Source organism: Polaromonas sp. P1_E11 (genome assembly GCF_056405995.1).
This window is the reverse complement of the sequence record NZ_JBFUBA010000004.1, coordinates 109,735-223,321: the sequence shown is the minus strand read 5'-3', so window position 1 is coordinate 223,321 and position 113,587 is coordinate 109,735. Positions and strand designations below refer to the sequence as shown.

Below are 113,587 nucleotides of genomic sequence, written 5' to 3'. Positions count from 1 at the left end.
GGGTGCCGGGGCTGTTGCCACCGGCATGCAGGTCACGTTCGCGGTTGCAACGGTGCTGGTTGCCATCGCAATCACCATTGCTGTTGGGGGCCGCGTGCGCGGAAAACCCAGGCTCAACCGGTAACTTTCTCTTCTTTCGTCACCAGCCAGATCCCATAACAAACCAGCAACAAGGCCAGGCCGTTTTTCCACTCCAGGAAGCGCTCATCCAGAAACACCGCCGACAGCAGTGTCCCAAAAATCGGTATCATGAAATTGAACACCGTGATCATGCTGACCCGGTTGTACTTCAGCAAAATCGTCCACAGCGAAAATGCGGCCGACGACAGCACCACCAGATACACCATCAGCAAAGTGGACTTGAGCGTGAAGCCCGACAGCGTTCCGCCGGTGGCAACACCGATCAGCAGCAGGGCCAGGCCGCCTATGGCCAGTTGCCAGCCCGTCAGCACCACCGAATCCACGCGCTGCGACACCTTCTTGCCGTAAATGCTGGCGGCCGACAGCACAAAGGCGGCGATCACCACAAAACCTTCCCCGAGCAGCGTGAAGTCGAAAGCCAGCAGGCCGTCGCTGAAGTTCACCACCATGACGCCGGCGAAGCCCACCACACAACCCAGCACCTTGTTGAAGCTGAGACGGTCATTTTTGTAGATGTAATGCGCCAGCAGCACACTGAAGAAGGTGCCCGTCGCATTCATGATCGAGCTCTTCACGCCGGTGGCGTACGCCAGGCCGATGTAGAAGAAGACGTACTGCAAGCTCGTTTGCGTGAGTCCCACCAGCGCCACCTGGCCGAAGGTGCGGCGGCCCAGCTGGAACACCGGCTTCTTGCTGATGGCCGCGAACACCAGCAGCACCAGGCCGGCAAAAATAAAGCGCCAACCCGCAAACACCAGCTTGGAGGGAATGTCGTTGGCGGCAATATGAAACAGCGCATAGCCGTTCTTGATGGCCGGGTAGGCGCTGCCCCAGAGCAGGCAGCACAAGGAGGCCAGCAGAAAAACGACCTTGCGCTGGGTGAAGAAGGTGGAGCTGTTCAAACCGGGATTCCGTGAAAAGAAGGCCGCGTCCGGGCGCGGCAGGCACCTGGACGTGGCAGGGAAACTCAGAGCAGGCGCGCCAGGTACCGCCCGGTATGACTGGCCGCATTGGCAGCGATGTCTTCCGGTGTGCCGACACCCACCACCGTGCCGCCGCCGGCACCACCCTCGGGCCCCATGTCTATCAGCCAGTCGGCCGTCTTGATGACGTCTAGGTTGTGCTCGATCACCACAATCGTGTTGCCCGCGTCGCGCAGCTGGTGCAGCACCTTGAGCAGCAGGTCGATGTCGGCAAAGTGCAGGCCGGTCGTCGGTTCATCGAGGATGTACAGCGTGCGGCCGGTGTCGCGTTTGCTCAATTCCAGCGCAAGCTTCACGCGCTGCGCCTCGCCGCCCGAGAGCGTGGTCGCGGCCTGGCCCAGCTTGATGTAGGAAAGGCCCACGTCGAGCAGGGTGTGCAGTTTGCGCGCAATGGTGGGCACGGCCTTGAAGAACTCGGCGGCCACCTCGACGGTCAGGTCGAGGATCTGCGCGATGTTCTTGCCCTTGTACTGTACTTCCAGTGTTTCGCGGTTGTAGCGCATGCCCTTGCAGACATCGCAGGGTACATACACGTCGGGCAGGAAGTGCATTTCGACCTTGACCACGCCGTCGCCCTGGCAGGCTTCGCAGCGGCCGCCGGCCACGTTGAAGCTGAATCTTCCGGCGCCATAGCCGCGTTCGCGCGCCGTGTTCATCTCGGCCATCAGTTCGCGGATCGGCGTGAAGAGGCCGGTGTAGGTGGCCGGGTTGCTGCGCGGCGTGCGGCCAATGGGCGACTGGTCAACGTTGATGACCTTGTCGAAATGCTCGATGCCTTCAATGGCTTCGTGCGGCGCGGGCTCTTCATGGGCTCGGTACAGCGTGCGCGCCACAGCGGCATACAGCGTGTCGTTGACCAGCGTCGATTTGCCCGACCCCGATACGCCGGTCACGCAGGTGAGCAGGCCCACCGGGAATTCGACGCTCACGCCCTTCAAATTGTGGCCGGTGGCGTTGATGACGCGCAGCGCCTGCATGTCGCCCAGCGTGGCCTGGTGCACGGCTTCGCGCGCGGCGCGGCGTTCAGCGGCCGGGCTTTGCGGAAAGCGCGAGGTTTTCTTTTTCTCTGCAGCTTCTACAGCTTTGACCGTCGGCAGCCAGGGGGTGCGGTGTTTGGGTACGGCGATCTTCAGCGTTTGCGCCAGGTACTGGCCTGTGAGCGAGTCGGGGTTGTTCTTGACTTCGTCAAATGTGCCTTGCGCCATCACGCGCCCGCCGTGGATACCGGCACCCGGTCCCATGTCAATCACGTGGTCGGCCGCGCGGATCATGTCTTCGTCGTGCTCGACCACCAGCACGCTGTTGCCGATGTCGCGCAAATGCTTGAGCGTGCCGATCAGGCGGTCGTTGTCGCGCTGATGCAGGCCGATGCTGGGTTCGTCGAGCACGTACATCACGCCGGTCAGGCCAGAACCAATCTGCGAGGCCAGGCGAATGCGCTGGGACTCGCCACCCGACAGTGTCTCGGCGCTGCGATCCAGGCTCAGGTAATTGAGGCCCACGTCGTTGAGGAATTTCAGGCGCAGGCCGATCTCGCGCACTACCTTGGCAGCAATTTCGGCCTTGGCGCCCTGCATCTTCAGCGCGTTGAAATACTCGAAGCTCTCGCGCAACGTTGAGTGGCTGATTTCATAGATCGCCTTGCGCCCAGGCTTGGTGCCATCGGGCGCCGATGCGTCAACGCCGTCTTCAGGCGCACTCACCAGGTACACATGGCGCGCCTCGGTGCGCAGACGCGTGCCTTCGCAGTCAGGGCAGGGCTGCACGCTGCGATAGCGGGACAGTTCTTCGCGCACGGCAGCAGAATCGGTTTCGCGGTAACGCCGCTCGAAGTTGGTGATGACGCCTTCGAAGGGATGCTTTTTCGCGATCTTCTTGCCGGCAAAGTTGCCCGAATCCATCACGTAGCTGAACTTGATTTCTTCCTCGCCCGAGCCGTACAGGACAACCTGCCGCACGTTGTCGGGCAGGTTTTCAAAGGCGGTGTCGATGTCGAATTTGTAGTGCTTTGCCAGGCTTTCCAGCATCGAGAAGTAGTAGCCGTTGCGGCGATCCCAGCCCTTGACAGCGCCGCTGGCCAGGCTCAGCGACGGAAAGGCCACCACGCGCGCCGGGTCGAAAAATTCCATATGGCCGAGACCGTCGCAGGTGGGGCAGGCGCCGACGGGCGAGTTGAACGAGAAGAGCCGCGGCTCCATTTCGCTCAGCGAGTAGTCGCAGACAGGGCAGGAAAACTTCGCGCTGAAGAGATGCTCTTTGGCGGTGTCCATTTCCATGGCAATCGCTTTGCCGTCGGCCAGGCGCAGCGCGGCCTCAAAGCTTTCGGCCAGGCGTTGCTGCAGGTCTGCGCGCACCTTGATGCGGTCAATCACCACATCGATGTTGTGCTTCTCGGTTTTCTTGAGCTTGGGCAGGTCGTCGTACTCATAGGCCGTGCCGTCGACGCGAAAGCGAACATAGCCTTGCGACTGCATCTCGGCAAACACGTCCACGAATTCGCCCTTGCGGTCGCGCGCCACCGGCGCCAGGATCATCAGCTTGGTGTCTTCGGGCAGCGCCAGCACCGTGTCGACCATTTCGCTGACGCTTTGGGCCTGCAGCGGCAGGTCGTGGTTTGGGCAATAGGGCGTGCCGGCCCGCGCAAACAGCAGGCGCAGGTAATCGTGGATTTCTGTGACCGTACCCACGGTGGAGCGCGGGTTGTGCGAGGTAGCTTTCTGCTCGATGGAGATCGCGGGCGACAGGCCCTCAATCATGTCTACGTCGGGCTTGTCCATGAGCTGGAGGAACTGCCGCGCATAGGTGGAGAGGCTCTCAACGTAGCGGCGCTGGCCTTCGGCGTACAGCGTGTCAAAGGCGAGAGACGACTTGCCCGACCCGCTCAAGCCGGTAATCACCACCAGCTGGTTGCGCGGAATATCGAGATCGATATTTTTGAGATTGTGCGTGCGCGCGCCGCGGATGCTGATCCGCTGGGCCGCGAGCACTTTGGCAAGGTATTTGCTGTCGTCAGGAGAGTTCAAGATGTGCCAGCCGCAAAACTCTCCATCATAGACCGAAGCACCGTTTCAAGCACAATAGCCGGTTGGGCAAGCCACGGGCTGCCGGGGCTTGCCGCTCCCAGTCGGTCAATCCCGGGTTTTGCCCCGTTTTGGATCTTTTTTAGCTATTTTTTGGCCGCTTTTGCCCTTTTATTCCACTTGACTGCGCCTACAGCCCCCACGTCGTTTCCCATGACCGCTACCGAGCGGCGCGCCAGCGTTTCGCTGGCTTCGATCTTTGCGCTTCGCATGCTCGGCCTCTTTTTGGTGCTGCCGGTGTTTGCGCTGGAGGCGGCCAAATACCCGGGGGGCGATGACCCGGCCCGGATTGGCCTGGCCATGGGTATTTACGGCCTGACGCAGGGCATCCTGCAAATTCCTTTTGGGATCGCTTCGGATTGGTGGGGGCGCAAGCGTGTCATTGTTTGCGGCCTGGTCATTTTTGCGCTGGGCAGCCTGATCGCCGCCTGGGCGCCCGACCTGAACTGGCTGATCGCCGGCCGGTCGTTGCAGGGGGCGGGGGCCATTTCGGCTGCCGTTACGGCCCTGCTGGCCGACTCCACCCGCGACGAAGTGCGTACCAAGGCCATGGCGCTGGTGGGCGGCAGCATTGCCCTGATGTTTGCGCTTTCGCTGCTGGCCGCGCCCCTGCTCGCCGGCGCTATCGGCCTGCACGGGCTGTTTGCCCTGACTGGCGCGCTGGCACTGGGCGGCATTGCCGTGGTCGTCTGGTGGGTGCCACCCGAACCGGTGGAGCACGTCAACCGGCCGCGCGGCAGCGTGGCGGAGGTGCTGAAGGACACCGCGCTGCTGCGGCTGAATTTCGGCGTGTTCGTGCTGCATGCCGTGCAGCTGGCCATGTGGGTGGCGATCCCGGCTTTGCTGGTGAATGCCGGACTCGACAAGGCCGCGCATTGGCAGGTCTACCTGCCGGCGGTGCTGGCCTCTTTTGGGGTGATGGGGGCCACGCTGTTTCCGCTGGAAAAAAGGGGCTACCTGCGCGCCGTGTTCCTGGGAGCTGTCGGCCTGGTCCTGCTGGTTCAGCTGGGCTTGCTCTGGGTGGCATCGTCTACCTCGGCGCCGGCCAGTCTGGGCATTCTGGCCGTGCTGCTGTTCCTGTTTTTTTGCGGCTTCAACATCCTCGAGGCCACCCAGCCCAGCCTGGCCTCCCGGGTGGCGCCAGCCCATGCCCGCGGCGCGGCGCTGGGGGTTTACAACACCTTGCAGTCGCTGGGGTTTTTTGCCGGCGGGGCCGTCGGCGGCTGGATCACCAAAACGCAGGGGGCCGAGGGGCTTTTTGCGGTGTGCGGCGGCCTGATGCTGCTGTGGCTGTTGGTCGCCTGGCCCATGACAGCGCCTGGCCGGCACGGGGCCGCCGCTGTTACAGGCAGCCATGGCGCCGCACCGGGCCAGCCAGTTAAACTCTAAGTTAGCTCTAAGTTAGATCAGGAGAACACCTCATGGCATCCGTCAATAAAGTCATCGTCGTCGGCAATCTCGGCCGGGACCCCGAAATGCGCAGCTTCCCCAGCGGTGACCAGGTCGCCAACGTCACCATTGCCACCACTGACAAGTGGAAGGACAAGCAGACGGGTGAAATGAAGGAAGCCACCGAATGGCACCGCGTGGTGTTCAACGGCCGTCTGGCTGAAATCGTCGGCCAGTACCTGCGCAAAGGCTCGCAGGTCTATGTCGAAGGCAGCCTGCGCACGCGCAAGTGGACCGACAAGGACGGCCAGGAAAAGTACACCACCGAAATCCGTGCCGACCAGATGCAGATGCTCGGCAGCCGTCAGGGCATGGGCGGCCCCGGCGGTGATGACGGCGGCGGTTATGAAGCGCCGCGCCAGTCCGCACCTGCTGCACGTCCACCGGCCGCCGCGCCGCGGCCCGCCCCGGCAGCGAAGGCCGCCAGCGGCTTTGACGACATGGACGACGATATCCCGTTCTAAATACGAACAGTCTTTGTCGATGGAGGCCCACTCTTCGAAAGGAGAGTGGGCTTTTCGTTTGCAGGCGACCGGATGATCAGCTCATCGCCTGACGGACAAGCAGCGTGTCCGTGAACTGCTCAAAGGCCACGACCTTCCCGTCCTGCAGGTGCCAGACATGGGCCACACGGGCCTGCATGTCCTTTCCCGTGGCGCGGTAAGTGCCGTGGTAGGTCCCCACCCCGAGGATGTGGTCACCACCGTCGATGAGGCTTTGCAGTTCGAAGCGATAACCGATCCAGTCCCTGCCCAGCACGGCAAAGACGTTGTCGACAACCGCTTGAGGCCCGATCCAGGTACCCGCGCAGGGAAAGCCCGCCATCTCGGTCCAGCGCACCTGCGGCGAGACATGGGCCATCATCTCGTTGACGTTTCCCTGGGCCGACGCCGCGTAATGGGCACGGACGATGTCGATATTCGACATCATGGCCTCAACCCCATTTCATCTCGCCCTTGGCGACTTTGGCGCCGATCTGCAGGGCCACGCCCATGCCGGCGTTCGGATAACGCTTGGTCATCGCCGCGATGAGGGCGGCGCTGTCCGCGGCCTTGGCCAGTTCTTCTTCGAAAGCTACAAGATAGTCGCGCGTGTATTTGATCGCGCTTGCGTCCACCGCCGCCGTGACCGCCATGTGGCCGGGGACCACCACCGCGGGTTTGCGCGCAGCCATGGCGTCAAGCGCCTTCACCCATGCGGCACGGCCCTCGGCGCCTTGTGTGTCGGCGGTCCACACGTGAACGCCAGAGAAAAGCAACACGCCGCCAAAGATGGCGTTCAGCGAAGGCACCCAGATGTAGCGGCGGTTGGCCAAGCCATCGGCGTCGGTGATCTCGATGGCCTGACCTTCCAGGGTGAGGCTGCGGCCGTCGAAGGCTTCGGGCATCACGATGTCCGCCAGCGCCTGTGGGCCGTTTTCCTTGAGCTGAGGGCCCCAGGTTGCCAGTTTCTTTTCCACGTTGCCCTTGATGGCCGCGATCGTGGCCGGTGCGGCGATCACCTTGGCCAAGGGAAACGCTGCCTTGATGGGCGCAAGGCTGAAGTAGTAGTCGGGATCGCTCTGGCTGATGTAGATGGTCGTCAACTTTTTGCCGGTGGCCTTGATGGCCTCGGCCAGCGCCTTGCCGTCGGGAAGCGTGAAGCCCCCGTCGATGAGGACGGCTTCACGCTCGCCGGAGATCAGTACCGGGGCACGGAAGAATCCGTGTTCGCCGGCGGGGAAATGTTTCCAGGTCAGTTGGGTATTGGCAGCCATAGCGCTTTTCACTCCTAAGATGGCCGTCGCGACAGCCGCGCCGGCTACAGTTTTGATTGCTTCTCTTCGTGTTGTCATGGTTTTTCCTTCTTCTTGGCAGTTAACTGAAATGGGTTGCGGGGGTGGAGGCGGTGTGGGCTCAGGCTGCCTCGAGCTCGCCTGCCAGCGCGCTCGGGTTGGCATAAAAATCGGCGTTATTCAAGACCCAGCGCTGCGCGCCGGATTCGGCCACCAAGGTAGGCACGCCGTGTGCGCCGAACTCCCGCATCAAGGCCTGGGCGCGATCCATGCGGGCTCGATTGGCCGAGAGAAGATCTTCATCAGGCTTGTCCACCATTGCGGCGGCCTGCTCAAGCCCCAGCCCTTGCAGAATGCCGGCCAGGGTTGCCAACGAGGTGGTGTCCTTGCCGTCCACGTAGCGCGCATTCTGGATCGCCTTGAGGGCTTCCAGTTCCCGATCTGGCGCCGTCAATGACACGGCCGTCAGCGCCAGCGTGGCGGGGCCGCTGTCAAACAGCCGCTGGTGCTCACCGAGAACCCGCTCGCGATACTGCTCGCTGAAGCCTTGCCCCGTCAGGCGCTCGATGCGCTGGTCGTTGGACCAGGCATAGGCGGCGAACTCACTGTTCATGGGCCTTGCGCCCTCGCCGGCAAACAGCCCGGTGGGCAGCAATTCAATCTTGACAGAGGGGACGTCGCCCAATGCCGAGAGCGCCGGCATGGCGCCGTAGCACCAGCCACATAGCGGGTCGAACAAGTAATAAAGGGTTTTGGTCATGGTTTCTTTTGCGTTCTTTGCTCACTGACTGTGATCGTAGGCACTAAGCATTGACTGTTAAAGACATCTCTGATAAACATAATGTATGTTTAAAGCAAACAATCAAGACGAAGGTGGCCTCGGCGGACTGGGAAACCTGAGGCGCCTGGCCTACTTCGCGGCTGTGGTGGAAACCGGCTCCTTCACCGCGGCTGCGGATCGCCTGGGGATCACCAAGGCGGTGGTCAGCCAGCAGGTTGCGCGGCTGGAGCGCGAGTTCCGGACATCGCTGCTCGTTCGCACCACACGCAAGGTGCAGCCCACCGAACTGGGCCAGGCCTTCTACCTGCGCTGCGCACTGATCCTGCGCGAGGCCGGGGACGCCTTCGACGACTTGGCCGAAACCTCAGCGGAGCCGTCCGGCATGCTGCGGCTCACCGCGCCTTTCGACTATGGTGTCGGCGTGGTGGTGCCAGCCATCGCCGCCTTTACCCAGCGCTACCCCGCGTGCAAGGTCGATGCCGTCCTCACCGACCAGACGCTGGACCTCATGTCGGGCAACATCGAACTGGCGATACGTGTCGGCTGGCTCGCTGAAACCAGCCTGCAGGCGCGAAAAATCGGGTCTTTCCGGCAACTGCTCGTGGCGTCGCCGGCCATGAAGCCGCAATTGGCGCGGCTGACCGGCCCGCAAGACATCGCCGGCTTGCCCTTCATCGCCAACACCGCGCTTCGCGACCACCTGACATGGAATTTCTCGCTCAACGAGCGTGAGCGCCAGGCCGTTAGCGTGCAGGCCTCGATTTTTCTCGACGCCACGCTTGCCGTGCGTGAAGCCGTGTTCCAGGGCGCGGGGCTTTCGGTGCTGCCGGACTACGCGGTAGCGGGTGATCTGTCGGCCGGCCGTCTCATCCATGTCCTGCCGCAGTGGCATCTGCCTTCGGGCGGTATCCATGCGGTGTTTCCGGCCGCGCGCTTTCGTCCCGCGAAAGTCCGTGCCTTTGTCGACTTGCTGGCAGACAGAGAACAGCAGCGGCAGGCCGTCAGCGCGTCAAATGAAAGCTGACGCCCAGCCTGGCGCGTGGTCGACATGGCGACGATATTCCGCTCCGAGAATTTGCTATTATTTTGATAGCTGCTCGCGCACGTTTGTCATGCCCTGCAGCTATTTTTCGTTCAAGCCTGCGCCGAAGGTGCATCGCGGACAACCAGGACAGGCACCGGCGCCAGCCTCAGAATCTGTTCGGCGCCACTGCCCAGCAGCACCCGCCCCAGGCCGCGCCGGCCGTGGGAGCCGACCACAATGAGATCGGCATTCCAGAGCCTGGCCGCCTCGGCCACCGACTCCCCCAGGCGTTTGCCCGGCTCATCGCAAAGTACCTGGCTTGCCGTGACTCCGGCCGACCCGGCGATGGCCGTAGCATCCGTCAGGACCTTGGCGCCGCTCTCACGCATCATGCCGACCAGATCGGCCGACCAGGTGCCATAGGGGTCGATTCCACCGAGGTAAGCCGCCTCATTGAATGCGTGCAGCAGCCGTACGCTGGCGCTGGTCTCGCGCGCCATCGCCAGACCGGCGACAAGGGCCTTGTTGGAGGTGTCGCTGCCATCCACAGGAATCAGGATTCGCTTGAACATGGTGAATGCCTCATGTGAGTTGAAACGTCATCCATGGTGGCGATTTTTGGGAGCCGCATGTTGATGCGGGTCAAATGTGGACAGATTCGTGGCGGACGGCAGGGCTTCCAGGCGCAGGTCAATCGATTGCTGCGCTTCATGCATTGGCCGCAATAACCGGGTCTTGGCCCGCAGTGTCTCCGTGGGGGCTGACCTCGGTACCGGCGCGGCCTGCCAGCATCTCCTCGATCTGGGCCAGTGAGCCTATGAGCGCCTTCTTGCCGGTCTTGGACACAAAGCCGGCAGCGGCCTGCACTTTGGGGCCCATGGAGCCTGCAGGGAAGCTATGGCCCAGCAGTTCCTGCGGCCTGACCTTGCCGATGGCGCGCTGTGCGGGCGTTCCCCAGTCAAGGTAGACGGCGTCCACGTCGGTGGCAATCACCAGGCAGTCGGCTCCCAGTTCCTGCGCGAGCAGGGCACCCGTCAGGTCCTTGTCGATCACGGCGTCGATGCCTTGAAGAGAACGCCCGTCGGCAGCGCGCACCACCGGGATGCCACCGCCACCCGCGGCGATCACCACCGCCTCATGCTGCAGCATCCATCGGATCGGGTCCATGCCCAGCACACATGTTGGGAGAGGCGAAGCCACCACGCGCCTGAAGCCTGCCCCGTCCGGCGCAACATGCCAGTGCATGGCTTGCTCAAGCCGTTCGGCTTCCTCCCTGGCATAGACGGGCCCGATAGGTTTGGTGGGCTTCCCGAAAGCCGGATCGGCAGGGTCGACTTCCACACGCGTAAGCAGGGTGACCACAGGGCGGCCGGGTGGAAGGTGATTGGCAAGTTCCTGCTCCAGCAGGTAGCCGATCATGCCTTCGGTTTGCGCGCCCAGGATATCGAGTGGATAGGGCGCCACTGCCGCGTAGGCTGAGTTCTGCAGCGCCAGCAGGCCTATCTGGGGCCCGTTGCCGTGCGTTACCACCAACTCATGACGAAGCGCGACGCGGGCCAGTTGTGTCGCCACGCTCCGGATGTTTTCCAGCAGGTTCTGCGCGCTGAGCGACTGGCCCCGGCGCAGCAAGGCATTGCCACCCAGCGCCACGACCAGCTTCATGCGAGGGTGGCCACGAGCACGGCCTTGATGGTGTGCATACGGTTTTCCGCCTGCGTAAACACAATGGACGCATCGGACTCGAAGACCTCATCGGTCACTTCGATTTCGCGGAGCCCATAGCGCTCGTGGATCTGACGTCCCACCTCGGTATCCAGGTTGTGAAAGGCCGGCAGGCAATGCATGAAACGGGTCCTCGGCTTGCCGGTGGCCTTCATCAGGGCGCTGTTGACCTGGAAGGGCAGCAGTTGCTCGATGCGCAGTTTCCAGGTGTCGTCGGGCTCACCCATGGACACCCAGACGTCGGTGTAGAGAAAGTCCGCGCCCTTGACCGCTTCGGTTGGATCGTTGCTGAGGGTGATGCGCGCGCCTGTTGTCCTTCCCAGTTCGCGCATTTCGCTCACCAGCGCAGGCGGTGGCATCAGCGCGGAGGGTGCGGCGATACGAACGTCCATGCCCATCTGCGTGCCGCCCACCAGCAGCGAGCAACCCATGTTGAAGCGGGCGTCGCCCAGGTAGCAAAAGGACAGTTCGTGCAACGGTTTTTCGCCGAACTCCTGCATCGTCAGCAGGTCTGCCAGTACCTGGGTCGGGTGCGACTCGTCCGTGAGCCCGTTCCAGACGGGGACGTGCGAGAAGCGTGCGATTTCTTCCACCACCGTCTGGTGAAAGCCGCGGTACTCGATGCCGTCATATAGCCGGCCCAACACCCGGGCCGTGTCCTTGAGAGACTCCTTGTGCCCCAGCTGCGAACTGACCGGGTCGATGTAGGTCACATGGCCACCCTGGTCGTGCACGGCGACTTCGAAGGCGCAGCGCGTGCGGGTGGAGGCTTTCTCGAAAATCAGCGCAATGTTTTTGCCCTTGAGGCGGGCGAGCTCGTTGCCCGCATATTTCGAGCGCTTGAGCTCCGCGGCCAGGTCCAGCAGGAAACGGATGTCCCGCGGGGAAAAATCCTTGAGGTCCAGAAGGCTGCGGTTGTGAAGGTTGAAGCTCATGGGTAGCCGTCTTTCGTGGATGCCTCAATGGCGGGTCAGGTAGCGTCACGTTCAATCGGGCAGGACATGCAGTGGCTGCCGCCGCGGCCGCGGCCCAGCTCTCCGCTGGGGATGGTGATGACCTCTACACCGGCCTTTCGCAACAGGGTGTTGGTATGGGTGTTGCGGTTGTAGGCCATGACAACGCCGGGCGACAGCGCCAGCACGTTGTTGCCGTCGTCCCACTGTTCGCGCTCGGCTTCATAGGCATTGCCGCCGGTGGCGACAACGCGCAGCTTCGCAATACCCAGCGCCTGGGCGAGCACGTCAAGAAGGGGTCCGGTTTCTGCCCTGACATCCAGCGCGCCGGCTTCATCACCGGGCCTGAGGCTGAACACGCGTATGGCCTGTACGATCTCGGGAAACACCGTCACCAGGTCGCGGTCGCAAAAAGTCAGCACCGTGTCCAGGTGCATGGCCCCGCGCGACTTGGGCAGCTGGGCGGCCAGCACCCGGGTCGCGGCGCCGCGGGCAAACAGGCTGCGCGCCAGCTGGCTCACGGCCTGTGGCGAGGTCCGCTCCCCCATGCCGACCAGCACCAGCCCATTGCCCAGGGGCATCACATCGCCGCCTTCGAGCGAGGCCTGCGCGTGCGGCTGGCCGGGGTCGCCCCACCACTCGGCGACCTTGCCGGCGAACGCTGGGTGAAAACGGTAGACGGCCGCCATGAGCAGGGTTTCCTGCCGGCGTGCGGGCCAGTACATGGCGCCCAGCACCACGCCGTCGCCTATCCAGCAACTGCTGTCGCGCGTGAAGAGGGTATTGGGAAGGGCGGGCAACAACAGGTCGGAGGCGCTCGCGCACGCGGCCGTAAGACCCGGTAGCTTGAAGGGCAGATCCGCCGGCGTCAACCCGCCAATCAGGAACTCGGCCAGGCGAGCGGGCGGCAATTCCTGCAGCCAGGGCCGCAGTACGGCAGCGGCCTCCAGGTCGGTGCCGGTCAGCTTGCGATCCAGCAGCCAGTCGCGCACCGCCGGGTCGCTGACTGTGACCGCGAGAAGGTCGTGCAGTTCCAGCACTTCCACGCCTTGCTCCGTCATGGCGCTGGTGAACGCATAGTGGTCGTTTTTGGCCTGCGCGACCCACATCACATCGTCAAACAGCATGTCCTGGCAGTTCGCGGGTGTCAGGCGCATATGCGCCAGGCCCGGCCTGCAGACCAGCACCTTGCGCAGCCGGCCCGTCTCTGAATGAACGCCGGCCATCACAGACTCAACTGACCGGTGGCGAGCATCCAGCCGGCCACCACTGCGAGCGCGAGCACGGCTGCGAGCATGGCTTTCTCGCCAGCGGTAAAGGGCTGTTTGTTGCTCTGCCGTTTGGCGATGAAGTACAGGGCCGCGCCGGGGGCATAGAGCAGGGCGCTCAGTAACAGGTATTTGGCGCCGGCGGCGTACAGCAGCCACAGGCAGTACACCGAAGCGAGCGCGGCCACCGGCAGGTCCAGGGACCCGCCGGCGGTGGCTTCCCTCGTTGGGCCCTCACCGCGAAGCAGCACCTTCAGGCCGTAAAGCGCGCTGAAGAGGTAGGGCAGCAAAATCATCGCGGTCGACAGCGAGATCAGGGCCAGGTAGGAAGCCTTGGAAACCAGCGTGACAATAAGGAAGATCTGAACCATGGCGCTGCTCAGCCACAAGGCATTGGCCGGAACGCCCTTGCCGCTTTGGCGGCCCAGCCATTCGGGCATCACGCCGCTGTTGGCCGGTGTGAAGAGCGACTCCGCGGCGAGCAATGTCCAGGCCAGGAAGCCACCGCCGACGGAAACGATGAGGCCGATGTAAATCAGCACGGCGCCCCAGGTGCCCACGGCTTTCTCAAGCACGCTGGCCATGGAGGGATTCTTCAATCCGGCAAGTTCGGGCTGCGTGAAGATGCCCAGGGACAGCAACGAGACGGCCATCAACAGTGCCAGGCAGATCAGAAAACCAATCACCGTGGCCTTGCCGACATCCTTGCGCTGCCGCGCGCGCGCCGAATAGACGCTGGCGCCTTCAATCCCGATGAACACCCACACCGTCACCAGCATGGTGCTCTTGACCTGGTCGAGCACCGAGCCGAGTTTGGCGCCGCCCCAGAAGTCCAGACTGAAGGTGGGCGCCTGAAAAGCGGCGGCGGCCAGCACAATGAACAGCAGCAAGGGAATGATCTTGGCGACTGTGACGATTGCATTGATCCATGCGGCGGTGTTGATGCCGCGCAGCACCAGCGCATGCACGACCCACAGGACTATCGATGCTCCGGCCACGGCTGCGGGCGTGTTGCCCTCGCCAAAAGCCGGAAAGAAATATCCGAGCGCACCGAAGGCGGCCACCAGGTAACCGACGTTGCCGATCCAGGCGCTGATCCAATAACCCCAGGCGGAGTTAAAGCCGACGTACTCGCCCGAGAGTGCGCGGGCATAGGCATAGACGCCGTTGTCCAGCTCGGGCTTGCGCAGGGCCAGCATCTGGTAGACACGCGCCAGCACCAGCATGCCCACGCCCGTGACCAGCCAGCCGATCAGGATGGCGCCCGCGCCCGCGCCCGCCGCCATGTTTTGCGGCAGGCCGAAAATGCCGCTGCCGATGATGGAGCCCGTCACCAGCGCGACCAGCAGCCCCAGGCCCAGGCCGCCCTGCGCCTGGCGTGTGGTGGGAATGGCCCGCGGCGGCGACGCGGGGGAGCGGGTATTTGACACTGTGTTCATGGCAGGCCTTCCGTAAAAGATGAGCGGCTACTTGACCAGCAGCACCGGCACGTCGACGTCCGCCACCACGCGCTGGGCGACGCTGCCGAGCAGGGCGCGGCCCAGCAAACCATGGCCGTGGGTGCCCATGACCAGCATGTGAACCTTTTCACGCTTCACCGCCTGTGCGATTTGTGTGGCCGGTGTGCCGGCGACCCAGGAGGCCCGGAACGCGATGTTGTGGCGTTTGAGAAAGCGTTCGATGGGCTCCAGCACCTTTTGGGCTTCATCGCGGTGGTAGGCATGTACCGTGGCGGCGCCCACCATGGACTTGACGCGAGGAGGAACAGCGATCTGTACATTGAGCACGATCAACTCCGCCTCGGGCCCCATCAGGGTTTCGTGAGTGACCAGAAAGGCGAGGGCTTTTTTTGTGAACTTGCTGCCGTCAACGGCCAGAAGGACTTTCATGGGGTTCTCCGGAAAATAGGCAAATGAAACGGCGCACGCTCAACGCAGGACAAGGACGGGGATGCTGCTGTGCGTGAGCACCTGCTGGGTTTCGCTTCCGAGCAGGATGCGAGAGAGGCCCTTGCGACCGTGTGATGCCATGACGATGAGGTCGCACTTGTTCTTTTTGGCCGCGGCCAGGATGGCGGTGGCGACGAGGTCGGATTTGGCGATCACAGCCTTGGCCTTGACACCTGCGGCCTCCGCAGACTTCTGCACCGCGTCGGCGACGGCCTGGCCCTTGTCGGCCCATTCCTTTTCGATGCGGCCGACTTCCTGCGGCGAGATGGAGGCGCCACCTTCGAAGTAGCTCATGGGATAACGCGGGACGACGTTGAGCGCCACAAGGCCGGCGCCCAGGGACACGGCAAGTTCGATGGCGTCCCTGACCGCTTTTCTGGAAAGCGTCGAACCGTCGGTGGCAACAAGAATGCGCTTGTACATGGTGGGTTCTCCTGTGTTGATGTGCCGCAGTCTAGGAGTGCGGTACCCGCTGGGGCTTGATCCATATCAAGGGCGCGGCACCTGATTCCGATCCTCTGCTCCGGCTTTTTTTGATGAGGTCTTTTCGATGCCTGCAGAACCGCATCGGCCGGAAGATGCCCGATGCCATAAGGTGACTGTGCGCGCTGCATCGGGAGGTGTCTGTTCGCCAGCAGACTTAAGCCACAGCGCCAAACGGCCAGTCAACACCCGCGAGAGTGCCTGTGGCTCTTGCCGTGCCAAGCCGGACTTGATCCATGTCAAGGGCCCGGCACTCGGTGCTGGCTAAGCTCTCGCCATGCAAGCCGTCCCTTCGCTGCCGCTGTTTCCCGCCGGCCCCGTGCAGTCCGCTCCCGCCAGCGCTCCGGAATGGGCCGCGCTGGACGAGCCGGCCGAATGGGAGGGCTTCAGCCGGCCGGTCGCGGGGCGCGAGGGCTGGTGGGAGTCATACCTGGCGATTGAGGGCATGCACTGCGCGGCCTGCTCGCTCACGGTCGAGGAGGTTTTGCGCAAGCTGCCCGGCGTGGATGCGGTCCAGGTCAACGGCGTGACTGCCACGGCGCGGCTTCAATGGCATCCGCAGACCACGCAGCCTTCTCTCTGGATTGAGGCATTGCGTCAGGCCGGTTACGGCGTCTTGCCGGCGGGCGACCTGCTGCTGGCCGGCCGCAGGGTGCAGGCCCAGCGCGTGATGCTGTGGCGCTGGCTGGTTGCGGGTTTTTGCATGATGCAGGTCATGATGTATGCGGCGCCGGCCTATCTGGCGCCGGCGGGCGAGATCACGCCCGACATTCAGGCGCTGCTGGGCTGGGCCTCCTGGGTGCTAACGCTGCCGGTGCTGCTGTTTTCCTGCTGGCCGTTTTTCGCGGCGGGGCTGCGCGACCTGCGCCGCTTGCGCATCGGCATGGACGTGCCGGTAGCACTGGGCGTGCTGATCGCCTTCGGGGCCAGCACGGCCGCGACCTTTGACCCGGCGGGTCCCTGGGGCGAACATGCCTCCTACGACTCGGTGCCGATGTTCGTGTTTTTTCTGCTGTCTGGCCGCCTGCTGGAGCAACGCCTGCGCGACCGCACCGCCGGGGCGCTGGAGGCGCTGATGCGGCGCCTTCCGGACAGCGTGGAGCGGCGGGAAGCTGACGGCAGTTTCCATGCGGTGGCCGTGCGTCGCCTTGTCGCCGGCGACGTGATTCGGGTGCTGCCTGGTCAGGCTTTTCCAGCTGATGGGGCCGTTGAGGGCGGTGAAAGCCGGGTCGACCAGTCGCTGCTCACCGGCGAATCCAAACCCCTGCTGCGGCGGACGGGCGACGGTGTCATTGCAGGAAGCCACAACCTCACGGGTGTGCTGCAGGTGCGCGTGCTGCGCGTCGGGCCGGAAACCCGGTACGCCGAAATCGTGGCCCTGATGGAGCAGGCCTCAGTCGAAAAGCCAGGCCTGGTGCAACTGGTGGACCGCATCGCCAGTCCCTTCCTGGTAACCGTGCTGCTGGCGAGCGCCGCCGCAGCCGTGTGGTGGTGGCCTTTTGGTCAGGCGCATGCGATGGCGGTCGCGGTCGCGGTGCTCATCGTGACCTGCCCTTGCGCCCTGTCACTGGCCACGCCGGCAGCCATGCTGGCCAGCGCGGGTGCACTGGCCCGGCGCGGCGTGCTGGTGCGCAAACTGCAGGCGCTGGAAAGCTGCGCCGCCATCGACACCGTGATCTTCGACAAGACCGGCACGCTGACGGAAGACCGCATGCAAGTCGTGATGGCCCATACGCCTGCCGGTGTGAAGCGCGACGAGGCGTGTGACCGGGCGGGTGCGCTGGCCAGGCACTCGCTGCATCCGGTCGCGCGCGCCATCGCCGCCCGCTTTCCCGCGGCGGACTGGGTGGCCAGCGAAGTAGAGGAGGTTACCGGACGGGGCCTGCGCGGCAAGGTCGCCCGGTTGGATGGCAGTGAGCCGCACTATCTCTACCTGGGGTCGGCCTTTTTTTGCGGCGTGCCTGTGCCGGGCCGGGATTTGCCGGTGTTGCAGGCCCATCTGTCCGATGGCGAGCACTACCTCGCGGGGTTCGAACTTGACGAGGCGATGCGGCCCGACGCGGCGCAGGCCGTGGACGACTTGCTCAAACTCGGTGTCCGCGTGCAGCTGCTTTCGGGCGATACGGGCCAGGCGGTCGCCCACCTTGCGCGCCGGGCCGGCATCGAGTGGTGCTTTGGCGAATGCACGCCGGAGGTCAAACTGGAACACGTGCGCCGCCTTCAGCGCGAAGGCCATCGCGTCATGATGGTGGGTGACGGCATGAACGACGGGCCGGTGCTGGCCATGGCTGATGTGTCAATGGCCATGGGCCAGGCCGTGCCGGTGGCTCAGGCCAGGGCGGATTTCATCATGACCGGCAACCGGCTGCTCACGGTGCCAGCCCTTGTCGCGCAGGCGAGGCGCACCCGGGCGGTCGTGCGCCAGAACCTGTTGTGGGCAGCGGTTTACAACGCGACCAGCGTACCGCTGGCAGTTTTTGGCTATATGCCCACATGGCTGGCCGGCTTCGGCATGGCGGCCAGCTCGCTGCTGGTGGTGGCCAACTCGGCCAGGCTGGCGCGCACCCCGCCGGAGAACTAGATGGATATCCTGTTCCTGTTGATACCGCTCTCAGTCGTGCTGGCCTTGCTCATCATCGGCGCGCTGGGCTGGGCGGTATGGCGCGGTCAGTTCGAGGCGCTTGAGCAGGAAGCCGAGCGCATTCTGCACACTGATTGACCTGCATCAAATGGCGCGACCCACGCGGCATCGACACTTTGAAGCATCAAGACAAAAGGTGCTTCATGAACGAAGAAACGACACGAGGGATCGCCTATCACGACAAGGTGGTTCGCCAGTTTTCACTGGCAGCCGTGCTCTGGGGCGTGGTCGGCATGGCAGTGGGCCTTTTCATCGCCGCTCAGCTGGCATGGCCTGAACTGAATTTCGGCATCCCCTGGCTCAGCTACGGCCGGCTCAGGCCGCTGCACACCAATGCCGTCATCTTCGCCTTCGGCGGCTGCGCATTGATCGGCAGCAGCTACTACGTGGTCCAGCGCACCAGCAGCGTGCCGCTGTTTGCACCGCGGTTGGCAGCCTTTACCTTCTGGGGCTGGCAGCTGGTCATCCTGGGCGCCGCGATCAGCCTGCCGCTGGGTTACACCACCGGCAAGGAATACGCCGAGCTGGAATGGCCCATCGACATCCTGATCACCCTGGTCTGGGTGTCCTATGCCATCGTCTTTTTCGGCACGCTGGGAATCCGCAAGGTCCGGCACATCTACGTGGCCAACTGGTTTTACGGCGCCTTCATCCTGGCGGTGGCGGTGCTGCATGTGGTCAATAGCGCGGAGGTTCCGGCCGGCTGGATGAAATCCTATTCCGCCTATGCGGGTGTGCAGGACGCGATGGTGCAGTGGTGGTACGGCCACAACGCAGTGGGTTTCTTCCTCACCGCGGGCTTCCTGGGCATGATGTATTACTTCATCCCCAAGCAGGCGGAGCGGCCGGTCTACAGCTACCGCCTGTCCATCGTTCACTTCTGGGCGCTGATCTTCACCTATATGTGGGCGGGTCCGCACCACCTGCACTACACGGCCTTGCCCGACTGGACGCAATCGGTGGGCATGGTGTTCTCGCTGATCCTGCTGGCGCCCAGCTGGGGCGGGATGATCAACGGCGTGATGACCCTGTCGGGCGCCTGGCACAAGCTGCGCGACGACCCCATCCTGCGCTTTTTGATCGTGTCGCTGTCCTTCTATGGCATGAGCACCTTTGAAGGCCCGCTGATGTCCATCAAGACCGTCAATGCGCTCTCGCACTACACAGACTGGACCGTGGGCCACGTGCATTCAGGCGCGCTGGGCTGGGTGGGCCTGATTTCCATGGGCACGCTGTACTACATGATTCCCCGCCTGTTCGGGCAAAAGCAGATGTATTCGGTGCGCGCCATCGAGGTGCACTTCTGGACGGCCACCGTGGGCATCGTGCTCTACATCGCCGCCATGTGGATCGCCGGCGTGATGCAGGGCCTGATGTGGCGCGCCATCAACGCCGACGGAACCCTGACCTACACCTTCGTCGAGTCGGTGAAGGCCACCTATCCCTTCTACGTGGTGCGCTTCTTTGGCGGGCTGTTGTACCTGGGCGGCATGGTGCTGATGGCCTGGAACGTCTGCATGACGGTGGCCAGTGGCCGCCCCGTCCGGGTGCCGGTGCCGGCACTGGCTCACGCATAACAAGAGAAGAAAGCACATCCCATGAAAGACGAAACCTCTTCTGCGGCCGGCTTCTCGCACGAGAAGATCGAAACCAACAACTTCCTGATGATCATCCTGATCCTGCTGGTGATCGCCGTCGGCGGCCTGGTGGAAATCGTGCCGCTGTTCTTCCAGAAGTCGACCACCGCGCCGCTCGAAGGCGTGAAGCCTTATGGCGCGTTGCAGCTGGCCGGCCGCGACATCTACCTGCGCGAGGGTTGCTACAACTGTCACTCGCAGATGATCCGCCCGTTTCGCGCGGAGACGCTGCGCTACGGGCACTACTCGGTGGCCGGCGAATTTGTCTACGACCATCCCTTCCAGTGGGGCAGCAAACGAACGGGCCCCGACCTGCACCGTGTGGGCGGCAAGTACACCGACGAATGGCACCGTATCCACCTGAACAATCCGCGCGACCTTGTCCCTGAGTCCAACATGCCGGCCTATAGCTGGCTGGAGAAGAAGCCTGTCGACCCCGCCGACATGGCGCCCCGCATGACAGCACTGCGCAGGGTGGGGGTGCCATACACCGATGCCGAAATCGCCGAGGCCGCTGGTGTGGTGAAGGGCAAGACGGAAATGGATGCCCTGGTGGCCTATCTGCAAGTTATGGGCAAGGCCCTGAAGTAAAGGAGAGCGCCATGGACGTCAACACGCTGCGCATCATCGCAACCCTGCTGTGTTTTGCCACCTTCGTCGGCCTGCTGGTGTGGGCTTATTCCAGCCGTAACCGCACGCGGTTTGAAGAGGACGCAAAGATCCCCTTCCTGCAGGACTAGGGGGCAGCGCCATGCAAGACCTTTTCACCGGTTTCTTATTCACTGCACAACACATCGGGTGTGAGCCATGAGCGATTTCACAGACAACTTCTGGTCCTGGTATGTGGCCGCGCTGACGCTGATGGGCATCCTCGGTGCCCTCGTGCTGCTGTGGGCGACGGCCCGCAAAAAAATACCCCAGAGCAGCGACAACACGACGGGCCACGTCTGGGATGAAGACCTTCGCGAGTCCAACAACCCGATGCCGCGCTGGTGGATGTGGCTGTTCGTGATCAGCGTGATCTATTCCCTGCTCTACCTGGTCGCCTACCCGGGCCTTGGTGCTTACCCGGGCGAAATGGGCTGGAGCACGCGTGGTGAATACACCGCTGCGATGGACAACGCAGACAAGGAGCTTGCACCACTGTACGCCGCCTTCACCGCCAAAAGTGCGGACGAACTCGCCGGTGATGCCAATGCCATGGCGGTGGGCGAGCGCCTCTTCATGAACAATTGCGCCCAATGCCACGGTTCGGACGCACGCGGCAGCAAGGGCTTTCCCAACCTCGCCGACAACGACTGGCTGCACGGCGGTTCAACCGAAAAAATCAGGGAGACCCTGACCGCGGGCCGCAAGGGCCAGATGCCACCCATGGCAGCAGCTGTAGGCTCAGCTGATGATGTCAAGAACGTGGCGAATTATGTGCTGAGCCTTTCCGGTGGTCCCCACGATTCACTGCGCGCGCAGCTCGGTAAATCCAAATTCACCGCCTGCGCGGCCTGCCACGGCATGGACGGCAAGGGCAATACCGCGATAGGCGCGCCCAACCTCGCAGACGACATCTGGCTGCACGGCTGGGGAGAGCAGGCCATCGTTGACATTGTCAACAAAGGCAAAACCAACGAGATGCCTGCGCAGGCCGGCAAGCTCACGGAAGCGCAGATCCATGTGTTGACGGCTTACATCTGGGGGCTCTCCAACAAAGCCGCTGCGGCGAAACTTTGAGGCGACAGTGACCCAGCTGCCCTTGCGAAAAATCATTCCCATCGTGCCGGCGGCGGAGCCGGCAGGGGAGTCGCTGTACGAGGCGCAAAAGAAAATCTACCCGCGTTCCGTGAGCGGGCTTTTCGCGCGCTGGCGCTGGACCTTTGTGATTCTGACTCAGCTGTTTTTCTACGGCTTGCCGTGGCTGCAGTGGGGGCAGCGCCAAGCGGTGCTGTTCGACCTGGAGGCGCGGCGCTTTTATCTCTTCGGTTATGTGCTGTACCCGCAGGACTTCATCTACCTGACCGGCCTGCTGGTCGCCAGCGCCTTGTCGCTGTTCCTGTTCACGGCGGTGGCGGGCCGCCTGTGGTGCGGCTTTGCCTGCCCGCAGACGGTCTATACCGAAATCTTCCTCTGGATAGAGCGCAAGGTGGAGGGCGACCGCACGGCCAGGTTGCGGCTGGACGGCGCCCCTTTCTCGCTGGAAAAACTGGTCAAGAAGTGGTTCAAGCACATCCTCTGGATAGGTGTGGCGATGTGGACCGGCTTTACCTTTGTCGCTTATTTCGTGCCGGCCCGCGAGCTGATCCTTCAGTTCCTGCAGACCAAAATGGGCGGCTGGGAAATCTTCTGGGTCTTGTTCTACGGTTTCGCCACATACGGCAATGCCGGTTTCCTGCGCGAGCAGGTGTGCAAATACATGTGTCCCTATGCGCGCTTCCAGAGCGCGATGTTCGACAAGGACACGCTAATCGTGAGTTACGACCCCGCGCGGGGTGAGCCGCGCGGCGCCAGGTCGCGCCACGCCGACGCCTCGGCGTTGTCCCTGGGCGCCTGTGTCGATTGCACCCTGTGCGTGCAGGTTTGCCCGACGGGCATAGACATCCGCGAGGGCCTGCAGTACGAGTGCATAGGCTGCGCCGCCTGTGTGGACGTGTGCGACGGCGTGATGGACAAAATGGGTTATGCGCGGGGTTTGATCCGCTTCACTACCCAGAACGCGCTCGCCGGAAAATGGGGTGCTTCACGCATGCTGCGGCAAGTGCTGCGCCCGCGTGTACTGATCTATACCGTGCTGCTCGGCGTGCTGTGCCTGACACTTCTCTGGAGCCTGGTGGCGCGCATGCCATTGAAGGTCGACGTCGTGCGGGACCGCGCCGCGCTTTCGCGCATCGTGGCTGGCGGGCGGCTGGAAAATGTTTACCGGCTGCAGATCATGAACGCCACCGAGCAGCCTCAGCTCTACACGATTGCGGCCGCCGGACTGGAGGGCCTGACGGTCGCCTCTGAGGCTGAAGTCAGCGTGGGACCCACCGAATCCCGCTGGGTCGCGGTGCGGCTGCAGATTCCCTACGGCTCGGCGCCGGCCGGCTCACACGCCATCGTGTTCCGTGTCGGCGATGAAAGCGGGCGCGCCCACGTCGAAGAAAAATCCGTGTTCCTTGTTCCGCGATGAATCGCGATGAAAGGCCCCTCATGAATTCCATTCCCACCCAAGCCGCTCCATGGTGGAAGCACGGTCATGTCTGGCTGGTGATTTCCGGGCCCGCCGCCGTGGTCGTGGCAGGCGTGGTGACAGCCTTCCTGGCCGTCAAGTATCCGGATGCCGTGATAGGCGGACAGGAGCCGGCGCGGGCCTCGCGCATCAATGCGCTGCATCAACCCAGGGCGCTGGCGCCGGCCCTGGAAGGGCGCAACCACGCGGCCACACCCGAAAAAACACCTCATCCCTGATCGCCTGCAACACAAAGAGGAGACGCCATGATTTCAGCCAACAAGATACTGGGCATTGCCTGGCCGGCCTTTCTGTCGGCCTGCCTGCTGGAACTGCTGCTCTTCGGACTGTTCGACCCTGAGGAAATGCTGCGTTACGGGCAACCCGCGGGGCTGTCCCGGCTGGCGCTGCAGACCGCCGCCTTTTTTGTATTCTGGCTTGCCTGCGCGGCCTCCAGCGCCTTGACGGTGCTGCTGATGGGGCCTGTGCCGGCTTCCGCAGAAAGGGCCGGGCGGTAAGATCGGGTTCCACTCCCGAAGCTGCCCCATGTCCCTGTTCCCCCATGTCGGTGACGCGGTGCCCAAGCGCCGGCGCTCCATGGCCATCGCACTGGCCGTGACGGCAACCCTGACGCTGCTGGCCACCGTCCATCTGGCGTCCAGCCCACAATCGCTGCCGGGCCTGCCGCTGGTTGCAGCGCTGGCCGCCGCCACTTGCGGCATCGCCTGGCTGCTTGCCGGGCGTGACGCGGCGCGAGACCGTATCGGCAAGCAAGCGCTGGAGGGGGCGGACGCGAGGCTGGCCGGCCTGCTGGATTCGGCCATGGACGCCATCATCACCGTGGACAGCGAACAACATGTGATCCTCTACAACAAGGCCGCCGAGAAAATCTTCGGTTGGTCCACGCGCGAAATGCTGGGCCAGCCGCTCACCCGTTTGATTCCGCAGCGGCACCAGGGTGCGCATGGCGAGCAGGTCCGGCGTTTCGGCCAGACCGGCACGACCTCGCGGCGTATGGGGGACGGCACGGTGCTGTATGGGCGAAGATCCAGCGGCGAGGAGTTTCCCCTGGAAGCCTCGATTTCGCAGCTCGATACCGCGCACGGCAAGCTTTACACCGTGATCCTGCGCGACGTGACCGAGCGCGTGCGCGCCGGCGAGGAGCTGAGCGCCTTCGCCTCGGCGGCCCACGCCATCCGGGAAAGCGAAAAAACGCGTATCGCGCGCGAGCTGCACGACGAACTCGCGCAGTCGCTGACCGCGATCAAAATGGACGCCACCTGGATTCGGGAAGCCTTGTCCCCGGATGCGGGTGCCGTGCGGGCCAAACTCGACGACATGCTCGGCTTGCTGGACACCACGGTCGCCGCCACGCGCCGTATCGCGTCGGATTTGCGGCCGCTGCTGCTGGACGACCTGGGCCTGGTGCCGGCCATCCAGTGGCTCACCCATAATTTCACCCAGCGTCACGGCGTGGCGTGCAAGCTGTCGCTGGACGAGGAAGTTGAGCTGGCCGAACCGTATGCCACGGCGGTGTTTCGCATTGTGCAGGAGTCGCTCGTCAATGTGGCCAAGCACGCGGGTGCGTCGCACGTCGAGGTGCGCATAGCGAGAACCGACGCGGCCGTGGTCCTCGAAGTGAGCGATGACGGTGCCGGGTTCGTGCTGGACGCCCCGCGCAAGCCCAGCTCGCTGGGCCTGATGGGCCTGCGCGAACGGGCCCGCCTGCTGCAGGGGACGGTGGACATAGACACCGCGCCGGACCAGGGAACCCGCATACGGGTCAGCATACCGGTGCCCGAAACAGGAGACATCACGTGATCAGGATTGTGATTGCCGACGACCATTCCATCGTGCGGGAAGGGCTCAAGCGCATCGTGTCCTCCATCGAGGACATGGAGGTCGCCGGCGAGGCCGGCAACGGAACGGAAGTCATGCAGCGCGTGCGCGAGCTGGCCTTCGACGTGCTGGTGCTGGACCTCTCCATGCCGGGGCGCAGCGGCATGGAACTCATCAAGCTGATCCGAGGCGAAAAGCCGCAGCTGCGCATCCTGGTCCTGAGCATGCACCAGGAGCTGCAGTACGCCGTGCGCGCCATCAAGAACGGCGCCAGCGGCTATCTGACCAAAGAGAGCGCACCGGACCAGCTGGAGCATGCCATACGCAAGGTCGCTTCGGGCGGCGCCTTCATCAGCGCCGAGGTGGCGGAACAGCTTGCGCTGGGCGCGATGCCCGGCAGCCAGGCGGTTCCGCACGAAAGCCTTTCCAACCGTGAGTTTGAAGTGCTGCAATTGCTGGTGGCCGGCATTTCCCTGACGGACATCGGGACGAAGCTGAACCTGTCGGTCAAGACTGTCAGCACCCACAAGACCAACCTCATGCAGAAAATGGGCTTGCAAAACCAGAGCGAGCTGATCCGCTATGCGCTCAAGCACGGACTGACTGAGCCGCTGGACCCCTAAGAATCTGTTCACGGTCTAAACGGGGCCGCCGCGGAAAGCGCCTTGTGTTGACGAGGGTCAACACGGCTGCGGGCGCATCTTCCTACAGTCAGGGTATCCAAACTCTGCACCGGAGATGTTCCATGAGCAATGAACTCAAACAACTGCTGGTCCACGCCGACGCTTCGCCGCAATTCGCGCAACGCCTTGAATTTTCCTGCCGGCTTGCCGCGCAGCATGACGCCGGCATCACGGCGCTGTATGCATCGCCTTCGGCCTCGGAGGCGCTTCCCGTCGCCTCCGGCATCGGTGCTGGCCTGGCCGTGAGGCGGGAGAACGTGCAGGACACCGAACTGGCGCGGGCACGTTCGGTGTTCGAGCAGTTCAGACCTGCCGGGTTGTCGGCCGCCTGGGCTGAAGTCCATGAATTCCCGCTGGTGTCGGCCTTTGCCGAACAGGCGCTTTATGCCGACCTGCTGGTGCTGGGCCAGCACGGCCCGGGCGAGGGCTGGTCCACACTGATGCCGGCGGATTTTCCGGAGGCCGTGATTGCCCTGAGCGGGCGGCCGGCACTGGTGCTGCCCTACACGTCGGCAAAACCGGGTTTGCCGGGCAATGTGGTGATCGCCTGGAAGCCCACCCGCGGAGCCGCACGCGCGGTGACCGCGGCCCTGCCCATCCTGCGCAACGCAAACTCGGTGCATATCCTGAGCTGGGGCGTTGATGCCGTGGCGGCGACTGGCGCAGGTCCGAATATCGTCTCTTACCTGAAGACCCACGGTGTCCAGGCCAGCTGGCACCGGGAAAATGTGGAAGGCGCGGAACCCGGGAACCTGGGCGACCTGCTGCTGTCGCGCGCGTTCGATCTGCAGGCGGACTTGCTGGTGATGGGCTGCTATGGCCGCGCCCGGGCCTATGAATGGGTATTGGGCGGCGCATCCCGGACCGTCCTCAAAAGCATGACGCTGCCGGTGTTGATGGCACACTAGCGGTGCATCAGCGGCGCGCCAGCGGCGAAAACTCGGAAATTTCCGAGCCTGTCTCGGAGCGCCTGCGCTGGTGAACCAGCTTTATCCGAGCCGGCCTTTCAGTAAAAGACGATGTCCCTGCCGCGCCGCCTGCGCGACAGTAAGGGCATGCAACACACCGCTTCACCCACCCGGGTCTTTCTGGCCGACGACTCCGCGCTGAGCCGCCGCAGCGTTGCCGAAATGCTTACCGCCCGCGGCGTGGTGGTCGCGGGCCAGGCCGATACGCCGGAGTCTGCGGTCTCGGGCATCCTGGCGACGCAGCCCGATGTGGTGGTGCTTGACGTGCAATTCGAGAAGGGCACGGGCATGCAGGTGCTGCAGACCATCCTCAAAACCACGCAAGACATTCCTTTCATCATCCTCAGCAACCATGCCGAGACCGCCTACCGTGCGCGCTACCTGGCTGCGGGTGCTGCCTGCTTCCTCGATAAACACGCCGAGTTTTACCAGCTCGGGGACACCGTGGCAATGCTTGCGCAGCCGCGGCGTGTGGATCAGTCCGTTTCTTCCTCTCAACTCAAGGAACCGTCATGCCCTTAGCCTGTTCATCCGCCAGCGGTACTTCATCCGTCAGCGGCATTTCCTCCGCCGCCATCCTGCCACTCAAGACCCACTGCTCGAACTGCAACCTGCGCGACCTCTGCCTGCCCTGCGGCATGAAGCCCGCCGATGTGGATGGACTGGACGATCTCCACTTCAGCCGGACCAAGGTCAAGGCGGGGGAGACGCTCTACCATGAGGGCCAGTCTTTTCGCAACATATATGCGGTGCGCATTGGCACCTTCAAATCCAGCCTGACGCTGGCAGATGGCCGTGAGCAGGTCAGCGGTTTCCAGATGGCCGGTGAGCTGATGGGCCTGGACGGTATCGCCAACGGCGCGTATGCCAGCAACTCCACCGCGCTCGAAGACACTGAAGTCTGCACCATTCCCTACGACCAGATCAGCGGCCTGGCCGCGACCAGTGCCGACATGCAGCAGGCCGTCAGCCGGCTGATGAGCCGGGAGATCGTCAAGGAGCACAGCCTGATGATGCTGCTGGGCAGCATGAATGCCGAAGAGCGGCTGGCCGCCTTCCTGCTCAACCTGTCGCAGCGGCTCAAGTTGCGCGGCTACTCGGCCAGCGAGTTTCACCTGCGCATGTCGCGTGCCGAAATCGGCAGCTACCTGGGCATGAAACTGGAGACCGTGAGCCGCACCTTTTCCGCCTTCCAGCAGCAGGGCATCCTTGAAGTCGACAAGCGCCACATCCGCATCCTCGACCACGCGGCTCTCAAACACGTTTTCGACACGCGCGTTCACTGACAAGCTGTTTACGGCTTAACGGGTTCGGCCATTCCTTGCGAGGTCGGGCGACCGGAAAAATCCGTCCACTGCCGCCGCTCGAAGTCATAGAGCTTGCAGCGCTGCGCGGTGTCGAAGTACCAGTGCCAGGAAAAAGGCTGTACGACGATGTGCCCGGGCAGCCTGGCCTCCAGGACGGCCTGGGCCTGCTTGAGGCGGTAAAGCGGCACGCCCATGTCGACGTGGTGGGCGGTGTGCTCCATGATGTGGTGAAGCGCCGCGCCGAAAAACGAGTTGAACGTCAGGTGCACGGTGGTGGAGACAAAGGGGTTGGCGTCCGACCAGCTTTTTTTGTTGTCGTACCAGGCGATCTGGGTGTGCGTGTGGTGCACGTAGACCACGAAGCCTATCAGGCCATTCCACACCAGCAGCGGCAGGAAAAAGCCAACGGCCAAAAGCCAGAAAGCCGACTGACCGGTAGACCCTGCCGCGATCACAAGGCCCGCGACCCAGGCCGCGGCCGCGGCAGTGACCAGCAAGCTGTCCGCGACAAAAATGCCGCGCCGTGTAGGCATCACGGCTTTGGACGGGAAATAAAGCCGCCTCCACCAGATTTCCACGAGGTAGTAGAGCCATGGCGCCCAGCCGCTGCGGTAGGCGCGCTCCAGCCATTGCTTCCAGGCGGGCAGGCGCTCATAGGTTTCAAGCGTCGACGGCTGCCAGACGAAATCAAAGCCGCTGAGGTTGGTGTAGCCGTGGTGCACGATGTTGTGCCCGACATCCCACAGGCTGTAGGGCGTGAGCGAGGGCAAAAAAAGCAGGCGGCCCAGCCAGCGGTTGAGTTTGCGGTGCGGGGTGAAGCTCTGGTGGCACGCGTCGTGGCCGAGGATAAACAGCCTGGCGATCATGAAGCCGGCCATGAGGGCCATGAGCACCTGGAGGGCAGGGTGGCCCGCGAGCACCGCCCCGGCCACGCATGCAGCGAACAGGGCAAAGTCCATCAGGGCCAGTGCCAATGCGAGGCCGGTGTTTTTGGTCGAGATGGGAAGAAGCCAGGAGCGCAGGACTTTTCGGTGCGGAAGGACGGTGGCTTGGTTTTCTTGGATTGCTTGTGAGAGGGACATGAGATGAAGGGTTGGCAGCCGGGGCCGTTGACCCAGGGCAATGGGGAAGCCGCCAGCTTACGGCGCGCCCTGCGCGGCGATTTGACACAGGTCAAGGACAGGGCAAACCGCGCTGCCGGCCGCAACTTGCGCTGCGTTGATCCACATCAACGCAGCCAGAGCGGCAGGGCGGCACAGTGGAGGCCTCACTCTCTCAACCACGCCATGCCCGCAGTATTACCCCAGGCCCTCAAGCGCTTCGACATCTCCGGGCCGCGCTACACCTCCTTTCCCACGGCGGACCGTTTTGTCGAGGCCTTTACCGCCGTCGATCACGGCCGCGCGCTGGACGACAGGCGCGCGCGGGCCGAGACATCGGCGGCGCCGCTGTCGCTGTACGTGCACATCCCGTTTTGCGAATCGCTGTGCTACTACTGCGCCTGCAACAAAATCATCACCAAACAGCACAGCCGCGCCACCGCCTACCTGGGCTATCTTGAGCGCGAAGTGGCCCTGTACACGGCGCGCCTGGGGCAGGGACAGCCTGTCAGCCAGTTGCACCTGGGTGGGGGCACGCCGACTTTTTTGTCCGACGCGGAACTCGCACAGCTCATGGACATGCTCAGACGCAACTTCGACATCGCGGCCGGCGCGGAAATGGCCATCGAGGTAGACCCACGCACCGTGGACAACACGCGCCTGGCCGCACTGGCGGCCCTGGGCTTTAACCGCCTGAGTTTCGGGGTGCAGGATTTCGATGCCGACGTGCAAAAAGCCGTGCACCGCGTCCAGCCCGCCGAACAGGTGTTCGCGCTGGTCGCGCAGGCGCGCGTGCTCGGGTTTGAATCCATCAATGTGGACCTGATCTACGGCCTGCCGCGGCAGACACAGACGTCTTTCGCGCGAACCATACGCCAGGTCGAGGAACTCAGGCCGGACCGCATTGCCCTCTACGCCTACGCCCATTTGCCGGAACGTTTCAAGCCGCAGCGGCACATCCCGCCGGCGCTGCTGCCCGCGGCTGAGGACAAGGCCGCCATGCTGGCCGAAGCGATGCAGCGTTTGCAGGGAGCGGGCTACCGCTATATCGGCATGGACCACTTCGCGCTGGAGAACGACGCGCTGGCCGTGGCCAGCCGCGAGGGCCGGCTGCACCGCAACTTCCAGGGCTACAGCACCCAGCCCGACCGCGACCTGGTGGGCCTGGGCGTGTCGGCCATAGGCGCGGTCGGCGCCACTTACAGCCAGAATGCCAAGACCCTGGAGGAATACTGCGACCTGCTTGACCAGGGACGCTTCCCGGTCACGCGCGGCCTGGCGCTGAGCCGGGACGACCTGGCGCGCCGCGCGGTGATCATGGCCATCATGTGCCAGGGCCAGGTCTGGTTCGAGTCAATAGAGCTCGCCTGGATGCTGGACTTCAAGACCTATTTTTCAGCGGAGCTGGAGCGCTTGCGTGAACTGGAGGATGCCGGGCTGGTGCTGCTTTCCAGCAGCGGCATCGAGGTGACACCCGAAGGCCGGTTCGTGCTGCGTGCGGTGGCCATGGTGTTTGACCGATACCTGCAGTCCGACCTCAACCGCAGCCGGTTCTCACGCATTATTTGATTGCCGGGCCGCCCATGTCATCCGCACTCATCACGACGGCTCTGCTAATGGGACTTGCCGGTGGGCCGCATTGCGCCGTGATGTGCGGCGCGGCCTGTGGCGGCTTGCGGCGCGTGGGCACGCAGCGGCAGGCGCATTCGCCGCTGGTCTTTCAGGCCGGGCGGCTTGTTGGCTATTCAAGTGCGGGCGCGGCGGCAGCGGCGGCAGTGCAAACTTTTGCCTGGATCACGGAACAGGCCACGGTGGTCAAGCCGCTATGGGTGCTGTTTCACCTGGCCGTGCTGGGCTGGGGAATGATGCTGGTGGTGAAGGCCAGCCAGCCGGCCTGGGCCGACCGCGCGGGCCGCTCCGCGTGGTCCAGGGTGGGGGCGGTGGCCGCATCACGGGGCGGGATGTTCTCGGTGGGCGCGTTATGGGCCTTTATGCCCTGCAGCCTGCTTTATTCGGCGCTGCTGGTGGCGTCCCTGAGCGGCGGGCCGTTGCAAGGCGCGCTGGCCATGGCGGCTTTTGCCGTGGGCAGCGGCGTCTCCCTGTGGCTGGCGCCGCGGCTCATGGCGGGATTGCAAAAAGCCGGCAACCGGGTGGGCCCCCAGCTTGGCGTGCGTGTGGCGGGGTTTGTGCTGGTCCTGTCGGCGGTGTTCGGCTTGTGGATGGACATGGCACAGCGCATTGCCCAGTGGTGTGGCCTCGGTTGAGGTCCGCATCACGCAGCCAATTGCTATTAATTTAATAGCTGCTTGCGCTCATCGAGTAAGGCTTTAAGGCTGTTATCTTCAAAGATGGTGGCCTGACTGCCGCGCGCACGCCTTGCGCCTGCTGCGGCGCTGAGCGCCAGCGCCGCGAATCCGCGGGCCACCGCAAAGGCCAGGAAGGCCGTGCCGCCAAGAGTCCGGGCGAGCAGGGCGCTGACGAAACTCTGGCGGCGGCAAGGCTCCCAGTGCAGACTCACGCCTTGCGCGGCTCCCGCGGGCTCAATCACCGCGTTCTCGTTGGCGTCAAGGCGCAAGCGCTGCCCAGCTTCGATGAAATGATCACCGGTATCGTTGTGGCGCGTCAGCCAGAGCCGGCCGCTCAGCACCGTCAGTTCGCCGCCGCGCCGCGGCAAACGCAGCGCCTGGCCGGGCACCAGGCGCCGGATGCCGCTGAGCGATACGGCGCCGTTTGATTTCGCATTCATCATCAGCCTCTTTGGAAGTGGCAACCGCAGTCATAGCCCGGCAAGGGCGTGCAGCGCGGGGTTGTCGATCTGGCCGGCAAGCAGCTTCGCCGCCGCCGCGCTCGCGCCGTCGCCGAGCGCCGCGCGGTGCAGGCAGGCGCGCACCGTCAGTTCGCGCATGCCGCTACGCGCAGCGAGGTCCTGCATTTCGTTGATCCAGGCCGAGGCCTGGGGCATGGCTTGTGCCACAGCGACATCACACAGCGCGTCGAGGGCATATGCCTTGGCCCACAGGTAGGCGTCAGGAAGGCGTACGCAGCGCGTCAGTGCGTCAGCAAGTATTTCAACGGCGCGCTGCGGTTCCCCGTGCGCCATCGCCACACGCCCCAGGCCCCGGCCGGCAATGCCTTCCCAGCACGGGTCACCGAGCTGGCAACCGAGGGCGAAGGCATGCTCGAATCGGCTCGCGGCGGCATCCACGTCGCCGCGCAGCAGGTCGATTTCGGCCCGCAGCGATTGCGGCCACGGCACAAAGGCGGTCCAGCCTTGCCGGGCCAGTGCCACCGAGCGGTCCAGGGCGTCGGCGGCCGCCTCGGGGTCGCCGTGCAACAGCAGCGCGCGGCCCAGCATGGACAGCGCGTAGGCAAGTTGCCGGCTGTCGCCGACGGCTGCAGCCAGCGCCTCAGCTTCGCGCAGCTGGCTGATGGCGGCCGTGTAATGCGCAGTGTCGCTGAGCGCAGCGCCGTACACGGTGGCGATGCGCGCCTGCTCCGCGTGGTCGCCCGCTGCCATCGGCGTCGCGCGTTGCAGCCAGGCCAGCGTGCGTTCATAGCGGCCGCGCAGGAATTCGACATAGCCGAGTTCGCGGCACGCGGCGGCGGCGAGTGCCGGCGAAGCCTCGCGGCCGACCTCCAGTGCTTCGTGAAGCGCCGTGGCGCCTTCTTCGTCGCGTCCGCGGGCGGCATGCACCAGCGCACCGCCCAGGGCCACACGGGCGCGCGCACGCAGTGCCGCGTCGCCGGTGGCATCGGCTTCCACGATCGCGCGGCGCAGGCATTGCAGGCCCGCATCAAGCGCGCCAGCGCTGATGGCGGCTTCACCGGCTTCGAGTTGCGCCAGCGCCGCCGCGCGCCCGGTGGCGGGCCGCGCGATGGGCGCGGCGGTGAGCGTGCGCAGGGCGGCGTCCAGCGTGGCACCTGGCTGCAGCCCGAGTTCGCGCTGGAACAATTCACGGCAGGCCGCGGCCTGGCGCGCCGCGCCCACGCCGTCGCCAGCGGCCGCGAGGCTGCGCACCAGCAAGGCCTGGTAGTTCTCGTCGAGCGGGTTGTGCCGCACCAGCCGGCCGGCCAGTGCGGCTGCTTCTGCCATGGCGCCCGCGGCCATGCGAGCCAGGGCGGCTTCGCGCAGCACGGCCTCGGCGGCGGCCTGAAGGTGGCGGCGCTCCGTGGCAAGCCAGACTTCGAATGCCGGGCTGCCTGAAAAATTCATGCCTTCCAGCAACTCGTGATCCAGGCCGGGCACGCACAGGGCTTGCGCCCAGCTGCCCGACAGCACGGCGCTGAGGTCGACGTAGGTGGCGGGCTCCAGTGAAAGCGCCAGCAGATCACCGCGCAGCTCTGCGGTGCCGAGCAGGCGCCGCAACTCACTGAGGTTCCAGCGCAGGGCGGCCAGCGGGTCTTCGGCATCCTCGAACAGCAGCTGCGCCAGGTGCTTGCGGCTGACCGGCGCATCGCTGCGGACCAGGTAGGCGAGCAGGCCCCAGACCTTGTGCCCGCGCGGCGCCGGCACCGGGCTGCCGCCGCGCTCTACGCGCGGCGGGCCCAGCAGGTGAATGGCAAGTCCCGGCAATGGCAGGTCGTTGGGTGCTTGCGGATTCACCGGCGTGCCTCAGGCTTCAGCGGTGGTGGGGTCGATGACCGTGGTGATCTGCGCGATGGAGTTCGCCGGGAAACCGCCGCGGCGCGCATGTTCCCTCACGAGCTCTTCATTGGCGGCACGGTAGATGCAGTACATCTTGCCGCCTGTCACATAGCTTTGCACCCACTGCACATCGGGCCCCAGTTCCTGCAGCACGCCGCAAGACTTTTGGGAGATGGACTGCAGCTCGGCGGGCTTCAGGGCCCCGAGTCCGGGGATGGCACGTTCGATCACGAATTTGGGCATAACAGGCTCCGTTAAGTTGGTGGAGACCCGAAGATAGGCAGTGTACGTGTGAGCCGGCGTGTGAGGAAATTGCCCGGAAAGGGTATTGGCCTAGTTCATATGTGCCTGTTTGCTTACAAGTCGGGCGGCTCAAGCGGTGCCATTCGTGGATAGCATCGGAGTGTCCGCCGATACCCTTGTTCTGTCCGGCTGCGGCGGCCCATTCCAGTAGCTTCACACAAAAAAACCAATGATGAACCACTCATCTTCGCCACGCAGCCTTTTACTGGCGTCTACCCTGTTTTTCGGCGGCCTGTGCGTCATGTCGCCAGCCCTGGCGGGCGGCAACACCGAGCCGCTTACCGACATCCTTTCTTCGCCGGGCAGTGCCGGGCTGGGTTTCGTCACCCGGATCGAACGTTCGCCCTACAAGGATGCCGGTACGCGCTACGACCTGCTGCCGCTGTACCTGTATGAAGGCGAGCGGCTTTTCCTGCATGCCAACCGGGGCGGCATAAAACTGCTCAACGGCACCGAGCGGCGGCTGGACCTTTTTGTGGAGCAGCGCCTGGAGGGCTTCCCGACCGAGCGCCTGCCCGCCAGCCTGGCCGGCATGTCGCCGCGCGACTCGGGCCTGGACCTGGGCCTGGCCTACCGCTGGCGCCAACCCTGGGGGACGCTGCAGGCCGAGCTGGTACACGACATCAGCAACACCTACAAGGGCAACGAGTTCCGCCTGGGCTACACCTACGACTGGCGCTCGGGCCCCTGGATGTTGCGCCCCAGCGTGACCGTGGGAGTGCGCGACGCCAGGCTTAACAACTATTACTACGGCGTGCAGGCCAGTGAGGCAACGGCCGGGCGGCCTGCTTATGCGCCGGGCTCGGGTGTGCAGACCTCGATTGGCCTGTACGGCTCCTATGACCTCACCGAGCGCTGGCGCCTGCTGGCCGGTGTGTCGGCCACCTTGCTGGACAACAAGACCAAGAACAGCCCCATCGTGCAAAAGAGCGTGCTGCCCGCCGTGTATGTCGGTGCGGCCTATGACTTTGGCGGCCACAAGCGCGAGTGGGCAGAAGACGGCTCGCCCACCTACTTCAAGCTGCTGTACGGCAAGTCAACCGAAGACGGCTGTCACCTGGCCAAGATCATCACGGCGCAGTGCATGTCGACGGCGAAGGTCAATTCGACCCGCATTACCGGCATTCAGGTGGGCAAGCCCTTCCTGAACAATGTGAACGGCTGGCCGCTCGACTTCATCGGCTACGTAGGCCTCACACACCACGATGAGCGGGGCCTGCAGGCCAATGGCGCGCAGCTGGACCTGTTCATGAAAGCCGTTTACTCGGGCTTCCCGTGGAGCGACCGGGTCAAGACGCGGCTGGGCTTGGGCGTAGGCGTGTCCATGGCACAGCGGGCTCCGTACATTGAGGCTTCCAGCCTGGCAGCCAACGGCAAGTCGGCTTCCCGCATGCTCAATTACCTGGATCCGACCATTGACGTGAGCCTGGGCGACCTGATCGGCTACCGGCCGCTCAAGGACACTTACATAGGCTTTGGCGTGTCGCACCGCTCCGGCATTTTTGGCTCGTCGCGCCTGCTGGGCAATGTCAACGGCGGCTCCAACTACATCTATACCTACGTCGAGACTGCGCTTTAAGTTAACTTTGCTATTGATTTAATAGCTACTCGCGCACGATTCTAAATGGCTGCGGCCTGATTTTACTGAAAAAATCAGGCGTACGCGGCCCTGGCCGGCACGGCCGGCTGGTTTTGCACATTGCTGGCGGCAATCACGCCGCCGCCCAGGCAGACATCGCCCTGGTAGAGCACAGCCGACTGGCCCGGCGTCACCGCCCACTGGGCATCGGCAAACACCAGTTCGCAGGCCGCGCCGGTGGCGCTTCGCAGTTCGCAGGGTGCGTCGGCCTGCCGGTAACGGGTCTTGGCGGCCATGGCGCCGGGCGCCGGCGCATGGCCCGCGACCCAGCTGCAGTCCTGCGCCTGGAGCACCGTGGATTGCAGCCAGGGGTGATCATGGCCCTGAACGACCCACAGCGTGTTCGTTTCAAGGTCCTTGCGTGCCACAAACCAAGGTTCGTGTTCTCCCACGCCGCGCAACCCGCGTGCCTGCACGGCCTTGAGCTCGGCTCCCTTGGCCTTCACGCCGCCTATGCCCAGGCCCTGGCGCTGTCCCAAGGTATAGAAGGACAGGCCCACATGCTCACCGAGCACGCGGCCCTTGTCGTTCTTGATCGGGCCGGGCTCTTTGGCGATGTAGCGATTCAAAAATTCGCGGAAAGGCCTCTCGCCGATAAAGCAGATGCCTGTGGAGTCTTTTTTCTTCGCGTTGGGCAGGCCGATCTCGTCGGCAATGCGCCGGACTTCGGTCTTGCGCAACTCACCCACAGGGAACAGCGTTTTGGAGAGCTGTGCCTGGTTCAGCCGGTGCAAAAAATAGCTTTGGTCTTTGGCTGGATCAAGGCCCTTGAGCAGTTCGTGCAGGCCGGTGGCTTCGTTGTGGCGAACCCTGGCGTAATGCCCGGTCGCGATTTTTTCGGCGCCCAGGCGCATGGCATGGTCCAGAAACGCCTTGAACTTGATTTCAGCGTTGCACAGGATGTCGGGGTTGGGCGTACGGCCAGCCTGGTATTCGCGCAGGAACTCGGCGAAAACGCGGTCCTTGTAGTCGGCCGCGAAGTTGACGTGCTCGATCTCGATGCCGATCACGTCGGCCACGGCGGCGGCGTCGACAAAATCAATGTTGGACGAGCAGAACTCGCTGTCGTCGTCATCTTCCCAGTTCTTCATGAAGATGCCGATAACCTCGTGGCCCTGCTGTTTGAGCAGGTGCGCCGTCACCGCGGAGTCCACGCCTCCGCTCAGGCCGACGACGATCCGTTTGCGCTTGCCGTCGTGGCTGTGTGTGTTGATTTGCGGGTTGCCCATGGCTCTATTGTAAAAAGATGAAAGCGTTTGCGCCTGTCCGGGCTTTTCGGCCCTGCTGGCCGTGCGGCCGGCGGCACAATGGAATGCCCCTTTCCTGCAGGAGCTGCCACTTTGCAACGACGTCAATTTCTTTCTCGCACCGGCCAGGCCGTCACGGCGGCCGGCATCGCCACAGGGCTGCCATGGCTTTCGTCACTGGCTCAGGCCGCGGGCCTCAAACCCGTGGGCAAGGCCCAAGCCTTCGACTACGCGATGCTCAAGGGCCAGGCGCGCGACCTGGCCGCCAAACCTTACCGGCCCCGGCCTGCAACCTTGCCGGCCGGTATTTCGGATTTGACCTGGGACCAGCACCAGGCCATCCGCTTTCGCGACGACCATGCCTTGTGGGGCGATGACAAGCTGCGCTTCGTGGCCAAATTTTTCCATCTTGGCCTGTACTTCAAGACGCCGGTGCGAATGCACGAAGTGAGCAACGGCCAGGCGCAGGAACTGGCCTATGACCCGGCCATGTTTGATTACGGAAAAAGCGGCGTGCGGGGTGACAAGCTTCCCGCCGATCTCGGTTTTGCCGGCTTCCGGCTGAATTTCCACACAGATTCGGTGCGTGACGTGGCGGCCTTCCTTGGCGCAAGCTACTTTCGCGCGGTGGGCGGCGAATGGCAGTACGGCCAGTCGGCGCGGGGCCTGGCCATCGACACGGCGCAAACTTTCCCGGAAGAGTTCCCGGATTTCATCGGCTACTGGCTCGAAAAGCCGGACCCGAAAGCGGCTTCACTGACCGTCTACGCCCTGCTGGACTCGCCGAGCGTCAGCGGCGCCTACCGCTTTGTGATCACGCCGGGCGACACGCAGGTCATGGACCTGGATGTGGCGCTATACCCCCGCAAAACCATTGACCGCATGGGCATCGCGCCATGCACCAGCATGTTCCAGACCGGCGAGAACGACAAACGCATGGGCTGGGACTGGCGCGGCGAAATCCACGACACCGATGGCCTGGCCATGCACAGCGGCACGGGCGAATGGCTGTGGCGCCCCTTGACCAACCCGGCGCAATTGCAGTTCAACGCCTTCCAGGACGAGAATCCGCGCGGCTTTGGCCTGATGCAGCGCGACCGCAACTTTGACCACTACCAGGACGACGGCGTGTTCTATGAAAAACGCCCGAGCCTGTGGGTTGAGCCCAAGGCGGGCTGGGGTGCGGGCGCGATACAGCTGGTGGAAATTCCGACCGCGGACGAAACTTTTGACAACATCGTGGCCTTCTGGAACCCCAGGGACAAGCCGCAGGCCGGGCAGGAGTTGCTGTTTTCCTACCGGCTGCACTGGGGTGGCGAGCCGCCCGCCGCACAAGGGCCGCTCGCGCGCTGTGTGGCCACGCGCACCGGCCTGGGCGGCGTGGTTGGGCAAAAGCGCACGGCCTACACGCGGCGTTTTGCCGTTGATTTTGCCGGCGGCGACTTTGCATTGCTGAACCGGGGGGCCCAGGTCAAAGCCGTGATCACCGCCTCGCGTGGCACGATTGAGTTGACGTCGGCCCGGCCGCTGGACGCCATCAAGGGGTGGCGTGCCATGTTCGACCTGCGCCCCGATGGTGACAGCACGGCGCCCATCAACCTGCGCATGCATTTGCAGGTCGACGGCCAGTCATTGACGGAGACCTGGTTGTACCAGTGGACGCCACCGCCCGTGGCGCAACGAATTCTTTATTGAGGCCTGCGCTGGCCGTCAGCGGGAAAGCGGGTTCCGGTTGGCGCCGTCAAATCATGCATGGCTGCGGTGCTTCCTACTTCTGGCTCAGCGGTGCATGCACGCTGGCATCCGTGGTCACCAGATCAAGCGGGAAGCGCCTGCCTGCCAGGTAATCCTCCATGCAGGTCAACAAGAGGGGGCTTCGGTGCATGTGAGCGCTCGCTCTTATTTCCTCGGCCGTCAGCCATACCGTGCGCACAATGCCTTCATCCAGCGCCTGGCCCGCCACGTGCTCGCCCAGTTCGCCGCAGAACGCAAAGCGCAGGTAGGTGATGTCTTCGGATTCTTCCTGCCCAATAAGGGCCCGCTCAAAGCGGGAGAGATAGACACCCACAATGGCGGTGGGCGTGAAATGGAAGGCGGTTTCTTCCAGCGTCTCGCGCACGCAACCCTCAAAGGGGCTTTCACCGGGATCCAGGTGGCCGGCGGGGTTGTTGAGCTTCAGGCCGTCCCGCGTTTCCTCTTCGACCAGCAGGAACCTGGAGACACCGTCGATCTTTTTTTCAATCACCGCAGCGACCGTGACGCTGGGCTTCCATCGTTTAATCATGCGCCGGATTATCCGTGGCCTTGATGACCGGGGTCCTGACGAGCCGGCCAGGCGTGTTGGCCGGCCGAAAATCCGGCAGCGAAACTCTCGCGCAAATGTGCCACCAGGCATTGCACCGCCTTGGGCACTTGCTGCGACCAGGGCCTGAGGGCGTAAATGCGCTCGCCGAAAAATCCCTGCACCTGCCACTCAGGCAGCACCTGCACGAGCGGCGATGGCGAAGGCGCCGCGCTGCCACCTGCGGGTGCGCTGAAATCCGGCAGCAGGCCGATGCCGAGGCCCGCCACCAGCGCTTCGCGCAGCACTTCACTGTTGTTGGCCTTCAGGGTGCCCGTGATGTTCACGCCAACCTGCTCGCGGGATTTGCGCTTGCCGCTGCGCACGAAGGTCCAGCTTGCGGTGTTGTGGTTGCCCAGGTAGAGCAGGCAGTCGTGTGCAGCCAGGTCTGACGGCTGCGCAGGCACGCCGCGCCGCGCCAGGTAGCCGGGGCTGGCCAGCAGGATGGAGCGCGTTTCGCAGAGCACCCAGGCCACATGGGTGTCGGGCGGCGCATTCGTGTGACGTATCGCCAGGTCGAAGCCTTCATTGGCAAGGTTGACAAAGCGGTCGGTGAGTTCCAGTTCGATATGGATTTCGGGATAGCGCTTGAGGAAAGCCGCAACGCAGGGCGCCAGGTGCTGGCGCCCGAGCGCGACAGGTGCTGTCACGCGGATCAGCCCGCGCGGGGTTTCCACCAGGTCCTTCACGGCGGAATAGCTTTCGCTGATGCGGTTAAACGCGGGCTGCATGTCGTTCACCAATTGCTGGCCGGCCTCCGTCAGCCCGACGGATCGCGTGGTACGCCGCACCAGCGTCACGCCGGCGGCGCGTTCCAGCTCACTGATGCGCATGCTGGCCGAGGCCTTGGACATCCCGAGGCGGCGCGCCGCTTCGGTAAAGCTGCGTGTAGCCGCCAGGACGGTCAGCAGGTGAAGGTCGGCGACGAGGGGCGATAGCTGGTCGGAAGACATGGAAGTCGAAGGCTGCCTATTGTTCAGGAATATGAACAATGTAATCACAAAACAGGGCATTATCAATTCGGCTGCACAGCCCTAGACTGCGGTTAAACCCACACCGCGGCCCGGCCCCGTACCTTTCAAGGATTGCAAATGTCTTTATCCCCTGCTGCCTCCGCTTCACAAGCCACCATCGGCCACTACCTGAATGGCCGTGTGGCCGCGCCGTCTTCCGGGCGTAGCCAGGAAGTCTTCAACCCTGCAACGGGCGCGGTGTCGGGTTATGTCGCGCTTGCCAGCGGAGCGGAGGTCGATGTGGCCGTGGCGTCAGCCCAGGCCGCATTTCCCGCCTGGGCTGACACGCCGCCACTGCGCCGCGCGCGCGTGCTGTTCAAGTTCCTGGAACTGCTCAACCTGAACAAGGACAAGCTGGCCCACATGATCACCGCCGAGCATGGCAAGGTCTTTACCGACGCCCAGGGCGAAGTCTCGCGCGGCATCGACATTGTTGAATTCGCCTGCGGCATTCCGCAACTGCTCAAGGGCGACTTCACCGACCAGGTTTCCACCGGCATCGACAACTGGACACTGCGCCAGCCGCTGGGCGTGGTGGCGGGCATCACGCCGTTCAATTTCCCGGTGATGGTGCCGATGTGGATGTTCCCGGTGGCGATTGCGGCGGGCAACTGCTTTGTGCTCAAACCCAGTCCCATCGACCCCAGCCCCAGCCTTTTCATGGCCGACCTGCTCAAGCAAGCCGGCTTGCCTGATGGCGTCTTCAACGTGGTGCAGGGCGATAAAGAGGCGGTCGACGCCCTGCTGGTGCACCCGGACGTGAAGGCCGTGTCCTTTGTCGGCTCCACGCCGATTGCCAACTACATCTACGAAACGGGCGCACGCCACGGCAAGCGCGTGCAGGCCCTGGGCGGCGCGAAGAACCACATGGTGGTCATGCCCGACGCCGATCTGGAGCAGGCGGTGGACGCCTTGATCGGCGCGGGCTACGGCTCGGCCGGCGAACGCTGCATGGCGATCTCTGTGGCTGTGCTGGTCGGCAATGTGGCCGAGAAGCTCATTCCCATGCTCGAAGCGCGCGCCAAAACACTGGTGATCAAAAACGGTGTGGAGCTTGACGCTGAAATGGGCCCCATCGTCACATCGGCCGCGCACCAGCGCATTACCGGCTACATCGACACTGGCGTGAAGGAGGGCGCCAAGCTGCTGGTGGACGGCCGCACCTTCACGGGCGCCAAGGCCGGCCCGGGCTGCGACAAGGGCTTCTGGATGGGGGGCACGCTGTTTGACCACGTCACGCCCGATATGCGTATCTATAAAGAAGAGATCTTCGGCCCCGTGCTGGGCTGCGTGCGCGTGAAGGACTTCGCCGAAGCGGTGGATCTCATCAACGCCCATGAATTCGGCAACGGCGTGAGCTGCTTTACCCGCGACGGCCATGTGGCACGCGAATTCAGCCGCCGCATCCAGGTGGGCATGGTCGGCATCAACGTGCCGATCCCGGTGCCCATGGCCTGGCATGGCTTCGGTGGCTGGAAAAAGAGCCTCTTTGGCGACATGCACGCCTATGGCGAAGAGGGCGTACGCTTCTATACCAAACAAAAATCCATCATGCAGCGCTGGCCAGAGAGCATCGGCAAGGGCGCCGAATTCGTGATGCCGACAGCCAAATAGAAATAGCACGCCAGCCATCAAGGCAAACCGGCCCCAACCGCCATGTATTGGTGCGCGGGGCTTTTTTTATTGCGTGGCTTGACTCGGGTCAAAAACTGTAGACTGCCCTGACAAAAAATTGCAGAAATCTCATGTAAGCTTCATGACAGGTACAAAAGCGGATACGCAGACAAAGACACCGAGACAGATCGCGCGCAAGCCCGCCTGTGGGCTGACGTCAACCAAACCAACACCAACGTACTGAGGAGAAACCCATGCTCATTGGGGTACCCGCCGAAATCACGGCCGGAGAAACACGCGTCGCCATCACTCCCGAAACGGCCAAAAAGCTCAAGGCACAAGGGCATACCGTCCGTGTGCAGTCCGGCGCCGGGGTGGCCGCCAGCGTCCCCGATGAGGCCTACACGGCAGTCGGCGCAGAGATCACCGACGCGGCGGGCGCTTACGGCGCCGACATCGTGCTCAAGGTGCGTTGTCCGCTCGACAGCGAAACGGGCCTGGCCAAAGCCGGCGGTGTGCTGGTCGGCATGCTCAATCCTTTTGATGCCACCGGGCTGCAGCGACTGGCTGCGGCCAAGCTGACGTCCTTTGCGCTCGAGGCCGCGCCGCGCACCAGCCGCGCGCAAAGCATGGACGTGCTGTCTTCGCAAGCCAACATCGCCGGCTACAAGGCCGTGATGATGGCCGCTGCCGAATACCAGCGCTTCTTCCCCATGCTGATGACGGCGGCCGGCACGGTCAAGGCCGCCCGTGTGGTGATCCTGGGCGTCGGCGTAGCCGGCCTTCAGGCCATTGCCACCGCCAAGCGCCTGGGCGCCGTGATTGAAGCCAGCGACGTACGCCCGAGTGTCAAAGAGCAGGTCGAATCGTTGGGCGGTAAATTCATCGATGTGCCCTACGAGACTGACGAAGAACGCGAAGCCGCAGTCGGCGTGGGCGGCTATGCCAAACCCATGCCGCCGAGCTGGCTCGAGCGGCAAAAGGCCGAAGTCGCCAAACGCGTCGCGCAGGCCGACGTGGTCATCACCACGGCCTTGATCCCGGGCCGCCCGGCTCCGGTGCTGGTCACTGAAGACATGGTCAAGGCCATGAAGCCCGGCAGCGTGATCGTCGACCTGGCTGCGCCACAAGGCGGCAACTGTCCGCTCACTGAGCCCGGCAAGACCGTGGTCAAGCACGGCGTGACGCTGATCGGCCAGACCAACGTACCGGCCCTTGTCGCGGCGGATGCCAGCGCGCTCTATGCCCGCAACCTGCTCGACTTCCTCAAGCTCATCATCACCAAGGAAGGCACGCTCAATGTCGACCTGGAAGACGACATCGTCGCAGCCTGCCTGATGACGCAGGGCGGCGAGGTCAAGAAGAAGTAACCCTTTCGGGACCCATCGGATCAATTGGATTTAATCGGACAAGCCGGGCTCACGCCCGCGTAGTCCCTCACGGAGAAGACCATGGATGCAGTGTCACCCACCATCATCAACCTGATTATTTTTGTGCTGGCCATCTACGTGGGTTACCACGTGGTGTGGACCGTCACGCCAGCGTTGCACACACCGCTGATGGCGGTAACCAATGCGATTTCGGCCATCGTGATCGTGGGCGCCATGCTCGCGGCCGCACTGACCGAAACACCACTGGGCAAAACCATGGGCGTGCTGGCCGTGGCGCTGGCGGCCGTCAACATCTTCGGCGGCTTTCTGGTGACGCGACGGATGCTGGAGATGTTCCGCAAGAAAGAAAAGAAAGTTGCCGCGCCCGCTGAAGGAGCCGCCAAATGAGCATGAACCTCGTCACGCTGCTGTACCTGGTAGCTTCTGTTTGCTTCATCCAGGCGCTCAAGGGCCTGTCACACCCTACCAGCTCGATCCGTGGCAACCTGTTCGGTATGGCCGGCATGGCCATCGCCATGCTGACGACGGCGGCGCTGATCGTTGAAATCTCGGGGGGCAAGGCCTTGGGCATGGGTTACGTTCTTCTGGGTCTGGTGGTCGGCGGGGGCTATGGCGCCTGGCGCGCCAAGACGGTCGAGATGACCAAGATGCCCGAGCTGGTGGCGTTCTTTCACAGCATGATCGGTTTGGCTGCGGTCTTTATCGCCGTGGCCGCCGTGGCTGAGCCTTACGCCTTCGGCATCGCGGCCAAAGGCAACCCCATCCCCACCGGCAACCGGCTGGAGCTGTTCCTCGGTGCGGCCATCGGCGCCATCACCTTCAGCGGCTCGGTGATCGCCTTCGGCAAACTGTCGGGCACGTACAAGTTCCGATTGTTCCAGGGCGCACCAGTGCAGTTTCCCGGCCAGCACAAGCTGAACCTGGTGCTGGGCCTCATCACCGTCGGCCTGGGGCTGGTGTTCATGTTCACGGGCAGCTGGCCCGCCTTTTTCGCGATGCTGGCAATGAGCTTCGTGATGGGCGTGCTGATCATCATCCCGATCGGCGGCGCCGACATGCCGGTGGTGGTGTCCATGCTCAACAGCTATTCGGGCTGGGCGGCCGCCGGTATCGGTTTTTCGCTCAACAACTCCATGCTGATTATTGCCGGCTCGCTGGTCGGCTCATCGGGTGCCATCCTCTCGTACATCATGTGCAAGGCGATGAACCGCTCCTTCTTCAACGTGATTTTGGGCGGCTTCGGCGGTGAGGCCGGCACGGCTGCCGCGGGCGCCAAAGAGCAGCGCCCCGTCAAGTCGGGCTCGGCTGATGACGCCGCCTTCATCCTGGGCAATGCAGAAACCGTGATCATCGTGCCGGGCTACGGCCTGGCGGTGGCGCGGGCGCAGCATTCGGTCAAAGAGCTGGCGCAAAAGCTCATCGACAGGGGCGTCAACGTCAAGTACGCCATTCACCCGGTGGCCGGCCGGATGCCGGGCCACATGAACGTGTTGCTGGCCGAGGCCGAAGTGCCCTACGACCAGGTGCATGAAATGGAAGACATCAACGCCGAGTTCGGCCAGGCCGATGTCGCCATCATCCTGGGCGCCAACGACGTGGTGAACCCCGCCGCGCACGTCAAGGGCAGCGCGATCTACGGCATGCCGATTCTGGAGGCCTACAAGGCCAAGACGGTCATCGTCAACAAGCGTTCCATGGCGGCCGGCTACGCAGGCCTGGACAACGAACTCTTCTACATGGACAAGACCATGATGGTGTTCGGAGATGCCAAAAAGGTGATTGAAGACATGGGCAAGGCCATCGAGTAGTCGCTGGCTGCCGGGTTTCCCGCGGCGGCGAGCCGCGGACGCACCCCGATTTAGAGAGGCTTCCCTCCTGATTTCCCGGGTTTCCTAGGGAAAACGCAATAGCCACGAAGAGGGCACGCCATGAGAATCCATGGCAGTAAGCAACACGTAATGGAGAAGACAAACATGAATGCAGCGACCATTGACCGCCCGTGGCTCAAAGCCTATCCGCCGGGCGTTCCTACCGATATCGACGCGTCGCAGTACCCGTCGCTGGTCGCATTGATGGAGGAAAGCTTCAAGAAACACGGCAGCCGGGTAGCCTACAGCTTCATGGGCAAGGACGTCACCTTCGGCCAGACCGACAGCCTGTCGCTCGCCTTCGGCGCCTACCTGCAGAGCCTGGGCCTGGCCAAGGGCGACCGCGTTGCCATCATGATGCCCAACGTACCGCAGTACCCGGTGGCGGTGGCCGCCATCCTGCGCGCCGGCTATGTGGTGGTCAATGTGAACCCGCTGTACACGCCGCGCGAACTGGAGCATCAGCTCAAGGATTCGGGCGCCAAGGCGATCGTCATCATCGAAAACTTCGCCAACACGCTCGAGCAATGCATTGCCGCCACGCCCGTCAAGCACGTGGTGTTGTGCGCCATGGGCGACCAGCTGGGCATGCTCAAGGGCGCGCTCGTCAACTACGTGGTGCGCAACGTCAAGAAGATGGTGCCGGCCTTCAACCTGCCCGGCGCCGTGCGTTTTAACGATGCTGTGGCGCGGGGCACGCGCCTGACGCTCAAGCGCCCCGATATCAAACCCGACGACGTGGCCGTGCTGCAGTACACCGGCGGCACCACCGGCGTTTCCAAAGGCGCCGTGCTGCTGCACCGCAACGTGATCGCCAATGTGCTGCAGTCCGAAGCCTGGAACAGCCCGGCCATGGCGGCCCTGCCGGCCGGCGAGCAGCTCACCTATGTCTGCGCGCTGCCGCTGTACCACATCTTCGCGTTCACCGTGAACATGATGCTGGGTATGCGCACCGGCAGCAAAAACATCCTGATCCCCAATCCGAGGGACCTGCCCGCCGTGCTCAAGGAGCTCTCCAAGCACAAGATCAACAGCTTCCCCGCGGTCAACACGCTCTTCAACGGCCTGGCCAACCACCCCGACTTCAACACGGTCGACTGGTCTCACCTGAAGATTTCGCTGGGCGGCGGTATGGCGGTCACGAGTTCGGTCGCCAAGCTGTGGCTTGAAAAAACCGGCTGCCCGGTCTGCGAAGGCTACGGCCTGTCGGAGACCTCGCCGTCTGCCAGCTGCAATCCGACCAACAGCAAGGCTTTTACCGGCACCATCGGCGTGCCGATCCCCGGCACCTGGTTCAAGCTGCTCGACGATGACGGCAACGAAGTGCCGCAAGGCCAGCCCGGCGAGATCGCCATCAAAGGCCCGCAGGTCATGGCCGGCTACTGGCAGCGCCCTGATGAAACCGCCAAGGTCATGACACCCGACGGCTACTTCAAATCGGGTGACATCGGCGTGGTCGATGAAAACGGCTTCTTCAAGATCGTCGACCGCAAGAAAGACATGATTCTGGTGAGCGGCTTCAACGTCTACCCGAACGAGATCGAAGACGTGGTCTCCAAGCTCGACGGCGTGATGGAATGCGCCTGCGTGGGCGTGGCCGACGAAAAATCCGGCGAAGCTGTGAAGCTGGTGATCGTGAAAAAGAATCCTGAGCTGACGGAAGCGCAGGTGCGGGAATACTGCAAAACCAATCTCACAGGCTACAAACAGCCGAAAGTGGTGGAGTTCCGTACCGATCTGCCCAAGACGCCGGTTGGCAAGATCCTGCGCCGCGAACTGCGCGACAAGAAATAAACGGCAAGTTTCAGAGCTCGCCGTGCTTGCGCGGCAGGTTTTCTAGAGGGCAGCGCAAGCTGCCCTTTTTTCTGCGCTCCCGGTGTTGAAAGCACGGGCAAAATCAGGCCATGACTTCCGTTGACACCTTCCCCCGCGCACCCACCGCCATCCTCAGCGCCCTTGCTGAAGAGCAGTCCGGCCTGATTGATCTGCTGGAAAACGCGCGGCAGGTGAAGCACGCTGGCCGTGAATTCTGGCTTGGTGCCCTGCACGGGCACCCGGTCGTCCTGGTGCTCGCGCGCATCGGCAAGGTGGCGGCAACCACCACGGCGGTGGCGCTGATCGAGCACTTCAAGGTTGGCCGCATTGTGTTCACCGGTGTGGCCGGTGGGCTGGGCGAAAGCGTGAATGTGGGCGATGTGGTGGTGGCTGACAGTTTTGTGCAGCATGACATGGACGCGTCACCGCTGTTTCCCCGCTATGAGGTTCCGCTGTACGGCAAGACGGTTTTTGAAAGCAACGCGGCTTTGACGGCGTTATTGCACGCGGCGGCGCTGGCTGCCGGTACGCTGCCGGCGTATCCGTCTGCGCGCGTCCACCGCGGGCTGATGATCAGCGGCGACCGTTTTGTCTGCGGCGCGCAGGAAGCCGACCGTATCCGTGCGGCGCTGATTGCAGCAGGCCACACGCCGCTGGCGGTCGAGATGGAGGGCGCGGCCGTGGCGCAGGTCTGTCATGACTACGGCGTGGCGTTTGCGTCGGTGAGAACGATTTCCGACCGCGCCGACGACACCGCGCACGTGGACTTTCCGGCATTTGTGGCGGAAGTGGCCAGCGTCTACGCGCGTGCCATTGTTGAGAAGTTGCTGCCGGCGATTCCCGTTTGAAGTGTCCGCTATCTATTTGATAGCTGCTTGCGCCCGTCCGTATTGGGTTGGAGCCTGATTTGATACCTGGAGTGCGTCCCGCAGCAGCTTGAGGGCAGCTATTTCAGCCAGCCCCGCTTGCGGAAATAGATCATCGGCACCAGTGCACTGGCCACCATCAGCGCAATCACATACGGATAAGCCGCCGGCCCCAGAAGCTGCAGCTCCGGGAAAGTCATGTTCATGCCATAGATGCTGGCGATCAGCGTCGGTGGCAGCAAGGCCACGCTGGCCACCGAGAAGATCTTGATGATCTTGTTCTGGTTGATGTTGATGAAGCCGACCGTGGCATCCATCAAAAAGTTGATCTTGTCGAAGAGGAAGGCGGTGTGTGAATCGAGGGAGTCGATGTCGCGCAGAATCTGCCTGGCTTCCTCGAACTGCTCGGCGTTGAGCATCTTGCTGCGCATCATGAAGCTGACGGCGCGGCGCGTGTCCATCATGTTGCGGCGGATGCGGCCGTTCAGGTCTTCGTGGCGGGCAATGGCGCCCAGCACCTCGCCGGCCAGGGCATCGGTCACGTCGCCCGACAACACCTGCGCGCTGACCTTTTCGAGCTCGACATAAACGCCCTCCAGCGTGTCGGCGGAATACTCGGCGTCGGCGTCAAACAGCTTGAGCAGAACCTCCTTGGCATCCTCGATCAGCCCCGGGGCGCGGCGTGCGCGCATCCGCAGCAGGCGAAACACCGGCACGTCTTCATCGTGGATCGAAAACAGCACGCCCTTGCTCTTGAGGTCGTCGTTGACCAGGTTCAGGATAAAAGCCACCCGCACGGTGCGCGGCTCCTCGTCGTCGGCAATCAGGAAGTCGGAGCGGATGTGAAGCTCGCCGTTGTCTTCCTCGTAGAAGCGCGCGGACTCTTCAATGTCCTCGTCCATCGCGTCTTCCGGAATGGACAACCCGTAGTACTGCTTGATCCAGCGTTTTTCTTCGAGGGTGGGAGACTCCAGATCCACCCAGATGGGCTGGAATTTGGAGAGTTCTTCCAGGGATTCGATTTCTTCCTGGAAAAGCCGACCGTTGGCCAGCGTGAAAATATTGAGCATGACTGACTGCCTATCGGTTCAGGGGCGAGCACAAGGCGAACGCTCGGGCCTTGCGCGAAAGCGCGGTAAAAGGGCGGTGGGATATGGCATCGCTTTCAACCCCCTTTTCAACGTGAGCCTTTGCAAGCCTGGCGTCAGTCTGCGGTGTTGAAAGCTAGCAACTAGGGCTGCTTTCCAAGGATTTCTCCGTAATGAATAAGCGGCGATTATGGCATTTCACACCTGGTTTATCCACCGCTTGCGCTACATAAAAAACTCGATGAGCTCGCTCTTTCGGGCGTAAGCGTCCTGTTCGCCCAGAGCCATGAGCGCCTTGACAAACCCCGGCTCGAAAAGCAGGTAGCTGGCCAGTGCGGCGCCTCCCGGACTGCCTTTGGCGCCGAGCGCACCCAGGCCGGCCAGCGCGTTGTAGGTCCCCCGCGGTAATTCGCCGGCGTGGGCTTGCGCCAGCGCGTCGAGCGACTGCGACGGAGCAATCGCCAGCACGTCAACGGGCCGGTAGGGCATGACAGCCGCGATTTCGCGCGGCATCTGCCGCACGGTTTTGCTCACGCGCTGGGCCTGTTCCACGTCGGCCTGCAGCGTGTCCTGAAACACGCTGGCCATGGCATGGCCGGCAATGGCGCCCAGCGTGGGCCGGCCGCTCACGTTCGGCCCGTTGCTGCCGACGAAACCGGCGCGCTCGGGTTGCCCCACGCCGATCACCAGCACCTTGCTGGCCCCAAGGTGCAGGGCGGGTGAGAGCGGGGAGCTCTGGCGCATGGAACCATCGCCGAAGAACTCGCGGTGGCCGTCCACCCAGAGCGGCGTGGAGGGAAACAGGAAGGGGATGGCGCTGGAAGCCATCAGGTGTTCGATGGTGACGGGCTGGAAGTCTGCACGCCGCCCTGGCCGGCTCCAGAGATCGGCGTGGCGGCCGGCGGCCATCTGGCAAAACGTCCAGTGCACGCCGCTGCTGTAGCTGGAGGCCGTGATGGCCAGCGCGTGAAGGGTTTTATCCTGCAGCGCCTGCTCGATGTGGCCCAGAGAAATGGCATGGTGCAAGGTATCGACCAGCGGCGTGTTGTCCAGCAGGGACTGTTGCGCCCGCACCTGCTGCGACAAAAACAGCGCCGCCGCAATCCGGCTTGAGCGGATCCACGCGGGAACCTTGAGCTGGTAAACCTGCGATGAGCGCAATGTGGTCCAGAAATTGGCCAATCGGCCGAATGCCTGCAAGCCTTCACCCGCATGGCTTGCCAGGAAGGCCGCGTTCAACGCACCGGCTGACGTGCCCACCAGGATTTTGAACGGGAATTTCGGGTCAGCCGCACCGCCCTGCACGCTGAGCATGGTTGACAGGGCATGAAGCACCCCCGCCTGGTAGGCCGTGCGTGCGCCGCCGCCCATGAGAACCAGGGCATTTTGTGCCTCGTCAGGCCGGGTTAACGCAGAAGAAATGATGGTCTCAAGCGACATGGCCGGGCCGGGTATGCGGCGGACGTGGTGAAAGCGGGCGGGGCATGAGCTTGATCGGCTGGTGTTATGGTTTTTTCGCCATGGGCGCTGTTTCAGTCTTTGCCATTGCCTCATTGATGGGGTCGGGCCGGCTGCGGGCAATTGTGTCAGCATGATGCCGCCGCGAAAGACTTCCTGCAAGTCCGCTGGCTCGGCCGCTACGCGACTTGCCTTGGTAAAAAAGCCAGAAGAATCAAAGGCCTTCAGGCGCTGCCAGGGCGGCACGCCGGCACGCAGCGCATGCAGTGAAATGGGGTCAAAGGTTTTTTCATAAGGTTTCATTATTTGTTGCGGCGCACGGTTGCAATTGCGGGGCATCGGGCGCATAGTGAATCCAAGAGAGTGTCCCCGTCCGCTGCCTCGCCTTCATGGGCCCGGCAGTGTTTTCAACCCAGCTCCAACCTTGGAAAAAGGAGTCTCTTTATGAACTTGACGATCAGCGGCCACCATCTTGAAGTTACCCCCGCGCTACGCGGTTATGTGACAAGCAAGCTGGATCGGATTACCCGGCATTTCGACCAGGTAGTAGACGTAAAAGTCCTGTTGACAGTGGACAACATGAAAGAAAAGGAAAGACGCCAGCGGGCCGAATGCAATGTGCATGTCAAGGGCCGCGACCTGTTTGCCGAGAGCTCCCACGCTGATCTTTACGCCGCAGTTGATGAATTGACAGACAAGCTGGACCGTCAGGTTGGGCGTTACAAAACCAGAACCCAGGATCACCACCACGTTGCTGCCAAGCGCCAGGCCTGAAGGTTCTTTCGGGCTGTCCCTTTTCAGGGTGAGCGGCCTCTCCTCCAAGGGCCGCATCTCATTGATGGCATGCAGGCGGAAGAACCTGCCCTGCATGTGTTCTGTCGCGGCGAATTTGCAGGGCATCTGCAGGCGCGCCAAACCAGACGCCGAAGCCGCTTGTGGCGCCAAGCGGCTTTTTAATGCCTTTTTTGCGGTCAACCCGCTGCAAAGTGCATAATTCGGCGACTAAAAGATTGTTATGAACCGTCTTTCGCAAATTTTGCCCCCCTCTCAGGTTCTGGTCAGCGTTGAAGCGACCAGCAAGAAGCGTGCTTTCGAGGAAGCCGGTCTGCTGTTTGAAAACCAACATGGCCTGAACCGCGCATTGATCACGGACAGCCTGTTCGCCCGCGAACGCCTGGGCTCCACCGGGCTCGGCCATGGCGTGGCGATTCCGCACGGCCGGATCAAGGGCCTCAAGGCCCCCATGGCTGCCGTTTTCCTGTTGCAGGCGCCTATTGGCTTTGATGCGCCGGACGAACAGGCCGTGGCACTGCTGATTTTTCTGCTGGTTCCCGAGGCAGCCACTCAAAAGCACCTCGAAATTCTTTCGGAAATTGCCGAATTGCTCAGCGACAGCTCCCTGCGCGAGCAACTCAAGACCAGCACCGATGCCGCTGCGCTGCACAACCTGATTGCTTCCTGGCACTCCGTCCACGAAGTCAGCTCTTAGATGTGGTGTTGCACGGTTGCACGCTGTCCGGCCCGGCAGGGTCTTGAACAGGAAAAATACAAGGCCGCATGAAGCCCACCGTTGTCAGCGCTGACGTTTTATTTGAAGACCACCGCGCCGCCCTGAAATGGGAATGGGTCGCCGGCCTCGGGGCCTCCGAGCGGCGTTTTGACGAAGTCGCAGTGCGGGCTGCACGCTCCGGCGCTGACCTGGTCGGGTACCTCAACTACATTCACCCCTACCGCGTACAGATCCTGGGCGAACGCGAGGTTGCTTACCTCACGAATGCCAGCCCCGAAGACTGCGCCCGGCGCATTTCCCGCATCATTACGCTGGAGCCGCCGGTGCTGATCGTTGCCGACGGCCAGACCGCGCCGGACACGCTGCTGTCGATGTGCGAACGCGCCCAGTTGCCGATGTTCGCCACGCCCGAATCGGCGGCTTTCGTGATTGATGTGCTCAGGGCCTATCTGTCCAAGCATTTTGCCGACCGTACTTCCATGCATGGCGTGTTCATGGACATCCTGGGCCTGGGGGTCATGATCACCGGTGAATCCGGACTGGGTAAAAGCGAACTGGGGCTGGAACTGATTTCGCGCGGACACGGCCTGGTGGCCGACGATGCGGTAGACCTGTACCGGATCAACCAGACTACGATTGAAGGGCGCTGCCCGGAACTGCTGCAGAACCTGCTGGAAGTACGCGGCATCGGCCTGCTCGACATCAAGGCCATTTTTGGCGAGACGGCGGTGCGCCGCAAGATGCGCCTGAAAATGATCGTGCACCTGGTGCGCCGCGAAACGCTGGAGCGCGATTACGAACGCATCCCGTATGAGCCGCTGACGCAGGATGTGCTGGGCATCCCGGTGCGCAAGGTCATCATCCAGGTGGAGGCCGGCCGCAATATCGCCGTGCTGGTCGAGGCCGCCGTGCGCAATGCAATTTTGCAGCTGCGCGGCATCAATACCTACCAGGATTTCGTGGAGCGGCACCGCCGCGCCATGGAACAGGATGACTAGCCGAAGGCGCGAATAAACCTACTGCGCGTCCCGATCTCGCACTTGCGGTCCTCACCGTACTGGAGTACGGCTCCGGTCCTCAGCGCGACCTCGGGCCGCTCGCTACGGTTTCTTCACGCCTTCGTCGCCACAACTCGTTCGCTATCAAATTGATAGCCGCTTGCGCATGCCAATAAAGGGCTAGAGGCCTTTTTTCTCAAAACTCAGGCGTGATGGTGCCGTACCGGCGCGCCATTGCGGTTGGGGCACTTGTCCTTGGTGCAGTTGGCGTAGATCGACAGCGAATGGTCGGCAATGGTAAAGCCCTTGGCTTTGGCGACGGCATTCTGGCGTTTTTCAATCTCGGCGTCGTAAAACTCCTCGACCTTGCCGCAATCGAGGCAGACCAGGTGGTCATGGTGCTGGCCTTCGTTGATCTCATAGACCGCTTTGCCTGATTCGAAATTGCTGCGGTTCAGCAGCCCCGCCTGCTCGAACTGGGTCAGCACCCGGTAGACCGTGGCCAGGCCGATGTCCGAGCGGTCCTCCAGCAGAACCCGGAACACATCTTCGGCTGTCATGTGGCGCTGTTTGCCCGCCTGGAAGATCTCCAGGATTTTCAGGCGCGGCAGGGTTGCCTTGAGGCCGGTGTTTTTCAGTTCGTCGATGTTGCTCATGGGAAACTCTCTGGGTGAAACCGCTGTGTAAAGCGGTGGTGCGACCCTTCTGGGCAGGTGCCGGCCGGGGGCCCCCAGCCGCTACAATGAACGATCATATCGCTACACCCCCTCACTATGTCAGCCATGCCTGCAAATCATCGTTACAGCGCCAAAACCGCTTTCCTGCTCCTGGCCTGCACGGTGCTGGCGTCCTGCAGCAGCCTGAGCAATATGAGCAGCAGTTCGATCAACCCGGTCAACTGGGTCACGCCCTACAAAGTGGATGTCATTCAGGGCAATTTTGTCTCCAGAGAGCAGGTTGAGCTGCTTCGCCCAGGCATGACGCGTGAACAGGTCAAGGCCATCATGGGAACGCCCCTGATGGCCAGCCTGTTTCATGGCGACCGCTGGGACTACGTTTTTACGCTGAAGCGCCAGGGCGTGGAACCCCAGTCGTACAAATACACCGTGTTTTTCAAGGGTGACCAGCTGGAGCGCTTTGAAGGCGATGCCATGCCGAGCGAAACTGAATTCATTGCCAAACTGGGCAACCGACGCAAACTGGGCGATGTGCCTGTGCTGGAAGCCACCGAAGAGCAGCTCACCAAGGCTTCCACAAAGGTCAAAGCCAATCCGGCAGCCACTTCGGTGCCCGCCAATGCGCCGGCGGGCTCTCCGTCTGCTTCCTATCCGCCGCTCGAAAGCCCGAAACAGTGAGCGGGGCCGGCTCAATCCAGGCGACCCAGGCCAGACGGCACCGGGTCGCGGTGGCGGGCGCCAGCGGCCGCATGGGCCAGATGCTGATTGAGGCCGTCGGCGCCAGCGCCGACTGCCAGTTGACTGGTGCGCTCGATGTGGTATCGAGCCCCGCCATCGGCAGCGATGCCTCCGCGTTTTCGGGACGCATGAGCGGCGTCTTGATCAATGCCGATCTTCGGCAAGGCCTGAAAGATTCCGGCGTGCTGATTGATTTCACGCGTCCCGAAGGCACGCTGGCCCATCTGGCGGCTTGCCGTGAGCTGGGCGTCAAACTGGTGATTGGCACCACCGGATTTTCCGACGCGCAGAAAGCCGAGATAGCCGCTGCGGCCAAAGACATCGCCATCGTCATGGCTCCGAACATGAGCGTAGGCGTCAACGTCACGCTCAAGCTGCTCGAGATGGCGGCTCAGGCCCTGTCTACCGGCTATGACATCGAAATCGTCGAGGCGCATCACCGCCACAAGGTGGATGCCCCGTCCGGCACCGCACTCAAGATGGGTGAAGTGATTGCCGGTGCGCTGGGCCGCGACCTCAAGGATTGCGCCGTCTATGCCCGCGAAGGCGTGACGGGCGAACGCGATCCGTCGACCATCGGTTTTGCGGCCGTGCGCGGCGGCGACGTGGTGGGTGACCACACCGTGATGTTTTTGGGCACCGGCGAGCGCATCGAAATTTCCCACAAGTCATCCAGCAGGGCCAACTATGCCCAGGGCAGCCTGCGTGCCGCGCGCTTCCTCGATTCGCACGCCACCGGCCTCTTTGACATGTTTGACGTGCTGGGCCTGAAAAAATGAATGGGGTGCCGGCCACGGCAGCTTCGGAGGTTTTAACCTGATGGACTTCTTCAGCCTGATGACCCAGGGCGGCATCGTCAGCCAGCTGGTGGCGGCCTTGCTGCTGGCCATGTCAGTCGCGAGTTGGGTCGTGATCCTGTGGAAGGCCTGGCTGCTTCAGCGTGCCGCCAAAGACGTGGCACGCAGCACCGCTGCTTTCTGGCAGTCGACCTCTGTGGAACAAGCCCGGGAGAAAGTGGCCGCCTTCGACCGCGAGGCGCTGGTGTTGCCTCTCATTGCTGCCACGGACATCCAGGCCGGCGGTACGCTGGCGTCGGCGGGCGACAAGTCCCAGCAACTTACCCGCGTGTTGCGCGACGCCCTTCATGACATCCTGGACAAGCTGCAGTTCGGCCAGGTGCTGCTGGCTACCGTCGGTTCTACCGCACCCTTTGTGGGGCTACTGGGTACGGTCTGGGGCATTTACCACGCACTTGTCGGCATCGCTTCAGCCGGCCAGATCACCATCGACAAGGTCTCCGGCCCCGTCGGCGAAGCGCTCATCATGACGGCGGCAGGCCTGGCGGTAGCGATTCCAGCCGTGCTGGCGTACAACATTTTCGGCCGTCGCGTCGGCCGTATCGAGGCCGACCTCGAAGGCTTTGCCCGTGATCTGCGCGAATTGTTAGCGCACAAAGGCTAGCAAAATGGCTTTCGGCCGCCTCGAACGCACCCAGGGCCCGCAGCCCATGAGTGACATCAACGTGACGCCGCTGGTGGATGTGATGCTGGTGCTGGTGGTGATTTTCATCATCACTGCCCCGCTGCTGGCCAGCACCATCCGGCTCGACCTGCCTAAGACCGAAGCGGCCAAGCCGGCAGATGCGCCGAAATTCGTCACGCTGGTGGTCGACAAGTCCGGACAGGCCTTTCTGAACGACAAACCCCTCACCCTGGACGAGTTGGCCGTGCGACTGGTCGAGACTGCCCGCCAAAACCCCGATACCGAGGTCCAGTTGCGGGCCGATGAGGGCGTTCCCTACGGCAAGGTGGTGCAGGTGATGGGCGTGGCGCAAAAGGCCGGGCTCAACCGCATCGGCTTCGTGGCCGACGCCGGGCCGCCGGCCGCCGCCGGTAAGTAAACCGCCCGCCGCGGCCCAGCCCCTAAAATCGGGGATTCGCGGCGACAACGCTGCGCGGCCCGCGTTGCCAGCCCCTTTACTGCTTTCGCTTTCCGTTTTTTCGCCTTCCCGGTTCTCCATGCAAGACAAATACAACCACCTCGACGTTGAGCGCGATGCTCAAGCCCACTGGACCGCAGCCGACGCTTACCGCGTGACGGAAGACGCCAGCCGCAAGAAGTACTACGCCTGCTCCATGCTGCCCTACCCCAGCGGCAAGCTGCACATGGGTCACGTGCGCAACTACACCATCAACGACATGCTCACGCGCCACCTGCGCATGAAGGGCTACAACGTGTTGATGCCCATGGGCTGGGACGCCTTCGGCTTGCCGGCTGAAAATGCCGCCATGAAAAACGGCGTGCCGCCGGCGAAGTGGACCTACGACAACATCGCGTACATGAAAAAGCAGATGCAGGCGATGGGGCTGGCCATCGACTGGAGCCGCGAAGTGGCCACCTGCGATGCGAGCTACTACAAGTGGAACCAGTGGCTCTTTTTGAAGATGCTCGAAAAAGGCATTGCCTACCGCAAGACCCAGGTCGTGAACTGGGACCCGGTCGACCAGACCGTGCTTGCCAATGAACAGGTGATCGACGGCAAGGGCTGGCGCACCGGCGCCGTGGTGGAAAAGCGCGAGATCCCCGGCTACTACCTCAAGATCACCCAGTACGCCGACGAGCTGCTCGACAGCGTCAGCCACAAACTGCCCGGCTGGCCCGAGCGCGTCAAGCTGATGCAGGAGAACTGGATCGGCAAGAGTGAAGGCGTGCGCTTTGCCTTCACGCACGACATCCAGGATGCCTCCGGCAAGCTGATCGGCGACGGAAAGATGTACGTTTTCACCACGCGCGCCGACACCATCATGGGTGTGACTTTCTGCGCCGTGGCGCCCGAACACCCACTGGCGCTGCATGCCGCCGCTGCCAACGCCAAAATCGCCGCCTTCATCGAAGAATGCAAGGCCGGCGGCACGACCGAAGCCGAGCTTGCCACGCAAGAGAAAAAAGGCGTGCCCACGGGCCTCTTCGTCACACATCCGCTCACCGGCGACAAGGTCGAAGTGTGGGTCGGCAACTACGTGCTCATGAGCTACGGCGACGGCGCCGTGATGGGCGTGCCGGCGCATGACGAGCGTGACTTCGAGTTCGCAAAAAAATACAAGCTGCCGATCAGGCAGGTGGTCGACGTCAAGGGCCAGCCCTACAGCCTGGACGCCTGGGCCGACTGGTACGGCGACAAGCAGCAGGGCGTGACCATCAATTCCGGCAAGTACGACGGCCTGGGCTTCAAGGCCGCGGTAGACGCCGTGGCCGCCGATCTCGCCGCCAAAGGCCTGGGCGAGAAAAAAACCACATGGCGCTTGCGCGACTGGGGCGTGAGCCGCCAGCGCTACTGGGGCACGCCCATTCCCATCATTCACTGCGAAGAGCACGGCGCTGTGCCGGTGCCCGAAAAAGACCTGCCTGTGGTGCTGCCCCAAGACTGCGTGCCCGACGGCTCGGGCAACCCGCTGCACAAGCACGCGGGTTTTCACGCCGGTGTGGTCTGCCCGGTGTGCGGCAAGCCCGGCCGCCGCGAGACCGACACCATGGACACCTTTGTCGACTCGTCCTGGTACTTCATGCGCTACTGCGACCCGAAGAACGACGAGAAGATGGTGGCCGAAGGCGCCAATTACTGGATGCCGATGGACCAGTACATCGGCGGCATCGAGCATGCCATCCTGCATTTGCTTTACGCCCGCTTCTGGACCAAGGTGATGCGTGACCTGGGCCTGGTGAAGGTCGACGAGCCCTTCACCAAGCTGCTCACGCAGGGCATGGTGCTTAACGAGGCTTTCTCGCGCGTGACCACCGGCAAGCAGTATTTCTGGGCGCACGAGCTCGATATCGTGCGCGACGAGCACGCCAAGGTGATTTCCGCCACTTCCAAGGCCGACGGCCTGCCGGTGCCTTACGAGGGCTGGACCACGATGTCCAAGTCCAAGAACAACGGCGTCGACCCGCAGGATCTGATCGAAAAGTACGGTGCCGATACCGCGCGGCTCTACACCATGTTCACCGCGCCGCCCGACACCACGCTGGAGTGGAACGATGCCGCGCTCGAAGGCTCCTACCGCTTCCTGCGCCGTGTGTGGAATTTCGGCGTCAAGCTTCATGCTATGAATTCAGGAGCTGGTGGCGCACGCTCATCGGGCGCTGCAGCCTCTTTTGACAAGGAAGCCAAGGCGCTGCGCCTGGAAATTCACACGGTGCTCAAACAGATTGACTACGACTACCAGCGCATGCAATACAACACGGTGGTGTCGGGCAACATGAAATTGCTGAACGCCATGGAAGACTTCAAGGGCGCGGCCTCTGCCGGTTCGGACGCGGCCTTGCGCGAAGGTTTCAGCATCCTGTTGCGTTGCCTCTACCCGGCCACGCCGCATCTGGCGCATGCGCTCTGGTCGCAGCTCGGCTACGCGGCGCAGCAAGGCGAGCTGCTCGACGCGCCCTGGCCCGAAGTGGACGATAGCGCTCTTCAGCAGGACGAGATCGAGCTGGTGCTGCAGGTCAACGGCAAGCTGCGCGGCTCCGTCACCGTTCCCGCCGGCGCCGACAAGGCCACCATCGAGGCCGCTGCGCTGGCGTCGGAGGCCTTTATCAAACAGGCTGCGGGTGCGTCCGCCAAGAAGGTGATCGTGGTGCCAGGCCGGCTGGTCAACATCGTTATCTAAGTCATTTGAGACCGCATTAATCACAAAGAAGGCAGTCCATGCAGCGTCGCACATTCTTCTTCCTGTCGGCTTCTGTTGCCGCCCTGAGCCTGAGCGGATGCGGCTTCGCACTGCGCAAGGCGCCCACCTTTGCGTTCACTACGCTTTATTCGGGCTTGGCCGAGACTTCGCCGCTAGGGGTGGAGCTCAGGCGCTCACTGCAGGCGACGCGCAAAGTGGAGGTGATCACCGAGGCCCGCAGGATCAATGAGGCGCAAGTCATTCTCGACGCGTTGGGCGACCAGCGCGAAAAGGTTATCCTGAGCCGCAATGCTTCAGGCCAGGTGCGCGAGTTTCAGCTGCGCCTGCGCTTTCGCTTCAAGCTGCGTACGCTGGCGGGCAAGGAGCTCATCCCCGAGACTGAAATCCTGCAACAGCGCGATATCAGCTTCAACGAGTCCGCGGTACTGGCAAAGGAAGCCGAAGAAGCCCTGCTGTACCGCGATATGCAAAGCGATGTCGTCCAGCAGATCATGCGCCGCCTGGCGGCGGTGACGGAACTCTGAAACCTCTATCCTGTCAAGCCCGCATCAGCGTGCTCTTGCCAAATAGACTCTCGATGAGATCCACGGCCACCTCGGCAGTGCCGTTGCGCACGTCCAGCGCCGGGTTGAGCTCCATTACGTCGAGTGAGCCGAGCAGGCCTGTGTCGGCAATCATTTCCATGCAGAGTTGCGCCTCCCGGTAGGTGGGGCCGCCTTTGATGGCGGTGTCCACACCTGGTGCGATCGACGGGTCGAGGAAGTCCACGTCAAAGCTCACATGCAGGTGGGTATTGGCGTCCATGCCCGAGAGCGCTTTTTCCATGGTATGGCGCATGCCCATCTCGTCGATGTAGCGCATGTCGAACACCTCCAGGCCCTCTTGCCGCACAAAACGCTTTTCTCCTTCGTCCACGCTGCGGATGCCGATTTGGCGTATCGCCGTGGGGCTCATGGCTGGCACCTTGCCGCCTATGCCGGTGAGCTCGGCCGGACCGTGGCCGCACAGCACGGCCACGGGCATGCCGTGCACATTGCCGGTAGGCGTGAGGGCGTTGGTGTTGAAGTCGGTGTGGGCGTCCAGCCAGAGCACACGCAGCGTCTTGCCTGCGGCACGGCAGTGGCGCGCCACTGCACTGATCGAGCCTATCCCCAGGCAATGGTCGCCCCCCAGCAGGATGGGAAGGTGGCCGGCCGCCAGGCTCTGGTACATCGCCTCATGTACCGCCTTGTTCCAGGCAACCACTTCGTCCAGGTGCCGGTAGCCTTCATCGGGCGGCAGCCAGGGGTTGGTGGGGCCGGCGAGGTTGCCGGTATCAAGCACTTCCAGCCCCCTGCCATGTAGCGCCTCGCGGATGCCGGCCACGCGCAAGGCCTCGGGGCCCATGGAGGCGCCACGGCTGCCCGCGCCGATGTCGGTAGGGGCGCCAATCAGGTCGACGGAAGTGATCATCAACGTGCCATTTCAGGAATGGGGGAAATACGTGGCGCTCTGGCGGCCGGGGCTGCGGCGCGTGCCAGCAGGCCGAACAGGTCTTTGGGGTTGTCCAGGTGCGGCACCAGGTCGATCTGGCGGCGGCTGGCGGCGTCCGCCAACTGCAGCTTGTGCAGGTAGCGCAGGGCCGAATAGTCTTCCAGCGCGAAACCGACCGAATCAAAAATCGTGACTTCTGCGGGCGACGCGCGCCCCAATGCGACGCCCTTAAGTACGTCGGCAAATTCGGCCACCTCGAAGTCCTCGGGTATTTGCTGGATTTCACCTTCGATGCGCGACTGCGGTTCAAACTCAACCACCACCCGGGCGTCCTTGCGCAGCAGGATGTCGGCGTGCAGTTCGGTCTTGCCGGGGCAGTCGCCGCCGACGGCGTTCAGGTGCATGCCGGGTTTGATCATCTCCGGCGTCAGGATGACGGCGTTGCGTTTGTCGGCGGTAATGGTGGTCACAATGTCGGCTCCTTGCACGGCTTCTGCTGCAGACTGGCAAATCGTCACGCTGAGGCCCTGCAGCTCCATCGCATGCAGGTTACGGGCCAGTTTATCGCTGGCCGCCGCGTCGATGTCAAACAGGCGCATATCGCGTATGCCCAGCATGTGGTGAAAGGCGATGGCCTGGAATTCGCTTTGCGCGCCGTTGCCGATGATCGCCATCACGCGGCTCCCGGGCCGGGCCATCCACTTGGCGGCCAGTGCCGACATGGCTGCCGTGCGCAGTGCGGTGGTGATGGTGAGCTCTGACAGCAGCAAGGGGTAGCCAGTGTCCACATCAGCCAGCACGCCGAAGGCGGTCACAGTCAGCAAACCCAGCTCGGTGTTTTTGGGGTGGCCGTTGACGTACTTGAAGGAGTACTGGTGGCCGTCGCTGGTGGGCATGAGCTCGATCACGCCATCGGGCGAGTGGATGGCGTGGCGCGCCGACTTGTCAAAGTCGTTCCAGCGCCGGTAGTCGTGCTCTATTTCGCCGGCCAGGCCTTCGATAAAGGCGGCTGCGCCGCGTTGGCGGACGATTTTCTGAATGCTTTCGATGCCAATGTAGTCAACCATGATGGGGCTCCCGGTCTTTATGTTGAATTCCATTGTCCGTAGCCGCTGCGCTAAAGAAAAGTCAGTAAGTTGATCATATTCATGCATTGTTTGAGCAAATAGCCAGCTTCAATTGGCGTTTTGGCAATAAAATTGCCGAATGGACGACACCGACCGCCAACTGCTCTCCCTGCTGCGGGACGACGCACGGGCCTCCGTCGCCTCTATCGCCAAGGTTTTGCGCGTCTCACGCGGCACGGTGCAAAATCGCCTGGCCAGGCTGGAAGCCGACGGCACCATCACCGGTTACACCGTGCGTCTCAAACCCCAGGCCGAGGGCCACCGCATCCGCGCCTTCATGACAGTGGCGGTCGAAGGCAATCGCACCGACGCAGTGCTGGCCGCCCTGCGCGGCGACCCGGCCGTGAGCGCGCTGCACACCACCAACGGCCGCTGGGACATGGTCGCCGAGTTGCAGGCCGACAGCCTCGAAGCCTTTGACCGCGTACTGAGCCGCATCCGCCTGCTCGAAGGCATTGCCAATACCGAGACCAGTTTGCTGCTCTCCACCACCAAGCTATGAGAACCTGTTTACGGGCTAAACGGGGCCGCGCAAGCGCCTTCTCGGGATGGGATGCAAGGCGCGGTGCGCCGCCCATAGTTCACCTATGGGCTAGCGCCGCAACGCCGCAGACCGCCCGAGAAGGCACTTGCCCTCCGGGTTGGGGTGAAATCGGGCGATTGAGCCACCCGGTCACTTGCATGGGCATTAGCCCATGCGGCGTGCCCAGTCGGCCCACTCATCCCGATTGCACCCCAACGCGGCCCCGTTTAGCCCGTAAACAGGTTCGTATACTCCCCTCATGAATCTGGCCCCCGCCCAACTCCAGGAACACCTCAAGCGCGGCTTGAAAAGCCTGTACACCCTGCATGGCGACGAGCCCCTGCTGGTGCAGGAATTCGCCGACGCACTGCGCGCCGCGGCGCGCGAGCAGGGCTACACCGAACGCACGGTGCACACCGTGGCCGGCGCGCATTTCGACTGGAGCGAAGTGCTGGCAAGCGGCGGCTCGCTCAGCCTTTTCGCCGACAAGCAGATCGTCGAAATCCGCATCCCCAGCGGCAAGCCCGGCAAAGACGGCTCTGTCGCGCTGCAGCAGATCGCCGAGCGCGCGCAGGGCGACGACTCCACGCTCACGCTGGTCATGTTGCCGCGGCTGGACAGCATGACGGCCAAGGGCGCCTGGTTCGGCGCGCTGGAGAGCTTCGGCGTTACCGTCAAATTCGACCCGATTGACCGCCGCAGCCTGCCGCAGTGGATTGCCCAGCGCCTGCAGCAGCAGGGCCAGCGCGTGGCCGCCGGTGAAGAAGGGCAGCGCACGCTGCAGTTTTTTGCCGACCGGGTGGAAGGCAATCTTTTGGCCGCGCACCAGGAAATCCAGAAGCTGGGCTTGCTGTACCCCGGACAGTCCGGCAGCAGTGATGGCGTCCTTACTTTCGACCAGGTCGAGAACGCGGTACTCAATGTGGCGCGCTACGACGTCTTTAAGCTCTCCGAAGCCGTGCTGGGCGGTCAGTCGGTGCGCGTGGCGCGCATGCTCGACGGCCTGCAGTCCGAAGGCGAGTCCGAAGTGCTGGTGCACTGGGCTCTGGCCGAAGACATCCGCAGCATGAAGCGGGTGAAAGATGCGATCAGTGCCGGACGGCCCATGCCGATGGCATTGCGCGAAAACCGCGTCTGGGGCATCAAGGAAAAGTTGTTCGAACGCGTGCTGCCGCAAATCGGCGACACCACGCTTGCCAACCTGCTGCACGCCGCCCACAAAGTCGACGGCATCGTCAAAGGCCTGAAACAACCCGACTGGCCGGCCGACGGCTGGCAGGCGCTGCACCGGCTGGCGGGCATGGTGTGTGAGCAATGCGCCGCGCCTTCGCGTACGAGGCAGGCTTAGCCCCAGCGCACCGGGGGCGCCTGCAGAAGCCTAAAATGGTGCGATGAACGCGCCTGACTCCCACAAAGCCCTTTCTTCCTCCAGCGACATTGCCAGCGATGTTCCGGGGTTGATGCAAGCGCTCGGGTCCAAGGCAAAAGTAGCTTCAGCCCAGGTAGCACGGGCGCAAGCAGCTATCAAAAACAGAGCGCTTCTGAATCTGGCCGCCTTGCTGCGCCAGAACGTGGCGGCGCTGGACACCGCCAACCAGCGTGATATCGAGCGCGCCACGGCTTCCGGCCTGGCCGGGCCCATGCTGGACCGGCTCAAGCTCACACCCAAAATCATCGAAACAGTGGCGATTGGCTGCGAACAGCTGGCCGTCATGCCCGACGTGATTGGCGACATCATCGGCATGAAGGAGCAGCCCAGCGGCATCCGTGTGGGGCAGATGCGCGTGCCGATCGGCGTGTTCGGCATGATTTACGAGAGCCGGCCGAATGTGACGATTGAAGCCGCGTCGCTGGCCATCAAAAGCGGTAACGCCTGCATCCTGCGCGGCGGCTCGGAAGCGATTGAATCGAACAAGGCGCTGGCTACGCTGGTGCAGCAGGCGTTGGCTGATGCCGGCCTGCCCGCTGATGCGGTGCAGCTGGTGCCCACCACCGACCGCGAAGCCGTGGGCCATTTGATCGCCATGCCGCAGTACGTGGACGTGATCATCCCGCGCGGCGGCAAAGGTTTGATCGAACGCATCAGCCGCGATGCCAAGGTGCCGGTCATCAAGCACCTGGACGGCAACTGCCATGTGTATGTCGACGACCCTTGCGACATCGACATGGCCGTAGAAGTGGCCGACAACGCCAAAACCCAGAAATACAGCCCCTGTAATGCCAGCGAAGGTTTGCTGGTCGCCCGCGGCGTGGCGGCGCAGTTCCTGCCGAAAATCGGCGCTATCTACGCCGCCAAAGGCGTTGAAATGCGTTGCGACGCCGAATCGCAGGCCATTCTGGCTGGCGTCAAAGGCGCCAATCTCAAGGCGGCCACCGAGCAGGACTGGTACGAGGAATACCTCGCACCCATCATCAGCATCAAGGTGGTGGCGGGCGTTGACGAAGCGATCGCCCACATCAACCAGTACTCCAGCCACCATACCGACGCCATCCTCACGCGTGACCACATCAACGCCCAGCGGTTTTTGCGCGAAGTTGATTCAGCGAGCGTCATCGTGAATGCGAGCACACGCTTCGCCGATGGTTTCGAGTTTGGGCTGGGCGCCGAAATCGGCATCAGCACCGACAAGTTCCATGCGCGCGGGCCGGTCGGGATCGAGGGGCTCACCTCCCTTAAGTACGTGGTACTGGGGCAGGGCGAAGTCAGGGCCTGATTCGTTAACCTGACAGATAGGAATCCGTATTCATGATATTTACGCGCCGCCCATTGCCGTTTGTACTGGCAGCGTCTCATCACGGGATGATGATCGTCAATCGCAATGATTACCAAGACACCCCTGAAGGCCGGTACGGTGTCGGCCACCAGGTGCTTGAATATGCGTCCTTTGATCCTGCAGAAGTTGATGACGTGCTTCAGTTGCTGGACATGCGACACGATTTCTTCGGGGATGGTCTCGTAGCGATCGATGGGGGGGCCAATATTGGCGTGCACACCCTCGAATGGGCGCGACACATGCAGGGATGGGGCAAAGTAGTTGCATTCGAAGCACAGGAGCGGGTGTTTTATGCGCTCGCCGGAAATATCGCCCTGAACAACTGCTTTAACGCCACCGCCCATTACGCGGCTTTGGGGGCGCAGGAAGGCAGCATCACTGTGCCCATGCTGGATTACGGCCAGCCTTCCAGCTTTGGGTCACTTGAACTTCGCAAGAAGAGCCAGAACGAGTTCATCGGCCAGGACATTGATTATTCCGAAGCTGCTGGCAAAAAAGTACGGATGATGACTATTGACGGGCTTGACTTGCCACGTCTTGACTTCATCAAGCTTGACATTGAGGGCATGGAGATTGAAGCGCTGATGGGGGCACTGCAGGCCTTGCAAAAGCACAAACCCATGATGGTGATCGAAGTCATAAAGACCAATCGCTCGGATTTGACGCAACTTCTGGAGCGTTATGGTTACACGACCCGTCCTATGGGCGTCAACATCATCGCGCTCCATTTGACAGATCCCGCCTTGGCCCGTCTGGATTCGACGTCCTGACCTGCGCGGATTTTTCTGTTTTGAAGGTTCCTGTCACGCCTTGTAACCCGCCGGCCCGTCCCAATATCCCTAGAATCCGGTCAGATATAACCGAACACGGGCCTGCCGGGTTCAGGTCTTAAAAGCGAAAATCGACCCTTGGCGAGGATAGTTTTTGACGATTTTGCAGGCCCATCTCTGCATATGGGTCTGGAAAGCGGCAAAAAAAATACCGCTGCAGCTGATTTGCAGACGACGACTTTTGAGCCCCGGCAGACTATTGACAACAACATCCCGCAGCAGAAAGTGGCCGCATGGTTCCGCACCTCATCACCGCCCTGAACGGCCCCATCAACGAACTCGAACAACGTGTCCTGGACTCCACCCCTGCCATCGAGCGCTGGTTCCGGCTGGAGTGGATGGAGCACACGCCGCCTTTTTACAGCTCGGTCGACATCCGTAACGCCGGCTTCAAGCTCGCTCCGGTCGACACCAACCTCTATCCCGGCGGCTGGAACAACCTGACGCCCGAGATGCTGCCGCTGGCGGTGCAGGCCGCCATGGCCGCGATCGAAAAAATCTGCCCCGAGGCGCGTAACCTGCTGGTTGTGCCCGAGAACCACACGCGCAACAGCTTTTACCTGTCCAACGTGCTGCAGCTCAAGCGCATCTTTCACCAGGCTGGTCTCAATGTGCGCTTTGGTTCGCTGAGCTCCGACATCAAGGAGCCCACCACGCTGAACCTGCCGACCGGAGAGACCATCACGATCGAGCCGCTGATCCGGACCGACCGCCGCCTGGGGCTGAAAGATTTCGACCCCTGCACCATTTTGCTGAACAATGACTTGTCGGCCGGCATCCCCGGCATCCTGGAAGACCTGAACGAGCAATACCTGTTGCCGCCGCTGCACGCCGGCTGGTCGGTGCGCCGCAAGTCGCGGCACTTCAAGGCCTACGAGGAAGTTTCCAAGCGTTTCGGCAAGCTGCTGGGCATAGACCCCTGGCTCATCAATCCCATGTACGCCCAGTGCGGTGAAGTCAACTTTGCCGAAGAAACCGGCATGGAGTGCCTCACCACCAACGTCGATGCGCTGCTGACCAAAATCAAGCGCAAATACAAGGAATACGGCATCAACGAAAAGCCTTTTGTCGTCGTCAAGGCGGACAACGGCACCTACGGCATGGGCATCATGACGGTGCGCGACGTGAAAGACCTGGACGCGCTGAACCGCAAGACAAAAAACAAGATGAGCACGACGAAAGACGGCCAGCCGCTGTCCGAAGTGATCATCCAGGAAGGCGTGCTGACCAACGAACGTGTCAATGACGCGGTGGCAGAGCCTGTGGTCTACATGATGGACCGCTACGTGGTGGGCGGCTTTTACCGCGTGCATGCCGAGCGCGGCGTGGACGAAAACCTCAATGCGCCCGGCGCCAGCTTTGTGCCGCTGGCCTTTGCCGACAGCGGCCGCCTGCCGCAGCCCGGCGAGAAGCCCGGCTCCAGCAGCCCCAACCGCTTCTATATGTATGGCGTGATCGCCCGTTTGGCCATGTTGGCCGCCAGTTACGAGCTCGAAGCCACCGACCCCGACGCCGAGGTGTATGACTAACACCCCTATCGTCCTCACTTCGCTACGCTTCGTGTAGTGCCGTTTCCCCTTGCAGGGGACGCCGCAAGGCATCCGGCAAAGCCGGCCTGCCTGCGGCCGCTTGGAAAGTCGGGGAGCTTGTATCCCCCGAAACGGCCCGAATTAGGAGTCTTTTAGGCCTCTAGCCCAGACGGGCCGTGCGCAACCAGCTATTAAAAAAATAGCGCCCACAATTCGCCTGTCTGTGCTGGCTTCCCTGGTGCTCGCGGGCCCGCTTTGTTACAAGTTGTTGCGGTGCAACAAAATCGGGATTAGTTGGATTTAGGGATGTCCGCCGACTTGCAAGCCGGGTACCTGGGCGCAAAATAGCGTTCCCAAAGGTAACCATTCCCGCCGCTTTGGACCCGCTTGAACGGGCCGAGTGCAAAGACGGGAAGTTTTTGTGTCCAGTAAAAAATCATCACTCGCGGCGCTCACCCTGGGCGCCATTGGTGTCGTCTACGGCGACATCGGAACCAGCGTCCTGTATGCCGTCAAGGAAGTTTTCGGTTCCGGGCATGTTCCCTTTACCCCCGACAACGTCTACGGCATCCTGTCCATCTTCTTCTGGACGCTGACTGTCATTGTCTCGATCAAGTATGTGGCGCTGGTGCTGCGCGCCGACAACAACGGCGAAGGCGGCCTGATCGCCATGCTGGCGCTGGCCTCCACCGCGGTGAAAGACAAGCCCCAGCTGCGCAAGACCTTGCTGATCGTCGGCATTTTCGGCACATCCCTGTTCTATGGCGATGGCGTCATCACGCCGGCCATCTCGGTGCTGTCGGCCGTTGAAGGCCTGGAGGTCGTCTCGCCAGCCTTCAAGCAGGGCGTGATCCCGATCACCCTGGTCATTTTGTTTGCCCTTTTTGCGGTGCAAAAGCACGGCACGGCGGGCATCGGCAAATTTTTCGGCCCCATCACGCTGATCTGGTTTGGCGTGCTGGCGCTGTTGGGCATTTCGCAGATCGTGACCCATCCCGAAATCCTGGTAGCGGTCAGCCCGCACTACGCGGTGATGTTCATGTGGGCCAACCCCGGCACCACCTTCATCATTCTGGGCGCGGTCGTGCTGTGCGTGACCGGCGCCGAGGCGCTTTACGCCGACCTCGGCCATTTCGGTAAAAAACCGATTCGCCTGGCGTGGTTTTCCGTGGTCATGCCTTCGCTGGTGCTTAATTATTTCGGCCAGGGCGCGCTGCTTATCGGCAACCCTGCCGCGGTGAAGAACCCGTTTTTCCTGATGGCGCCCGAGTGGGCGCTACTGCCGCTGGTGGGCCTGGCCACCATGGCCACCGTCATTGCCTCGCAGGCGCTGATCACCGGCGCCTTCAGCGTGACCAAGCAGGCCATCCAGATGGGCTATCTGCCGCGCCTCAACATCCAGCACACCAGCGTGCGCGACACCGGCCAGATCTACATGCCTTTCGTCAACTGGGGCCTCTTTATCACCATCGTGCTTGCGGTGGTGATGTTCCGCTCCTCCAGCAACCTGGCGGCCGCTTATGGCATTGCGGTGTGCACAGACATGCTGATCACCACCATCCTGACTTTCTACGTGATCCGCTACGGCTGGAAGTACCCGCTGAGCTTGTGCATTGCGGCCACCGGCATCTTCTTCCTGGTCGACTTCGCGTTCTTCGCCTCCAACCTCATGAAGCTGTTCGCCGGAGGCTGGTTCCCGCTATTGATCGGCGGCGCGGTCTTCACGCTGATGATCACCTGGAAGGAAGGCCGCCACCTGCTCAATGAAAAGCTGCGAGCCGATGCGATCGACTTACCCAGCTTCCTGGACGCCGTCTTCGTCAGCCCGCCGGCCCGTGTCGAAGGCACAGCCGTATTCCTGACGGCCGAGCCCGGCAGCGTGCCCAATGCGCTGCTGCACAACCTCAAACACAACAAGGTGCTGCATGAGCAGAATCTGTTCGTGACGGTGCGCAACCACGAAATCCCCTGGATCGGTATGAACAAGCGCCTTGAAATTGAATCATTGGGCCACGACTGCTGGCAGGTCAATGTGCACTACGGCTTCAAGAACGACCTGGACCTGCCCAAGGCCCTGCAGCAGATCAAGGGCCGGGGCTGCGAGCTCGAAGCCATGACGACCAGCTACTTCCTCTCGCGCGACACGGTGATCCCGACCATCGGCAGCGGCATGGCGCCCTGGCGTGAGAAGCTGTTTGCGCAGATGCACCACAACGCCAGCGGTGCCGCCGACTTCCTGAACCTGCCGAACAACTCCGTGGTGGAGCTGGGCAGCAAGATCGAAATCTGAACATTTACCCAAGAATTTTGCCTCGAGGCCAATAGTGACGGGCGCAACCAGCTATTGAATTGATAGCGATCGCGCTTCTTCCGTGGCTGGGGCAGCTTTACCCGGGTCCCTGTCCTGGCCTGTTGCCAATCCGGCGCCCGGATAGCAGAAAATACTGTCATGACTCTCAAAGCTGCCAAACCCACACGCTTCTGGTCCGACTTGAAGAGTCCTGACTTTGCCGGCTCGGATTTGGCCCGCTGCATCGCAGTACTGCCGATGGCGGCGATTGAGCAGCATGGCCCGCACCTGCCGCTCAATGTGGATGCGACGTTGGTGGATGGCGTGATTGCAGCCGCCTTGCCGCATTTACCCCCAACACAGCCGGTACTGTTTTTGCCCACGCAATCGGTGGGCTTTAGTCCCGAGCACACCCGCTTCGCCGGAACGCTCACGCTGAAAGCCGAAACGGTGATCCGGCTCTGGACCGAGCTGGCCGAGTCGGTCGCGCAGACGGGCGTCAAAAAACTGGTGCTGCTCAATTCGCACGGCGGCCAGGTTGGCCTGCTGGATGTGGTGGCGCGCGACCTGCGGGCCCGGCTGGGCATGCTGGTCTACAGCGTGAACTGGTTCAACCTGCCGCTCACGGGTGACGATGGCAAGCCGGTGAATGATTTGTTCAGTGCTGAGGAGCACCGCTTCGGCATCCACGCCGGCGAGATCGAAACTTCCATGATGCTGGCCCTCAAGCCGGATCAGGTCGACATGGCCAAGGCGCAGAACTTTCACTCCACTTCGAAGGACAGAGCGGCGAAGTTCAGCATCCTGGGGGACGGCCGCAGCGCCAAGCTGGCCTGGCAGATGCAGGATTACAACCCGCAAGGCGCGGTGGGTAACGCAGCCGTTGCCACCGCCGACAAAGGCCGTGCCTTGCTCGGCGCCGCGGGCCGCAGCCTGGCGCGGCTGCTGGTAGAGATCGACCAGCTGCCGGCCGATACGCTGAGCGATAAAACCGCGTTCTAGGCTTTTGCAAGCGGGCAGTTAGCGCAGGATCACGGTCTGGCGCTTCCACGCGGCGTCTTGTGAGCGCGCGAAGGCCGCCAGCGTTCCCGGGTCACCGGCCTGTTTCTCGGCCGTCAAGCTGTCCATGCGTGCCACCTCGAAACTGCGGCGCAGGCGCCCGGCAATGCGGGTCTCGCGGGCCAGCAGCATGTGAGGCGTGCCGCGCACCCAGCCGGCAAATTCCACATAGCCCAATTCGGGGCCGTTGCTGGCGGGCGGCAGCACCTCAATCGTCCATTGCCCGGATTTCTTGCGAAACACCCACAGTTCGCGCCAGGCGTCCAGCGGCTGCACCGCGAGCGCCAGGGCCTGGCCATCCGGGTGGGCGCTGGCGGACGCGGTCCACACGATGCCGTAGGTGCAGCGCCTGGCCACGGCCTCCTTGCCGGGTTTGCCGTCGGCCTTGCTTTCATACAGTGCCACGCAGGTTTCGCCGGCCTGGCCCGTCTCGGTGGCTAACGCCAGTTTGGCGAAGCGGGGAAGCGCGGTTTCAGCGCCCCATCGCGAGGCGCCCACGCGAATCGCCGCGTCGTTGTAGTCCTGCCTGTCGTTGTCCGTCAGCTCCAGCTTGTTCACCGCCGCGAGTTCCGCCAGGGCGCGCTGGGCGGCTGCCGTGGGCGCTTCGGCCCGGCGCGCCTGCTCGAACGCCAGGCTGGCGTGCACGCCGGCACGGCGCAGGCGCAAACGGTTTTTGCTGACTTCGGGCAACTGGGCGAACTGGGCGGCGCTGACCTTGTCCAGTACTTCGGCGCGCCACTGGTCTTGCGTGAAGCGGTCCTGCGGGTGCAGATCGGGGCTCATGCAGTCAGGGCGGGTCACAGCCAGCGCGGCACGTGCGCGCTGCTCGGCGTCGGATGGCAGCGCCAGCACGCGGCGAAAAGCCTCGCCGTTGTAGCAAAGCTGCATGCTTCCGTTCTGCTCATAACCCTTGAAGCTCACACCATAAAAGGTGGCCACTTCCATGTGCGCAGAGATCACGTCACTCGTGGCCTTGCCGTGCTTCATGGAGGCGCGACGCGCCAGGCGTTCGGCCATGGTGCCCAACGCATCAAAGGCTTCCGCTCCTATGGCATCTGCCGGCGCAGCCTTGAGGTAAGCGGCCGTGTACGCAATGCCCAGGGCTTCAGCGCCCGGGCTTTCGCGCAGGAAGCGCACCACCGAAAGGAGCTGGGGCGCGTCCTCGGGCTGCAGCGAGACCGTGCGCACCTGGCTTACGTGGATGAAGCCCGCACGTTCGCGCCTGTGGTCGTAGACCTGCAGGTAGTCCATGCGCTGGCCGCGGATCTCGAGCGCGTCGCCTTGCCACAGGGCGGCCTGCTGCGCGGCCGAATCACGCGGTGCGGCGCGCAGGGTGGCCTGGTCCTGCGTCACGATGGCCAAGGTCAGAAGTGCGGTGGTAATCATTATTCGGCCTCTTTGTCGTCGTTGTCTTGCGTGCCGGCGTCGCGCGGCGCTTGCGCCACGGTGCGGCCGGCCTTGGGCGCGCCGCCCAGCAGGCCCGCGCCCACAAAGCCGCCGCTGGTGGAGGGCGGGGCGATGATCACGGTGATCTTGTCGCTCAGCTTGTCGGCCATGGTCTTCTGGATCAGCAGCGGGTGGCGCGTGATCAACACGCCTTCACGTGCCATCTGCTCGCTGTTGATCTTGCCCACGCGGTCCAGCCGGTAAGCTTCGGCATCCGCCAGTTTCTGGCGCGAATCGGCTTCGCCCGATGCCTCGATGCGCCGCGCCTGGGCGCTGCCTTCGGCCGTGCGGATGCGCGACTGTTTGTCGGCTTCGGCTTCCAGCTGGCGCTGCTCGATCTGCTTTTGCTTGAAGGGCAGGACATGCTTCATGGCTTCTTCCTGCGCTTTGGCTGCAATCACCTGTTCGCTGGCGGCGGCCTGTGCATTGGTTTCGCGGCGTACTTTTTCGGCCATCGCATCCAGCTCGGTTTCCTTGACGCGCTTTTCCTTCAGGGCCAGCGTGTAGCGCATCTTTTCCGTGGCCAGCTCTTCGGCCAACAGCTTGTCCATACCCTGGCGGTAGTCGGCAGGCAAGTCCACCTTGCCCATCTGCACCGTGCGCAGCAGGATGCCGTCGGCCGCGAGCTTGGGTTTGAGTTCGGCTTCGATAAGCTGCTGGATTTCGGCACGCTTGCTCGAGAAAATTTCCCGCACGGTGTAGCGCGTGAATGTCTTGTAGATCACGCCTTGCACGGCGGGCTGCACGATCTGGCCTGCGATGTCGTCAGGCAGGTTTTTCGACAGCGCGTTGACCCTTGCCGGGTCCAGTGCATAACGCACCGTGAGGTCCACACCCAGGGACATGCCTTCGATCGACTGGAAGGGTGAAGGGCCGTCGGCACGGCTGCTGCCTTCGGGACGGTAGACCTGGTCGCGCAGCGAGAAGGTGCGCACTTCGTGCAGGCCGGGCAGCAGCAGCAGGGAGCCTTCGCGGAATTCGTCGACACCGCCGGTCAACTGGTTGGTGCGAATCGCCACGTCGCCGCGCGCCACCGACTCCAGGGGAGGGTGCACCCACAGCAGGTAGCCGACCGCGCCCGCCGCGGCGGTGGCGATCATCAAGCCGCTGGCGCTGGCGGCGCGCTGTACCCCTGTGGCAGCGATACGGCGGGTGCTGCGCACCCCCCTGGAAAAGATGGCGCGGATGCGCAGGGAAATGCGGCTAAGGCGTGGGTTCATGATGGGCTCCTCCGGTTGGTTTGGCGAGAGGCGCGGGTTGCGCTTTCTCTGGCCTCCATTGTTCGAATCGGGCCCGGAGCATTCAATGCGCCTGCGCGGTGTCTTTGCACGGTTTGGCGGCGGCAACCTTCCGCCAACGGAAGAAACACTCACACGGCCTGGCGCAGGCCACACCCATAATGGCGGCACCCCATCCTCTTGAGGCCTCATGACCAAAATTGCCGTGATTGAAGACGACCTGCCCATGAGCAACCAGCTCAAGGGCTGGATTGAATCGGCCCGTCCGGGCATCCAGGTCGACCAGTGGTTCAACCGCGACGATGCCGAGGCCGCCGTTGCCCGCGAAGGCTATGACGCCGTGGTGCTGGACATCGAACTGGGGCGCGAACGCCATGCCGGCGTGGCCATCATCAACGCCATCAACAAGCAGCGGCAGGGTACGCCAGTGCTGGTGGTGTCCGCCATGCCGGCCGCCATCTACCGCAGCATCATGAAAGCCCTGGACGCCTGGGACTATCTGCAAAAAACCACGTTTGAGGAGGCCGACTTCATCGAGACCTTCCTGGACATCCTGCGCACCGCCAAGGCCAAACCCCTAGGCAGGGCGCCAGCCGGCGACAGCCAGGAGCTGCAGCTGGACCCGCTGCGCCAGAACACCGCCATCTGGCGCGGCCAGCGTGTGAACCTGCCGCTGACCGCGCAACGCATCCTGGCGGCGCTGCACGCGCGCCGCGGCGAGGTCGTGAGTTACGACGACCTCTACCAGGTGGTCAAGAGCGGCCGCAACCGCGACAACATCCGCAAGCACGTCAGCACGATTCGCGACGCGTTCAAGGAAATCGATGCGGCCTTTGACGGCATTGAAAACATCCCGATGCGCGGCTTTCGCTGGGCCGAGGCGCCGGAGCCCCCGCGCGGCAGAGGCAAGGCGTGAAGCTGCCCACCCGCCTGGATGTCGAGCGCCTGCTGCCGGCGCGCGTGCCCTTCGGCCTGCGCGTATTTTTTCGCGGCGCTTTTTTCCTGCTGGCATTGGCCACCGTCGCCCTTGCTATCGCCGTGTTGCAAGACGAAAAGGAGCGCAGCTACCGAAATTACCAGGACGGCTTTCGCAAGAACCAGGCGCAGATCGCCGCCAAGCTGCGCCATCCCACGGGCCAGCTGGTGCTGCTTAACCCCACCGCCTACGAGCATGAGGTGACGCCGCTGCGCCCGTTGGTACTGCCTTTTTCGGCCCTTGATTTCGACGATCGCAACAAGGCCCAGCAGGCAGTGGAGATGGCCGGCTGCCTGGTGCAATACCCCGATGCGGCGTCGATGTGCGTGGCCGTCGGCAACAACCCCTTTGCCGGCGGTTTTCTCTATGCCGTCGGCAGCTTCAACAGCGGACCCCTGGTGTCGCACACCTCCGGAACGCTGGATTTAAGCCAGGCGCACCGCGCCCGCATCACGGTCGACATGCGCGGGCAGCGCTACCGCTGGATCGCGCCTTTCCAGGCCATGCAGGCGATGGACGAGGGCCGCAACGCCTCGCCTTTTGCCAATGCCAGGGGCCGGCTGGTGGGCTTTGCCGATGAGGGCCCGATCACGCCGGCCAGCCGGCCCGTGCGCGACTTTCGCGGCTGGCTTTGGCAAGACAGCCGCTGCGTGGACGGCACTCTGGCGGCAGACCCGGATTGCGCCCGGCGTGCCTTTGTCAGCGTACGCCTGCCGGTTGAGCTGTTTCGCGAAGCCCTGTTTGCCAAAGGGCCTGCGGGCATCGTCTGGCCACCGGCCGACCTGGACCAGATCAAGGTGCAGGTGGAAATGCTGGCCCCCGGCGAGGGAAGGCCGCTGTTCGACAGCAATGCCGGGGGCGCCACCGCGCCTTTTTCATGGTCTGAGCTGACCCCTTTGCTGCTGCCCGGCGAGAAGCTGCGCATCCGCAGGATGGGCAGCGCGGGTGTCAGCTCGGACGTCGTGTCGCTGTCCGGCGCGGAGACGACGGAGCGGTCCTCGCCCCTGATTGCCTGGTTGATACGCCGGCTGCAAGTGGATGGTTATGACGCACCCGTCACGAGCGCCGACATCATCAGCACCCCGCTCGGGCGTTATGAACTCTCGCTGACCGGTGACATTCGCAGCGTCAACAAGGCCCTCACGGCCGTGGCCACCCGCGTGTCGTGGTTTGTGGGCGGCATGCTGCTGGCTATCTTTGTGACCTGGCTGGCCATTGAGCTGCGTATCGTCCGCCGCATCACCGAACTCACCCGCCGCGCGGCCACCGTGTCCAAGGGCGTGCGTGCCAGCGACAACCTGGCAACGGTGGACCTGGCCGACCTGCGCGGCAGCGACGAGCTGGGTGTGCTGGCCGGCGGCTTGCAGGACCTGCTGCAGCGCGTCAACGAAGACGTGCGCCGCGAGCAGATTCGGGTTGCCCAGGAAAAAGACACCTGGCACGCGGTAGGCCATGAAATCATGTCGCCCCTGCAAACGCTCATGGTGCTGCACGGAAGCGCCGACGACCCTGCGCACCGTTACATCAGCCGCATGCAGCAGGCCGTGCGCGTGCTCTACGGCAGCGCATCGCCCAGTGAAGCCTTTGAATCCACCGCGCTCAATGTGCAGACGCTGGATGCCAATGAGTTCCTGAGCCATGTGGCGCGCAACGCTGCGGCCGCGGGCATTCCCGGTGTGGCCTTTGATCCGCTGGCGCAGCCGGTCAGGGTGCGTGCTGACGAGTATTCGCTGGAAGATGTCGTGTCGCATGTGCTGCGCAATGCTGATCGCTACCGTTTGCCCGGCAGCCTGATCCGCATCACGCTGACGCGGCAGGCACAGGAGGGCACCGCGCCCGAGGCAGTGATCAGCATCAGCAACCAGGGCCCGCAGATCGAGACCGGCATGTTGGAAAAGGTTTTCGAATATGGCGTGTCTGACCAGCCCGACACGGACGCAACAGGTCAGCGCGGGCAGGGCCTGTTTGTCGCCAAAACCTATATGGCCAAGATGGGCGGCACCATCACCGCGCACAACCTGGACAGCGGCGTTTGCCTGGAGTTACGCCTGCAGTGCGCTGTCGGCTGATCCCTGATTCCATTGCTAATTCACGGCAAGGCGGCGTAACGACCTATCGCCGCGAATTAGCAATGGAATAAAAATCAAAGCCCCCAGTGAGCGGTAACTCGCTGGAGGCCTTGTCTTGCCAAGCGGACCGGTAAGCCCGCTGCCATGGAAGAAAGTATCTCCCGGGTGGGGCCGAATAATTTGCCTGATTTGCTGTTGAATTTCCCATAAACAGATAAAAAATCTGTGAAATAGGAAATTTCAGATAAATTACCTGAATGGACACTTTAGACCGGAAAATCCTTCAGGTCTTGCAGGCTGACGCGCGTACCAGTCTGCAAGACATCGGCCAGGCCGTGGGCCTGAGCCCTTCGCCCTGCTGGGGCCGCATCAAGAAGATGGAGGAAGCCGGCGTGATTGAGGGCTATACCGTGCGGCTCAATGCGCAGGCGCTGGGCCTGGGCGACACGGTGATGGTGCAGGTCACGCTCGACAGCCACTCCGACAACACGCTGGAAAAGTTCGGTGAAACGCTGGCGGCGATTCCCGAAGTGATCGAGGCTTATCTGGTGTCCGGTGAATACGACTACCTGCTGCGCATTGCCGTGCACGACACCAAGGACTACGAGCGCCTGCTGCGCGAGCGGCTCTACAAGATCAAAGGCATACGCCACAGCAAATCCAGTTTTGTACTGCGCACGCTGAAGAAGGCCGACCTGCCGCTGCTGCCAGGCTGAGCCAGGCGAAGGTCAGCGCTGACAGTGGTCGGTGGGGCCGGCTGACAGCTGCGCGGACCTCACCCGCCCACACTGACGAATGCCCCGCACCAAGCAGGGCGCTGGCATTGCCGTCATTTCATCAGGGGGTTTTATGCGATCGATTGCCCGTCAACGCGTCTGGCATGTTCTGCTGCTGTGCGCGGCATGCGCCTGTACGCTGGCCGCGTGCGGCGACACCGCCCTGTTGCCGCCGGAGGCCGGTATGGGAGCCAATCCAACCCTGCCCAAACCCAGCAAGACCCTGTTTCCCACGGTGAACATTGCGCCGGCCAAGGGCTGGCCCGAGGGTGCTATGCCCACGCCCATGGCGGGCCTGGGCGTGACGGCCCTGGCTGGCGGTCTGGACCATCCGCGCTGGGTCTACGTGCTACCTAACGGCGACGTGCTGGTGGCTGAAAGCAATGCGCCACCCAAGCCGGAAGATGGCAAGGGCATCCGCGGCTGGTTCATGAAAAAGGTGATGGGCCGGGCCGGCGCCGGCGCGCCCACGGCCAACCGCATCACCCTGCTGCGCGACGCCGACGGCGACGGAAAGGCCGAAAGCCGCAGCGTGTTTCTGGAAAACCTCAACTCGCCTTTCGGCATGGTGCTGGTGGGCAATGATTTCTACGTGGCCAACACCGATGCTGTTGTGCGCTTTCCTTACCAGCCGGGCCAGACCCGCATCACGGCGGCGCCCGTCAAGGTGGTGGACCTGCCGGCCGGCCCCATCAACCACCACTGGACCAAAAATATCATTGCCAGTCCGGACGGCAGCAAGCTGTATGTCACCGTCGGCTCCAACAGCAATGTGGGCGAACGCGGCATGGAGGCCGAAACTGGCCGCGCCGCCATCTGGGAGGTCGATGCCAAAACCGGCAGCCACCGCGTGTTTGCCTCTGGCCTGCGCAATCCGAACGGCATGGGTTGGGCACCCGGCAGCGGCGCACTCTGGACGGTGGTGAACGAGCGCGACGAGATCGGCAGCGACCTCGTGCCCGACTACCTGACTTCGGTGCGCGATGGTGTGTTTTACGGCTGGCCCTACAGCTATTACGGCCGGCACGTGGACGACCGCGTCAAGCCGCCGCGTCCGGACCTGGTGGCGCAAGCGGTTTCACCCGACTACGCGCTGGGCTCCCATGTCGCGCCATTGGGCATGGTGTTTTCAGAAGGCAATGCGCTGCCGCCATCACTGGCCATGGGAGTTTTTATCGGTGAACACGGTTCCTGGAACCGCGTGCCGCACAGCGGGTACAAGGTGGTGTTCGTGCCTTTTCGCCAGGGCTTGCCGGCCGGTTTGCCGGTGGATGTGCTCACGGGTTTCCTGAGCCCCGAAGGCCATGCCTACGGCCGGCCGGTGGGCGTGGCGATGGACAAGCGCGGCGCGCTGCTGGTGGCTGACGATGTGGGCAACGTGGTCTGGCGGGTGAGCGCTAGCCAGCCGAAATAGAAGGTCGGGATGTTTTAAGAGAAAAATGCCCGTAGCCCATATGTGACGAGCGCAAGCAGCTATTGATTTAATAGCAATCGTGCCGCCCGTAATCGCTTCAAGCGGGTGGCAACACCATGTCGGCGGTACCCGGGCAGACCCAGCGGGGGTGTTCCCGCGAAGTGTCTATGCACCCGCCCGATGCATACACGCCCTTGGGTTCACGCATGCGCAGCATCAGTTCCAGGATTCGCGCCGTCTCGGTCGGGTCGGCGCTGGAGGCCTTGACGCCGGCTTCCACGATGCCTTCATTGATACGTAACTCGCCGGCTTCGTCGGTGTAGGTGGCATGCCGCCAGTGAAACAGCTCCAGGCATTTGGCCGTCAGGGTGTAGGGCTGCTCGCGCTTCCAGAAGTTGGTGAACTGCCCATTGCCGATGTAGAACACCCAGGAACCTTCATAACCCGAAACGTCCGAGGAGTGTTCATCGGGGTTTCGGAACCATAGCCGGTCGCCGGGCACGTAATACCTGGGCGGCAGGGGTTGCTCCATCGTGCCGTATTCGCGCAGGAACACGTCGTGGAACTTTCCCGACATGATGGCGCGGCGCTCCCAGCGCTGCTGCAGCGCGGCCAGCAACGGCGGGTTGCAGGTTTCGAGTTCCTGCGCGATGGCCAGCAGGATCACATATTCGGTCGCGCGGTAGCAGGAAAAGGAATACAGCTTGCCCGAGGCCTCGGGTTGGGTGGCTTTTTCCAGGGCGGGAATCAGTGCGTGACCGGGCCTGACGGTAAAGCCAGCGTCTTCCGAGTAGACCCAGCAGTCCTCCGGCCGGTTGACTTCGGTGGTGTGGAATTCCAGCGCCGTCCTGCGTGCGGCCAGCACGATGTTTCGGCGTATGCGCACTGCCGATGCCAGCTCCGCATGGCTGGGAAATTCGAAGGCGACCGGGCTCAGCAGCATGGCCAGAAGAATCTCTCGTTCCAGGTCTTCGCTGTTGTTCAGCGTATCCAGCTGCAGCCGTTCTGCCAGGTCCAGGGTGTCCAGGCCGGGCGCCCATTGCGCCGTCAGCGCCACGGGCAGGCAAAAACGCCGTGCGGCGCCGGCTCCTGCGCGAGGGGGCAGCTCGGTGGTTTCCACGGCATCCTGCAGGCCGAGCTGCTCAAGCTGCACCAGGAAGCTGTAACTGGAAGCGGCCAGCGCATCGGCGCTGTCAGTGCACAGAACAATGCCCACAGGGTGCGGGCCGGCGGCAGAAGAGTGAGGTGCGGCGGTCATGCTGCCAAAGAGTATCTTTGCTTGACGCAGTCCCGGCAATGGTGGAAATACCACGGAAGCCGGTGAAAGATTTGCGTCAGGCGTAGGTAATCCAGCTTGCGTGTTCCGGCGCATCCAGGTGCGGCAGCGTGTTGTAGGTCACCAGCATGTGGCGCTTGGGTGTGAACGCAAACTCCGTGACCGAGCAATTGCGGATGCGCAGGTTGAGCTCAATCGTGGTTTCGGGGCTGGTGCCCAGCACATGGCCGACGGCGGTCGAGATAGGCCCGCCGCTCGAAACCAGCAGCACGTTGCCGGTGTGTGTGGTGCGCACATGGTCCAGCACATCGGTCACGCCCGCGACAAATTCGGTATAGCTGGGCATGCCCTTGGGGCTGACCACACCGGCCATCCACTGTGCCAGCCCGTCACGCAGCAGCCGGAAGTGGCCGCGGTATTCCTCGGGCGTGGCAGGTTTTTCGAGCTTGTGCGGGTGGATGGCGCCGATGACTGCGTGGCTGTCATATTCATTGAGCCCGGGGCGCTGTGTGGCTTGCATGGTGACACCCATGCCCTCACAGATCCCGGCAAAAGTATTGATCTGCCGTTGCAGCGTGCCGGTGAAAGCGGCGTCAAAGGTGACGCCCTTGTACTTGAAGTACTCGCCCAGACGCACGCTTTGCTGGTGCCCCATGGGGCTGAGCACGTCGTAGTCGTCTTCGCCAAATGAGGCCTGGCCGTGGCGCACGAGGTAGAGGGTTCCCATGGCTGGAATTGTGTCGTGCGTGGCAACTGCGGCCAGTCACGCGTGCGACCAGTGCCGGTACCCAAAGGCCAATCCAGCCGGGGCCGCGGAACCGGCTTTGCCGGGCCGCAGGCGCAGCGCCCCCTCGGGGGGGCAGCGCACTACGCGAAGCGAGAAGCGTGGGGGCCGGCAGTTAGCACCTTCGTGACAGTCGCCGTGTCCACATTGCCGCCGCACAAGGTGGTGCCTACCACCAGGCCCTTGAGCTGGCTCCGCTCCTGCATGGCAGCGGCAAAGCTCGCCGCACCCGCGCCTTCGGCCACGTTGTGTGTATCGGCATAAAGGTCGCGCATGGCCTGGGCCACTTCGTCGTCCGTCACTTTCACGATGCGCTCCACGTGCGGCAGCAAGACATCCAGCGCGGCCTGGTCCGCGACGCGGCAGGCCATGCCGTCGGCCAGGTAGGTGGTTACCGGGGCTTCAATCACGCGCCCTGCGGCCAGCGAGTCGGCGTAGGTGGTGGCGTGCGCGCTGACCACGCCCACGATGTGCAGCTTGCGGCCCAGCGCCAGCTTGGCTGCAATGGCCGAACACGCGCCAGAGCCCTGGCCTATCGGCACATACACCACGTCGAGTTGCGGCACCGCCAGCATGAATTCCCACCAGTACGTGCTGACGCCGCGCAGTAAATCCGCATGAAAGCTCGGCACCATGTGGGCGCCGCGTTCGGCAGCCAGCCTCTTCGCAAACTCGCGGCTTTCCTGGAAGTCGTTGCCGTGCTCGATCAGTGTGACGCCCAGTGCGCGCATGGCGGCGTTTTTTTCCACCGAATTGCCATGCGGAACCACGATGGTGCAAGGCACGCCGTGCGCGCGGGCGGCCCAGCCTATGCTCTGGCCGTGGTTGCCGCGTGTGGCGCTGATGGCTTCCTTCGGCAGCTCGCCGCGTTGCTTGAGCGCCTCAAAGTAAGTGAGCCCGCCGCGCAGCTTGAACGCGCCCACCGGTGTGTGGTTCTCGTGCTTGATCCAGCAGTCGGCGCCCAGCCGCTGACTGGACAGGCCCCAGCGGTACTGCGGCGTGGCCTGGAATTCGCGGTAGACGACTCGCGCCGCGTCTTCAATCTCCTGCAGCGAAGGCAGCATGCTGCTGCCCAGCTCCGGCGCGCGGTCGAGTACGGCGCTCATGCGGCCACCCGCTTTTCAGTCAGCAGGCGCAGCGCCAGCAAGCCCAGCACGGTGCCCATCACATAGCGCTGCACGCGCATCCAGCTGATGTTGCGGTTGAGGAAACCGGCAATCGCCGCGGCGAAGCAGATCAGCACCGTGTTCACCCCCGTGCTGACGCTGATCTGCACGGCGCCCAGCGTCAGGCTTTGCAGCAGCAGGTCGCCGCGTTCGGGGTGCAAAAACTGCGGGAAGAACGAGAGATAAAACATGGCGACCTTGGGGTTGAGCAGGTTGGTCATAAAACCCATGAGGAAGAGCGTGCGCGGCGGGTCGTGCGGCAGCTCGCGCGTTTCAAAAGGCGCCAAGCCCCCGGGCTTGACTGCCTGCCAGGCCATCCAGAGCAAATAGGCCGCGCCCGCCACCTTGATCGCATCAAAGGCCAGCGGCACGGCCAGCAGCAGTGCGGTTAGCCCGAACGACGCGGCCAGCAGATGGACGACAAACCCCAGCGCCACGCCGCTGAGCGATACCAGCCCGGCGCGGGGGCCCTGGCACAGCGTGCGTGAGATACAGTAAATCATGTTGGGCCCGGGCGTGAGCACCAGCACCAGGGCGGCGAGAGCAAACCAGGCGAGTTCAGTGGACGTCAACATTTCAGGCTCCTTTGGATTCCAGGGTGACGAGGCCGCGCGGCGTCTGCAGCGTGGCGATGAGATTGGGCGGGCCTTGCGAGAGGCCTACGCCGGCCAGCCCTATGGCCTCGTAGCCGCCGCGCAATGCGTCGGGGCGCGGGTGGCTGGCGTGCAGCGATTGCAGCGTGACGCCTGAGGGCGCCATGCCATCGGCCGGATGCACGTCGCCCCACTGGATCAGCGTGGGCAGCGCACCGTAAAACAGCCTCTGACCATCTTCACGCACGGTGATTTTCCAGCTGAGCTGGCCTTGCGGCGTCATGCGCGAGACGTCCAGCGCCTCACCGCGATCCAGCCCCAGGCGGGAAAGCGCCCGCACCGCCGCGCTTACACGGGGCGTCGAGGCGACAAAGTGCGCGAGCTGCGGGCCGGTCTTGCTCAGCCGCAGCTGCAACTCATGATCATCCAGGTCATACCAGCGTCTGGCCGGTGCCGTACGCGGGGTTTGCTTGTCCGGATTGATTGCAATGATTTCGAAATAGGCGCGTGGAAAGGCCTGCGAGGCCACTGTGAAGAGCCGGTTGTGCGTGCCCATCAGCGGATGCTCGCCGCCCGGCCCGGGCGTGATGCCCAGCACGCGTTCGCACCACTGCACGCCTTCGGCGAGGCTGGCCGCCACCACCACGAGGTGGTCGACCTGCGAGGCCAGCGGCGGGAGTGCGGTGCTGCGTTCCATGGTTAGGGCTGGTTCCTAAAGCGTCACGCTTCCGTCAATGCAGGTGACCGATTCGCCGCCCACCCACACCTGGCCGGCTGCATCGCGCTCGATATGCACCTGACCGGCGCGGCCCAGGCAGACACCTTGCGAGGCGGTATAGCGCTCGGGTGCGTGGCCTTCGGCGATCAGCCACTGGGCCAGGCTGGCATTGAGGCTGCCGGTGACGGGGTCTTCGTCGACACCGATGGGAGAGGCGAAGGCCCGCACCTCGAAATCAGGGGTTGTTTCAGGTGCGGAGGCTGCGAACGCCTTGGCTTCGCGGTTGGCGCGAGCAATCAGCGGCGCGGCTTCCTCACGTGGGTAGCGCGCTACCACGCCGACTTTGGCGCCCAGCTTGGCCAGCGCCTTGTGATCGGGCGCCAGTTGCAGCACGGTCTCCGGGCTGTCCAGCAGCAGGCCCAGCCACATCGGGCCGTTGTCCAGGCACTGGGCGGCGAGGATGCTTGTCGCTTTTAATCCCAGTGCGCCGGCTACCTGCGCCAGCAGCGAGGGGCTGGGCGCGGAGCGCTTGAGGGCCGGTGCGGCAAATGCGAGGCGCTTTGTGCCAGTCTCGCGGCGAATCTTCACCAGGCCTACTTTGCACTCCTGCACGATGAAGTCTTTGCTGTGCGCTTGCCCACCGGCTTCCAGCCAGCTGTGGCAACTGCCCAGCGTGGGGTGGCCGGCAAAAGGCAGTTCGCCGCCGGGCGTGAAGATGCGTACGCTGTAATCAGCCGTGGCGTCTGTGGGTGGCAACAGGAAAGTGGTTTCCGAGAGGTTGGTCCACTTGGCAAAACGCTGCATGGCAGCGTCGTCCAGGCCGCTGCCGTCGATTACCACGGCCAGGGGGTTGCCGAAGTAAGGGGTGGGTGTGAACACGTCGACTTGCTTGAATGCGCGCTGCTTCATGGAGTTTCTCGGTTTTCCAGGGTAGGTTTGAAGATTTATGACAAAGGCAGGTCCAGCACGCCGCGCGTGGCGGGCCGTGCCAGGAGGGTTTGGTACCAGCGGTCCAGGTGGGGCCGAATGGGCCGCGGCTGCGGCAAGCCGAACCAGCGGTGCATTTCGCAGCCCAGCGGGATGTCGGCCATGCTGAACTGGTCGCCGCCCATGAACGCATGGTCAGCCAGGTGTGCATCGAGCAGTGTTAGCAGCGCCTCGGTGGCGACGACGGACTGCGCAATCAGTTCTGTATTGCGCTGCTCCGCAGATGTGCGAATCCACTGCACGAAAGCCGTGCGTCCGGCCGGGTTAAAGGTGGTCTGCTGCCAGTCCATCCACTGCTCGGCGGCAAAGCGTTGCGGCAGCGCTGCGGGATAAAAATTGCCTGGCGAGTGCTTGGCGCACAGGTAGCGCACGATGACATTGGATTCCCAGATGAGCACCTCACCGTCTTCCATCAGCGGCACCAGCGCATTCGGGTTCTTGGCCCGGTAATCGGCCTCCTTGACGATACCGAACTGGCCGCCGGCATCGGTGCGCTGCAGCGTCAGGCCCAGTTCCTGCGCGGTCCACACGACTTTTCGAACGTTGATGGAGCTGATGCGCCCCCAAAGATGAAGCATGTCAGACCCCTTTCGCGTTCATCATGCTGCTGCGCGCAGTTGGGGCATGCCGGCAGGCAGTTGTTCGCGGATAGCTGCCGCCAGCGCGGCGATGCCGATGTTGATCTGCTCGACGCTGGACGTGACGAACGAGAGGCGCAGCGTGCGGGCGTCGGCATGGTCGGCGTAGAAGGCCCAGCCGGGCACAAAGGCCACGTTGCGCTCCACGGCCTTGGGCAGCAGGTCGATGGCGTTCATGCCTTCAGGCAGGCGCACCCACAAAAACATACCGCCGGCCGGTGTGTTCCAGCTCACACCTTCGGGCATGCCCTGCTTCATCGCGGCCAGCATCGCGTCGCGCTGTGACTTATAGAGCGCGCGGATGGTCGGCACGTGTCGCTCCAGAAAGTTGTTTTTCATGGTCTCGACCACCATGCGCTGGTTGAAGCCGGGCGTGTGCAGGTCGGCTGCCTGCTTGGCCTGCAGCAGCTTGGGGTAAAGCGATTTGGGCGCGACCATGAAGCCCAGTCGCAAGCCGGGCGCCAGGATTTTGGAAAAGGATCCCATGTACACACAGCCTTCGGGGTTGCGCGCAGTGAGCGGCAGCGGCGGTGGTGTGTCAAACCACAGGTCGCCGTAAGGGTTGTCTTCAACGATGGGCAGACCCAGGCGCGCGGCTTCGGCGCTCAGCGCGGCGCGCCTCGCCTCGCTCATGGTGCGGCCGGTCGGGTTCTGGAAATTGGGCAGGACGTAGAAGAAACGCGCACCGGCGGCTTTGCTGGCCAGGTCGGTGATGTCCACGCCTTCGTCATCGCTGGCCACACCGACGATTTCGGGCTCCATCGGCGTGAAGGCTTGCAGCGCACCGAGGTAGGTGGGTGTTTCCACCAGCACGCGGCTGCCGGCGTCGATCAGTATCTTGGCGATCAAATCCAGCCCCTGCTGCGAGCCGGTGGTGATCAGCACCTGCGCCGGGTCCACATTCCAGGGCAGCATCGCGGCCACCATCTCGCGCAGCGGCGCATAACCTTCGCTGGCCGCGTATTGCAGCGCTGCGTGACCGTCTTCACGCAGCACCTTGTCACAGGCTTCGCGAAAGGCGGCGACCGGAAAGGTCTTGGGCGAAGGCAGGCCACCGGCAAAGCTGATGATGCCGGGCTTCTCGGTGACCTTGAGGATCTCGCGGATCACCGAGGGGTTCATTTTTTTGGCGCGCTGCGCTTGGGTCCATTCCATTTCACTCTCCTCCTGATGGGCTGTCAAAGACAAGCCTGGTCACAAAAATCTTCTGCATGGTTTGAAAAGGTGCCGCCCTGGCGGCTGCCAAAAAGGCAAGAATGATTCGACGCTTTCATTCTGCACCTCCTCCTTGCGCATGTCCCTGTTCCCGCCTCTGCGTTTGCAAGGCGTGGATCAGGCGTCACGATGCACCGGACGTTTCCTGTGTCATTCGCTGTTCCTGTAGATTTGCTTTCAGGTGCGCAAGTCCCCGCGTGACGTATTCCTCTTTTTCACCAACGGGGGCAAAGTAGTGCAGCACCTCCCGGGCGTCTTCAATGCCCTTCAGCCGGGCAATCAGCCATGCAGAAACATATTGCGCGGACATGCAGCCGCCCGCGGTTGCCAGGTTGCCCCTCGCAAAGAAGGCCTGGTTCAGAATGCTCACCCCGGCTGCCTGGACCCAGGGCTTGCTGGTCAAGTCCGTACAAGCCGGCATTTGGCCAACGAGCCCCAGCTTGGCGAGCAAAAAGGTCCCGGAGCACTGCGCCGCGATGAGCTGCCTTTGTGGATTGAGCTGCAGTTGGCCGAGGATGGACGCATCATTGGCAACTTCACGCGTTTTCATTCCGCTGCCTATCAGCACGGCATCGGCCTGGTTGGCTTCCTTCAGGCCGACGTGTGCGTCGATGGTGAGGCCGTTCATGGACGTCACCCGCTCAGTAGGGCTGGCAATGCTGACTTTCCAGCCGGCATCACCCCGCAGTGAAATGCGGCTGAGCATGCCGTAGGCAATCAACGAATCCAGTTCGTTGAAGCCGTCGAAGGTAAGGATGGCGATGTGCATGAAAGCTGTCCTGATACGGGTTAAAAGCGCTACTTGGGTCAGTCCACGATAAACAGTTTGGCGCCCAAAGGCGAGGTCGACCGGTGGGCTTCGGCGCTGTCTGCCACCTGGTAACTCATGCCGGGCAGCAGCACGTGCACACTGCCGTTGTCCAGTTCCGTCTGCAGCTCACCTTCCAGGCAAAGCAGGATGTGGCCTTTGCTGCACCAGTGGTCGGAAACATAACCGGGTGTGTACTCCACCATGCGCACACGCACATCACCGAACTTGCGGGTGCGCCAGAAGGCCTTGCCCTGCAGGGCGGAATGCTCGGTGCGCTCCACGCTGGACCAGTCGGTGGTGCCGAAGGGGATTTCGTTGATTTGCATGCTGCTTACTCCGTGACTGAGACGATGGCTTCAACTTCCACCGCAAAGCCGCGCGGCAGGGAGCCCACGCCGACTGCCGATCGCGCATGGCGGCCCGCGTCGCCGAAGACCTGCACCAGCAGGTCAGAGCAGCCGTTGATGACTTCGGTGTGGCCCATGAAATCGGGCGCCGCATTGACCATGCCCAGCAGCTTGACCACACGCCGCACGCGCGAAAGTTCGCCCAGGGCGGCCTTCATGGTGGCAATCAGGTTCAGTCCGACGTCGTGGGCATGTTTGCGCGCTTCCTCCGCGGTGATCTCGCGCCCGACCTTGGGCACCACAGCCAGGTCTTGCCGCAGCGGCGAGCCCTTGCCCGACAGGTACAGCATGGAACCGTCGAGCACCCAGGCATCGAAGTTACCGCGAGGTGTCACGACGGGCGGCAGGATCAGGCCGAGTTGCTGCAGGCGTTGTTCGGGGGTCATAGATGGTTCCTTGTTGTAGGGGATATCCTGGAAAGCAGTGCAAAAGCAGCGGGCTGCCTCAAGCCCACTTCATGCCCGCTTCCGCTGGTTAGGCGTGATGTGTGCAATGGTGCCGTCGCCATAAGAGCGCAACACCTGTGAGATGACGATGTGAAAACCTTTGTACCACTGCGTGTACTGGCGTTTGGCTTCCAGGTGCTTGGGGTGTGCTGAAAAAACGCGCAGCGATTCTTCGGTCTCCCAGAAGTAAGTGGCATTGGTCAGCACGCCATCCGGCGAACGCCAGGACTCCGCGCCTAGATAGCCCGGCGTGGCATGGGCGGCTTCTTCGATCAGCGCGTCCAGCGTGTGGAACCGCTCGTCGTAGGTGCCGGGTTCAAAGATAAAGGCGGCTGAATACATCACAACTTTCTGGTGTTGAGCAAAGAGCCCGGCTCGGCGGCCCTCACGCGGGCGCCTGACTGCACCGGCATTTTTTTCCCGATGAAAACGGTGGCAATCACGGCCAGCCCGAAGCCGACGGTGACCGCGTCCAGGTGCTCGCCAAGCAGCGGCACAGAAAACAGCATGGACAAAAACGGCTGCACCAACTGCACCTGGCTGACACGCACCGTGCCGCCGAGCGCCAGGCCGCGGTACCAGGCAAAAAATCCCAACCAGGCCGAGAACACCGCCACGTAGGCAAAGCCGGCCCAGGCGCTGGCTTTGAGTGGTGCCTCGGGCCAGCTGAGAAGAGACAGCGGCAAGGTCAGAGGCAGCGAGAGCACCAAGGCCCAGCAGATCACGTGCTCGGCGCGCATGTGCTGGGACAGCCGCGCACCATAGCCGTAACCGACGGCCGCGCACAAACAGGCGGCCAGCAACAAAAGGTCCGCAAAATGGATGGACAGCCCGCCCGCACTGTTTGAGCGCAGCATGGCAAACAGAACCACCAGCGCGCTGCCCAGCGCCGCGCACAGCCAGAAGCCGGCAGACGGACGCTGGCGGTGCAGCAGCGCGCCCACCGCCGCGGTGGCCAGGGGCAGCACGCCGAGGATGACGCTTGCGTGCACGGCTTCCACGTAGCGCATGGCTATCGAGGTGAAGAGCGGAAAGCCAAACACCACGCCGCCCGCGGTGACGGCCAGCGGCAGCCAGTCCTTTCGCTGCGGCAGCGCTGCGCGGGTGGCCAGCAAAAACACCGCCGACAACACGGCCGCCACCGTGGCCCGCCCGAGCGCGATGAAAACGCCCGACATCTGCGGTGCATCGGGCGTGCCCACGGCCAGGCGTGTCATGGGCAGCGTGACGGCAAAAATCACGATGCCCAGCAAGCCGAGACATAGCCCTTTGTTTGTGTCGGCAGATGTGGACGTCATATAAAAAGCATCCAGATGGCGGTGGCCACGAGTACCAGCGCCATGACGCGGTTGAAGCACTGAAGCCGTCGTCCGCTGCCGGACGGGCCGGTCAGCCACTCGCGCAACAAAGACCCGGCGAGCGCGTAAGTGAGGTTGCTGACAAAAGCGTAGGCCAGCATCACAGGTAATACGATGGCCAGCCGCGCGGCCGGCGCCTCGCGGCCGGCAATCCAGCCGCTCACGATGGCCAGCGCCAGCATCCATGCCTTGATGTTGACAAACTGCAGCGCGGCGCCTTGCCAGAAAGTGACGTTCAGACGCGCCGCATCCGCCTCGCTCAACTGGCGCGATTGTGAAATCTTCCAGGCCAGCCACAGCAGGTACGCCACGCCGATGATCTTCACGGCCCAGCTCAGCAATGGCACGGCGAGAACCAGTGCGCCCAGCCCCAGGGCGCATACCAGAAGCAGTGCGCCCCAGCCGACCGGCACCGCGCAGACAAAAGGCAGTGCGCGTTTCAACCCATGGTTGGCTCCCAGTGCGGTTGACAGCGTCGTGTTGGGTCCCGGCGAAAAGCTCATCGCCGTTGCCAGCACCAGTAAGGCCGTAAATTCTTGCCAGTTCATGCTTTCAACTTTATAGTTGAAACCAATACACCACCAGTACAGTTGTTGGTACAAATTCCCAAACTGTATTGGTTAAATTGTCAGCACACATGCCGCCTGCAGGGCGTGCGAAGGCCACACCATGTTGATGAAAACCGCTTCACAGTCCCTGACCGAACAGCTGTCGGTGCGCTTTGCCGAACGCATCCGTAGCCGGCTGTTGGCCCCTGGTGCGCGCCTGCCTTCTGTGCGGCTGTGCGCCGAGCAGCAAGGTGTAAGTGCCTCTACCGTGGTGGCGGCTTATGACCAGTTGCTGGCGCAAGGCCTGGTGGTGGCGCGCAAGAATCGCGGTTTTTTTGTCCGTGATACTTCGCTTAATGCGGTACTGGCGCAGGCCCCCAAAGCGCAGGTGGCTATAAAAAATATAGCAGGCGCAAAAACGGGTACGACCGCGGGCCACGCCCCTCCGGGCGCCTGGAGCACTGCGACCTGGATGGCCACGCGCCAGGCGCCGGTGGATGCGACGGCGCTGATCCGCGGTATGTTCCACAAGGTCAGCAACAAGCCGCAGCCCGGCATGGGCGTGTTTCCATCAGACTGGCTCGAAACCACCTTCATGCCGGCCGCCGTCCGCAAAGTCACCAGCGTCAGCGCGCTGCGGGACTTTTCGCTCCAGTACGGTGAACCCATGGGCGACAGCGGCCTGCGCCGCGCGCTTTCGCAGAAACTCAGTGCACTCAATGTGCACGCCGCGCCCGAGCAGATCATCACCACTGTCGGCGCCACCCATGCCCTGGACATCGTCAGCCGCACGCTGCTGCGTGCCGGGGACTGTGTGATGGTGGAGGAGCCCGGCTGGGCGGTGGAGTTCGCCCGGCTCGACGCTTTAGGCATGCGCATCCTGCCGGTACCGCGCCGCGCCGACGGCCCGGACCTGGCGGTGATGGCCCAATACTGTGAAATCCACCAGCCCAAGCTGTTTGTCAGTGTCAGCGTATTCCACAACCCGACGGGCTATTGCCTCACGCCCGGCAGCGCCCACCGCGTGCTGCAGTTGGCGATGCAACACAACTTCCACATTGTTGAAGACGACACCTACAGCCACCTGGCGCCTGAGCACGCCACGCGGCTATGCGCCCTTGATGGGCTGCAGCGCACGATCTATGTCAGCGGCTTCGCCAAGATCCTGGCACCCGGCTGGCGCGTCGGCTTCATGGCCGCACCCCCCGACCTCGTCGAGCGCCTGCTGGACACCAAACTGCTGGCCACGCTGACCACGCCAGCCCTGCTGGAGAAGGCGCTGGCCTGGTGCATAGATCAGGGCCAGTTACGCCGGCATGCCGAGCGTATTCGCACCCGGCTTGACGGCGCGCGTGCACGCAGCGTCAAATTGGCCCTGGCTCACGGCTGCACATTTGCCGCGGAGCCCGCTGGCCTGTTCGGCTGGGTGGACACAGGCGTCGACACCGATGCGTTGTCCCAGCGCATGCTGGACGAGGGCTACCTGATTGCGCCTGGCGGCTTGTTTCACGCGGCGCGCAAACCCAGCACATTGATGCGCATCAACTTTGCAACCACGCAGGAGGCTGCGTTCTGGAAGGTGTTTGCGCGCTTGCGTGATGCCGTGAGGTAACTTTCCTCCTTCTTTCGCGGCTTGCCCTGGCAGAACGGGGCCGGCAGTGAAGAAGCGATCTTTGAGCGAGCTTGGCGCCGGGTTCGGGCACGCCACGCTGGCCGCCCGGAACGGCCGCGACTATGCGGTTATGTCTCCCGCCCGCCATGCTCCGCGTTGGAGTTCGCCTGGCTTGTTGCGGCTGGGCGTTGCTTTTCCTCCCTTTTTCCTTGTTTTCCTCATCCTCCGGCTTCCCCGTTGGCACTGCCCGGCTACCTATCCCCTTTCGAAAATGACACCCGCTTGGCCGGTAATCGGATAGTCGTTTCTGTTGGTTACGAGTTAACTCTAATTGATCAGCTGTAGATCCTGTTTTTAGTTAATTTCCATTAGTTTCTTCGGGGTTTTTGGTGGATTTCCAATGTTTTAACATGTAACTTAATGTTTCAATTGCTTTGATTGAAGACTGAATTTCAACTAAATACGGACGTTTATGCGATTTTTCTCACGAAATTTTTGTTTTTATTCACATCTATTGCGTTCGTGTGAAGTAATCGAGGCTCAGAAAGTTGATAAGTAACATAAAGTTACGTCTCAAACACATATCGATGCGCATATGTTGCCGGCCCTACATGGATCTGCCTCCGAGCCAGCCATTTGCCGAGAGTCACGAAAGGACGCTACCCATGAAATCTGCCCTGAAACTTTGTATTTTTGCCGTCGGGCTGGTGTTCGGCCAGGCCGTGCTGGCCCAAGCCTCGCCGGTGTCTTCCCAGCTCCTGGCGCAGCGCGTGGAGATGGTGGGCGGCAAGCCCGTGCTCAAGCCTGCCGGCGATGGCAAACCGGGGGATGTCCTTCAGTACAGCGCAACCTACCGCAATACCAGCGCCGCTGCCGCCGGCAAGCTTCTGGCAACCATTCCGGTGCCTCCGGGCACCACCTTTATCGCGGCAAGCGCCGAACCTGCACAGGCCCTGGCCTCAACGGATGGGACCGTCTTCGCACCCATGCCACTGACGCGCATGGTCAAGCAGGCCGACGGCAGCGTGCGCAAAGAGCCTGTTCCCCTGGCTGACTACCGAGCCTTGCGCTGGGAAACCGGCACGTTGGCCGCAGGCGCCAGCACCGTGGTCAGTCTGCGTGTGCGTATCGATTCACCTGCAGTCGCACTGGCTGCCAAACCGTGATGACGGCCAGCTTCCCTCGCAGCTGCGCCTCCCGCCATGCGGGTGGCGCATTTCGCCTTTCCGTTCCCCGTTAATTGTTTGTTGATTCACCGTTGTTAAGTAGCCAGGAGAAAAAGCCATGTATGCCAATCCTTCGAGTCCGCAGCCTTTAGGGTTGCAGCACTTCTTCACCCACTGGATTGTGGGATTGTTTGTCGCGCTTGCGCTGGCTCTGGCCGGTCTGGCGGCCCATGCCGCGCCGCCGCCCGCAGGCACGTCCATCAGCAACCAGGCCTCGGCCACGTATTCGGATGCATCCGGCATTACGCGCACGGTCACGTCGAACGTGGTGCAGACCACGGTGCAGCAGATTGCAAGCTTGACCCTGGCAGCCAACGGCGCGCAGAACGCGACCCCCGGCAGCGTGGTGTACTACCCGCACACCCTGACCAACACGGGTAACGGTACCGACACCTTCAACCTGACCACCAGCAACACCGGTGCGTTCTCGATGGCGAGCGTGCAGATCTTCGCCGACAACGGTAGCGGTTCCCCCACAGGTTCCGCCATCACCTCGACTGGCGCGCTGGCCGCAGGCGGCCTCTTCAAGTACATCGTGGTTGCCACCTTGCCGGGCACGGCTACGGCGGCACAGACCAACACCATCACGGTGACCGGTACCAGCGTATTTGACCCGACGAAAACCCAGTCGAACACCGACGTGACCACGGCCACCACCAACGCGGTCGTCACGCTGACCAAGTCGGCCAGCGTATCCAGCGGCTCCGCCGGCACGGCCATCACCTACACCCTGACCTACACGAACACCGGTAACAGCACGGCCACCGCCGTGGCGATCACCGACGTTCTGCCGGCGGGCCTGACCTATACCGCGGGCTCTGCACGCTGGAGCGTGACCGGCGCCACGGCGCTGAGCGACGGCGGCGCCTCCAGTGGTTCTGCACCCAACACCCTGACTTCGGGCTACACCCTGGGCACCAAGACCTTGCTGGTCACGCTCAACCAGGTGACGGCTGGCCAGTCGGGCACGATTAGTTTCGGCGTGACTGTGGCCGGTGGCACTGCCCCGGGCGTGCTCAACAACACCGCGACGACGTCTTACAACAACGGTGCCACCACGGTAACGGGCGGCTCCAACACGGTGCCGTTCACGGTGCTGCAGACCGGCGCCGTGACACTGACCGGCACTACGGTGCCCGGCCCGGCCGCGCCCGGCTCGACGGTTAGCTTCACCAACACGGTGACCAACACCGGCAACGGCTCCGACACCTTCAACATCACGCTGAGCGCAGGCAACTTCCCGGCAGGCACGACCTTCCAGCTGTTCAAGAGCGACGGTGTCACGCCGCTGGTCGACACCAACAGCGACGGCACGGTTGACACGGGCCCGCTGGCCCCCGCCGCCACCTACAACGTGATTCTCAAGGCTACGCTGCCACCGAACGCGAGCGGTGCCGGCCCCTTCATCATCGCCAAGACGGCCACCTCCGTGTTTGACCCGACCAAGACGGCCACCGCGAACGACCAGCTGACTGCCGTGACCGCTGCATCGGTTGATGCCACCAACAACCTGCCGACCGCTGTGGGCGTTCCCGGCGTGGGCGTATTCGCCAACGGTGAAGGCGCGGCGCAGGTCACCAACACGCTGAATCCCGGCGCCTCGACGGTATTCACCATCGTGGCCAACAACACCGGCCCTTCGCCGGACAGCTACAACCTGGGCGCCAGCACGGTGAACACTTTCGCCAGCGTGACGCTGCCGGCCGGCTGGACCGTCAGCTTCCGCGCCGACGGCGGCGTGGGCAACTGTTCGACCACCGGCGCGACCATCACCAACACCGGCTCCGTGGCCGCCGGCGGCAACGTCGTCGTCTGCGCGGTGGTGGGTGTGCCGGCCGGCTTTGCGGCGGGCACCACGCAGCTGTACTTCCGCACGCTGTCGCCTACGTCGAACGCCTCGGACACGTTGCATGACGCCGTGACCGTGAACGCAGTGCGCCTGGTCACCCTGACGCCTAATGGCGCCGGCCAGACCTACCCAGGCGGCTCCTACGTTTACAGCCACACCCTGACCAACTCCGGCAACGTGCTGGAAGGCAACGGCACGGTCAGTACCGTGACTCTGGCCAGTAGCAACAACCAGGCCGGCTGGACTTCCGCGCTGTACTACGATGCCAACGCCAACGGCGTGCTCGACGCGACCGACCCTCAGATCAGCAGCACCCTGCATGCCGCAGGTGTCCTGCCTGCGGGCCTGGCTCCCGGCGCATCGATTACCGTGTTCAACAAGGTCATCGCACCGAGTGGCGCGACCCCCGGCGCGGTCGATGCCACGACCATCACGGTCACGACCAGCAACGGCAGCTACGTGACGACGGTCCCTGCCGTGGCCACCGCTGTTGACAGCACGACCGTGATCGCCGGCAACCTGACCCTTTCCAAGGCGCAATCCCTGGACACGGCTTGCGCAGGCGCCAACGGCGGCACGGTCTACGCAGCGGCCACCCTGAGCGCCCGTCCCAACCAGTGCGTGCTGTACCAGATCACCGTGACCAACGTGGGATCCGCGAATGCAACCTCTGTTGTGGTGTCCGACGCGACGCCTAGCTACACCACCCTGAGCAGCGCTGCGGCAAGCACGGTAGGTACCGTGACCGGCCCCTCCGCAGGCGCAGCAGGCACCGTCACCGCGACGATCGGCACCCTGACCCCTGGTCAGTCGGCTGTCGTGACTTTCGGTGTACGTATCAACCCCTAACCCGGGACTGACCTCAAGCGCGGGAAGCGAAAGCTTCCCCGCTTTTCAAAGGGCACGGCCGCGTGCCCTTTGGAAAGCGACGCCCTGTCGAAAACCGAACAACAAGCCCATCAAACATGCTTCCTCGCCTGCTGCGCAAGCTGCTGATCTCCTGCATGTTGCTGCTCTTCTGGGCCGCAGCACAGGCAGCGCCGACCCCGGCGGGGACGGTGATCAGCAACACGGCGACGGCAACTTTTGTGGACGCGGCGACGGGCCTGACGGTTCACCTCAACTCCAACACCGTGAACACCACGGTGGCGACGCTTGAAGCGCTCACGCTGGCATCCAGCCAGAACCTGTTGATCGGCGTAGGCTCGTCATTCACGATCAACCATAACCTTGCCAACACCGGCAACAGCACGACGAACTACCTGATCACGGCCAGTGTTGCCGGAGGCAGCGCCTTCACACCACTCAATCTCCAGGTGGTGCTGGACGTCAATGGCAACGGTCTGGTGGATGCGGGTGAACCCGTGGTTCCTGCCGGAAGCCCCGTGATGGTTGCCGTTGGCGCCAATGCCGGATTGCTGATCACGGGCCAGATTCCGCCGGGCGCGACGCCTGGCCAGACGGCCCAGATTACCCTGAATGCGTTGAGCCAGGTCCAGGGGGCCAGCGCGACCAACACCGATACGCTCAATCTCACCAATGGTGCGGCAATCCAGGTCAGCTATTCAGCCTCGTCGGCCACCGCCACTCAGGGTGGTGCTCTCAGCTTTACCGCAAGGGCCATCAACAACGGAAACATGGCGGCCAGCCCGGCGAACGTACTTGTCAATGGCGCACCCGCGGCGCTCTTTATCCTGCGCGCCCCGGTGCCGGTCAACACGGCCTTTGTCTCGGCCCTGCCGTCTACCAGCCCCGGTGCCCAGACGCTTTACCACCTGCTGGGCGGCGCGACCAACAGCTATGTCACGGCGGTGCCCGGCGGTACCACGGTGGATGCCGTTGGCTGGGGCATTGCCGCGTTGCCCCAGGGCGGATTGTTCCAGGGAACATTCAATGTCAGCGTGAACGCCAACGCGTCCGGCAACGTGTCGGGCACGGCCTATGCGGACTGGACTGATGCCGCTGCACCGTTGACCACCACCAGCAATACGGTGGTGTTGCCGTTGCCGGCATACGCGGCAGACATCCTTTTCTACAGCAACGCTTCTTATGCCAACCGGACTGCCCTCGGTACGCCGGGCCATCCACTGTTTGTGCAGGCCAATGCCGCTGTGTGCAACGCTGACTCCACGACAGTAGGTACGGTGCCGATCACGCTGGTGAGCCGGCTTACGGGAGATTCGGAGACCTTTACGGCTGTGGAAACCGGCCCCAACACCGGCATCTTCCGCATCATGCCGAATGTTCCCACAGCCAATGCGGCGACCCACATCGTGGCTTCCGGCGACGGCATACTGGAAGTGCTGCGAAACGACACGGTGACGGCCACGATTTCCTCCTGCGGCGGCATCACCGTCTCGGCGACGACCACGCTGCTGGTGGATCCTTCCGGCATCGTGTTCAATTCATCCACCAACCAGCCTGTTGGCGGCGCCACGGTAGCGCTGATCGACGTCACCGGTGCCGGCAATGGCGGGGTTCCCGGCGGTCCAGCCGTCGTGTTCCAGATAGATGGCGTAACGCCGGCTCCCAGCGTTGTCGTGACAGCTGCCGACGGGTTTTACGAATTTCCGCTGGTGGCCAACAGCACATACCGGCTGGTAATCACCCAACCGGCGGGCTTCACCTTTCCGTCGCTGCTCCCTGCCGGGGTACAGCCTGCGGGTCGGCTGATCGATACACCGGGTTCTTACGGTGGCAATTTCGTCGTGGCGGGTGCGCCTGTGCATTTCGACGTACCCCTGGATCCTGGTGCGAATGCGGGTGGCCTGTTTATCCAGAAAACAGCCAACAAGAAGACGGCAGAAATTGGGGACTTTGTTGACTACTCGATCAAGTTCAACAACGTCAGCGCAGGAGCGCTCCCCGGTGTTGTGGTAAGCGACAGCCTGCCTGCCGGCTTTGCCTATGTGCGCGGCACGGCACGGCTCAACGGCGCGCCCCTTGCAGACCCTTCAGGCGGTGCGGGTCCCAGCCTTCAGTTTGCGGTGGGCGCAATCGCCTCCGGCTCACAGCCGACACTGACCTACCGCGTGCGCGTTGGCGTGGGCAGCCAGGGCGGCGACGGTATCAATACGGCGCAGGCTGCCAGCGGTGCGGTGCGGTCCAACCGGTCCAGCGTTCGCGTCCAGGTTGTCGGTGGTGTGTTTTCCAACAAGGCCTATGTGATCGGCAAGGTGTTTGCCGATTGCAGCCGTAATGGTGTGCAGGATGCTGGCGAACCGGGTATTCCGGGTGTCCGTATCTATCTGGAAGATGGCACTTACGCGGTGACGGACGAAGAGGGTAAATACAGCTTCTACGGTTTGGAGCCACGCACCCACGTAGCCAAGGTTGACAGCATCACATTGCCTGCAGGTGCTTCGCTCCAGGTACTCAACAATCGAAATGCCCTTGATGCGGCCAGCCGCTTTGTGGACCTGACCAATGGCGAGCTCCACAAGGCCGACTTTGCCATCGCCGAATGCACGGCCGCAATTCAGGAGCAGATCGCTCTGCGCCGCAAGGCGGCAGGCAATTCTTCGGAGATCGTCCAGGCCGCAGGCCTGTTGCTGCAGGCCAACCGCGGCGCAGCGACGGTGGACAGCCGGACGCTTCCCTCCAGTGGCGCGATCGGCTTGCCTGGGGCACTGCAAAACAATGCGCCTGCAGGTTCTGCGACACCGGCGCCGGGCACATTGGGGGCCGTAAGCGATCCGGGCGGGCCCTATGCGCCCAACGCTCAGGGGCTGCCCAAACCTATTTACACACCCCTGCAGGCCGTGTCAGAGCTGACACAGTCTTCCACGGTTTCCGCTGCCGAATCGCCACAGGCAGTCGTTCCACTGGAGGACCTCCTGCCGGAGCTCAATGGTGAAACCGGTTTTGTCGGGCTGGTCGACGGGCAGGTGTTGCCTTCAGCCCAGACCCGCGTCCGGGTGAAAGGCCCGCTGGGCGCCACGTTTGAGGTCACCCTCAATGGGCAACTGGTACCCGCCACACAGGTAGGCAAGAAAAGCAGCCTCGAGAAGAACCGCGTGGTCGCCTGGGAATACATCGGTGTTGACCTCCGGCCCGGCCGCAACACGCTGGGCGTGCGCGCTGTTGACGGTTTTGGCAATGCGCGTGGAACCGCGCAGGTCACGGTTCTGGCTCCGGGAACTTTGGCAAGAATCGAAATCGATGCGCCGAAGCAGCTGATTGCTGACGGCGCGACTGCCGTGCCGGTCACCATCTCCCTGCGCGATGCGCAAGGGCTTCCAGTGGCAGTGCGCACCCAGGTGACACTGCAGGCCAGCCTTGGCCAGTGGCAGACTCCCGACCTGGATGCACGCCAGCCTGGCACGCAGGTCTTTGTTGAAGGTGGCGAAGGCCGTTTTCTGCTGTTGCCGCCAGCCCAACCCGGAAAGGCGGAGCTTGGTGTTGCCAGCGGCGCCGTCAAGTCTGTGGCGGCCATCGAGTTCATGCCCAACCTGCGGCCCATGATTGCGGCCGGTATTGTGGAGGGTACCCTCAATCTGCGCAGCCTCAACCCTTCCGCATTGCAGCCCGCACAAAGCGGCGATGTTTTTGAACGGCAGATCCGGAGCACGTCGCGCAGCTTCGCTGGTGGCAAGGGCGAAGCGGCTGCGCGGACCGCGCTGTTCCTCAAAGGCAAGGTGCTCGGTTCTTCCCTGCTGACGCTGGCCTACGATTCCGACAAGCCTTCCGATACGGCGCTGTTCCGCGATATCCAGCCCAACCAGTTTTACCCGGTGTATGGCGACTCGTCGGCGCGTGGCTTTGACGCCCAGTCCACCGGCAAGCTTTACGTGATGCTGCAAAACGGCACCAACTACGCATTGCTGGGCGACTATTCAACCCAGAGCGATAACGCCGCACGTCAGCTCACGCAATACTCGCGTGCCCTGAACGGTGTCAAGGGCCGTTACCAGGAAGGCGCAGTGACCGTGGAAGGTTTTGCAAGCCGTACGGCGACGACACAGCTGGTACAGGAATTCCGCGCCAATGGCACTTCCGGACCGTTCCGGCTCAACATCAACGGTGTGGTCAACAGCCAGCAAGTCGACATCCTCACGCGAAGCCGCAGCCAGGCGTCGGTCATCATCAATGACACTCCGCTGGCGCAGTTCACCGACTACGAAATCGAACCTTTCAGCGGTCAGCTCCTGCTCAAGACTCCGGTTCCGAGCGTGGACACCGACCTGAATCCGATCTTTGTGCGGGTCAGCTATTCGGTGGACTCGGGCGGCCCCAAGCACACGGTCGCCGGCGCCGATGCGCGCCTGGAAGTCCTTCCGGGTGTATCGCTCGGCGCGACGGCGGTGCAGGACACCGACCCTGCCAATCGCCAGAACCTCAGCGGACTGAACGTGACGGCGAAGCTGGGCGAAAAGACCGTGGCCACCGGCGAAATCGCCCGCAGCAGTACAGACCTGCAGGGCAACGGCTCTGGCCAGCGCGTGGAAGTCCGCCATGACGATCAGGCGCTGCAGGCGCGCGTCTGGGGTGCGCGCACCAGTGCGGGTTTTTACAACCCCAACAGCGTGCAGTCGGCCGGCCAGTCTGAATACGGCGCAAAAATTGGTTACGCCGTGGATGACAAGAACAGGCTTGTCGCTGAAGCGCTGCGCACTGCCAACAGCGTGACAGGCGCGGCACAAACCGGTGCGGAGCTGAAGCTCGAACACAGCCTGCCGGGCAACGTGAAGGTGGAGGTTGGCGTGCGCTACAGCAGCGCCAATACCGCCGCTGCGCTTTCCGGTCCGGCCTTGCCTGGCAGTACCGTTCCGGTGACGCCTTCCGCGACGGCGCTGGCTTCAGGCTCGTCCGAAGAGGCGGGCTACACCACAGCGCGGGTCAAGGTCACGGTGCCGGTGCCGAACGTACCCCAGGCCGACGTTTATGGCCTGGCCGAATACGCCATCGACGGCAGCGGCGGGCGGGAGGTCGGCATCGGCGGCAACTATGCCATCAATTCAACAACCCGCCTGTACGCGCGCCACGACTTCATCAACAGCCTCAAGAGCATTTACACGCTCAATGCGTCGACTTCGCAATACACCACCGTTGCCGGTCTCAATACGGAGCTGTCGGACAGCACACAGCTGTTCAATGAATACCGTATGGGCGACAGCATCAACGGCCGCAGCAGCGAGGCTGCGGTCGGGCTGCGCAGGCTCTGGCGCCTGGACAACGGCGTCGGCCTGACAGCCAGCTTGCAGCGCATCAAACCGTTGTCGGGCGTGACCATCGACGACTCCAGCGCCGTCACCATCGGAGCCGACTACACGGCCGCGGCCACCTGGAAAGCGTCCGGCCAGGTGCAGTGGCAGACATCTTCCACCTCCAGCAGCTGGCTGGTCACCGGTGCATTGGCCAACAAGCTGGACGACAGCTGGACCCTGCTCAACCGCGGCCTCTACAGCGAGCAGACCAACCTCGGCGCCACGGGCGGCAAGCGTGAATTGATTACAGCCCAGTCCGGCGTGGCCTATCGCCCGGTGAGCACTGACGTGTGGAATGCGCTGGGCCGTATCGAATACAAAAAGGATTCGGACAGCACCTTGGGTCCGGGTGTCAGCCGCGATGAATCCGGGCTGATTCTTTCCACCCACCTCAATATCCAGCCCAGCCGCAGCTGGGTGACGAGCGCACGCTATGCCGCCAAATGGGGCCGCGACAAGTCCAACGGCATCAGCAGCCGCTCCTTTACGCAGTTGATCGGCGGCCGCTCCACCTGGGACCTTACCGAGCGCTGGGACGTCAGCCTGCAGGCCTACCGCATGTGGGGTAACGGTGCTGCGGAGACCGCGGTAGGCGTGGAAGTCGGCTACCTGGCCTGGAAAAACATGTGGGTGTCACTGGGCTACAACATCAAGGGCTTCCGGGCCGCTGACCTGGCGGGCGAGGCCTACACCCAGCGTGGTGTCTACCTGCGTGTACGCTTCAAGTTTGACGAGAATGTGTTTGAACCGGCTGGCGCGGCCACTGCCTCACCTTCCAACACGGCGGGCCCCAAATCATGATGTTCTTTCAGCGTCCAGGCCCCTCCTTCCATGCGTTTCGCCTGCGCCCGCAATCCCGCAGGGCAGGTCGCATGGCATGGGCCGCTGTCATCATGTTGGTGGCAGCGCCGTGGGCGATGGCTCAGACGACCTTCAATTACACCGGCGCCCTGCAGACCTACACCGTTCCTGCGGGGGCGGGCGGCGTGATCATTCAGGCTAACGGCGCGGGTGGTGGCAGCGGCGGCAATGACTTGAGCGGTGACGGCGGCGCTGGCGGCGCGGGTGCGCGAGCCACGGGCACGTATTACATCGCCCCGGGCACCGTGCTCAACGTGGCCGTCGGACAGGGTGGCCGGCCCGGCAACACATCGCAAGGTGCTTTTACCTGCGCCAACGCGGCGGGCGCGGGCGGCCTTGCGGGCGGTGCTCCGGGCTGGGCCGGCGGCTCCGGTGGCCAGGCCGGCTGCAGCGGCTGGTCCGGCGGCGGTGCCGGCGGCGGTGCCGCCAGCGTGGTGGCCACGGCCGCCAATGCCCGGCTGATCGTCGCCGGCGGCGGTGGCGGCGGGCAGGGCGGCGCGCTCAACATCGCGGGCCGCCCCGGGCTGGCCGCGACGACGACGATAGGCACCTTGCCGGGCGCAGCGGGTAGCGCCGGCGCGACACGCGTCGGCGACGGCTCGGGCGGCGGCGGCGGCGGCGCCGGTTGCGCGGCCGGTGTGGGCGGCGCGGAACTGGTGGACAGCAGCGCCACCAACACCACCGCTCAGGCCACGGGCGGCGGATCTTGCCGCGACGCGGTGTCGGTGTCGGCTTTCAGCGTGACCGCGTCGCTGGGTGGCGCGGGCGGCGCGACCGTCCCCGGCAACACGTCGCCGGGCACCGGCAATCCCGGTGGCGACGGCTCCGTGACCATCACGCCCATCTACCCCACGCTGACTGTCACCAAGTCGCAGCCCAGCCCTGCGTTGCAGGTGGGCATCAACAGTGTCTACACCCTTACCGTGGCAACCACCACCACCACGCCGGCCTTTGTGGCGCGGGTGGTGGATCAGCTTCCCGTCAACATGACCTACGTCAGCAGCAGCGGCACCGGCTGGACCTGCTCGACCGCGGCCAATGCCGGCGGCACGCTGGTGACCTGCAATTTCGTTGGCACCATCGCCGCGAGCGGCGGCACCTCGGTGTTGCAGATCACGGCAAAACCCACCAGCAACATCACGGTCACCAACTACACCGCGGTGGATCCGGCCGGTGGCACCAGCCCGCCGACACCCACCACCTGCACCGCCGCCAACACGCCGAGCGCCGGCTGCGCTGCGCCCGTGGTCAGTGCAGTGGCCCTGGGTTTCGGCGGCAACGTTTACAGCGACTCCAACCACAACAGCAACCTGGACGCGGGCGAGGCCGGCATAGGCGGAGCCAGCGCGCTGTGGGTCAAGCTGGTGCCGCGCACCGGCAGCGTGTGCAACGGCCCGGCCACGGTGGCGGCTTCGGTCAGCCTGACTACCGGCGCCTACAGCTTCACCAACATACAGCAAGGTAACTATTGCCTGATCGTGGACGGCAACAACACGCTGAGCGACATCACGGTCGCTTATCCGGCCGGTTTTATCGGTACGCAGAACCCGACCGGCGTGATTCAGTTCAGCATCGTGGGCGCGCCGCCCCCACCGCAGAATTTCGGCCTGTACAACGGCAGCACGCTGAGCGGCAACGTGTTTGCCGACAACGGCGCGGGCGGCGGCACCGCCAACAACGGCGTGAAGGCCGGGACGGAGCCCGGCCTGGCCGGCATCACCGTCAATGCCATGCAGGGCGCGACGACGGTGGACACCGAACCCACGGCCAGTGACGGCAGCTTCATTCTGTGGATTCCCGGTGCCACCAGCGGCACCGTGGTCATCACGCCTGTGCTGCCGGCTGGCTACACCGCCACCGGCGGTTCGGCCGGCACCACGGGTGGCAGCTACACCCGACCCAGCGTCAGCTACACCGCCGGGTCCGGGCTGGCCCGAACCGGCATCAACTTCGGCATGGTGGCGCCCAACATCCTGAGCCCCAACGGCGCGCAGACTGCCCAGCCCGGCACGGTCGTGTTTTACGCCCACACTTACACCGCCGGCACCGGCGGGCAAGTCACCTTCTCGATGGCCAACATCGCCACGCCGGCCAGCCCTGCGTGGAGCCAGGTGCTGTACCAGGACAGCAACTGCAATGCGGCGCTGGAGGCGAGTGAGCCGCAGGTCACCACCTTCATCACCGTCACGGCGGGGCAAACCGTCTGCCTCATCGTCAAGCAGTTCGTACCCGCAGGCGCCGGCCAGGGCGCGCAGAACAGCGTGACCCTGAGCGCCGCCTTCAGCTATACCAACGCCAGCCCGGCGCTCAGCGTCAGCACCCTGCTTGCCACCGACATCACCACCGTCGGCCAGGCAGGCGACCTCCTGCTGGCCAAGCTGGTGAGCAACGTCACCCAGGCCATTGCCTCCGCCACCAGCGTGAACGCCAACCCCGGCGACACGCTGCAGTACACGCTGACGGCCACCAACAACGGCACGCAGGCGCTGTCCACGCTGTTTGTGAGCGACTCGACCCCGGCGTTCACCGGCTTCGTCTCAACCGCCTGCCCGGGCGTGCTGCCGCCGGGTATCACGGGCTGCGTTGTGACCACGCAGCCAGCCGTAAACGCGCAGGGTGCATTGAAGTGGACTTTTACCGGCTCGCTGGCTTCCGGGGCCCAGCTCATCGTCACTTACCGGGTCAAGGTCGACCAGTAGCTTGTCCGTTGATAGCGCCGGAAGCCGTACGTGCGGATTCTTGGCGTTTTGTGCTCTCGGCCAATAGGAATGAGCGCGAGCAGCTATCAAATTGATAGTGAATGGTTGCATTGGACTCTCTGCGGTTGTGTGTCGCCCCGTCCTCTGGAGCGCCCGTCTCGTCAGCCCATCTTGCCCAGCATGAAAGCCTCAAGTTCCGCGATGGGAAGCGCCTTGCAAAACAGGTGGCCCTGGTAGCAACCGCAGCCATAGCGCACCAGAAATTCGCGCTGGGCTTCTGTCTCCACGCCTTCAGCCATGACGCCCAAGCCCAGGCTTTGTGCCAGGCCGATGATGGTGCGGGCGATGGCCGCGTCATTGGGATCCGTCAACACGTCCTTCACAAAGCTGCGGTCAATTTTCAGCTGGTCAAGCGGCAAGTGCTTCAGGTAGGAGAGGGCCGAGTAACCCATGCCGAAATCATCAATCGACAGGGTGACGCCAGCTTTTTTGAGAATGCCCATCTTGGCAATCGTGACCTCGATATTCGACGCCAGCAGGCTTTCGGTCAATTCCAGCTTCAGCCTGTGGGCACTGATGCCCGCCTCGTCGATGGCTGCCATCACCATCTCTACAAAATCGGGGTGCCGAAATTGGCGCACGCTGACGTTGATGGCAACGTTGAGGTTGGCGGTTTCCGGCCGTATGGCCCAGGCGGCCAGTTGCGCGCAGGCCGTTTCCAGCACCCATTTACCCAGGGGCAAGATGAGGCCGCTTTCTTCCGCCTGAGAGATGAATTCGTCAGGAAAGACCAGCCCGCGCTGCGGGTGTCGCCAACGGACCAGGGCTTCTACGCCCACCATGTATCCTTCGTTTCCCACCTGCGGCTGGTAGTGCAGTAGAAACTCCTGGTTGCGCATGCCCTGGCGCAGTTCCACATTGATGGCGGCGTTGGCGCTTGCCGCCGCTTGCATCTGCGGGTCAAAAAAGCACAGGGTATTGCGGCTCGCGGCCTTGGCGCCGTACATCGCCAGGTCGGCCTGCTTGAGGAGGTCGCCGACGCTTTCCTGCTGCTGGCTGAAGAGGGTGATGCCGATGCTGCAGGTGGCGTGGTGCTCGTGGCCCATCAGGTCATAGGGCTCGCTGAGCGCCGCCAGGATTTTCTCGCCGACCACGCGAGTCCGCAGAATGGCTGCCTCGGGGTTCTCTCCCTGATCTCCCAGCAAGACCACGAATTCATCGCCCCCAAGCCTCGCCACCGTGTCGTTATGCCTGACGCATGCCGTCAGGCGTGAAGCCACTTTCTGGAGCAGAAGGTCGCCCTTGGAATGGCCCAGCGTGTCATTGAGTACCTTGAAATGATCGAGGTCGATAAACATCAATGCGCCGATCCGTGAATGATCGATGCCATCGCTCAGCGAACTCTGGAGCCTGTCCATCAACAACTGCCGGTTGGGCAATTGCGTCAGGGCGTCATAGAACGCGAGGTGCTCAATCTCGTCTTTGGCCGCCTTGCGTTCCGTGATGTCGCGAAAGTACACGGCAAGCCCTTCTTCGAAGGGATAGGCGCGCAACTCCAGCCACTTGCCGAGTTCTACGTAGAACTCTTCAAATTCAACAGGCTGGCCGCTCACCAGCGCGAGCCGTACCTCCCGGCGCAAGCGCCCGCCGCGATTTGCATGGACTGCCTGCCAGAGCGTGTGGCCCAGCAAGTCCCTGCTTTTGCGGCGCAGCAGGCGTTCGCTTTCGGGGTTCACGTAAGTAAAGCGGCCTTCCATGTCCAGCGTGGCAAAGGCATCCGTGATGCTGGCCAGTGTGGTGCTGAGTCGCATGGTCAGGCGCAGGGCATCCTGCTCGGCCTTTTTCTTGTCTGTGAGGTCGTGCAGAATCCCCTGGATGCGCACCACCTGGCCCGATGCGTCTCGCAGCGCTTCACCGAGGGAGCGCATCCACAGTACCCGGCCGCCAGCGGCAATCACCTGGGCTTCTGCGTCGAAAGGCGTGCCGTCGTTCATGCAGGCTTCGAAAACACCGGCCATCAGGACGCGGGATTCGGGTGCGTAGAAAGCGAGCGCGTCTTCGAACGAAGGCGCTGCCGCGGGGGCAATACCAAGCAGGGTTGCCAGCTGGGCGGTCCATGTGAAGTGGCGAGCCGGCAAATCCACCGCCCATGCGCCGGCCTTCGCGGCCCGTTCCAGCAAGCCCAGCATTTGCGTTGCCGCGTCTTCGTGGGTGTAGCCCGGCTGTTTTGGCACCAGAGAAAGAAGTTTGTCCATGGGTTAGCCGGCCTGTCGCGCAGCTGACGTAAGCAGCGTCTCGATCTGGCTCAGTCTGTCGGTAATGGCGCGGTTGTTGTCTGCGAGAAAGCTGATAAGTGCCATTGGGTTCCGTAGTTGCGCCAGCTGCCTTGCGGGACAAGTCAGCTCAGTCATCACAACAGCCTGGTGTGCCCACGCCTGACATCCGTTAGCGCTCGCTGAAGTAGGACAAGCCCAGATTCATGTTCAAAAAATTCGCTCGGTGGGCGGCGGGGGCTCGTCCTACAGCTGTGGGCGGTTTTCCCTCAGTGTTTCCTATGGAATTGCTTCTTACATTGATATTTGTACTTAAGTTTTCAAATTTATGGCGTAGCGAAAAAGCTTAAAACAAAACAATAAATTTTTAGCAGGAAATATGAATACGACTCTCGATCAACTCAATGGTTACACCGATATTGGCGCTTTGCGTCCGGCGCTGCTCTCCATCTGCTCCCGTTTCGGCTCTATCGCTAGGCTGGACATCCTTGCCGCTGGGCAAGCCGGAAAACGCCAGGCCTTGTGCTTTCTGCGCATGGATTCCGCCGAACAGGAACAGCAACTGATCAGTGAGCTCGGTGTGGGGCGTTTTGGCGGAGACCTTGTGGTGGTCGTAGATCTCCACGGCCAGGAAACCGCAAGCGCGAGCGTTGCGACCCCTGTGCCGTGAGCGCCAGCCTTAACCGGTCCATTACGGACGCAGCGGGCGTTCCCATGTGCGGGATATCGCTGTCCCTGCTTCTTTTTCTCCTTTCGTTTGCCGCGTCCTGACCGATGAACTCATCCATCCCCATTTAAAAAGCAGGCACATGCACAACATCCTCATCGTCTCGGGCACACGCCCCGAAATCATCAAGCTCGCACCGGTCTATCACGCGCTGCGTGAAGCGCCCTGGGCGCGCGTGCAGTGGCTGCATACCGGCCAGCACGCTGAAATGGCCCAGCAGGTATTTGACTGTTTTGATGTGACGCCCGACATCTCGCTCAAGCGCATCGGTGCCAGTCTTGTCGAATTCAGCACGGGCTGCCGGCAGCAGATTGACGCGGTGATGCAGCAGCAGGCGTGGTCGCTCGTGATTGTTCAGGGCGACACAGAAAGCGCCTTTCAGGGCGGGCTCGCCGCCTACTACCATCGCGTGCCGCTGGCGCACGTCGAAGCGGGCCTTCGCACTTACAACCTCGGCCGCCCTTTCCCCGAGGAAGGCCTGCGGCAGATGATCAGCCGCTTGGCGCAGTTTCACTTTGCACCTACGCAGGGCGCCCAGGTGGCACTGCAGGCCGAGGGTATTGCAGACGCAAAAATTCATGTCACGGGCAATACCGTGATCGACGCGCAGCGCTGGGCCTGCAAACGCCACGACATCCGGCGCTCTGTGCAAGGGCGGGGCCATCTGCTCGTGACGGTTCACCGGCGCGAGAACTGGGGCGACGATGTGGCCGAAATCTGCCACGCCATCGCCGAGATCGCGCGGCAACAGCCTGAGCTGGAAGTGTTGTTCCCGGTGCACCTGAACCCGGTGATCCAGAAACCTGTCAATGCCATCCTCGGCGGCCTGCCCAATGTCAGGCTGACGCCTCCACTCGATTACACGCAGATGCAGCAGGCGCTGGTCGATGCCTGCCTGGTGCTGACTGATTCCGGTGGCCTTCAGGAAGAGGCGCCCACGTTTGGTGTCCCTGTGCTGGTGCTGCGCAATGAAACCGAACGGCCCGAAGCGGTTGAGGCGGGTTGCTCCCTGCTGATCGGCGCGGCACGCCCGGTGATCGTGCGCGAAACCCTTCGTCTTTTGACGGACACGGCTGCCTACACGCGGATGTCGCAGGCCGGCAATCCGTTCGGTGACGGCGCCGCGTCGCAGCGCATCGTTGACGTGCTGGCGCGGAGCCTGGCGGATGAAGCCGTCGCGCTGCCTGAACTGGCCTGAACGGCTTTGAATGGAGCAACGCTCATGAAATCCCTCTCCCTCTCTCTCTTTGCGCGTGCCAGCCTGCCTGCGCTCATTGGGCTGGTCGCTTCTTTGCCGGCATTCGCCCAATCTGAAGACGCACAGGCCCTCGTGCCTGCATTCAAGACCTACCCGGTCGCCGCCGTCATGGCGTCGCTGCTGTTCCTCATCGTGCTGATCATGATGCTTTACGGCCTGCGGCATTTCATGTTCACCATGAACCGCCTGACCGGCGTGCAGCGTCACCCGTATATCGATATCAGCGTGGCCTCGTGGCCGATGATCACCGTGTTCATCGCGGCCCACAATGAAGAAAAAGTCATTGCCGGCTGCATCGAGGCATTGCTCGATACCGATTACCCGCACGACCGGCTGAAGATCATTCCTGTCAATGACCGCTCCCAGGATGCGACGGCACAGATCATCGACGATTTTGTAGAGCGTTTCCCTTCCCGCATCTGGCCTTTCCACCGCGTCGGCGGCAAGGCCGGTAAATCCGCCGCACTGAAAGATGCGCTTGCCTTCGCGCAGGGCGATATCGCCATTATTTTTGACGCCGACTATGTGCCGGGCCGCGGCCTGCTAAAACAGTTGGTCGCGCCATTTTTTGATCCCGAGATCGGCGCTGTTATGGGGCGCGTGGTCCCGGCCAACAGCGGCGCGAATTTGCTGACGCGCCTGCTCGACCTCGAACGCTCGGGCGGCTACCAGGTGGACCAGCAGGCACGCATGAACATGAACCTGATGCCGCAGTACGGCGGCACGGTGGGTGGTGTGCGCCTGTCGGCCGTGGCGGCCGTGGGTGGCTGGCACGACGACACGCTGGCCGAAGACACCGACATCACCTACCGCCTGATGTTCAACGGCTGGAAGACCGTCTACACCAACCGGTCCGAATGTTATGAAGAAGTTCCTGAGGACTGGAGCGTTCGTATCAAACAGGTGACGCGCTGGGCCAAGGGGCACAACCAGGTGATGTCCCGCTACTGGTGGAAATTTGCGACCAGCACCTATCTGACTCCCGGCCAGCGCCTGGATGGCTTGTTGCTGCTCTTTGTGTTTGTAGTGCCGCTGGTCATGCTGGTGGGCTGGTGCCTGGCCCTGGGGTTGTATTTCCTGAACGCAGGCTCGTTGCTGTCAGTGCTAATTCCGGTGTTTGCGCTGATGGTTTACGGCACCCTGGGGAACTTCGCGGCCTTCTTTGAAATTGTGATTGCCGTGCTGATCGACGGCAACCGCAGGCGCCTTCGCCTGCTGCCTTTCAACATGCTGGGCTTTCTGGTCAGCCTGTTTGCGATTTCGGGCGCCGTCTGGAGCCTGCTGCTTGACCGTGTCCTCAGCCGTGAAATGGTCTGGGACAAGACCATCCGCTATCGGGAGGCGCCCCTGAAATGACACCCCATTACCTCACCTATGTCGCCTTTGCGGCGGTATGCCTGGTCTTGCTGACCCTGCCGTTTATTCCTGCATTCAGCGAATGGCTGAGGCCCACCGATGCCGCGCCTTTGCCGGTGTCCCCCGTCTACACCAGCGACATTGACCACTTCGCCCGGCGCCTGCGCGCGGACGCAATGGCCAAGCTCGGATCGGGCCCCTCAACCGGTTACGAGGAATTCGACTTTGTGGCCGAATCGCCGACCGACATGGACTGGCGCCAGGCGAGAAATCGGCTCATCTCACGCGCCAGCATCAGCAGCCCGGACGCCGTGCGCAGCGTGCAGCCGGTCTATGTGGATGGCAGCCTGCGGGCGGGGGGCGACTCTGCTTTTGCCGCCCTCTACGCCACGGGCGATATCGAGCTGGGCCCGCAAAGCGAAATCAGTGACTGGGCGCATGCCGATGGCGTGGTTCGCCTCGGCGCGAACAGCATAGGGCTCAGGAGAATCTCTGCGGGAGGCGCCATTGAACTGGGGACTGAAGCCTGGTTTGAGCGGCTGCATGCGCCGGTGCTGCGTTTCGGCTCGCGTGTCAGCACCGTGCCGCAGCCGCAATCGTACGAACAGTCGCCGGCAAGCTATGCCGACCTGCCCGGTGCCATTCGCCAGACGCCTGATCTCTACCTCATCCGCGGCGACTGTGCGCTGCCTCCCGGCAAGACTTACCAGGGTTCGCTGGTGGTGACGGGATTTCTCACCATAGGCGCGGCCACCACCGTCGCCGGCGACATCAAGGCCCGTGACGGGGTGAGCATCGGACCGCGAGCCTCTGTGCAAGGCGCCCTGACGTGCGAAAAGCGGATTTACGTCTTTGCCGATGCACGTGTCTGGGGCCCGGTCATTTCAGAAAGTGATGTGCTGATTGGCGCCAGTGCCGTGATTGGGCAAGCCCACGCGCAGACCACCGTGAGTGCCGCCAACCTTATCGTGGAAGACGGTGTGACCGTGTACGGAACCTTATGGGCGCATGAGATCGGCATGGTCAAACCGCTATGAGGATCAGACGTCTTTTGTGCTCAGGCCTCCTGATGATGCTTGCTGGTGCCGGAAGTCTTGCGACAGCCGCGCCTTCGCTGGTGCTGCAGGGCTACGCCGACCAGGCGGGAGCGATAACGGTCCTGCATGGCGGAAATTCGGCCGATCCGTATTTCGCGATGCAGGCGCTGCTGCTGGCGCATGACAATGGCATGGACGTTTCGGCGCCTGCCGAGAAGTTTGCCGACTGGCTGGTGCCGAAGCAAAAACCCGACGGTACTTTTGACAGGTTTTGCAGGGATGCCGCTGGGCTGTGGACTTCCTGCAAGGCGGCGGACGCTGACGACTCCCTGCTCGCCATGTGGATGCGCTTGCTGGAGACCATGCCGGACAAGCTGCGCAGCAAGCCGGTGTGGCTGAAGAGCCATGCGATCAGCAAGACCGCACTGGAGCATCTGTTCCAGCCCTCACGCGGCATCTACATGGTGTCTCCGCTGGTGCTCCACGGGCTGTTCATGGACAACCTGGAGGTCTGGTCGCTCAAGGCGCAGCGCAAGCCGGTTGCAGAAGCCCTGGAGGCGGACAAGCTGGCGCGGGCCATCCGTGACACCTTCTGGAATCCGGTGGACAAGCACTTCCTGGTATCAACGCAACTCGAGCAGCGCTCCGAAAAGCGGGCGTTCTATCCGCACCAGGTGGCGCAGATATTTCCATTGCTGGTGGATTTTCCGTTGGCGCCTGCTGAAGCCGGCCCCTATTACCGCGCATGGATGGCGGCGCATCGCACCGAATGGCTCAGCCAGGGCAAAGAGGACTACCCGTGGGGGCTGCTCGCCGTGCTGGCGATGCGCCAGAACGATAGCGCCAGTGCACGCTGCTGGCTGCGGGAGGCGACGCCGCTTCGGCACTCCGCGCGCTGGGCTGTGACGGATGAAGCTTCCTTCCAGATTCTGGTAAGCAAAGGCCTCAAACCGGCCGCCAAAGAAGCCGGCTGCGGATGACAAATCGCTTGACCCATGCGGGCCGCTTTGCCGGCCTTTTCAATTTCCATACGCTTTTTGAGAGGAGCAGCATGCTCAAAACAACCCTTCTTTTTCCGCTGTGCGTTCTGGCATGTGCCGGGCCGACCCTGGCCCAACCGCTTCAATCCAGTCAGGACGGGGCCGCCCCCGCAGTGCCGGTGCAAGCACCTGCAGAGCCCATCCGAAGCCTGGAGCTGAGCACAGGCGCGCAGAGCCTCACAGGCGGCTATGGCAACTGGAACGACATCACCTTGCGCGGCGCCTACGGCGTGTCGCGCCATGTGTTTCAGGCCGAAGCCTCCGTCCAGCGCCGGTTCAATGAAGACGGTGCGTTCATCGGGCTGGGTGACACCTACACCTTTAACGAAGACTGGTATGGATCGCTCGCCGTGGGTGCGGGCGACGGCGCTTTTTACCTGCCGCGTTACCGGGCCGATGCCACGCTCTATCGCAAGTTTCTGCCGGGCCGGAACCTGGTCGGCAATGTCGGCATCGGGTATTACAAGGCGCCGGACGGTCACAGTGACCGCAGCGTTTCTTTGGGTGCGGCTTACTACTTCGAGGCTCCCTGGATCATTGAAGGCGGTGTGCGGCTGAACAGCAGCAACCCCGGTTCCGTGCAGACGCAGCAGCAGTTTGTGGCGGTGACCTATGGCCGCGACAAACAGGACCTGGTCACGGCGCGCTACGCCTGGGGCGGCGAGGGCTACCTGGCGACCGGGCCCAACACCCAACTGGTGAACTTTGACAGCCGCGAGGCCAGCATTGCATGGCGGCACTGGCTCAATCCGCGTACCGGCGTACTGGTGGGCGCGAACCGCTACAGCAACCCGCTGTACCGCCGCACCGGCGTCAACGTCGGCATCTTCCACAACTTCTGAAGGCCGCCATGAGCACCCGAGCAAATTCCGTGTCGGCTCAAGCCCGTGAGCATGACCTTGTCTTCCATAAAACGTTTGATGCCGCGCGACGCGCACGGGCGCTTCAGGTCAAGGTGCGGCCCCACCGCGCCATCACGCCGCTCCGGGTGACCCCGTACCTGGCGGCGCAGGCGATCATCCTCCCGATACTGCTGTGCGGATTCTTGCTCTGGGCCAAACCGTTGCTGCTGGAGTTCTGGCGTAGCTGCATCCTGTTCTGGTCGGCGAGGCTGGACCTTCCTTTCAGCCTGACGACGCGCGCCAATGAGGCGGGGCAGTTCCCCTTGCTCATGGGCACGATGTCTGAAGGCGCGCCCATGCCGGGCCAGACGACGCTGGTGGTGACCGCTTTGGTGACGCTGGCCGCGTTTGCGCTTTCGCTGCGCATGAAGGACGCCAAGCTGCCGCTCAAATACCCGATCCGCATCGTCTGCGTCCTGCAGTTCGTCGCGCTGGGGTATTTTTGGTTCTCATCGTCCGAGTTTCCCTACAGCATCGGCCGCCACAGCGAGGAGCTCATGACCATCGGCTACGGCGTTATGGTGGCGACGCCGGTGATGCTGGCAATGGGCTACTACATCCTGAACCAGAGCCTCTTGACCAAGCTGCTGCATACGGTGCTCATCCTGGCCTTCTTTGCGATCCTGATTCCCCATCAGGTGCTGGCCCAGGCTTTCATCATGCAGCACCTTTCCGTGTTGTTCATGCCCGTGCTCTACATCTGCTTCGGTGCGGTTTTTGACGCACTGATATTTGTCGCCTTGTATTCCTGGGCCGTCAGCAACGCGCCGATGAAGGCCACCACCTGATAACCACCATGCCCGGGGCTAGCTGCCCTTGCCGCGCATGATGGCTGCGGCCACGTCAGCCGGTGCCTCGGCATAGCGCTTGAACTCCATGGTGTAGGTCGCGCGGCCCTGCGTGAGCGAGCGCAGCGTGGTCGAGTAGCCGAACATCTCCGACAGCGGTACCTCGGCGCGCACCAGTTTGCCGCCACCGCCCGCGATGTCTTCCATGCCTTGGACCATGCCGCGCCGCGACGAGAGGTCACCCATCACATTGCCCATGAAGTCTTCTGGCATCTCGACTTCGACCGCCATCACGGGTTCGAGCAGCACCGGCTTGGCGCGGCGCATGGCCTCCTTGAAGGCGAGCGAGCCGGCCATGCGGAATGCGTTTTCGTTGGAGTCGACGTCATGGTAGGAACCGAACACCAG

103 protein-coding genes (2 of these 103 running past the window's edge) are annotated in these 113,587 nt (G+C 63.1%); 60 read left to right on the top strand and 43 right to left on the bottom strand.

Going from position 1 to position 113,587, the window contains the following annotated elements:
* Positions 1 to 124, top strand: the 3' end of a protein-coding gene (locus tag AC1D11_RS16570; protein WP_477646754.1) for an MFS transporter. 1,319 nt of this gene lie to the left of the window's left edge; the window shows 124 of its 1,443 coding nt (coding positions 1,320–1,443); its start codon lies beyond the left edge, outside the window; its stop codon occupies positions 122 to 124.
* Here AC1D11_RS16570 and AC1D11_RS16565 read toward each other — a convergent pair.
* Entirely contained in the window at positions 114 to 1,043 is a 930-nt protein-coding gene (locus AC1D11_RS16565) for a DMT family transporter (protein ID WP_477646753.1), read from the bottom strand. The two genes, AC1D11_RS16570 and AC1D11_RS16565, sit on opposite strands and share 11 nt — an antisense overlap.
* Before the next feature lie 65 nt (positions 1,044 to 1,108).
* The gene (gene uvrA / locus AC1D11_RS16560) at positions 1,109 to 4,147 is read right to left on the bottom strand and encodes an excinuclease ABC subunit UvrA (RefSeq protein WP_477646752.1); all 3,039 of its coding nucleotides are present in this window, start codon (positions 4,145 to 4,147) and stop codon (positions 1,109 to 1,111) included.
* A 210-nt stretch (positions 4,148 to 4,357) separates the two neighbouring features.
* Here uvrA and AC1D11_RS16555 point away from each other — a divergent pair, with 210 nt between their 5' ends.
* Together AC1D11_RS16555 and ssb are read left to right on the top strand one after the other, a co-directional pair.
* The gene (locus tag AC1D11_RS16555; RefSeq protein ID WP_477646751.1) at positions 4,358 to 5,593 is read left to right on the top strand and encodes an MFS transporter; all 1,236 of its coding nucleotides are present in this window, start codon (positions 4,358 to 4,360) and stop codon (positions 5,591 to 5,593) included.
* 32 nt (positions 5,594 to 5,625) lie between these two features.
* Complete coding sequence (ssb, locus tag AC1D11_RS16550; RefSeq protein ID WP_457281543.1) at positions 5,626 to 6,117, top strand: single-stranded DNA-binding protein; 492 nt, start codon at positions 5,626 to 5,628, stop codon at positions 6,115 to 6,117.
* A 76-nt stretch (positions 6,118 to 6,193) separates the two neighbouring features.
* On the opposite strand, the gene AC1D11_RS16545 is transcribed toward ssb, so the two are convergent.
* The 3 genes from AC1D11_RS16545 to AC1D11_RS16535 all read right to left on the bottom strand — a co-directional run bounded on the left by AC1D11_RS16545 (position 6,194) and on the right by AC1D11_RS16535 (position 8,187).
* On the bottom strand, positions 6,194 to 6,583 hold the full coding sequence (locus AC1D11_RS16545; protein WP_477646750.1) for a nuclear transport factor 2 family protein: 390 nt from the start codon (positions 6,581 to 6,583) through the stop codon (positions 6,194 to 6,196).
* A 4-nt stretch (positions 6,584 to 6,587) separates the two neighbouring features.
* Positions 6,588 to 7,487 (bottom strand): MBL fold metallo-hydrolase, encoded by a 900-nt coding sequence (locus AC1D11_RS16540; protein ID WP_477646749.1) that lies wholly within the window; start codon positions 7,485 to 7,487, stop codon positions 6,588 to 6,590.
* A 61-nt stretch (positions 7,488 to 7,548) separates the two neighbouring features.
* Entirely contained in the window at positions 7,549 to 8,187 is a 639-nt protein-coding gene (locus AC1D11_RS16535) for a DsbA family protein (RefSeq protein ID WP_477646748.1), read from the bottom strand.
* An 85-nt stretch (positions 8,188 to 8,272) separates the two neighbouring features.
* Between AC1D11_RS16535 and AC1D11_RS16530 the strand changes: the two genes are divergently transcribed.
* On the top strand, positions 8,273 to 9,232 hold the full coding sequence (locus AC1D11_RS16530; protein WP_477646747.1) for a LysR family transcriptional regulator: 960 nt from the start codon (positions 8,273 to 8,275) through the stop codon (positions 9,230 to 9,232).
* Positions 9,233 to 9,342: 110 nt separating this feature from the next.
* Here AC1D11_RS16530 and AC1D11_RS16525 read toward each other — a convergent pair whose 3' ends face one another.
* From AC1D11_RS16525 to AC1D11_RS16495, 7 genes are all read right to left on the bottom strand, one after another.
* The gene (locus AC1D11_RS16525) at positions 9,343 to 9,804 is read right to left on the bottom strand and encodes a universal stress protein (RefSeq protein WP_477646746.1); all 462 of its coding nucleotides are present in this window, start codon (positions 9,802 to 9,804) and stop codon (positions 9,343 to 9,345) included.
* Between the two features lie 136 nt (positions 9,805 to 9,940).
* Positions 9,941 to 10,894, bottom strand: coding sequence for a carbamate kinase (gene arcC, locus AC1D11_RS16520; protein WP_477646745.1), 954 nt, complete (start codon positions 10,892 to 10,894; stop codon positions 9,941 to 9,943).
* The gene (gene argF, locus AC1D11_RS16515; protein WP_477646744.1) at positions 10,891 to 11,889 is read right to left on the bottom strand and encodes an ornithine carbamoyltransferase; all 999 of its coding nucleotides are present in this window, start codon (positions 11,887 to 11,889) and stop codon (positions 10,891 to 10,893) included. Before argF ends, arcC begins: the two co-directional genes overlap by 4 nt.
* A 35-nt stretch (positions 11,890 to 11,924) precedes the next feature.
* Entirely contained in the window at positions 11,925 to 13,133 is a 1,209-nt protein-coding gene (locus AC1D11_RS16510; RefSeq protein ID WP_477651118.1) for an arginine deiminase, read from the bottom strand.
* Positions 13,133 to 14,614 carry an arginine-ornithine antiporter gene (gene arcD / locus AC1D11_RS16505; protein WP_477646742.1) on the bottom strand — a complete coding sequence of 494 codons (1,482 nt, stop codon included), beginning with the start codon at positions 14,612 to 14,614 and terminating at the stop codon, positions 13,133 to 13,135. Before arcD ends, AC1D11_RS16510 begins: the two co-directional genes overlap by 1 nt.
* A 27-nt stretch (positions 14,615 to 14,641) precedes the next feature.
* Positions 14,642 to 15,064 carry a universal stress protein gene (locus tag AC1D11_RS16500; protein ID WP_477646741.1) on the bottom strand — a complete coding sequence of 141 codons (423 nt, stop codon included), beginning with the start codon at positions 15,062 to 15,064 and terminating at the stop codon, positions 14,642 to 14,644.
* A gap of 39 nt (positions 15,065 to 15,103) precedes the next feature.
* On the bottom strand, positions 15,104 to 15,547 hold the full coding sequence (locus AC1D11_RS16495) for a universal stress protein (RefSeq protein ID WP_477646740.1): 444 nt from the start codon (positions 15,545 to 15,547) through the stop codon (positions 15,104 to 15,106).
* 337 nt (positions 15,548 to 15,884) lie between these two features.
* Between AC1D11_RS16495 and AC1D11_RS16490 the strand changes: the two genes are divergently transcribed.
* From AC1D11_RS16490 to AC1D11_RS16425, 14 genes are all read left to right on the top strand, one after another.
* Complete coding sequence (locus tag AC1D11_RS16490; RefSeq protein WP_477646739.1) at positions 15,885 to 18,188, top strand: heavy metal translocating P-type ATPase; 2,304 nt, start codon at positions 15,885 to 15,887, stop codon at positions 18,186 to 18,188.
* Positions 18,189 to 18,326 (top strand): cbb3-type cytochrome oxidase assembly protein CcoS, encoded by a 138-nt coding sequence (gene ccoS / locus AC1D11_RS16485; RefSeq protein ID WP_431095040.1) that lies wholly within the window; start codon positions 18,189 to 18,191, stop codon positions 18,324 to 18,326. It begins immediately after the preceding gene.
* Positions 18,327 to 18,391: 65 nt separating this feature from the next.
* On the top strand, positions 18,392 to 19,825 hold the full coding sequence (gene ccoN / locus AC1D11_RS16480; protein ID WP_477646738.1) for a cytochrome-c oxidase, cbb3-type subunit I: 1,434 nt from the start codon (positions 18,392 to 18,394) through the stop codon (positions 19,823 to 19,825).
* A 21-nt stretch (positions 19,826 to 19,846) separates the two neighbouring features.
* Positions 19,847 to 20,476 (top strand): cytochrome-c oxidase, cbb3-type subunit II, encoded by a 630-nt coding sequence (gene ccoO, locus AC1D11_RS16475; protein ID WP_477646737.1) that lies wholly within the window; start codon positions 19,847 to 19,849, stop codon positions 20,474 to 20,476.
* An 11-nt stretch (positions 20,477 to 20,487) separates the two neighbouring features.
* Complete coding sequence (locus AC1D11_RS16470) at positions 20,488 to 20,625, top strand: cbb3-type cytochrome oxidase subunit 3 (protein WP_457281525.1); 138 nt, start codon at positions 20,488 to 20,490, stop codon at positions 20,623 to 20,625.
* A 67-nt stretch (positions 20,626 to 20,692) separates the two neighbouring features.
* Positions 20,693 to 21,610 carry a cytochrome-c oxidase, cbb3-type subunit III gene (gene ccoP / locus AC1D11_RS16465; RefSeq protein WP_477646736.1) on the top strand — a complete coding sequence of 306 codons (918 nt, stop codon included), beginning with the start codon at positions 20,693 to 20,695 and terminating at the stop codon, positions 21,608 to 21,610.
* Positions 21,611 to 21,617: 7 nt separating this feature from the next.
* Positions 21,618 to 23,045 (top strand): cytochrome c oxidase accessory protein CcoG, encoded by a 1,428-nt coding sequence (gene ccoG, locus AC1D11_RS16460; protein WP_477646735.1) that lies wholly within the window; start codon positions 21,618 to 21,620, stop codon positions 23,043 to 23,045.
* A gap of 20 nt (positions 23,046 to 23,065) precedes the next feature.
* Positions 23,066 to 23,323, top strand: coding sequence for a nitrogen fixation protein FixH (locus tag AC1D11_RS16455; protein WP_477646734.1), 258 nt, complete (start codon positions 23,066 to 23,068; stop codon positions 23,321 to 23,323).
* A gap of 27 nt (positions 23,324 to 23,350) precedes the next feature.
* Entirely contained in the window at positions 23,351 to 23,602 is a 252-nt protein-coding gene (locus AC1D11_RS16450) for a hypothetical protein (RefSeq protein ID WP_457281521.1), read from the top strand.
* 28 nt (positions 23,603 to 23,630) lie between these two features.
* Positions 23,631 to 24,905 carry a PAS domain-containing sensor histidine kinase gene (locus tag AC1D11_RS16445; RefSeq protein WP_477646733.1) on the top strand — a complete coding sequence of 425 codons (1,275 nt, stop codon included), beginning with the start codon at positions 23,631 to 23,633 and terminating at the stop codon, positions 24,903 to 24,905.
* Positions 24,902 to 25,546 (top strand): response regulator, encoded by a 645-nt coding sequence (locus AC1D11_RS16440; RefSeq protein ID WP_477646732.1) that lies wholly within the window; start codon positions 24,902 to 24,904, stop codon positions 25,544 to 25,546. The genes AC1D11_RS16445 and AC1D11_RS16440 overlap by 4 nt, the downstream gene beginning before the upstream one ends.
* 122 nt (positions 25,547 to 25,668) lie before the next feature.
* A complete protein-coding gene (locus AC1D11_RS16435; protein ID WP_477651117.1) occupies positions 25,669 to 26,514 on the top strand; it encodes a universal stress protein in 846 nt (281 codons plus the stop codon).
* Between the two features lie 111 nt (positions 26,515 to 26,625).
* Positions 26,626 to 27,096 carry a response regulator gene (locus AC1D11_RS16430; protein WP_477651116.1) on the top strand — a complete coding sequence of 157 codons (471 nt, stop codon included), beginning with the start codon at positions 26,626 to 26,628 and terminating at the stop codon, positions 27,094 to 27,096.
* A complete protein-coding gene (locus tag AC1D11_RS16425; RefSeq protein WP_477646729.1) occupies positions 27,087 to 27,860 on the top strand; it encodes a helix-turn-helix domain-containing protein in 774 nt (257 codons plus the stop codon). Before AC1D11_RS16430 ends, AC1D11_RS16425 begins: the two co-directional genes overlap by 10 nt.
* Positions 27,861 to 27,868: 8 nt before the next feature.
* Here AC1D11_RS16425 and AC1D11_RS16420 read toward each other — a convergent pair whose 3' ends face one another.
* On the bottom strand, positions 27,869 to 28,963 hold the full coding sequence (locus AC1D11_RS16420; protein WP_477646728.1) for a fatty acid desaturase: 1,095 nt from the start codon (positions 28,961 to 28,963) through the stop codon (positions 27,869 to 27,871).
* A gap of 204 nt (positions 28,964 to 29,167) precedes the next feature.
* Between AC1D11_RS16420 and hemN the strand changes: the two genes are divergently transcribed.
* Both hemN and AC1D11_RS16410 read left to right on the top strand, forming a co-directional pair.
* The gene (hemN, locus tag AC1D11_RS16415; protein ID WP_477646727.1) at positions 29,168 to 30,550 is read left to right on the top strand and encodes an oxygen-independent coproporphyrinogen III oxidase; all 1,383 of its coding nucleotides are present in this window, start codon (positions 29,168 to 29,170) and stop codon (positions 30,548 to 30,550) included.
* A gap of 14 nt (positions 30,551 to 30,564) precedes the next feature.
* Entirely contained in the window at positions 30,565 to 31,245 is a 681-nt protein-coding gene (locus AC1D11_RS16410) for a sulfite exporter TauE/SafE family protein (RefSeq protein WP_477651115.1), read from the top strand.
* A gap of 26 nt (positions 31,246 to 31,271) precedes the next feature.
* Here AC1D11_RS16410 and AC1D11_RS16405 read toward each other — a convergent pair whose 3' ends face one another.
* From AC1D11_RS16405 to AC1D11_RS16395, 3 genes are read right to left on the bottom strand one after another with little or no spacing between them, the layout of a single operon-like run.
* Positions 31,272 to 31,727, bottom strand: coding sequence for a DUF2917 domain-containing protein (locus AC1D11_RS16405; protein ID WP_477646725.1), 456 nt, complete (start codon positions 31,725 to 31,727; stop codon positions 31,272 to 31,274).
* Between the two features lie 30 nt (positions 31,728 to 31,757).
* Entirely contained in the window at positions 31,758 to 33,584 is a 1,827-nt protein-coding gene (locus AC1D11_RS16400; RefSeq protein ID WP_477646724.1) for an AfsR/SARP family transcriptional regulator, read from the bottom strand.
* A gap of 9 nt (positions 33,585 to 33,593) precedes the next feature.
* A complete protein-coding gene (locus AC1D11_RS16395) occupies positions 33,594 to 33,869 on the bottom strand; it encodes a DUF4242 domain-containing protein (RefSeq protein ID WP_477646723.1) in 276 nt (91 codons plus the stop codon).
* Positions 33,870 to 34,098: 229 nt separating this feature from the next.
* Here AC1D11_RS16395 and AC1D11_RS16390 point away from each other — a divergent pair, with 229 nt between their 5' ends.
* Positions 34,099 to 35,508, top strand: coding sequence for a MipA/OmpV family protein (locus AC1D11_RS16390; protein WP_477646722.1), 1,410 nt, complete (start codon positions 34,099 to 34,101; stop codon positions 35,506 to 35,508).
* Positions 35,509 to 35,582: 74 nt separating this feature from the next.
* Here AC1D11_RS16390 and mnmA read toward each other — a convergent pair whose 3' ends face one another.
* Positions 35,583 to 36,797, bottom strand: a complete 1,215-nt coding sequence (gene mnmA / locus AC1D11_RS16385; RefSeq protein WP_477646721.1) for a tRNA 2-thiouridine(34) synthase MnmA — start codon at positions 36,795 to 36,797, stop codon at positions 35,583 to 35,585.
* A gap of 111 nt (positions 36,798 to 36,908) precedes the next feature.
* Between mnmA and AC1D11_RS16380 the strand changes: the two genes are divergently transcribed.
* A complete protein-coding gene (locus AC1D11_RS16380) occupies positions 36,909 to 38,510 on the top strand; it encodes an OpgD/OpgG family glucan biosynthesis protein (protein WP_477646720.1) in 1,602 nt (533 codons plus the stop codon).
* Positions 38,511 to 38,583: 73 nt separating this feature from the next.
* On the opposite strand, the gene AC1D11_RS16375 is transcribed toward AC1D11_RS16380, so the two are convergent.
* Together AC1D11_RS16375 and AC1D11_RS16370 are read right to left on the bottom strand one after the other, a co-directional pair.
* Positions 38,584 to 39,099 carry an NUDIX hydrolase gene (locus AC1D11_RS16375; protein ID WP_477646719.1) on the bottom strand — a complete coding sequence of 172 codons (516 nt, stop codon included), beginning with the start codon at positions 39,097 to 39,099 and terminating at the stop codon, positions 38,584 to 38,586.
* Positions 39,100 to 39,107: 8 nt separating this feature from the next.
* Positions 39,108 to 40,109, bottom strand: coding sequence for a LysR family transcriptional regulator (locus tag AC1D11_RS16370; RefSeq protein WP_477646718.1), 1,002 nt, complete (start codon positions 40,107 to 40,109; stop codon positions 39,108 to 39,110).
* A gap of 138 nt (positions 40,110 to 40,247) precedes the next feature.
* On the opposite strand from AC1D11_RS16370, the gene AC1D11_RS16365 reads away from it, so the two are divergent.
* The 6 genes from AC1D11_RS16365 to AC1D11_RS16340 all read left to right on the top strand — a co-directional run bounded on the left by AC1D11_RS16365 (position 40,248) and on the right by AC1D11_RS16340 (position 47,705).
* Entirely contained in the window at positions 40,248 to 41,783 is a 1,536-nt protein-coding gene (locus AC1D11_RS16365) for a CoA-acylating methylmalonate-semialdehyde dehydrogenase (RefSeq protein WP_477646717.1), read from the top strand.
* A gap of 254 nt (positions 41,784 to 42,037) precedes the next feature.
* Positions 42,038 to 43,153 carry a Re/Si-specific NAD(P)(+) transhydrogenase subunit alpha gene (locus AC1D11_RS16360; protein WP_477646716.1) on the top strand — a complete coding sequence of 372 codons (1,116 nt, stop codon included), beginning with the start codon at positions 42,038 to 42,040 and terminating at the stop codon, positions 43,151 to 43,153.
* An 81-nt stretch (positions 43,154 to 43,234) separates the two neighbouring features.
* Positions 43,235 to 43,561: an NAD(P) transhydrogenase subunit alpha part 2 gene (locus AC1D11_RS16355; RefSeq protein ID WP_011485418.1), complete on the top strand. Its 327-nt coding sequence runs from the start codon at positions 43,235 to 43,237 to the stop codon at positions 43,559 to 43,561.
* A complete protein-coding gene (locus tag AC1D11_RS16350; protein ID WP_477646715.1) occupies positions 43,558 to 44,982 on the top strand; it encodes an NAD(P)(+) transhydrogenase (Re/Si-specific) subunit beta in 1,425 nt (474 codons plus the stop codon). Before AC1D11_RS16355 ends, AC1D11_RS16350 begins: the two co-directional genes overlap by 4 nt.
* Positions 44,983 to 45,147: 165 nt before the next feature.
* The gene (locus AC1D11_RS16345; protein ID WP_477651114.1) at positions 45,148 to 46,836 is read left to right on the top strand and encodes a long-chain-fatty-acid--CoA ligase; all 1,689 of its coding nucleotides are present in this window, start codon (positions 45,148 to 45,150) and stop codon (positions 46,834 to 46,836) included.
* 110 nt (positions 46,837 to 46,946) lie between these two features.
* Positions 46,947 to 47,705, top strand: coding sequence for a 5'-methylthioadenosine/adenosylhomocysteine nucleosidase (locus AC1D11_RS16340; RefSeq protein ID WP_477646713.1), 759 nt, complete (start codon positions 46,947 to 46,949; stop codon positions 47,703 to 47,705).
* A gap of 98 nt (positions 47,706 to 47,803) precedes the next feature.
* Here the strand turns inward: AC1D11_RS16340 and AC1D11_RS16335 are convergent, their stop codons facing one another.
* Positions 47,804 to 48,793 carry a magnesium and cobalt transport protein CorA gene (locus tag AC1D11_RS16335; protein WP_477646712.1) on the bottom strand — a complete coding sequence of 330 codons (990 nt, stop codon included), beginning with the start codon at positions 48,791 to 48,793 and terminating at the stop codon, positions 47,804 to 47,806.
* Between the two features lie 243 nt (positions 48,794 to 49,036).
* The gene (locus AC1D11_RS16330) at positions 49,037 to 50,251 is read right to left on the bottom strand and encodes a patatin-like phospholipase family protein (protein WP_477646711.1); all 1,215 of its coding nucleotides are present in this window, start codon (positions 50,249 to 50,251) and stop codon (positions 49,037 to 49,039) included.
* A 462-nt stretch (positions 50,252 to 50,713) separates the two neighbouring features.
* On the opposite strand from AC1D11_RS16330, the gene hpf reads away from it, so the two are divergent.
* Entirely contained in the window at positions 50,714 to 51,043 is a 330-nt protein-coding gene (hpf, locus tag AC1D11_RS16325; RefSeq protein ID WP_007872838.1) for a ribosome hibernation-promoting factor, HPF/YfiA family, read from the top strand.
* A 58-nt stretch (positions 51,044 to 51,101) separates the two neighbouring features.
* On the opposite strand, the gene AC1D11_RS16320 is transcribed toward hpf, so the two are convergent.
* Positions 51,102 to 51,395, bottom strand: a complete 294-nt coding sequence (locus tag AC1D11_RS16320) for a hypothetical protein (RefSeq protein ID WP_477646760.1) — start codon at positions 51,393 to 51,395, stop codon at positions 51,102 to 51,104.
* Here AC1D11_RS16320 and AC1D11_RS16315 point away from each other — a divergent pair.
* The gene (locus AC1D11_RS16315; protein ID WP_457281496.1) at positions 51,285 to 51,758 is read left to right on the top strand and encodes a PTS sugar transporter subunit IIA; all 474 of its coding nucleotides are present in this window, start codon (positions 51,285 to 51,287) and stop codon (positions 51,756 to 51,758) included. The two genes, AC1D11_RS16320 and AC1D11_RS16315, sit on opposite strands and share 111 nt — an antisense overlap.
* A gap of 68 nt (positions 51,759 to 51,826) precedes the next feature.
* Complete coding sequence (gene hprK, locus AC1D11_RS16310; protein WP_457281495.1) at positions 51,827 to 52,777, top strand: HPr(Ser) kinase/phosphatase; 951 nt, start codon at positions 51,827 to 51,829, stop codon at positions 52,775 to 52,777.
* Positions 52,778 to 52,980: 203 nt separating this feature from the next.
* Here hprK and fur read toward each other — a convergent pair whose 3' ends face one another.
* Positions 52,981 to 53,433, bottom strand: a complete 453-nt coding sequence (gene fur / locus AC1D11_RS16305) for a ferric iron uptake transcriptional regulator (RefSeq protein WP_457281494.1) — start codon at positions 53,431 to 53,433, stop codon at positions 52,981 to 52,983.
* Between the two features lie 126 nt (positions 53,434 to 53,559).
* Here fur and AC1D11_RS16300 point away from each other — a divergent pair, with 126 nt between their 5' ends.
* The 6 genes from AC1D11_RS16300 to AC1D11_RS16275 all read left to right on the top strand — a co-directional run bounded on the left by AC1D11_RS16300 (position 53,560) and on the right by AC1D11_RS16275 (position 59,398).
* Positions 53,560 to 54,132 (top strand): outer membrane protein assembly factor BamE, encoded by a 573-nt coding sequence (locus AC1D11_RS16300; protein WP_477646710.1) that lies wholly within the window; start codon positions 53,560 to 53,562, stop codon positions 54,130 to 54,132.
* Positions 54,129 to 54,971 carry a 4-hydroxy-tetrahydrodipicolinate reductase gene (dapB, locus tag AC1D11_RS16295; RefSeq protein ID WP_477646709.1) on the top strand — a complete coding sequence of 281 codons (843 nt, stop codon included), beginning with the start codon at positions 54,129 to 54,131 and terminating at the stop codon, positions 54,969 to 54,971. Before AC1D11_RS16300 ends, dapB begins: the two co-directional genes overlap by 4 nt.
* Positions 54,972 to 55,011: 40 nt before the next feature.
* Positions 55,012 to 55,653, top strand: a complete 642-nt coding sequence (locus AC1D11_RS16290; RefSeq protein ID WP_477646708.1) for a MotA/TolQ/ExbB proton channel family protein — start codon at positions 55,012 to 55,014, stop codon at positions 55,651 to 55,653.
* 4 nt (positions 55,654 to 55,657) lie between these two features.
* Positions 55,658 to 56,092, top strand: coding sequence for an ExbD/TolR family protein (locus AC1D11_RS16285; protein WP_477646707.1), 435 nt, complete (start codon positions 55,658 to 55,660; stop codon positions 56,090 to 56,092).
* Between the two features lie 118 nt (positions 56,093 to 56,210).
* Positions 56,211 to 58,853 (top strand): leucine--tRNA ligase, encoded by a 2,643-nt coding sequence (leuS, locus tag AC1D11_RS16280; protein ID WP_477646706.1) that lies wholly within the window; start codon positions 56,211 to 56,213, stop codon positions 58,851 to 58,853.
* A 38-nt stretch (positions 58,854 to 58,891) separates the two neighbouring features.
* Positions 58,892 to 59,398, top strand: a complete 507-nt coding sequence (locus tag AC1D11_RS16275; RefSeq protein ID WP_477646705.1) for an LPS-assembly lipoprotein LptE — start codon at positions 58,892 to 58,894, stop codon at positions 59,396 to 59,398.
* Between the two features lie 13 nt (positions 59,399 to 59,411).
* Here AC1D11_RS16275 and rocF read toward each other — a convergent pair whose 3' ends face one another.
* Positions 59,412 to 60,326, bottom strand: coding sequence for an arginase (rocF, locus tag AC1D11_RS16270; RefSeq protein WP_477646758.1), 915 nt, complete (start codon positions 60,324 to 60,326; stop codon positions 59,412 to 59,414).
* Positions 60,326 to 61,414 carry an ornithine cyclodeaminase gene (locus tag AC1D11_RS16265; RefSeq protein ID WP_477646704.1) on the bottom strand — a complete coding sequence of 363 codons (1,089 nt, stop codon included), beginning with the start codon at positions 61,412 to 61,414 and terminating at the stop codon, positions 60,326 to 60,328. The genes rocF and AC1D11_RS16265 overlap by 1 nt, the downstream gene beginning before the upstream one ends.
* 139 nt (positions 61,415 to 61,553) lie before the next feature.
* On the opposite strand from AC1D11_RS16265, the gene AC1D11_RS16260 reads away from it, so the two are divergent.
* The 7 genes from AC1D11_RS16260 to AC1D11_RS16230 all read left to right on the top strand — a co-directional run bounded on the left by AC1D11_RS16260 (position 61,554) and on the right by AC1D11_RS16230 (position 70,422).
* Positions 61,554 to 61,976, top strand: coding sequence for an Lrp/AsnC family transcriptional regulator (locus AC1D11_RS16260; protein WP_477646703.1), 423 nt, complete (start codon positions 61,554 to 61,556; stop codon positions 61,974 to 61,976).
* A 280-nt stretch (positions 61,977 to 62,256) separates the two neighbouring features.
* Positions 62,257 to 63,345: a DNA polymerase III subunit delta gene (holA, locus tag AC1D11_RS16255; RefSeq protein ID WP_477646702.1), complete on the top strand. Its 1,089-nt coding sequence runs from the start codon at positions 62,257 to 62,259 to the stop codon at positions 63,343 to 63,345.
* 112 nt (positions 63,346 to 63,457) lie between these two features.
* Entirely contained in the window at positions 63,458 to 64,711 is a 1,254-nt protein-coding gene (locus tag AC1D11_RS16250; RefSeq protein ID WP_477646757.1) for a glutamate-5-semialdehyde dehydrogenase, read from the top strand.
* A gap of 32 nt (positions 64,712 to 64,743) precedes the next feature.
* A complete protein-coding gene (locus AC1D11_RS16245) occupies positions 64,744 to 65,541 on the top strand; it encodes an FkbM family methyltransferase (RefSeq protein WP_477646701.1) in 798 nt (265 codons plus the stop codon).
* A gap of 293 nt (positions 65,542 to 65,834) precedes the next feature.
* Positions 65,835 to 67,130, top strand: a complete 1,296-nt coding sequence (gshA, locus tag AC1D11_RS16240; protein WP_477646699.1) for a glutamate--cysteine ligase — start codon at positions 65,835 to 65,837, stop codon at positions 67,128 to 67,130.
* A 421-nt stretch (positions 67,131 to 67,551) separates the two neighbouring features.
* Positions 67,552 to 69,420 carry a potassium transporter Kup gene (locus AC1D11_RS16235; protein ID WP_477646698.1) on the top strand — a complete coding sequence of 623 codons (1,869 nt, stop codon included), beginning with the start codon at positions 67,552 to 67,554 and terminating at the stop codon, positions 69,418 to 69,420.
* A gap of 159 nt (positions 69,421 to 69,579) precedes the next feature.
* Positions 69,580 to 70,422, top strand: a complete 843-nt coding sequence (locus AC1D11_RS16230; RefSeq protein WP_477646697.1) for a creatininase family protein — start codon at positions 69,580 to 69,582, stop codon at positions 70,420 to 70,422.
* 18 nt (positions 70,423 to 70,440) lie between these two features.
* Here the strand turns inward: AC1D11_RS16230 and AC1D11_RS16225 are convergent, their stop codons facing one another.
* Entirely contained in the window at positions 70,441 to 71,865 is a 1,425-nt protein-coding gene (locus AC1D11_RS16225) for a hypothetical protein (protein WP_477646696.1), read from the bottom strand.
* Positions 71,865 to 73,145, bottom strand: a complete 1,281-nt coding sequence (locus tag AC1D11_RS16220) for an SPFH domain-containing protein (RefSeq protein WP_477646695.1) — start codon at positions 73,143 to 73,145, stop codon at positions 71,865 to 71,867. The genes AC1D11_RS16225 and AC1D11_RS16220 overlap by 1 nt, the downstream gene beginning before the upstream one ends.
* Positions 73,146 to 73,353: 208 nt before the next feature.
* Here AC1D11_RS16220 and AC1D11_RS16215 point away from each other — a divergent pair, with 208 nt between their 5' ends.
* The 4 genes from AC1D11_RS16215 to AC1D11_RS16200 all read left to right on the top strand — a co-directional run bounded on the left by AC1D11_RS16215 (position 73,354) and on the right by AC1D11_RS16200 (position 78,398).
* Complete coding sequence (locus tag AC1D11_RS16215) at positions 73,354 to 74,079, top strand: response regulator transcription factor (protein ID WP_477646694.1); 726 nt, start codon at positions 73,354 to 73,356, stop codon at positions 74,077 to 74,079.
* A complete protein-coding gene (locus AC1D11_RS16210; RefSeq protein ID WP_477646693.1) occupies positions 74,076 to 76,208 on the top strand; it encodes a sensor histidine kinase in 2,133 nt (710 codons plus the stop codon). The genes AC1D11_RS16215 and AC1D11_RS16210 overlap by 4 nt, the downstream gene beginning before the upstream one ends.
* A 257-nt stretch (positions 76,209 to 76,465) precedes the next feature.
* On the top strand, positions 76,466 to 76,924 hold the full coding sequence (locus AC1D11_RS16205; RefSeq protein ID WP_092132085.1) for an Lrp/AsnC family transcriptional regulator: 459 nt from the start codon (positions 76,466 to 76,468) through the stop codon (positions 76,922 to 76,924).
* Between the two features lie 133 nt (positions 76,925 to 77,057).
* The gene (locus tag AC1D11_RS16200; protein ID WP_477651111.1) at positions 77,058 to 78,398 is read left to right on the top strand and encodes a PQQ-dependent sugar dehydrogenase; all 1,341 of its coding nucleotides are present in this window, start codon (positions 77,058 to 77,060) and stop codon (positions 78,396 to 78,398) included.
* A 97-nt stretch (positions 78,399 to 78,495) separates the two neighbouring features.
* Here AC1D11_RS16200 and AC1D11_RS16195 read toward each other — a convergent pair whose 3' ends face one another.
* The 14 genes from AC1D11_RS16195 to AC1D11_RS16130 all read right to left on the bottom strand — a co-directional run bounded on the left by AC1D11_RS16195 (position 78,496) and on the right by AC1D11_RS16130 (position 89,345).
* Positions 78,496 to 79,656: a hypothetical protein gene (locus tag AC1D11_RS16195; protein ID WP_477646692.1), complete on the bottom strand. Its 1,161-nt coding sequence runs from the start codon at positions 79,654 to 79,656 to the stop codon at positions 78,496 to 78,498.
* Between the two features lie 76 nt (positions 79,657 to 79,732).
* Positions 79,733 to 80,401 carry a histidine phosphatase family protein gene (locus tag AC1D11_RS16190; RefSeq protein WP_477646691.1) on the bottom strand — a complete coding sequence of 223 codons (669 nt, stop codon included), beginning with the start codon at positions 80,399 to 80,401 and terminating at the stop codon, positions 79,733 to 79,735.
* A gap of 140 nt (positions 80,402 to 80,541) precedes the next feature.
* Complete coding sequence (locus AC1D11_RS16185; RefSeq protein WP_477646690.1) at positions 80,542 to 81,564, bottom strand: threonine dehydratase; 1,023 nt, start codon at positions 81,562 to 81,564, stop codon at positions 80,542 to 80,544.
* Positions 81,561 to 82,199 (bottom strand): LysE family translocator, encoded by a 639-nt coding sequence (locus tag AC1D11_RS16180; RefSeq protein WP_457281423.1) that lies wholly within the window; start codon positions 82,197 to 82,199, stop codon positions 81,561 to 81,563. The genes AC1D11_RS16185 and AC1D11_RS16180 overlap by 4 nt, the downstream gene beginning before the upstream one ends.
* Position 82,200: 1 nt before the next feature.
* On the bottom strand, positions 82,201 to 82,914 hold the full coding sequence (locus AC1D11_RS16175; protein ID WP_477646689.1) for a VOC family protein: 714 nt from the start codon (positions 82,912 to 82,914) through the stop codon (positions 82,201 to 82,203).
* 15 nt (positions 82,915 to 82,929) lie between these two features.
* Positions 82,930 to 83,844, bottom strand: coding sequence for a PhzF family phenazine biosynthesis protein (locus tag AC1D11_RS16170; protein ID WP_477646688.1), 915 nt, complete (start codon positions 83,842 to 83,844; stop codon positions 82,930 to 82,932).
* 35 nt (positions 83,845 to 83,879) lie between these two features.
* Entirely contained in the window at positions 83,880 to 84,500 is a 621-nt protein-coding gene (locus AC1D11_RS16165; RefSeq protein ID WP_477646687.1) for a glutathione S-transferase family protein, read from the bottom strand.
* 21 nt (positions 84,501 to 84,521) lie between these two features.
* Positions 84,522 to 85,715 carry an aminotransferase-like domain-containing protein gene (locus AC1D11_RS16160; protein WP_477646686.1) on the bottom strand — a complete coding sequence of 398 codons (1,194 nt, stop codon included), beginning with the start codon at positions 85,713 to 85,715 and terminating at the stop codon, positions 84,522 to 84,524.
* A 184-nt stretch (positions 85,716 to 85,899) separates the two neighbouring features.
* Positions 85,900 to 86,544, bottom strand: coding sequence for a DJ-1/PfpI family protein (locus tag AC1D11_RS16155; RefSeq protein ID WP_477646685.1), 645 nt, complete (start codon positions 86,542 to 86,544; stop codon positions 85,900 to 85,902).
* Between the two features lie 38 nt (positions 86,545 to 86,582).
* Complete coding sequence (locus tag AC1D11_RS16150) at positions 86,583 to 86,912, bottom strand: DHCW motif cupin fold protein (RefSeq protein WP_477646684.1); 330 nt, start codon at positions 86,910 to 86,912, stop codon at positions 86,583 to 86,585.
* 5 nt (positions 86,913 to 86,917) lie between these two features.
* Entirely contained in the window at positions 86,918 to 87,379 is a 462-nt protein-coding gene (locus tag AC1D11_RS16145) for a RidA family protein (RefSeq protein ID WP_477646683.1), read from the bottom strand.
* Between the two features lie 69 nt (positions 87,380 to 87,448).
* Positions 87,449 to 87,781, bottom strand: a complete 333-nt coding sequence (locus AC1D11_RS16140) for an antibiotic biosynthesis monooxygenase family protein (protein WP_477646682.1) — start codon at positions 87,779 to 87,781, stop codon at positions 87,449 to 87,451.
* Positions 87,781 to 88,737, bottom strand: a complete 957-nt coding sequence (locus AC1D11_RS16135) for a DMT family transporter (RefSeq protein ID WP_477646681.1) — start codon at positions 88,735 to 88,737, stop codon at positions 87,781 to 87,783. Before AC1D11_RS16135 ends, AC1D11_RS16140 begins: the two co-directional genes overlap by 1 nt.
* Positions 88,734 to 89,345: a LysE family translocator gene (locus AC1D11_RS16130; RefSeq protein ID WP_477646680.1), complete on the bottom strand. Its 612-nt coding sequence runs from the start codon at positions 89,343 to 89,345 to the stop codon at positions 88,734 to 88,736. Before AC1D11_RS16130 ends, AC1D11_RS16135 begins: the two co-directional genes overlap by 4 nt.
* A 121-nt stretch (positions 89,346 to 89,466) precedes the next feature.
* Here AC1D11_RS16130 and AC1D11_RS16125 point away from each other — a divergent pair, with 121 nt between their 5' ends.
* From AC1D11_RS16125 to AC1D11_RS16105, 5 genes are all read left to right on the top strand, one after another.
* Positions 89,467 to 90,957, top strand: a complete 1,491-nt coding sequence (locus AC1D11_RS16125; protein ID WP_477646679.1) for an aminotransferase-like domain-containing protein — start codon at positions 89,467 to 89,469, stop codon at positions 90,955 to 90,957.
* A 665-nt stretch (positions 90,958 to 91,622) separates the two neighbouring features.
* On the top strand, positions 91,623 to 92,123 hold the full coding sequence (locus tag AC1D11_RS16120; protein ID WP_477646678.1) for a hypothetical protein: 501 nt from the start codon (positions 91,623 to 91,625) through the stop codon (positions 92,121 to 92,123).
* 118 nt (positions 92,124 to 92,241) lie between these two features.
* On the top strand, positions 92,242 to 94,881 hold the full coding sequence (locus AC1D11_RS16115) for a beta strand repeat-containing protein (protein WP_477646677.1): 2,640 nt from the start codon (positions 92,242 to 92,244) through the stop codon (positions 94,879 to 94,881).
* 116 nt (positions 94,882 to 94,997) lie between these two features.
* Positions 94,998 to 101,039: an SdrD B-like domain-containing protein gene (locus tag AC1D11_RS16110; protein ID WP_477646676.1), complete on the top strand. Its 6,042-nt coding sequence runs from the start codon at positions 94,998 to 95,000 to the stop codon at positions 101,037 to 101,039.
* A gap of 71 nt (positions 101,040 to 101,110) precedes the next feature.
* A complete protein-coding gene (locus AC1D11_RS16105; protein ID WP_477646675.1) occupies positions 101,111 to 103,798 on the top strand; it encodes a hypothetical protein in 2,688 nt (895 codons plus the stop codon).
* A 161-nt stretch (positions 103,799 to 103,959) separates the two neighbouring features.
* Here the strand turns inward: AC1D11_RS16105 and AC1D11_RS16100 are convergent, their stop codons facing one another.
* Positions 103,960 to 106,053 (bottom strand): putative bifunctional diguanylate cyclase/phosphodiesterase, encoded by a 2,094-nt coding sequence (locus AC1D11_RS16100; protein ID WP_477646674.1) that lies wholly within the window; start codon positions 106,051 to 106,053, stop codon positions 103,960 to 103,962.
* Positions 106,054 to 106,450: 397 nt separating this feature from the next.
* On the opposite strand from AC1D11_RS16100, the gene AC1D11_RS16095 reads away from it, so the two are divergent.
* From AC1D11_RS16095 to AC1D11_RS16065, 7 genes are all read left to right on the top strand, one after another.
* A complete protein-coding gene (locus AC1D11_RS16095) occupies positions 106,451 to 106,741 on the top strand; it encodes a hypothetical protein (RefSeq protein WP_477651108.1) in 291 nt (96 codons plus the stop codon).
* A gap of 139 nt (positions 106,742 to 106,880) precedes the next feature.
* Positions 106,881 to 107,996, top strand: coding sequence for a non-hydrolyzing UDP-N-acetylglucosamine 2-epimerase (gene wecB, locus AC1D11_RS16090; RefSeq protein WP_477646672.1), 1,116 nt, complete (start codon positions 106,881 to 106,883; stop codon positions 107,994 to 107,996).
* A 24-nt stretch (positions 107,997 to 108,020) separates the two neighbouring features.
* On the top strand, positions 108,021 to 109,412 hold the full coding sequence (locus tag AC1D11_RS16085; RefSeq protein WP_477651107.1) for a glycosyltransferase family 2 protein: 1,392 nt from the start codon (positions 108,021 to 108,023) through the stop codon (positions 109,410 to 109,412).
* Entirely contained in the window at positions 109,409 to 110,449 is a 1,041-nt protein-coding gene (locus tag AC1D11_RS16080; RefSeq protein WP_477646670.1) for a bactofilin family protein, read from the top strand. The genes AC1D11_RS16085 and AC1D11_RS16080 overlap by 4 nt, the downstream gene beginning before the upstream one ends.
* Before the next feature lie 32 nt (positions 110,450 to 110,481).
* Entirely contained in the window at positions 110,482 to 111,429 is a 948-nt protein-coding gene (locus tag AC1D11_RS16075; RefSeq protein ID WP_477646669.1) for a hypothetical protein, read from the top strand.
* A gap of 71 nt (positions 111,430 to 111,500) precedes the next feature.
* Complete coding sequence (locus AC1D11_RS16070) at positions 111,501 to 112,331, top strand: YaiO family outer membrane beta-barrel protein (RefSeq protein ID WP_477646668.1); 831 nt, start codon at positions 111,501 to 111,503, stop codon at positions 112,329 to 112,331.
* Positions 112,332 to 112,339: 8 nt separating this feature from the next.
* Positions 112,340 to 113,179, top strand: coding sequence for a hypothetical protein (locus tag AC1D11_RS16065; RefSeq protein WP_477646667.1), 840 nt, complete (start codon positions 112,340 to 112,342; stop codon positions 113,177 to 113,179).
* An 18-nt stretch (positions 113,180 to 113,197) separates the two neighbouring features.
* On the opposite strand, the gene fusA is transcribed toward AC1D11_RS16065, so the two are convergent.
* Positions 113,198 to 113,587: the end of an elongation factor G gene (gene fusA, locus AC1D11_RS16060; RefSeq protein ID WP_477646666.1), read on the bottom strand. Its footprint extends 1,716 nt past the window's final position; the window shows 390 of its 2,106 coding nt (coding positions 1,717–2,106); its start codon lies off the right edge, out of view; the stop codon is at positions 113,198 to 113,200.

Coding starts and splice junctions, on each gene's coding strand:
- AC1D11_RS16555 (WP_477646751.1), top strand. CDS start 4,358: ATGACCGCTACCGAGCGGCGCGCCAGCGTTTCGCTGGCTTCGATCTTT.
- ssb (WP_457281543.1), top strand. CDS start 5,626: ATGGCATCCGTCAATAAAGTCATCGTCGTCGGCAATCTCGGCCGGGAC.
- AC1D11_RS16545 (WP_477646750.1), bottom strand. CDS start 6,583: ATGATGTCGAATATCGACATCGTCCGTGCCCATTACGCGGCGTCGGCC.
- AC1D11_RS16540 (WP_477646749.1), bottom strand. CDS start 7,487: ATGACAACACGAAGAGAAGCAATCAAAACTGTAGCCGGCGCGGCTGTC.
- AC1D11_RS16535 (WP_477646748.1), bottom strand. CDS start 8,187: ATGACCAAAACCCTTTATTACTTGTTCGACCCGCTATGTGGCTGGTGC.
- AC1D11_RS16530 (WP_477646747.1), top strand. CDS start 8,273: ATGTTTAAAGCAAACAATCAAGACGAAGGTGGCCTCGGCGGACTGGGA.
- AC1D11_RS16525 (WP_477646746.1), bottom strand. CDS start 9,804: ATGTTCAAGCGAATCCTGATTCCTGTGGATGGCAGCGACACCTCCAAC.
- arcC (WP_477646745.1), bottom strand. CDS start 10,894: ATGAAGCTGGTCGTGGCGCTGGGTGGCAATGCCTTGCTGCGCCGGGGC.
- argF (WP_477646744.1), bottom strand. CDS start 11,889: ATGAGCTTCAACCTTCACAACCGCAGCCTTCTGGACCTCAAGGATTTT.
- AC1D11_RS16510 (WP_477651118.1), bottom strand. CDS start 13,133: ATGGCCGGCGTTCATTCAGAGACGGGCCGGCTGCGCAAGGTGCTGGTC.
- arcD (WP_477646742.1), bottom strand. CDS start 14,614: ATGAACACAGTGTCAAATACCCGCTCCCCCGCGTCGCCGCCGCGGGCC.
- AC1D11_RS16500 (WP_477646741.1), bottom strand. CDS start 15,064: ATGAAAGTCCTTCTGGCCGTTGACGGCAGCAAGTTCACAAAAAAAGCC.
- AC1D11_RS16495 (WP_477646740.1), bottom strand. CDS start 15,547: ATGTACAAGCGCATTCTTGTTGCCACCGACGGTTCGACGCTTTCCAGA.
- AC1D11_RS16490 (WP_477646739.1), top strand. CDS start 15,885: ATGCAAGCCGTCCCTTCGCTGCCGCTGTTTCCCGCCGGCCCCGTGCAG.
- ccoS (WP_431095040.1), top strand. CDS start 18,189: ATGGATATCCTGTTCCTGTTGATACCGCTCTCAGTCGTGCTGGCCTTG.
- ccoN (WP_477646738.1), top strand. CDS start 18,392: ATGAACGAAGAAACGACACGAGGGATCGCCTATCACGACAAGGTGGTT.
- ccoO (WP_477646737.1), top strand. CDS start 19,847: ATGAAAGACGAAACCTCTTCTGCGGCCGGCTTCTCGCACGAGAAGATC.
- AC1D11_RS16470 (WP_457281525.1), top strand. CDS start 20,488: ATGGACGTCAACACGCTGCGCATCATCGCAACCCTGCTGTGTTTTGCC.
- ccoP (WP_477646736.1), top strand. CDS start 20,693: ATGAGCGATTTCACAGACAACTTCTGGTCCTGGTATGTGGCCGCGCTG.
- AC1D11_RS16455 (WP_477646734.1), top strand. CDS start 23,066: ATGAATTCCATTCCCACCCAAGCCGCTCCATGGTGGAAGCACGGTCAT.
- AC1D11_RS16450 (WP_457281521.1), top strand. CDS start 23,351: ATGATTTCAGCCAACAAGATACTGGGCATTGCCTGGCCGGCCTTTCTG.
- AC1D11_RS16445 (WP_477646733.1), top strand. CDS start 23,631: ATGTCCCTGTTCCCCCATGTCGGTGACGCGGTGCCCAAGCGCCGGCGC.
- AC1D11_RS16435 (WP_477651117.1), top strand. CDS start 25,669: ATGAGCAATGAACTCAAACAACTGCTGGTCCACGCCGACGCTTCGCCG.
- AC1D11_RS16430 (WP_477651116.1), top strand. CDS start 26,626: ATGTCCCTGCCGCGCCGCCTGCGCGACAGTAAGGGCATGCAACACACC.
- AC1D11_RS16425 (WP_477646729.1), top strand. CDS start 27,087: ATGCCCTTAGCCTGTTCATCCGCCAGCGGTACTTCATCCGTCAGCGGC.
- AC1D11_RS16420 (WP_477646728.1), bottom strand. CDS start 28,963: ATGTCCCTCTCACAAGCAATCCAAGAAAACCAAGCCACCGTCCTTCCG.
- hemN (WP_477646727.1), top strand. CDS start 29,168: ATGCCCGCAGTATTACCCCAGGCCCTCAAGCGCTTCGACATCTCCGGG.
- AC1D11_RS16410 (WP_477651115.1), top strand. CDS start 30,565: ATGTCATCCGCACTCATCACGACGGCTCTGCTAATGGGACTTGCCGGT.
- AC1D11_RS16405 (WP_477646725.1), bottom strand. CDS start 31,727: ATGAATGCGAAATCAAACGGCGCCGTATCGCTCAGCGGCATCCGGCGC.
- AC1D11_RS16395 (WP_477646723.1), bottom strand. CDS start 33,869: ATGCCCAAATTCGTGATCGAACGTGCCATCCCCGGACTCGGGGCCCTG.
- AC1D11_RS16390 (WP_477646722.1), top strand. CDS start 34,099: ATGATGAACCACTCATCTTCGCCACGCAGCCTTTTACTGGCGTCTACC.
- mnmA (WP_477646721.1), bottom strand. CDS start 36,797: ATGGGCAACCCGCAAATCAACACACACAGCCACGACGGCAAGCGCAAA.
- AC1D11_RS16375 (WP_477646719.1), bottom strand. CDS start 39,099: ATGATTAAACGATGGAAGCCCAGCGTCACGGTCGCTGCGGTGATTGAA.
- AC1D11_RS16370 (WP_477646718.1), bottom strand. CDS start 40,109: ATGTCTTCCGACCAGCTATCGCCCCTCGTCGCCGACCTTCACCTGCTG.
- AC1D11_RS16365 (WP_477646717.1), top strand. CDS start 40,248: ATGTCTTTATCCCCTGCTGCCTCCGCTTCACAAGCCACCATCGGCCAC.
- AC1D11_RS16360 (WP_477646716.1), top strand. CDS start 42,038: ATGCTCATTGGGGTACCCGCCGAAATCACGGCCGGAGAAACACGCGTC.
- AC1D11_RS16355 (WP_011485418.1), top strand. CDS start 43,235: ATGGATGCAGTGTCACCCACCATCATCAACCTGATTATTTTTGTGCTG.
- AC1D11_RS16350 (WP_477646715.1), top strand. CDS start 43,558: ATGAGCATGAACCTCGTCACGCTGCTGTACCTGGTAGCTTCTGTTTGC.
- AC1D11_RS16345 (WP_477651114.1), top strand. CDS start 45,148: ATGAATGCAGCGACCATTGACCGCCCGTGGCTCAAAGCCTATCCGCCG.
- AC1D11_RS16340 (WP_477646713.1), top strand. CDS start 46,947: ATGACTTCCGTTGACACCTTCCCCCGCGCACCCACCGCCATCCTCAGC.
- AC1D11_RS16335 (WP_477646712.1), bottom strand. CDS start 48,793: ATGCTCAATATTTTCACGCTGGCCAACGGTCGGCTTTTCCAGGAAGAA.
- AC1D11_RS16330 (WP_477646711.1), bottom strand. CDS start 50,251: ATGTCGCTTGAGACCATCATTTCTTCTGCGTTAACCCGGCCTGACGAG.
- hpf (WP_007872838.1), top strand. CDS start 50,714: ATGAACTTGACGATCAGCGGCCACCATCTTGAAGTTACCCCCGCGCTA.
- AC1D11_RS16315 (WP_457281496.1), top strand. CDS start 51,285: ATGAACCGTCTTTCGCAAATTTTGCCCCCCTCTCAGGTTCTGGTCAGC.
- AC1D11_RS16320 (WP_477646760.1), bottom strand. CDS start 51,395: ATGTTGGTTTTCAAACAGCAGACCGGCTTCCTCGAAAGCACGCTTCTT.
- hprK (WP_457281495.1), top strand. CDS start 51,827: ATGAAGCCCACCGTTGTCAGCGCTGACGTTTTATTTGAAGACCACCGC.
- fur (WP_457281494.1), bottom strand. CDS start 53,433: ATGAGCAACATCGACGAACTGAAAAACACCGGCCTCAAGGCAACCCTG.
- AC1D11_RS16300 (WP_477646710.1), top strand. CDS start 53,560: ATGCCTGCAAATCATCGTTACAGCGCCAAAACCGCTTTCCTGCTCCTG.
- AC1D11_RS16290 (WP_477646708.1), top strand. CDS start 55,012: ATGGACTTCTTCAGCCTGATGACCCAGGGCGGCATCGTCAGCCAGCTG.
- AC1D11_RS16285 (WP_477646707.1), top strand. CDS start 55,658: ATGGCTTTCGGCCGCCTCGAACGCACCCAGGGCCCGCAGCCCATGAGT.
- leuS (WP_477646706.1), top strand. CDS start 56,211: ATGCAAGACAAATACAACCACCTCGACGTTGAGCGCGATGCTCAAGCC.
- AC1D11_RS16275 (WP_477646705.1), top strand. CDS start 58,892: ATGCAGCGTCGCACATTCTTCTTCCTGTCGGCTTCTGTTGCCGCCCTG.
- rocF (WP_477646758.1), bottom strand. CDS start 60,326: ATGATCACTTCCGTCGACCTGATTGGCGCCCCTACCGACATCGGCGCG.
- AC1D11_RS16265 (WP_477646704.1), bottom strand. CDS start 61,414: ATGGTTGACTACATTGGCATCGAAAGCATTCAGAAAATCGTCCGCCAA.
- AC1D11_RS16260 (WP_477646703.1), top strand. CDS start 61,554: ATGGACGACACCGACCGCCAACTGCTCTCCCTGCTGCGGGACGACGCA.
- holA (WP_477646702.1), top strand. CDS start 62,257: ATGAATCTGGCCCCCGCCCAACTCCAGGAACACCTCAAGCGCGGCTTG.
- AC1D11_RS16250 (WP_477646757.1), top strand. CDS start 63,458: ATGCAAGCGCTCGGGTCCAAGGCAAAAGTAGCTTCAGCCCAGGTAGCA.
- AC1D11_RS16245 (WP_477646701.1), top strand. CDS start 64,744: ATGATATTTACGCGCCGCCCATTGCCGTTTGTACTGGCAGCGTCTCAT.
- gshA (WP_477646699.1), top strand. CDS start 65,835: ATGGTTCCGCACCTCATCACCGCCCTGAACGGCCCCATCAACGAACTC.
- AC1D11_RS16230 (WP_477646697.1), top strand. CDS start 69,580: ATGACTCTCAAAGCTGCCAAACCCACACGCTTCTGGTCCGACTTGAAG.
- AC1D11_RS16225 (WP_477646696.1), bottom strand. CDS start 71,865: ATGATTACCACCGCACTTCTGACCTTGGCCATCGTGACGCAGGACCAG.
- AC1D11_RS16220 (WP_477646695.1), bottom strand. CDS start 73,145: ATGAACCCACGCCTTAGCCGCATTTCCCTGCGCATCCGCGCCATCTTT.
- AC1D11_RS16215 (WP_477646694.1), top strand. CDS start 73,354: ATGACCAAAATTGCCGTGATTGAAGACGACCTGCCCATGAGCAACCAG.
- AC1D11_RS16205 (WP_092132085.1), top strand. CDS start 76,466: ATGGACACTTTAGACCGGAAAATCCTTCAGGTCTTGCAGGCTGACGCG.
- AC1D11_RS16200 (WP_477651111.1), top strand. CDS start 77,058: ATGCGATCGATTGCCCGTCAACGCGTCTGGCATGTTCTGCTGCTGTGC.
- AC1D11_RS16195 (WP_477646692.1), bottom strand. CDS start 79,656: ATGACCGCCGCACCTCACTCTTCTGCCGCCGGCCCGCACCCTGTGGGC.
- AC1D11_RS16190 (WP_477646691.1), bottom strand. CDS start 80,401: ATGGGAACCCTCTACCTCGTGCGCCACGGCCAGGCCTCATTTGGCGAA.
- AC1D11_RS16185 (WP_477646690.1), bottom strand. CDS start 81,564: ATGAGCGCCGTACTCGACCGCGCGCCGGAGCTGGGCAGCAGCATGCTG.
- AC1D11_RS16180 (WP_457281423.1), bottom strand. CDS start 82,199: ATGTTGACGTCCACTGAACTCGCCTGGTTTGCTCTCGCCGCCCTGGTG.
- AC1D11_RS16175 (WP_477646689.1), bottom strand. CDS start 82,914: ATGGAACGCAGCACCGCACTCCCGCCGCTGGCCTCGCAGGTCGACCAC.
- AC1D11_RS16170 (WP_477646688.1), bottom strand. CDS start 83,844: ATGAAGCAGCGCGCATTCAAGCAAGTCGACGTGTTCACACCCACCCCT.
- AC1D11_RS16165 (WP_477646687.1), bottom strand. CDS start 84,500: ATGCTTCATCTTTGGGGGCGCATCAGCTCCATCAACGTTCGAAAAGTC.
- AC1D11_RS16160 (WP_477646686.1), bottom strand. CDS start 85,715: ATGGAATGGACCCAAGCGCAGCGCGCCAAAAAAATGAACCCCTCGGTG.
- AC1D11_RS16155 (WP_477646685.1), bottom strand. CDS start 86,544: ATGCACATCGCCATCCTTACCTTCGACGGCTTCAACGAACTGGATTCG.
- AC1D11_RS16150 (WP_477646684.1), bottom strand. CDS start 86,912: ATGCAAATCAACGAAATCCCCTTCGGCACCACCGACTGGTCCAGCGTG.
- AC1D11_RS16145 (WP_477646683.1), bottom strand. CDS start 87,379: ATGACCCCCGAACAACGCCTGCAGCAACTCGGCCTGATCCTGCCGCCC.
- AC1D11_RS16140 (WP_477646682.1), bottom strand. CDS start 87,781: ATGTATTCAGCCGCCTTTATCTTTGAACCCGGCACCTACGACGAGCGG.
- AC1D11_RS16135 (WP_477646681.1), bottom strand. CDS start 88,737: ATGACGTCCACATCTGCCGACACAAACAAAGGGCTATGTCTCGGCTTG.
- AC1D11_RS16130 (WP_477646680.1), bottom strand. CDS start 89,345: ATGAACTGGCAAGAATTTACGGCCTTACTGGTGCTGGCAACGGCGATG.
- AC1D11_RS16125 (WP_477646679.1), top strand. CDS start 89,467: ATGTTGATGAAAACCGCTTCACAGTCCCTGACCGAACAGCTGTCGGTG.
- AC1D11_RS16120 (WP_477646678.1), top strand. CDS start 91,623: ATGAAATCTGCCCTGAAACTTTGTATTTTTGCCGTCGGGCTGGTGTTC.
- AC1D11_RS16115 (WP_477646677.1), top strand. CDS start 92,242: ATGTATGCCAATCCTTCGAGTCCGCAGCCTTTAGGGTTGCAGCACTTC.
- AC1D11_RS16110 (WP_477646676.1), top strand. CDS start 94,998: ATGCTTCCTCGCCTGCTGCGCAAGCTGCTGATCTCCTGCATGTTGCTG.
- AC1D11_RS16105 (WP_477646675.1), top strand. CDS start 101,111: ATGGCATGGGCCGCTGTCATCATGTTGGTGGCAGCGCCGTGGGCGATG.
- AC1D11_RS16100 (WP_477646674.1), bottom strand. CDS start 106,053: ATGGACAAACTTCTTTCTCTGGTGCCAAAACAGCCGGGCTACACCCAC.
- AC1D11_RS16095 (WP_477651108.1), top strand. CDS start 106,451: ATGAATACGACTCTCGATCAACTCAATGGTTACACCGATATTGGCGCT.
- wecB (WP_477646672.1), top strand. CDS start 106,881: ATGCACAACATCCTCATCGTCTCGGGCACACGCCCCGAAATCATCAAG.
- AC1D11_RS16085 (WP_477651107.1), top strand. CDS start 108,021: ATGAAATCCCTCTCCCTCTCTCTCTTTGCGCGTGCCAGCCTGCCTGCG.
- AC1D11_RS16080 (WP_477646670.1), top strand. CDS start 109,409: ATGACACCCCATTACCTCACCTATGTCGCCTTTGCGGCGGTATGCCTG.
- AC1D11_RS16075 (WP_477646669.1), top strand. CDS start 110,482: ATGATGCTTGCTGGTGCCGGAAGTCTTGCGACAGCCGCGCCTTCGCTG.
- AC1D11_RS16070 (WP_477646668.1), top strand. CDS start 111,501: ATGCTCAAAACAACCCTTCTTTTTCCGCTGTGCGTTCTGGCATGTGCC.
- AC1D11_RS16065 (WP_477646667.1), top strand. CDS start 112,340: ATGAGCACCCGAGCAAATTCCGTGTCGGCTCAAGCCCGTGAGCATGAC.